The organism is Agrobacterium sp. YIC 4121 (assembly GCF_002008205.1).
GTDB lineage: Bacteria > Pseudomonadota > Alphaproteobacteria > Rhizobiales > Rhizobiaceae > Agrobacterium > Agrobacterium leguminum.
On sequence record NZ_MRDI01000017.1, the window covers coordinates 57,672 to 156,498 of the forward strand.

General features: G+C 60.8%; 91 protein-coding genes and 1 pseudogene (1 of these 92 running past the window's edge). 54 read left to right on the forward strand and 38 right to left on the reverse strand.

Annotation, left to right across the window (positions count from 1 at the left end; all coding sequences use genetic code 11):
- The 9 genes from BTE54_RS16310 to BTE54_RS16350 all read right to left on the reverse strand — a co-directional run.
- Window positions 1-443 carry the 5' portion of a TIM barrel protein gene (locus BTE54_RS16310; RefSeq protein WP_078053162.1) on the reverse strand. 343 nt of this gene lie to the left of the window's left edge, so only the first 443 of its 786 coding nucleotides appear in the window; its start codon is at window positions 441-443; its stop codon lies beyond the left edge, outside the window.
- 8 nt (window positions 444-451) lie between these two features.
- On the reverse strand, window positions 452-1,462 hold the full coding sequence (locus BTE54_RS16315; protein ID WP_078053163.1) for a Gfo/Idh/MocA family oxidoreductase: 1,011 nt from the start codon (window positions 1,460-1,462) through the stop codon (window positions 452-454).
- Between the two features lie 10 nt (window positions 1,463-1,472).
- A complete protein-coding gene (locus BTE54_RS16320; protein WP_078053164.1) occupies window positions 1,473-2,369 on the reverse strand; it encodes a sugar phosphate isomerase/epimerase in 897 nt (298 codons plus the stop codon).
- A gap of 46 nt (window positions 2,370-2,415) precedes the next feature.
- A complete protein-coding gene (locus BTE54_RS16325) occupies window positions 2,416-3,324 on the reverse strand; it encodes a sugar ABC transporter substrate-binding protein (RefSeq protein ID WP_198939172.1) in 909 nt (302 codons plus the stop codon).
- A gap of 137 nt (window positions 3,325-3,461) precedes the next feature.
- Window positions 3,462-4,403 (reverse strand): sugar ABC transporter substrate-binding protein, encoded by a 942-nt coding sequence (locus BTE54_RS16330; RefSeq protein ID WP_078053166.1) that lies wholly within the window; start codon window positions 4,401-4,403, stop codon window positions 3,462-3,464.
- Between the two features lie 278 nt (window positions 4,404-4,681).
- Window positions 4,682-5,710 carry a LacI family DNA-binding transcriptional regulator gene (locus tag BTE54_RS16335; RefSeq protein ID WP_078053167.1) on the reverse strand — a complete coding sequence of 343 codons (1,029 nt, stop codon included), beginning with the start codon at window positions 5,708-5,710 and terminating at the stop codon, window positions 4,682-4,684.
- A gap of 400 nt (window positions 5,711-6,110) precedes the next feature.
- Entirely contained in the window at window positions 6,111-7,316 is a 1,206-nt protein-coding gene (gene pcaF / locus BTE54_RS16340; RefSeq protein WP_078053168.1) for a 3-oxoadipyl-CoA thiolase, read from the reverse strand.
- Between the two features lie 10 nt (window positions 7,317-7,326).
- Window positions 7,327-8,022: a CoA transferase subunit B gene (locus BTE54_RS16345; RefSeq protein ID WP_059758412.1), complete on the reverse strand. Its 696-nt coding sequence runs from the start codon at window positions 8,020-8,022 to the stop codon at window positions 7,327-7,329.
- Window positions 8,019-8,726 carry a 3-oxoacid CoA-transferase subunit A gene (locus BTE54_RS16350; RefSeq protein ID WP_065655334.1) on the reverse strand — a complete coding sequence of 236 codons (708 nt, stop codon included), beginning with the start codon at window positions 8,724-8,726 and terminating at the stop codon, window positions 8,019-8,021. Before BTE54_RS16350 ends, BTE54_RS16345 begins: the two co-directional genes overlap by 4 nt.
- A gap of 136 nt (window positions 8,727-8,862) precedes the next feature.
- On the opposite strand from BTE54_RS16350, the gene BTE54_RS16355 reads away from it, so the two are divergent.
- The gene (locus BTE54_RS16355; protein ID WP_078053223.1) at window positions 8,863-9,624 is read left to right on the forward strand and encodes an IclR family transcriptional regulator; all 762 of its coding nucleotides are present in this window, start codon (window positions 8,863-8,865) and stop codon (window positions 9,622-9,624) included.
- Here the strand turns inward: BTE54_RS16355 and BTE54_RS16360 are convergent.
- Complete coding sequence (locus BTE54_RS16360; RefSeq protein ID WP_078053169.1) at window positions 9,594-10,517, reverse strand: helix-turn-helix domain-containing protein; 924 nt, start codon at window positions 10,515-10,517, stop codon at window positions 9,594-9,596. The two genes, BTE54_RS16355 and BTE54_RS16360, sit on opposite strands and share 31 nt — an antisense overlap.
- A gap of 117 nt (window positions 10,518-10,634) precedes the next feature.
- On the opposite strand from BTE54_RS16360, the gene pobA reads away from it, so the two are divergent.
- Window positions 10,635-11,807, forward strand: a complete 1,173-nt coding sequence (pobA, locus tag BTE54_RS16365) for a 4-hydroxybenzoate 3-monooxygenase (protein WP_078053170.1) — start codon at window positions 10,635-10,637, stop codon at window positions 11,805-11,807.
- Between the two features lie 199 nt (window positions 11,808-12,006).
- Here the strand turns inward: pobA and pcaQ are convergent, their stop codons facing one another.
- Window positions 12,007-12,948, reverse strand: coding sequence for a pca operon transcription factor PcaQ (gene pcaQ / locus BTE54_RS16370; protein ID WP_078053171.1), 942 nt, complete (start codon window positions 12,946-12,948; stop codon window positions 12,007-12,009).
- Window positions 12,949-13,042: 94 nt separating this feature from the next.
- On the opposite strand from pcaQ, the gene pcaD reads away from it, so the two are divergent.
- The 11 genes from pcaD (at window position 13,043) to aroQ (ending at window position 21,670) form a co-directional block, all read left to right on the forward strand.
- Window positions 13,043-13,840: a 3-oxoadipate enol-lactonase gene (gene pcaD / locus BTE54_RS16375; RefSeq protein WP_078053172.1), complete on the forward strand. Its 798-nt coding sequence runs from the start codon at window positions 13,043-13,045 to the stop codon at window positions 13,838-13,840.
- A 3-nt stretch (window positions 13,841-13,843) separates the two neighbouring features.
- The gene (pcaC, locus tag BTE54_RS16380; protein WP_020811506.1) at window positions 13,844-14,293 is read left to right on the forward strand and encodes a 4-carboxymuconolactone decarboxylase; all 450 of its coding nucleotides are present in this window, start codon (window positions 13,844-13,846) and stop codon (window positions 14,291-14,293) included.
- The gene (gene pcaH / locus BTE54_RS16385) at window positions 14,290-15,030 is read left to right on the forward strand and encodes a protocatechuate 3,4-dioxygenase subunit beta (protein WP_003505508.1); all 741 of its coding nucleotides are present in this window, start codon (window positions 14,290-14,292) and stop codon (window positions 15,028-15,030) included. Before pcaC ends, pcaH begins: the two co-directional genes overlap by 4 nt.
- 2 nt (window positions 15,031-15,032) lie before the next feature.
- Window positions 15,033-15,653: a protocatechuate 3,4-dioxygenase subunit alpha gene (gene pcaG / locus BTE54_RS16390; RefSeq protein WP_078053173.1), complete on the forward strand. Its 621-nt coding sequence runs from the start codon at window positions 15,033-15,035 to the stop codon at window positions 15,651-15,653.
- A 32-nt stretch (window positions 15,654-15,685) separates the two neighbouring features.
- Window positions 15,686-16,747, forward strand: a complete 1,062-nt coding sequence (locus BTE54_RS16395) for a 3-carboxy-cis,cis-muconate cycloisomerase (protein WP_078053174.1) — start codon at window positions 15,686-15,688, stop codon at window positions 16,745-16,747.
- Window positions 16,748-17,116: 369 nt separating this feature from the next.
- Window positions 17,117-17,785 (forward strand): amino acid ABC transporter permease, encoded by a 669-nt coding sequence (locus BTE54_RS16400; protein ID WP_059758436.1) that lies wholly within the window; start codon window positions 17,117-17,119, stop codon window positions 17,783-17,785.
- Between the two features lie 10 nt (window positions 17,786-17,795).
- A complete protein-coding gene (locus BTE54_RS16405) occupies window positions 17,796-18,446 on the forward strand; it encodes an amino acid ABC transporter permease (protein WP_035262651.1) in 651 nt (216 codons plus the stop codon).
- A gap of 41 nt (window positions 18,447-18,487) precedes the next feature.
- A complete protein-coding gene (locus BTE54_RS16410; protein WP_078053175.1) occupies window positions 18,488-19,327 on the forward strand; it encodes a transporter substrate-binding domain-containing protein in 840 nt (279 codons plus the stop codon).
- 202 nt (window positions 19,328-19,529) lie between these two features.
- A complete protein-coding gene (locus BTE54_RS16415) occupies window positions 19,530-20,288 on the forward strand; it encodes an amino acid ABC transporter ATP-binding protein (RefSeq protein WP_078053225.1) in 759 nt (252 codons plus the stop codon).
- Window positions 20,289-20,360: 72 nt separating this feature from the next.
- Window positions 20,361-21,230 carry a shikimate dehydrogenase gene (locus tag BTE54_RS16420; protein WP_078053224.1) on the forward strand — a complete coding sequence of 290 codons (870 nt, stop codon included), beginning with the start codon at window positions 20,361-20,363 and terminating at the stop codon, window positions 21,228-21,230.
- A complete protein-coding gene (aroQ, locus tag BTE54_RS16425; RefSeq protein ID WP_065655344.1) occupies window positions 21,227-21,670 on the forward strand; it encodes a type II 3-dehydroquinate dehydratase in 444 nt (147 codons plus the stop codon). The genes BTE54_RS16420 and aroQ overlap by 4 nt, the downstream gene beginning before the upstream one ends.
- Here aroQ and BTE54_RS16430 read toward each other — a convergent pair.
- Complete coding sequence (locus tag BTE54_RS16430) at window positions 21,645-22,337, reverse strand: TetR family transcriptional regulator (RefSeq protein ID WP_078053176.1); 693 nt, start codon at window positions 22,335-22,337, stop codon at window positions 21,645-21,647. The genes aroQ and BTE54_RS16430 overlap by 26 nt on opposite strands.
- Before the next feature lie 124 nt (window positions 22,338-22,461).
- Here BTE54_RS16430 and BTE54_RS16435 point away from each other — a divergent pair, with 124 nt between their 5' ends.
- Window positions 22,462-24,363, forward strand: coding sequence for a bifunctional sugar phosphate isomerase/epimerase/4-hydroxyphenylpyruvate dioxygenase family protein (locus tag BTE54_RS16435; RefSeq protein WP_078053226.1), 1,902 nt, complete (start codon window positions 22,462-22,464; stop codon window positions 24,361-24,363).
- A 77-nt stretch (window positions 24,364-24,440) separates the two neighbouring features.
- Here the strand turns inward: BTE54_RS16435 and BTE54_RS16440 are convergent, their stop codons facing one another.
- Entirely contained in the window at window positions 24,441-24,749 is a 309-nt protein-coding gene (locus BTE54_RS16440; RefSeq protein ID WP_078053177.1) for a putative quinol monooxygenase, read from the reverse strand.
- A gap of 314 nt (window positions 24,750-25,063) precedes the next feature.
- Here BTE54_RS16440 and BTE54_RS24985 point away from each other — a divergent pair, with 314 nt between their 5' ends.
- The 6 genes from BTE54_RS24985 to BTE54_RS16465 all read left to right on the forward strand — a co-directional run bounded on the left by BTE54_RS24985 (window position 25,064) and on the right by BTE54_RS16465 (window position 32,221).
- The gene (locus tag BTE54_RS24985; protein WP_158080270.1) at window positions 25,064-25,234 is read left to right on the forward strand and encodes a hypothetical protein; all 171 of its coding nucleotides are present in this window, start codon (window positions 25,064-25,066) and stop codon (window positions 25,232-25,234) included.
- Window positions 25,231-27,051, forward strand: coding sequence for an ABC transporter ATP-binding protein (locus BTE54_RS16445; RefSeq protein ID WP_078053178.1), 1,821 nt, complete (start codon window positions 25,231-25,233; stop codon window positions 27,049-27,051). Before BTE54_RS24985 ends, BTE54_RS16445 begins: the two co-directional genes overlap by 4 nt.
- Window positions 27,052-27,092: 41 nt before the next feature.
- On the forward strand, window positions 27,093-28,628 hold the full coding sequence (locus tag BTE54_RS16450) for an ABC transporter substrate-binding protein (RefSeq protein WP_078053179.1): 1,536 nt from the start codon (window positions 27,093-27,095) through the stop codon (window positions 28,626-28,628).
- Window positions 28,629-28,703: 75 nt separating this feature from the next.
- Window positions 28,704-29,627: an ABC transporter permease gene (locus BTE54_RS16455; RefSeq protein ID WP_161987893.1), complete on the forward strand. Its 924-nt coding sequence runs from the start codon at window positions 28,704-28,706 to the stop codon at window positions 29,625-29,627.
- A gap of 6 nt (window positions 29,628-29,633) precedes the next feature.
- On the forward strand, window positions 29,634-30,482 hold the full coding sequence (locus BTE54_RS16460) for an ABC transporter permease (protein WP_078053180.1): 849 nt from the start codon (window positions 29,634-29,636) through the stop codon (window positions 30,480-30,482).
- A 5-nt stretch (window positions 30,483-30,487) separates the two neighbouring features.
- A complete protein-coding gene (locus BTE54_RS16465; protein WP_078053181.1) occupies window positions 30,488-32,221 on the forward strand; it encodes a M14 family metallopeptidase in 1,734 nt (577 codons plus the stop codon).
- Between the two features lie 27 nt (window positions 32,222-32,248).
- Here BTE54_RS16465 and BTE54_RS16470 read toward each other — a convergent pair whose 3' ends face one another.
- The gene (locus tag BTE54_RS16470) at window positions 32,249-32,620 is read right to left on the reverse strand and encodes a hypothetical protein (protein WP_078053182.1); all 372 of its coding nucleotides are present in this window, start codon (window positions 32,618-32,620) and stop codon (window positions 32,249-32,251) included.
- Between the two features lie 377 nt (window positions 32,621-32,997).
- Here BTE54_RS16470 and BTE54_RS16475 point away from each other — a divergent pair, with 377 nt between their 5' ends.
- The 11 genes from BTE54_RS16475 (at window position 32,998) to BTE54_RS16530 (ending at window position 45,904) form a co-directional block, all read left to right on the forward strand.
- A complete protein-coding gene (locus BTE54_RS16475; protein WP_003519825.1) occupies window positions 32,998-34,170 on the forward strand; it encodes an ABC transporter substrate-binding protein in 1,173 nt (390 codons plus the stop codon).
- Window positions 34,171-34,260: 90 nt separating this feature from the next.
- Complete coding sequence (locus tag BTE54_RS16480) at window positions 34,261-35,124, forward strand: branched-chain amino acid ABC transporter permease (RefSeq protein ID WP_003519826.1); 864 nt, start codon at window positions 34,261-34,263, stop codon at window positions 35,122-35,124.
- A 1-nt stretch (window position 35,125) separates the two neighbouring features.
- Window positions 35,126-36,133: a branched-chain amino acid ABC transporter permease gene (locus BTE54_RS16485; protein ID WP_078053183.1), complete on the forward strand. Its 1,008-nt coding sequence runs from the start codon at window positions 35,126-35,128 to the stop codon at window positions 36,131-36,133.
- On the forward strand, window positions 36,130-36,894 hold the full coding sequence (locus BTE54_RS16490) for an ABC transporter ATP-binding protein (RefSeq protein ID WP_078053184.1): 765 nt from the start codon (window positions 36,130-36,132) through the stop codon (window positions 36,892-36,894). Before BTE54_RS16485 ends, BTE54_RS16490 begins: the two co-directional genes overlap by 4 nt.
- Entirely contained in the window at window positions 36,875-37,591 is a 717-nt protein-coding gene (locus BTE54_RS16495) for an ABC transporter ATP-binding protein (RefSeq protein ID WP_020809642.1), read from the forward strand. Before BTE54_RS16490 ends, BTE54_RS16495 begins: the two co-directional genes overlap by 20 nt.
- A gap of 273 nt (window positions 37,592-37,864) precedes the next feature.
- On the forward strand, window positions 37,865-38,680 hold the full coding sequence (locus tag BTE54_RS16500; protein WP_003519830.1) for a MurR/RpiR family transcriptional regulator: 816 nt from the start codon (window positions 37,865-37,867) through the stop codon (window positions 38,678-38,680).
- 208 nt (window positions 38,681-38,888) lie between these two features.
- Entirely contained in the window at window positions 38,889-40,805 is a 1,917-nt protein-coding gene (gene iolC, locus BTE54_RS16505; protein WP_078053185.1) for a 5-dehydro-2-deoxygluconokinase, read from the forward strand.
- Window positions 40,802-42,628 carry a 3D-(3,5/4)-trihydroxycyclohexane-1,2-dione acylhydrolase (decyclizing) gene (gene iolD, locus BTE54_RS16510; RefSeq protein ID WP_078053186.1) on the forward strand — a complete coding sequence of 609 codons (1,827 nt, stop codon included), beginning with the start codon at window positions 40,802-40,804 and terminating at the stop codon, window positions 42,626-42,628. The genes iolC and iolD overlap by 4 nt, the downstream gene beginning before the upstream one ends.
- A 1-nt stretch (window position 42,629) precedes the next feature.
- Complete coding sequence (iolE, locus tag BTE54_RS16515) at window positions 42,630-43,538, forward strand: myo-inosose-2 dehydratase (RefSeq protein ID WP_078053187.1); 909 nt, start codon at window positions 42,630-42,632, stop codon at window positions 43,536-43,538.
- A 190-nt stretch (window positions 43,539-43,728) separates the two neighbouring features.
- Window positions 43,729-44,541: a 5-deoxy-glucuronate isomerase gene (gene iolB / locus BTE54_RS16520; protein ID WP_078053188.1), complete on the forward strand. Its 813-nt coding sequence runs from the start codon at window positions 43,729-43,731 to the stop codon at window positions 44,539-44,541.
- Between the two features lie 235 nt (window positions 44,542-44,776).
- On the forward strand, window positions 44,777-45,904 hold the full coding sequence (locus BTE54_RS16530) for a Gfo/Idh/MocA family oxidoreductase (protein ID WP_078053189.1): 1,128 nt from the start codon (window positions 44,777-44,779) through the stop codon (window positions 45,902-45,904).
- 162 nt (window positions 45,905-46,066) lie between these two features.
- On the opposite strand, the gene BTE54_RS16535 is transcribed toward BTE54_RS16530, so the two are convergent.
- The 3 genes from BTE54_RS16535 to BTE54_RS16545 form a co-directional block, all read right to left on the reverse strand.
- The gene (locus BTE54_RS16535) at window positions 46,067-47,029 is read right to left on the reverse strand and encodes a 2-hydroxyacid dehydrogenase (RefSeq protein ID WP_078053190.1); all 963 of its coding nucleotides are present in this window, start codon (window positions 47,027-47,029) and stop codon (window positions 46,067-46,069) included.
- A 339-nt stretch (window positions 47,030-47,368) separates the two neighbouring features.
- Complete coding sequence (locus tag BTE54_RS16540; RefSeq protein WP_003505469.1) at window positions 47,369-48,391, reverse strand: LacI family DNA-binding transcriptional regulator; 1,023 nt, start codon at window positions 48,389-48,391, stop codon at window positions 47,369-47,371.
- Window positions 48,392-48,525: 134 nt separating this feature from the next.
- A complete protein-coding gene (locus tag BTE54_RS16545; RefSeq protein ID WP_078053191.1) occupies window positions 48,526-49,035 on the reverse strand; it encodes a MarR family transcriptional regulator in 510 nt (169 codons plus the stop codon).
- 79 nt (window positions 49,036-49,114) lie between these two features.
- On the opposite strand from BTE54_RS16545, the gene BTE54_RS16550 reads away from it, so the two are divergent.
- From BTE54_RS16550 to BTE54_RS16565, 3 genes are all read left to right on the forward strand, one after another.
- On the forward strand, window positions 49,115-49,915 hold the full coding sequence (locus BTE54_RS16550) for a creatininase family protein (protein WP_078053192.1): 801 nt from the start codon (window positions 49,115-49,117) through the stop codon (window positions 49,913-49,915).
- 113 nt (window positions 49,916-50,028) lie between these two features.
- Window positions 50,029-51,153, forward strand: a complete 1,125-nt coding sequence (locus tag BTE54_RS16555) for a GTP-binding protein (RefSeq protein ID WP_078053193.1) — start codon at window positions 50,029-50,031, stop codon at window positions 51,151-51,153.
- A gap of 280 nt (window positions 51,154-51,433) precedes the next feature.
- Entirely contained in the window at window positions 51,434-52,426 is a 993-nt protein-coding gene (locus tag BTE54_RS16565; protein ID WP_004433450.1) for a WD40 repeat domain-containing protein, read from the forward strand.
- Window positions 52,427-52,454: 28 nt separating this feature from the next.
- Here BTE54_RS16565 and BTE54_RS16570 read toward each other — a convergent pair whose 3' ends face one another.
- From BTE54_RS16570 to BTE54_RS16580, 3 genes are all read right to left on the reverse strand, one after another.
- Window positions 52,455-53,636 carry an MFS transporter gene (locus tag BTE54_RS16570; protein WP_078053194.1) on the reverse strand — a complete coding sequence of 394 codons (1,182 nt, stop codon included), beginning with the start codon at window positions 53,634-53,636 and terminating at the stop codon, window positions 52,455-52,457.
- A gap of 322 nt (window positions 53,637-53,958) precedes the next feature.
- Complete coding sequence (locus tag BTE54_RS16575; RefSeq protein WP_078053195.1) at window positions 53,959-54,609, reverse strand: outer membrane protein; 651 nt, start codon at window positions 54,607-54,609, stop codon at window positions 53,959-53,961.
- 525 nt (window positions 54,610-55,134) lie between these two features.
- Complete coding sequence (locus BTE54_RS16580; RefSeq protein WP_078053196.1) at window positions 55,135-55,422, reverse strand: hypothetical protein; 288 nt, start codon at window positions 55,420-55,422, stop codon at window positions 55,135-55,137.
- A gap of 270 nt (window positions 55,423-55,692) precedes the next feature.
- On the opposite strand from BTE54_RS16580, the gene BTE54_RS16585 reads away from it, so the two are divergent.
- From BTE54_RS16585 to BTE54_RS16595, 3 genes are all read left to right on the forward strand, one after another.
- Window positions 55,693-56,871 carry a hypothetical protein gene (locus BTE54_RS16585; RefSeq protein ID WP_078053197.1) on the forward strand — a complete coding sequence of 393 codons (1,179 nt, stop codon included), beginning with the start codon at window positions 55,693-55,695 and terminating at the stop codon, window positions 56,869-56,871.
- 107 nt (window positions 56,872-56,978) lie between these two features.
- Window positions 56,979-57,620 carry a DUF1007 family protein gene (locus BTE54_RS16590; RefSeq protein ID WP_161987894.1) on the forward strand — a complete coding sequence of 214 codons (642 nt, stop codon included), beginning with the start codon at window positions 56,979-56,981 and terminating at the stop codon, window positions 57,618-57,620.
- On the forward strand, window positions 57,614-58,663 hold the full coding sequence (locus BTE54_RS16595) for a nickel/cobalt transporter (protein WP_078053199.1): 1,050 nt from the start codon (window positions 57,614-57,616) through the stop codon (window positions 58,661-58,663). The genes BTE54_RS16590 and BTE54_RS16595 overlap by 7 nt, the downstream gene beginning before the upstream one ends.
- Here BTE54_RS16595 and BTE54_RS16600 read toward each other — a convergent pair.
- The 4 genes from BTE54_RS16600 to BTE54_RS16615 form a co-directional block, all read right to left on the reverse strand.
- Window positions 58,660-58,920, reverse strand: a complete 261-nt coding sequence (locus BTE54_RS16600; RefSeq protein ID WP_078053200.1) for a hypothetical protein — start codon at window positions 58,918-58,920, stop codon at window positions 58,660-58,662. The two genes, BTE54_RS16595 and BTE54_RS16600, sit on opposite strands and share 4 nt — an antisense overlap.
- Window positions 58,907-59,599 carry a GNAT family protein gene (locus tag BTE54_RS16605; protein ID WP_078053201.1) on the reverse strand — a complete coding sequence of 231 codons (693 nt, stop codon included), beginning with the start codon at window positions 59,597-59,599 and terminating at the stop codon, window positions 58,907-58,909. The genes BTE54_RS16600 and BTE54_RS16605 overlap by 14 nt, the downstream gene beginning before the upstream one ends.
- Before the next feature lie 257 nt (window positions 59,600-59,856).
- Window positions 59,857-60,564: a tellurite resistance TerB family protein gene (locus BTE54_RS16610; RefSeq protein ID WP_078053202.1), complete on the reverse strand. Its 708-nt coding sequence runs from the start codon at window positions 60,562-60,564 to the stop codon at window positions 59,857-59,859.
- 108 nt (window positions 60,565-60,672) lie between these two features.
- Window positions 60,673-61,311, reverse strand: a complete 639-nt coding sequence (locus tag BTE54_RS16615; protein WP_004433419.1) for a 2-dehydro-3-deoxy-phosphogluconate aldolase — start codon at window positions 61,309-61,311, stop codon at window positions 60,673-60,675.
- Between the two features lie 171 nt (window positions 61,312-61,482).
- Here BTE54_RS16615 and BTE54_RS16620 point away from each other — a divergent pair, with 171 nt between their 5' ends.
- The 3 genes from BTE54_RS16620 to BTE54_RS16630 all read left to right on the forward strand — a co-directional run bounded on the left by BTE54_RS16620 (window position 61,483) and on the right by BTE54_RS16630 (window position 64,016).
- On the forward strand, window positions 61,483-61,971 hold the full coding sequence (locus BTE54_RS16620; protein WP_065655372.1) for a CYTH domain-containing protein: 489 nt from the start codon (window positions 61,483-61,485) through the stop codon (window positions 61,969-61,971).
- On the forward strand, window positions 61,955-62,863 hold the full coding sequence (locus BTE54_RS16625) for a CHAD domain-containing protein (RefSeq protein WP_078053203.1): 909 nt from the start codon (window positions 61,955-61,957) through the stop codon (window positions 62,861-62,863). The genes BTE54_RS16620 and BTE54_RS16625 overlap by 17 nt, the downstream gene beginning before the upstream one ends.
- Before the next feature lie 208 nt (window positions 62,864-63,071).
- The gene (locus tag BTE54_RS16630) at window positions 63,072-64,016 is read left to right on the forward strand and encodes a rhodanese-related sulfurtransferase (protein WP_078053204.1); all 945 of its coding nucleotides are present in this window, start codon (window positions 63,072-63,074) and stop codon (window positions 64,014-64,016) included.
- A gap of 131 nt (window positions 64,017-64,147) precedes the next feature.
- Here BTE54_RS16630 and BTE54_RS16635 read toward each other — a convergent pair whose 3' ends face one another.
- From BTE54_RS16635 to BTE54_RS16690, 11 genes are all read right to left on the reverse strand, one after another.
- Window positions 64,148-66,391: an EAL domain-containing protein gene (locus BTE54_RS16635; protein WP_198939168.1), complete on the reverse strand. Its 2,244-nt coding sequence runs from the start codon at window positions 66,389-66,391 to the stop codon at window positions 64,148-64,150.
- Between the two features lie 251 nt (window positions 66,392-66,642).
- Window positions 66,643-67,422, reverse strand: coding sequence for a MetQ/NlpA family ABC transporter substrate-binding protein (locus BTE54_RS16640; RefSeq protein WP_004433407.1), 780 nt, complete (start codon window positions 67,420-67,422; stop codon window positions 66,643-66,645).
- A 33-nt stretch (window positions 67,423-67,455) separates the two neighbouring features.
- Window positions 67,456-68,124, reverse strand: a complete 669-nt coding sequence (locus tag BTE54_RS16645) for a methionine ABC transporter permease (RefSeq protein ID WP_004433403.1) — start codon at window positions 68,122-68,124, stop codon at window positions 67,456-67,458.
- The gene (locus BTE54_RS16650) at window positions 68,114-69,154 is read right to left on the reverse strand and encodes a methionine ABC transporter ATP-binding protein (RefSeq protein WP_065656783.1); all 1,041 of its coding nucleotides are present in this window, start codon (window positions 69,152-69,154) and stop codon (window positions 68,114-68,116) included. Before BTE54_RS16650 ends, BTE54_RS16645 begins: the two co-directional genes overlap by 11 nt.
- 367 nt (window positions 69,155-69,521) lie before the next feature.
- Window positions 69,522-70,151 carry an NAD(P)H-dependent oxidoreductase gene (locus BTE54_RS16655; RefSeq protein WP_065656784.1) on the reverse strand — a complete coding sequence of 210 codons (630 nt, stop codon included), beginning with the start codon at window positions 70,149-70,151 and terminating at the stop codon, window positions 69,522-69,524.
- Between the two features lie 368 nt (window positions 70,152-70,519).
- On the reverse strand, window positions 70,520-71,899 hold the full coding sequence (locus BTE54_RS16665) for a GH1 family beta-glucosidase (protein ID WP_065656785.1): 1,380 nt from the start codon (window positions 71,897-71,899) through the stop codon (window positions 70,520-70,522).
- A gap of 725 nt (window positions 71,900-72,624) precedes the next feature.
- Window positions 72,625-73,935, reverse strand: coding sequence for a xylose isomerase (xylA, locus tag BTE54_RS16670; protein ID WP_078053205.1), 1,311 nt, complete (start codon window positions 73,933-73,935; stop codon window positions 72,625-72,627).
- A gap of 241 nt (window positions 73,936-74,176) precedes the next feature.
- On the reverse strand, window positions 74,177-75,631 hold the full coding sequence (gene xylB / locus BTE54_RS16675) for a xylulokinase (protein ID WP_078053206.1): 1,455 nt from the start codon (window positions 75,629-75,631) through the stop codon (window positions 74,177-74,179).
- Window positions 75,632-75,736: 105 nt separating this feature from the next.
- The gene (locus tag BTE54_RS16680) at window positions 75,737-76,759 is read right to left on the reverse strand and encodes a LacI family DNA-binding transcriptional regulator (protein ID WP_078053207.1); all 1,023 of its coding nucleotides are present in this window, start codon (window positions 76,757-76,759) and stop codon (window positions 75,737-75,739) included.
- Window positions 76,760-77,099: 340 nt separating this feature from the next.
- Window positions 77,100-78,683 (reverse strand): DHA2 family efflux MFS transporter permease subunit, encoded by a 1,584-nt coding sequence (locus tag BTE54_RS16685; protein ID WP_003520997.1) that lies wholly within the window; start codon window positions 78,681-78,683, stop codon window positions 77,100-77,102.
- Window positions 78,684-78,718: 35 nt separating this feature from the next.
- Window positions 78,719-79,933 carry an HlyD family secretion protein gene (locus BTE54_RS16690; RefSeq protein WP_078053208.1) on the reverse strand — a complete coding sequence of 405 codons (1,215 nt, stop codon included), beginning with the start codon at window positions 79,931-79,933 and terminating at the stop codon, window positions 78,719-78,721.
- 160 nt (window positions 79,934-80,093) lie between these two features.
- On the opposite strand from BTE54_RS16690, the gene BTE54_RS16695 reads away from it, so the two are divergent.
- From BTE54_RS16695 to BTE54_RS16725, 7 genes and pseudogenes are all read left to right on the forward strand, one after another.
- Complete coding sequence (locus BTE54_RS16695) at window positions 80,094-80,780, forward strand: TetR/AcrR family transcriptional regulator (RefSeq protein ID WP_065656355.1); 687 nt, start codon at window positions 80,094-80,096, stop codon at window positions 80,778-80,780.
- A gap of 163 nt (window positions 80,781-80,943) precedes the next feature.
- Complete coding sequence (locus BTE54_RS16700) at window positions 80,944-81,705, forward strand: TerC family protein (protein WP_078053209.1); 762 nt, start codon at window positions 80,944-80,946, stop codon at window positions 81,703-81,705.
- A 155-nt stretch (window positions 81,706-81,860) separates the two neighbouring features.
- Window positions 81,861-82,159 (forward strand): annotated as a pseudogene (locus tag BTE54_RS16705) (GIY-YIG nuclease family protein).
- A 155-nt stretch (window positions 82,160-82,314) separates the two neighbouring features.
- Window positions 82,315-84,087 (forward strand): SLC13 family permease, encoded by a 1,773-nt coding sequence (locus BTE54_RS16710; protein ID WP_078053210.1) that lies wholly within the window; start codon window positions 82,315-82,317, stop codon window positions 84,085-84,087.
- A 211-nt stretch (window positions 84,088-84,298) separates the two neighbouring features.
- On the forward strand, window positions 84,299-85,756 hold the full coding sequence (gltX, locus tag BTE54_RS16715) for a glutamate--tRNA ligase (RefSeq protein WP_078053230.1): 1,458 nt from the start codon (window positions 84,299-84,301) through the stop codon (window positions 85,754-85,756).
- A gap of 248 nt (window positions 85,757-86,004) precedes the next feature.
- A complete protein-coding gene (gene lysS / locus BTE54_RS16720) occupies window positions 86,005-87,504 on the forward strand; it encodes a lysine--tRNA ligase (RefSeq protein ID WP_078053211.1) in 1,500 nt (499 codons plus the stop codon).
- A 306-nt stretch (window positions 87,505-87,810) separates the two neighbouring features.
- Window positions 87,811-89,550 (forward strand): patatin-like phospholipase family protein, encoded by a 1,740-nt coding sequence (locus BTE54_RS16725; protein ID WP_078053212.1) that lies wholly within the window; start codon window positions 87,811-87,813, stop codon window positions 89,548-89,550.
- Window positions 89,551-89,602: 52 nt separating this feature from the next.
- Here BTE54_RS16725 and BTE54_RS16730 read toward each other — a convergent pair whose 3' ends face one another.
- Window positions 89,603-90,505, reverse strand: a complete 903-nt coding sequence (locus tag BTE54_RS16730; RefSeq protein WP_198939173.1) for a hypothetical protein — start codon at window positions 90,503-90,505, stop codon at window positions 89,603-89,605.
- Window positions 90,506-90,846: 341 nt separating this feature from the next.
- On the opposite strand from BTE54_RS16730, the gene BTE54_RS16735 reads away from it, so the two are divergent.
- The 5 genes from BTE54_RS16735 to BTE54_RS16755 all read left to right on the forward strand — a co-directional run bounded on the left by BTE54_RS16735 (window position 90,847) and on the right by BTE54_RS16755 (window position 94,690).
- Entirely contained in the window at window positions 90,847-91,710 is an 864-nt protein-coding gene (locus tag BTE54_RS16735; protein ID WP_280940564.1) for a metal ABC transporter substrate-binding protein, read from the forward strand.
- Window positions 91,707-92,615 (forward strand): manganese/iron ABC transporter ATP-binding protein, encoded by a 909-nt coding sequence (locus BTE54_RS16740; protein ID WP_198939170.1) that lies wholly within the window; start codon window positions 91,707-91,709, stop codon window positions 92,613-92,615. The genes BTE54_RS16735 and BTE54_RS16740 overlap by 4 nt, the downstream gene beginning before the upstream one ends.
- Window positions 92,596-93,456, forward strand: coding sequence for a metal ABC transporter permease (locus tag BTE54_RS16745; RefSeq protein WP_078053215.1), 861 nt, complete (start codon window positions 92,596-92,598; stop codon window positions 93,454-93,456). The genes BTE54_RS16740 and BTE54_RS16745 overlap by 20 nt, the downstream gene beginning before the upstream one ends.
- Window positions 93,453-94,307, forward strand: a complete 855-nt coding sequence (locus BTE54_RS16750) for a metal ABC transporter permease (protein ID WP_078053216.1) — start codon at window positions 93,453-93,455, stop codon at window positions 94,305-94,307. Before BTE54_RS16745 ends, BTE54_RS16750 begins: the two co-directional genes overlap by 4 nt.
- A 209-nt stretch (window positions 94,308-94,516) precedes the next feature.
- Window positions 94,517-94,690 (forward strand): DUF1328 domain-containing protein, encoded by a 174-nt coding sequence (locus BTE54_RS16755; protein WP_003499086.1) that lies wholly within the window; start codon window positions 94,517-94,519, stop codon window positions 94,688-94,690.
- Between the two features lie 58 nt (window positions 94,691-94,748).
- Here BTE54_RS16755 and BTE54_RS16760 read toward each other — a convergent pair whose 3' ends face one another.
- Entirely contained in the window at window positions 94,749-95,480 is a 732-nt protein-coding gene (locus tag BTE54_RS16760; protein ID WP_065656346.1) for an SDR family oxidoreductase, read from the reverse strand.
- 199 nt (window positions 95,481-95,679) lie between these two features.
- Here BTE54_RS16760 and BTE54_RS16765 point away from each other — a divergent pair, with 199 nt between their 5' ends.
- Window positions 95,680-96,453: an IclR family transcriptional regulator gene (locus BTE54_RS16765; RefSeq protein ID WP_003523122.1), complete on the forward strand. Its 774-nt coding sequence runs from the start codon at window positions 95,680-95,682 to the stop codon at window positions 96,451-96,453.
- A gap of 106 nt (window positions 96,454-96,559) precedes the next feature.
- Here the strand turns inward: BTE54_RS16765 and tal are convergent, their stop codons facing one another.
- Window positions 96,560-97,525: a transaldolase gene (gene tal, locus BTE54_RS16770; RefSeq protein ID WP_065656345.1), complete on the reverse strand. Its 966-nt coding sequence runs from the start codon at window positions 97,523-97,525 to the stop codon at window positions 96,560-96,562.
- 206 nt (window positions 97,526-97,731) lie between these two features.
- On the opposite strand from tal, the gene BTE54_RS16775 reads away from it, so the two are divergent.
- Window positions 97,732-98,706, forward strand: coding sequence for a sugar-binding transcriptional regulator (locus BTE54_RS16775; RefSeq protein ID WP_198939171.1), 975 nt, complete (start codon window positions 97,732-97,734; stop codon window positions 98,704-98,706).
- Window positions 98,707-98,827: the final 121 nt, after the last annotated feature.

Below are 98,827 nucleotides of genomic sequence, written 5' to 3' on the forward strand. Positions count from 1 at the left end.
CTGATCGCTTCGGCCTTGGTGCGCAGCGAAGAGATCGGGAAACCGAGCGGCTCGACGAAGCCGATCAGGCCGCGTTCCTTAAGGATCGGCTTCATGGCCTTCAGCGCCGTGACGAGATCGTCAAAAGACACCGGCGTACCGTCGTTGAGCGGGCACATCACCAGCGCTTTGGCACCGCTTGCCGCCGCATAATCGGCCATGGCGACGGCCCGCGCAGGCAGGTCGCCCGACCAGACGTTGAAGGGATAAAGCGCATTGATCGAGATAATCGTCACACCGGCCTTTTCGGCCGCCGCCTTTACCTCGGCCGGATCCACCGTGCCGACGATATCAGGCAGGTCGTTGCGGATTTCGACTTCTGTCAGGCCGAGTTCGCGGGCTGCCGCAAAGAACGCCTCAAGGGAGAGCTTCGGCGCGGTGATGTGGTTGATGGCAAAACGCATGAAAGACCTCACTGATAAAGGGCGGGACGGGCAGGAAGCTTGATTTCAACTGCTGCCCCGCCCGTTTCCTGCGCGGCCACGCAGGCGTCGGAGGTGATGGCGGCCACGTAGCCGTCCCATGCGTTGGGTCCCGATGCCGTGCCCTTCGCCGCCGCATGGATGAAGTCCTGCAATTCCACATCGTAGCTGGCGATGAACCGGTCTTTCCAGTCGGTCAGGATATCGTTCTGCAGCTTGGCGCCAAGGCGGGTCTGCACCGACATCGGCTCCGGCAGGCTGGCAATGCCGTCCTCGCCCACCACCTGGCACTGGATATCGTAGCCATAATGGCAATTGACGAAGATTTCGACGTCGATGATCGTGCCCTTCGCCGTCTCCAGAATGACGATCTGCGGGTCCTTCAGCCGCGCATGGCTTCTGGCCGCCGAACGGGGAAAGAGAACCCGCGCCGAAACATAGTCATCGTCGAGCAGCCAGCGCAGCACGTCGATCTCATGGATCATCGTGTCATGGATCGCCATCGGGGTGACATATTGCTCCGGAACCGCCGGGTTGCGGTGGGCGGCGTGCACCATGATCGGCGCGCCGATCCTGCTATCGACGGCCTGTTTCAGCGCCACGTAACCGGCGTCATATCGGCGCATGAAGCCCACCTGAACCAGCCGCTTGCCATGCGCCACCTCGGCGTCGACGATGCGTCTTGCGCCTTCCGCCGTTGTTGCGAGCGGCTTTTCGCAGAAACACGGCTTGCCGGCGGCGATTGCCGCCAGCACATATTGCTCATGGGTTGCGCCCCATGAGGTGACGAGCACGGCATCCACATCCGGCGATGCGATCAGCTCTTCACCGGTGGCGAAAACGACGGCATCCGGGGCGATGTCGTTTTTGACCGCCTCGGCGGAGGCGCGGTTGACGTCGCTCAGCGCAACGATCTTCGCGCCGCCCAGAACCTTGTTGATACGGCGGGCATGATCACGCCCGATTGCGCCGGTGCCGACGACACCAATTCTGACAGTCATTTGAAAAACCTCATTTCCAGTATTTGGCGACGTATCGCCGGGTTTCGCTGAGCATGAACCGCGCGCTTTCATCGACACGATCTTCCCAGGCAAACACGCAGTTCGAGAGCACGCCGTCGAATTTCATGTCGGCGAGCGTCGCAAAGAAGGTCTCCCAGTCGATCTCGCCCTGGCCGAAATCGGTGTGCTGGTGCACCCTGACCTTGGAACCGGGGGGATTGACGATGTAGCGCAGCTGCGACGACTTGTTGTGATCATAGGTATCGGCAAGGCGCACATGCACCAGATGGCCCTCGGTCGCACGCAGGTTAGCCACCATGTCTGGCCCGTAAAAGAACGTGTGCGGCGCGATGAAGGAGGCCTTTACCGCCTTGGAATTGATGGTCTTGATAATGTCGATGGCAGGCGCGATCTCCTCGATCCAGTCTTCGGGATGGGCCTCCAGCGATAGCATCAGACCTTCCCGTTCAAGGATCGGCACCAGAATATCCATGGCGCGGAAGAACTGCGCTTCGCAGGTTTCCGGGCGATGCAGGCCGGAACGGTCGTTAAGGCTGCGATCCGGCGAACCGCCGCGGCCGAATTCCGAAACGAACATCGGGCATTCCATCTCAACGGCAATCTCGATGGCGCGTTTCCAGTTGTCGATCGCGACCTCCCATTCGTCCGGATAGGGGCTTGCCCAGCGATACATGGGCTGCAGCGTCGCAAGGCCGACACCATGGTCCTTCAGCGCCTTTTTGAATTCGGCGACGCGTTCGGGATAGACCTTCGGCCGGGTCCACCAGGACAGGAAATCCGGACGGGGTGAAAGTTCGACGTAATCATAGCCGAGATCGGCAACCTTGCGGCAGGTCTCGGCCAGCGAAAGGTGTCGGAACATGTGGGGGTCGAGCGTATGTTTCATGGCTGTTTCCAGTGGAGTGATAGATGGACCGGGTCGAAGCCCCCGCTTATTTGGCGTAGGCGGACATGTTTTCCGGGGTCACGAGTTCAAAGGGCACCCAAAGCGTCTTCTCGGTGCCTTGCCCGGCAGCGGCCCTCACCGCCGTCTGAACCGAGACCTCGCCCTGCTTCGTCGCGTTCTGGTAGACGGTAATGTCGAGATCGCCGGCCTGCATGGCGGCAAGGCCGTCCGGCGTGGCGTCGATGCCGGCGATGACCACATCCTTCATGGAAACGCCCGCCGCCTTCAGCGCCTGCGCGGCGCCGATCGCCATTTCATCATTATTGGCGATGACGGCATCGAACTGGATGCCCGCCGTCAGCCAGGAGGAAACGAGGTCCTGCGCCTGCGTGCGGCTCCAGTTCGCCGTCTGCTTTTCGAGGATTTCGATCTTGCAGTCCGGCCGGGCAAACACCGTTTCCACATCCTTGGTGCGCACCAGCGCCGCATGGTTTTCCAAAGGTCCCATCAGGATCACGGCCTTGCCCTTGCCGCCCATCAGCTTGCAGGCGGCTTCCGCCTCCATGGTGCCGGAATCGAGTTCGTTGGAACCGACGAAGGCCGTGCCATCAGGCAGGCCGGTTTCCAGTTCTGCCGGCGGGTGATTGACATAGACGAGCGGGATTTTTGCGGCGGATGCGGCCTTGGTGATCGCCGAAGTGGCATCGCCATCCACGGCATTGACGATGATCGCATCGACACCGTTGGCGATGAAATTCTGCACCTGATTGAGCTGTTTCGAAGGATCAAGCTGGGCGTCCTCCACCAGAAGCTCGATGTTCTTGTCACGCCCGGCCTCAGCCCTGATACCGTTCAGCAAAATCGTCAGGAACGGATTGTCGAACGATGTCATGGAGACCGCAACACGGGTCTCGGCAAGGGCAGGCGTTGCGAAAATGCAGAGCGCAGTCGCCATCAACAGGTTTTTCAAAGTCTTTCCTCCCGCGGAAAATCTCCGCTGGTTCAATCGCACTGATATCGCTGAAGCCGGAATATCCTCCCCCCGCCTTCAGCGTCTTCGGTCTGTCACGTCGTTGTCTGGCCCGAACGGTCTCAGTTCTTGGCCTGATAGTCCTTGAGGTTTGCGGGTGTGACCAGTTCGAAGGGTACGAAAACCTTCTTGTCCACCGCATCCCCCTTTGCCAGTTTCAGCGCCGTATCAACCGCGCCCTTGCCCTGACCGGCGGCATTCTGGAAAACGCTCACATCCAGCTCACCCGCCGCCATGGCGGCAAGCGCGTCCTGCGTGGCGTCGATGCCGGCGATGATGACGTCATCCATCGACCGGCCGGCCGCCTTCAGAGACTGTATCGCGCCGATGGCCATTTCGTCATTGTTGGAAATCACCGCATCGAACTGCACCCCGGCCGAAAGCCAGTTGGTCATCAGGTCCGAGCCTTGAGTGCGCGACCAGTTGGCGGATTGTTCCTCGACAAGCTTGATGAAGCTGCAATCGGGCGTCGCCACCACGTCCTTGATATCCTGCGTGCGCATGCGGGCCGCCTGGTTGGAAAGCTCGCCCATCATCACCACCGCCTTCGCTTCCGCCTTGCCGGCCTCCTTCAGCAGGCGGCAGACTTCCTGCGTCTGCAGGGTGCCGGACTGTTTTTCATCGGAGGCAACGAAGGCCTGTTTTTCCGGCAGGCTGTCGAGGTTGACCGGCTGGCGGTTGACATAAACGAGCGGAATGCCGGCGGCAGCGGCAGCCTGCGAAAGCGCCACGGTAGCATCCGTATCCACCGGGTTGACGATGATGGCGTCGACGCCGGCGGCGACGAAGTTCTGCACCTGGCTCAACTGCTTGCCGACATCGTTCTGCGCATCCTCGATCTGCAGCGAAACGCCGCTCATGCCCTTGGAATAATCGATCATGCCGTTGCGCAGCACGGTCAGGAAATTATCGTCGAACAGGGCCATCGAAACGCCGATGGTTTCCGCCGAGGCGGTCGTCGCCAGCATGGTGGCGAGCGCTGCAATCGCGAAATGTCTTTTCATGTCGTTCTCCTCCAAAACCCTTGAAAAGAGCCGGCTGCACGGTCCAGCGCCCATCGCGCCGCCACCGTTTTCCGGCAAAAAATACCCGTCGCCGCGAAAAGAAGTCCGCAGCCTGAAGCAATCCGAAACATCGTTATTGTCGTGGATCAGCCTCCTGCCCGCTCCACACGCAGGCAAGATTTCCCAGTCCTGGTCCGGCGTCAACGGGTCAGCGGCAACCGAAACCATCAAGGCTGATAGAAAGAGACGCGGAATTTATGATAGAATCTATCAAACCATCAAAGGCTTTCAGGAACCCACAGATGGGCGGGTACAAACCGCTGTCCCGGCGTTTCCGCCATGCCATGTTCGATGCTGTGAACCATGGTGGCGATGAGGTCCGCGCATAATTCACGGAGCGGCGTCTGGAATATGCCGCTGATACGCTTTTCCAGCAGCGCCTGACGGGATTCGGGCGTCAGTTCATTCACAAGACAGACGATGGCCTCCTGCCGGTTTTCCTGCTGCAGGGCCTCGATGACGCCTTCCATGCCGCCGCCGATGCAATAGATGCCGACCAGATCCTTGTGCTTGGCGATGGTGTCCATCACCAACTCATAGGTTAGCCGCCGGGTTTCCAGCGTGATCAGCGCATCCATCACCTCGAATTCCGGCGCATATTCCCGCATATAGCTGCGAAAGCCGGTTTCGCGCAACGAATGACCGTGAAAACGGTGGCCGCCGAGCAGCAGAAGCACCTTGCCTCTGCTGCGCGCCAGCCGCGAGATCATCCAGGCCGCCGTGCGCCCGACTTTCATGTTGTTGGCGCCGAGATAGGCTTCCCGCACCCCCTGCGCGAAATCCGAAAGCAGCGAAAATGTGGGGATGCCCTTCGCCTTCAGGGCCTCGACGGCGGCGGTGACATCGTGATGGTCCGGCCCGGTGGCCGCCACGGCCTGCACGCGGCCCTTCATACCCGCCAGAAGGGCCGCAAGCTCGCTCGGCTCGCCCGACTGGGCAAATTCGATGCGCAGATTGAGATGGCGATCCCTGACGTTGCGCGCCGCAAGCTCCAGCTCGTCGGCAAAAGTCTGGTAAAAGGCGTGCCGTTCCTTGCGCAGGATGATGCCGAGACTATAGGACGGCAGATCGGCCAGCATGCGCTGGCGAATGATGTTGGTAGCATGGAAACCGATCTTCTCCGCCGCCTCGAACACCCGCCGGGAGGTTTCCTCCCGCACCGGTAGGCGACCGTTCAGCACCCGGTCGACGGTGGCGACGCTGACGCCGGCGGCTGTCGCAACATCTGTGATGGTCGGACGTTTCATGCGGGCACCCCGTAAACGGAAAGATTCCTGTCATATCTCGCAAAACATGTCACGGATCATGATGGAATCCAACGCATGCCGGAGGATTTCGTCAGGGAGGGCCATGGAGGTGAATGTCAGGCAGGTGCCGAATTTGCGAGATCGGCATTTTAAAATGCCGTTGTCTCCCTCATCTCTGTGCTTGTCACAGAGATCCAGCCAGCCCAAGTCCTTGGGCTGAAAAGACTCCCTGCGCCGCGCAGACGCGCGCCAGCTGGATTCCTGTGACAAGCACAGGAATGAAGGAGGTACCAAGGCGAGAGAATCGCCAACCAAGTGCAGGACGAGCAGAAGTCACTCAAGAAGAAATCGAGGCAGCGGCATTCGCACCGTTTTGGCGATGCCGAATGCCGCCAGACAATCAGACCCTTTCCAGCGCCACGGCTATACCCTGCCCGACGCCGATGCACATGGTGGCGAGGGCAAGACGCTTGCCGGTCAGCGAAAGTTCGAGCGCCGCCGTGCCGGCAATGCGCGCGCCGGACATGCCGAGCGGATGGCCGAGCGCGATGGCGCCGCCATTGGCATTCACCCGCGCATCGTCATCCGCAATGCCGAGCTGCCTCAGCGTCGCAAGGCCCTGGCTGGCGAAAGCCTCATTCAGCTCGATTACGTCGAGCTGCTCCTGCTTCAGCCCGAGCCGGGCCAGCAGCTTTGCGGAGGCCGGGGCCGGGCCGATGCCCATGACGCGCGGCGGCACGCCGGCGGCGGCACCGCCGAGAATGCGGGCAATCGGCGTCAGCCCGTATTTTTTCGCAGCCTCCGCCGATGCGACGATGAGTGCGGCCGCGCCGTCATTGACGCCGGACGCATTGCCCGCCGTCACCGTCGCACCATCGCGCCTGTTGACAGGCTTCAGCTTCGCCAGCGCTTCAAGGCTCGTGGCACGCGGATGCTCATCCTTCGAGACCACCAGCGGATCGCCCTTGCGCTGCGGGATGGTCACGGACACGATTTCCCTGTCGAGACGGCCATTGGCCTGCGCGTCGGCCGCCTTCTGCTGGCTGCGAACGGCGAAGGCGTCCTGATCCTCACGGGAGACCTGATAGTCAATGGCGACGTTATCGCCGGTTTCCGGCATGGAATCGACGCCATATTGCGCCTTCATCAGCGGGTTGACGAAACGCCAGCCGATGGTGGTGTCGTAGATTTCGGCATTGCGCGAAAAGGCGCTCTCCGCCTTCGGCAGAACGAAGGGCGCGCGGCTCATGCTTTCCACGCCGCCGGCGATCATCAATTCCGCCTCGCCCGATTTCACGGCGCGGGCGGCTGCGATAAGGGCATCCATGCCCGAACCGCACAGCCGGTTGATCGTCGTTCCGGTCACCGAAACCGGCAGGCCGGCGAGCAGCAGCGACATGCGTGCGACGTTGCGGTTATCCTCACCCGCCTGATTGGCGCAACCGAAGATCACATCTTCGACCGCTTCCCAGTCGACGGAAGGGTTGCGCTCAACAAGCGCCTTCAGCGGCACCGCGCCGAGATCGTCGGCCCGCACCGAAGAAAGCGCGCCGCCGAAGCGGCCGATGGGCGTGCGGATATAGTCGCAGATGAATGCGTCGGTCATCGGTTTTTCCTCAAAGTTCCGGGGCGACGAGATCGGCAACCTCGCCATCGACCGCCAAAGGCGCGCCAGTCATGGCCTGCAATTCATCGAAGGTCATCGCCGGCAGTTTTTCACGCAGCACGAAACGGCCATCCACCACGTCAATGACAGCATGGCTGGTATAAATGCGGGTGATGCAGCCAACACCGGTCAGCGGAAAAGCGCATTTTTCAACGAGCTTCGGTTCGCCGTTCTTGGTCACATGTTCGGTGATGACGAAGACCTGCTTTGCGCCATGCACCAGATCCATAGCGCCGCCGACGGCCGGCACGCCCTTGGAGCCAACGCGCCAATTGGCGAGATCGCCATTCTGCGCCACCTGATAGGCTCCGAGGATCGCCACATCCAGATGCCCGCCGCGCACCATGGCGAAGCTGTCGGCATGGTGAAAGAAGGCCGCACCCGGCTTCAGCGTCACGGCCTTCTTGCCGGCATTGATGAGGTTCCAGTCCTCTTCGCCTTCCGGCGGCGCTTCGCCGAAATTCAGGATGCCGTTTTCGGTATGGAAGATCGCCTGACGGCCGGGCGGCTGGTAGCGCGCCACCATTTCCGGAAAGCCGATGCCGAGATTGACATAAGCGCCATCCTCGATGTCCTGCGCCGCGCGCCATGCGATCTGGGCGTTGGAAAGCTTGATGTCTTCGCGGGTGTCGATGGTCTGGGTCATGCGTAGGCTACTCCCGCGCGAATGAGAACTTCTTCCTGTTGGGGATCGGGGATTTCCACGACGCCGTTCACGAAAATGCCGGGCGTGACGACATGCTCCGGATCGATCTCCCCGGCGGCCACGATCTTCGAGACCTGCGCGATGGTGGTCTTTGCGGCCATGCACATCAGCGGGTTAAAATTGCGGCCCGCCTTGTTGTAGGTGAGGTTGCCATAGGTATCGCCAAGCTCGGCCTTGACGATGGCGAAATCGGCTTTCAGCCAGCGTTCCTGCACGTAGGACCGGCCGTCGAATTCCGCGATGACCTTGCCTTCAGCCAGTTCCGTGCCGAAGCCGGTGGGGGTGTAGAAGGCCGGAATGCCGGCACCGCCGGCGCGGATGCGCTCGGCAAGCGTGCCCTGCGGCACCAGTTCCAGCTCGATTTCGCCGGCCAGATACCGGTCGGTGAAAGCGCGCGGATCGGAAGAGCGCGGGAAGGAGCAGATCATCTTTTTGACCATGCCGGCGTCGATCATCGCGGCGATGCCGATGCGGCCGTTGCCGGCATTGTTGTTGATGACCGTCAGGTTCTTCGGGCCCCTGTCGATCAGCGCATGGATCAGTTCGATGGGCGCGCCGGAGCCGCCGAAACCGCCGATCATGATCGTCGCACCGTCACCGATGCCGGAAAGCGCCTCTTCCGCGCTCTTGATTGTCTTGTCCATTAAAACCTCCATCCAGCCGGACGGATGGAACCCGCAAGGCTGCCTGAGCGTGAGGTAAATCCGAAAGCGCCTCGACGGCAAGGGTTTTGTGCGCTATATGATTTTTGTTCGTATATCGCACAAATGGAGCCGCGACATGGCTGTCAGCGAAAGAGACATGATGGGCGGTCTCGCCAAGGGATTGCGGGTGATCGAGGCCTTCAGCGCCGAACGGCCGCGCCTGTCGATTTCCGATGCCGCCGAGATTGCCGGGCTGGACCGCGCCACGACGCGGCGCTGCCTGCTGACGCTTTCGGAACTCGGTTATGCCGCTTATGACGGCAAGTTCTTTACCGTGACGCCGAAGGTGCTGCGCCTCGGCACCGGCTGTCTGGCCACCATGCCGCTGCCGCGCATCGTGCAGCCGCTGCTCGACCGCCTTTCCGAAGAGATCGGCCAGAGCACCTCCGTTTCCATTCTGGATGAGACCGAGATCGTTTATGTCGCCCGCGCCGCGCAGCAGCGGGTGATGTCGATTGCGCTGATGCCGGGTTCGCGCCTGCCCGCCTATTGCACCTCCATGGGCCGGGTTCTTCTTTCGGCGCAGACGGCCGAGCGGCAGCGCGACATTCTCGAAGCCTCCCGGCTGGTGGCGCGCACGGAAAAGACGATCACCAGAATGGACGCCCTGCTCGCCGAAATCGAGGCCACCGGCCATCGCGGTTATGCGCTGATCGATCAGGAGGTCGAGATCGGCCTTCGCTCCATCGCGGTGCCGCTGAAAACCATGCGCGGCCAGACGGTGGCCGCCCTCAATGTCGGGCTTGCCGCCTCGGTCGCCTCGATGGAGGACCTCGTGGAGCGATACCTGCCCGCGCTTCTTGCCGTTCAGCCGGAACTGGCAAGAATGCTGGTCTGAAGCGGCACCTGCCGCGCGCCGGAATCCCCCATTTTCCGCTGCTCCGCCAGCCGCCAGGCGCGCGGGGTCATGCCGGTCTCGCGCTTGAAGAACCGGTTGAAATAGGCCGGGTCGGCAAAACCCAGCCCCTCCGCAATCATCTGCACGCTGGAAACGGTAAAGATCAGCTCCTGCTGAGCGATCTCGATCTGACGCTTAGCGATCAGCCGCTGCAGGCTGAGGCCGGAAACGGAACGGACCAGACGGTTGAGATGGGTCTCGGAAAGACCGAGCTTTTTCGCGTAAAACTCCGCCTTTTGCGGCTCGCGAATATGGCGTGCAATCAGCGACAGCAAAAATTCGAAACGCTGTTCCGCAAGACCTTCGCCGGTTCCTTCCAGCAGCGGCCGCACCGCCCGCGCCAGAAGCGCCGTCACGATGGCCAACTGACCTTCGATGATGGCATCCCGGCCTGTCTCGCGTGTTTCATATTCAGCCGAAATCTGTTCGAACCCGCTGCGCAGGCGTTCGCCATCGGTAAAATCCCGCAGTGACAACAGGACAGGCCGCTGGAAATTCCGCAGCAACAGCGCCTGCACCGAAGCCGGCAGGGCGCTCGGCAGCACGGTAACGATCACCCCGCCAATATCGCGTGAAAACCGGAAGCCGTGCTCGAACCCCGGCGGCACGACAATAGCGACCGGCGGGCGGATCGCCTCGATGCGGCCATCCAGCAGCGCATCGCCCTCGCCGCCCCAAATGTACAAGATTTGCTGAAAGGCAGCGTGACGGTGCAGGCCGATTTCAAAGCGGTGAAGGCTGCTTCTCGAAAAAAGCGTCTCGCAATGAAAGCGGAAATCAGTGCCTTGCACCGCTTCTTCGCCATACAAACCCTCACTCGCAGCAAGCCGCATGTTCCTTCGCTCCTCCGCACAATGGTCGGATTGTGCAATTTGCCGATCAGAAAGTCCATTGAGCTTGCCGCGTCGCTTGGTCAATTTCTTGATCGGAGACAAGTTCGGGAGGAAACAATGCGCACCCAGGTCGTCATCATCGGCTCCGGCCCTTCAGGGCTTCTGCTTGGCCAGCTTCTGGCCAGAGAAGGCGTCGAGACCGTCATTCTCGACCGGGTCAGCAAGGATTACATCCTCGGCCGTGTCCGCGCCGGTGTGCTGGAAGAAGGCACGGTGCAACTCATGGAAAAGGTCGGCGCGGACAAGCGCCTGCACCGGGAAGGCCTGCCGCATGACGGTTTCTCGCTGACCTTTGACGGTCGCGACCACCGTATCGATCTCTTCGACCTGACCGGCGGCAGCCATGTGATGGTTTACGGCCAGACCGAAGTGACCCATGACCTGATGGATGTCCGCGAAGCGGCAAACCTTGTTACCATCTACGATGCCGGCAATGTCGAACCGCATGATTTCGATGGCGCCAGCCCCTATGTCACCTATCAGAAAGACGGCGTAACCCACCGGATCGATTGCGATTTCATCGCCGGCTGCGACGGCTTCCACGGGGTGAGCCGCAAATCCGTGCCGCAAGGCGCCATCAAGGAATTCGAGAAGGTCTATCCTTTCGGCTGGCTCGGCATTCTGGCCGAGGTGCCCCCCGTCAACCATGAACTCATCTATGCCAACCACCCGCGCGGTTTTGCGCTCTGTTCCATGCGCTCGCACACGCGCAGCCGTTATTACATTCAATGTTCGCTGGAGGACCGGCCGGAGGACTGGAGCGACGAGCGCTTCTGGGACGAAATCCGCCGTCGCCTGCCGGAAAACCATGCGAATGTGATGGTAACCGGCCCGTCCTTTGAAAAATCCATCGCGCCGCTCCGGTCCTTCGTCTGTGAACCGATGCGGTTCGGAAGGCTGTTTCTGGCCGGAGACGCCGCCCATATCGTGCCGCCGACGGGCGCGAAGGGTCTCAACCTTGCCGCCAGCGATGTGCATTATCTGAGCGAGGCGCTGATCGAATTTTATCGCGAGAAGTCCGAGGCCGGTATCGACGGCTATTCGCAGAAGGCGCTTTCCCGCGTCTGGAAGGCCGTGCGCTTCTCCTGGTGGATGACGACGATGATGCATCGTTTTCCCGATACCGGAGATTTCGGCCAGCGCATTCAGGAGGCGGAGCTGGACTACCTCGTGCAATCGCGCGCCGCTTCCACCGCGCTTGCGGAGAATTATGTGGGGCTTCCTTATTAGGGGCTGCCCCAGACACGCGGCTTTTATCTCTACCGTTTCCACACCCGTCACCCCGGACCTGATCCGGGGTCCAGCGCGATCAAGTCATTGATCGCAAAAGACTCTTTTCACGGCGCAGAACGCGTCGCGGCTGGATTCCGGCTCAAGGCCGGAATGACGGAGGAGAGGTTATCAGACTTTTCCGACCCCCACCCTCATCTCAAGAACCGGCCTCCGGCCTACCATCCAGCAACTCGCCCGCCGCCTCGCGAATAGCCTGCATCAGCAGCGACAGCGGCAGCGAGGGCTGCGTATCGGCCCTCACCGTCAGCCCCACCGGGCCGCTGGTATCGCCGGTCTCGACGGGCAGGATCGCCAGAATACCATCCGCCACATCCGCCGCCACCACGCCTTCCGAGATGATCCAGATCGCATCGCTGGTGCGCAGGAAGGCGCGGCCGAAGGCGTCGGACACGGTTTCGATGCGGATCGGCAGGGCCGGCACGCCGTTGGCGATCAAAAACTGCTCGACGACGGGGCCGATGACCGATTGCCGTGTCGGCATCAGCACCGGATATTCATGCAGGTGATCGAACACCGAAAGGCCGGGTGACAACAGCGGGTGCCCGGCTCGCACCACGAAGCGCACCTTTTCCGAATAGAGATGCTCGAAGGAAAAACCCGCCATTTTCTGCGGCGCGGCCAGACGGCCGACAACAAGATCGAGATCGCCGACGCGCAGTTGTTCCAGCAGCACGGCGTTTTCGCCTGTGACGATCTTCACCGGGCTGCCGGTTTTCTCGGCCAGAAAACCGGCCATCGCCTTCGGCATGATGCGAACAGACACCGTGGGCAGCGCGCCGACCCGCACCGGCGGACCGGCGCGCGCCGCCTCCTGCGATACCGAATCGACCGCCTGCCTGAGCGCCGTCATCGTCGCGCCCGCATGGCGCAGGAACACCTCGCCATAACGGCTGATGCGGATGCCGCGCCCTTCCCGGTCGAACAGCGAGACGCCGAGAATATCTTCCAGTTCACGGATCGTCTTCGTCACCGCCGGCTGGCTGACATGCAGGATTTCCGCAGCCCGGATGACGCTTTTCTGCCGCGCCACCTCCACGAAAGTCTGCAGGTGGCGGAACTTGATACGCTGATCGACCATCGCTCATATAATCCACAGGTTATGATTTTCATCGATAATGTCATTTTACTTAACCGGAACCCGCTTGCAATATCCCCGGCAGGAGGAGCACATCATGCATTTTCTGCGCTGCGGCGAGACCGTGATCCATTACCGCGTCAGGGGATTGGACACAGGCAAGCCGGTCATCGCCTTCATCAATTCGCTCGGCACCGATTTCCGCATCTGGGATGCGGTCACCGAAGCGCTCGGCGATGATTATGCCTATGTGCTGCACGACAAGCGCGGCCACGGGCTCTCGGATGTCGGGCACACCCCCTATTCCATCGACGATCATGCCGGCGATCTGATCGCACTCCTCGATCATCTTGGCGTGAAGAGCGCGATCATCTGGGGCCTGTCGGTGGGCGGCCTGATTGCGCAGGGGCTTTATGCCCGCCGTCCCGATCTCGTCCGCGCGCTGGTGCTCAGCAACACCGCCCACAGGATCGGCACAGCCGAGATGTGGAACGCCCGCATCGACAAGATCGCCGCGGACGGCCTCGTCTCACTGGTGGACCCCGTCATGGAGCGCTGGTTCACACCCGCCTTCCGCAAGCCAGACAATGCCGCCTATGCCGGCGCGCGCAACATGCTCTCGCAACAGCCGGAAGCCGGCTATAGCGGCACCTGCGCCGCCATCCGCGATGCGGATTTTACCGAAGCCGCTGGGCACATCGCCGTGCCGACGCTTTGCGTGGCGGGCGATCAGGATGGCTCCACCCCACCGGAACTGGTGCGGTCGCTGGCGGATATCATTCCCGCAAGCCGTCTCGTCACCATCGCCGGCTGCGGCCACATTCCCTGCCTTGAACAGCCGCTCGCCTACGCGCAGGCAGCCTCCATTTTTCTCAAGACCTTGCCGGAGCATTGACCGATGGCGGACCATATCGACAAGAACGCAAGATTCGAACAGGGCATGAAGACCCGCCGCTCCGTGCTCGGCGACGCCCATGTCGACCGGGCGCAGACCATGACGTCCGGTTTCGACCAGCCTTTCCAGCAGCTCATCACCGAAGCCGCCTGGGGAACGGTGTGGTCGGGCAACCACTGGACGAAACGCGAGCGCTCGATGGTGACCATCGCCCTGCTCGCCGCACTCGGGCAGGACGAAGAGCTGGCCATGCATGTGCGCGCCACCGCCAATACCGGCGCCACCGAGGCGGATATTCGCGAGGCGCTGCTGCATGTGGCGATCTATGCCGGCGTGCCCGCCGCCAACCATGCTTTCAAGATCGCCAAGCTTGCCCTGGCCAGCATGAAAGCCGATAGTTCCCCTGATAATTCTGGCACTTATAATTCTGGCGATGAGGAGGAGACGAAATGAGCAACCAGCCGCCGGAAACCGGACCGTTCTTCGCACGCAACCGCGACATCCATCCGCTCGCCTATGCGCCCGGCTATAAGACCTCGATCCTGCGCTCGCCGCAGCGCGCGCTGATTTCGCTGGAAGGCACCAAGAGCGAGATCACCGGCCCGGTCTTCGGCCATGGCATGCTGAACCCGCTGGATAACGACCTCATCCTCAACTATGCCCGCCCCGGCGAAATGCCGGTCGGGCCGCGCATTCTCGTGCATGGCCGGGTGCTGGACGAGCGCGGTCGCGGCGTGGATGGCGCGCTGGTGGAATTCTGGCAGGCCAATGCCGGCGGTCGTTACCGCCACAAGAAGGAAAGCTACCTCGCCGCCATCGATCCGAATTTCGGCGGCGTCGGCCGCACGATCACCGACGAAAACGGCTATTACTGGTTCAAGACCATCCAGCCCGGCGCTTATCCCTGGCCGAACGGCGTCAATGACTGGCGGCCGGCCCATATTCACTTCTCCGTCTTCGGCCACGGTTTCGCCCAGCGGCTCATCACCCAGATGTATTTCGAAGGCGACCCGCTGATCTGGAAATGTCCTATCGTCAAAACCATTCCGGACGAGGATGCGATCAGAAGACTGATCGCGCCGCTGGACATGAATGCGACGCTGCCGATGGACATGCTGGCCTACAAGTTCGACATCGTCCTGCGCGGCCGCCGCTCGACCCTTTTCGAAAACCGCATGGAGGGCAACTGACCATGGTTCAGCCGCTCAACTATCTCAGGGAAACCGCCTCGCAGACGGCGGGCCCTTACGTGCATATCGGCTGCACGCCGAATTTCGTCGGCATCGAGGGCGTGTTCGAGAAGGATCTCGGCTCCGGTCCGCTTTATAACGACAGGGCCCGGGGCGAACGCATCAGCGTGCGCGGCACGGTTTATGACGGCGCCGGAATGGCGCTGAAGGACGCGCTGATCGAAATCTGGCAGGCCGATACCGACGGTTATTACAACAGCCCCAGCGAAACGCGGGGCAAGGCAGATCCGAATTTCATCGGCTGGGGCCGCTCGCCCGGCGACATGGATACGGGCGAATTCGTCTTCGAAACCATCAAGCCGGGCAAGGTGCCGTTCCGCGACGGCCGGCCGATGGCGCCGCACATCACCTTCTGGATCGTCGCACGCGGCATCAATATCGGCCTGCAGACCCGCATGTATTTTCCCGAAGAACAGGAGGCCAATGCCGCCGATCCGGTTCTTGCCCGCATCGAGCAGAAAAGCCGCATCGCCACGCTTGTCGCCAAAAAAGAGGAAGGCAACGTCTATCGTTTCGATATCCGCCTTCAGGGCGAAGGCGAAACCGTGTTTTTCGATATCTGACGAATATCGCGCAAAAGAAAGCGAGACGGAAGATGAGCCTTTCCCCCTTCGAGCATCCGTTTTTGTCAGGCCTCTTCGGCGACAGCGAGATCGTCGAGCTGTTTTCGACAAGAGCGGATATCGACGCCATGGTCCGTTTCGAGACGGGGCTGGCGCAGGCGGAAGCGCAGGCCGGCATCATCCCCGAGGATGCGGCAGAAGCAATCGTTTCGCGGCTTTCGGACTTTGCCGCCGATATGACCGCGCTTCGCCATGGCGTCGCGAAGGACGGCGTCGTGGTTCCCGAACTCATCCGGCAGATGCGCGCGGCGGTCGCCGGCCAGGCGGCGGAAAGGGTGCATTTCGGCGCCACCAGCCAGGATGTCATTGATACCAGCCTGATGCTGCGGCTGAAGGCTGCGACGGAAATCATCTCCGCCCGGCTCGGCCGCCTAATCGATACGCTGGGAGACCTTGCCTCCCGCGACGGCCACAACCCACTGACGGGCTATACCCGCATGCAGGCCGCCATCGGCATCACCGTCGCCGACCGGGCGGCGAGCTGGACTGCGCCGCTGGAACGCCACCTGCTGCGGCTCGAAAGTTTTACGCAGAGCGGCTTCGCCCTGCAATTCGGCGGGGCGGCCGGTACCCTGGAAAAGCTTGGTGACAATGCCGCAGCGGTGCGTGCCGATCTCGCAAAACGGCTCGGCCTTGCCGACAGGCCGCAATGGCAAAGCCAGCGCGACAGCATCGCCGAATTCGCCAATCTGCTCTCGCTGATCACCGGCGCGCTCGGCAAGTTCGGGCAGGATATTGCGCTGATGGCCGAACTCGGTGCGGAAATCCGCCTTTCCGGTGGCGGCGGATCCTCGGCCATGCCGCACAAACAGAACCCGGTCAATGCCGAAACGCTGGTGACGCTCGCACGCTTCAATGCCGTGCAGATATCCGCCCTGCACCAGTCGCTCGTGCACGAACAGGAACGATCTGGCGCGGGCTGGATGCTGGAATGGCTGTCGCTGCCGCAAATGGTGACGGCAACGGGCGCCTCGCTGCTGATCGCCGGGCGATTGGCCGAGCAGATAGACAGGCTGGGCACAGGCGAAAACTAGCCGCAAGGCCGGTCGATTTCGTGTGCAAACTTGGTTTTCGGGCACTGCCGAACAGCAGCCGGAGACGATGCGACGACGCGCGGGAAGTGATTGCGCTTTTCCGCATTAGTCATTGATAAAAAAGACTTTATTCAGAAATCCAGAAAATGAAAAAACAGCATGAAAGCTGCTTTTTAACCGGACATGCCGCTTGACACAAAAATGAACTAACTGGTACAAACATTATAATTAACAGCCTGCCGCCAACAAGGGTTTTGAAGCCTGCGGCGACAGTGAACGACAAATGGAGGGCTTTGGCGCCGCAAGGTTTCCAAAGCAATGCGGACAAGGCGAAACGCCTGTCCGGACCCGAACGGGTTGGGAGGAAGAATGTCTTACAGTCTCGATTTTTCGGCGGTCATAGACCGCCTTCCCGAGCTGCTTTTAGCCTGTCTGGCGACGATCGGCCTTGCGATTGCCGGCATGTCGCTCGCCACCGTCATCGGCGTTCTGGGCGTCGTCGCCCGCCGCTCGCGGTTCAAGCTGCTGCGCGGCCTCGTCATCGGTTTTGTGGAAACAATCCGCAACACGCCGTTTCTGGTGCAGATATTCTTCATCTTCTTCGCCCTGCCGCAGATTGGCATCAAGCTCAACCCGACAGTAACGGCCATCATTGCATTGGCTCTGAACGGCGGCGCCTATGCGATTGAAATTATTCGCGGCGGGGTCGATTCCATTCCCAAGGGCCAGGTGGAGGCGGGACTTGCGCTCGGCCTTCACCGCGCGCAAATCTTCCGGCACATCATCCTGAAGCCGGCGCTGCGGGCGGTCTATCCCTCGCTCACCAGCCAGTTCATCATGCTGACGCTGACCACCTCGGTCTGCACCTCGATCGCCGCTTACGAGCTGACCTCGGTGGCGCAGAAGATCGAGGCGGATACCTTCCGGTCCTTCGAGGTCTATTTCTCGATCACGCTGCTTTATCTGGTCATTTCCTCGCTGATGATGGGCATTTTCTCGCTCATCTCCCGCGCGTCCTTCAGCTATCCGGTCAAGTGAGGAAAAGACAATGGCATCCATCGGTCCCAACGAACTCTTCTTCCTGCTGCAAGGCCTGAAATGGACGCTTGCGCTGACCATCATCGGCTTTATCGGCGGCGGCGTCTTCGGCCTTTGCGTGGCGCTTGCCCGCGTCGCGGATAGCCCGGCAATCCAGCGCGCCAGCACCGGTTACATCGCCGTCTTTCAGGGCACGCCGCTCCTGATGCAGCTTTTCGTGGTCTATTACGGCGTGGCGCTTGCGGGCCTCAATGTCGATGCCTGGATCGCGGTCGCCATCGCTTTTACGCTGCATGCCAGCGCCTTCCTCGGTGAAATCTGGCGCGGCGGCATCCAGGCGGTGCCGAAAGGCCAGACGGAAGCCGCCAATGCGCTCGGCCTGCATTACATCTCGCGCATGAAGGACGTGGTTCTGCCGCAGGCCTTCAAGATTTCGCTGCCGGCCACCATCGGTTTCCTCGTGCAGCTCATCAAGGGCACCTCGCTTGCGGCCATTGTCGGCTTCGTCGAGCTGTCGCGCGCCGGCCAGATCGTCTCCAACCAGACGTTCCGCCCGCTCACCGTCTTCGCCCTCGTCGGCGTCATTTATTTCCTGATCTGCTGGCCGCTTTCCCTGTGGGGCGCCAGCGTTGAAAAGCGGCTGCAGACCGCAACCCGCTAAGTCCATGAAGATCTCATCAGCTTTGTAAGGAGGAGCAAAAGATGAAAACCACCAGCATGAAATTCTCTCGCCGCGCCCTGCTCGCGCTCGCCGCGGCAACCGTTGCCCTGCCCTTCGTCGCACCGGTCGATGCTTTCGCCGGCACCGTGGAAGAAGCCAAGGCCAAGGGCAAGGTCGTTATCGGTATTCAGGGCGACAATTCGCCGTGGGGCTTCGTCAATTCCAGCGGCGTTCAGGATGGTCTCGATGCCGATATCGGCAAGGCTTTCGCCGACTATCTTGGCGTGAAGGTTGAGTTCGTACCGCTCGCTGTCGCCAACCGTATTCCGGCACTGCTGACCGGCAAGGTCGATGTCCTTTTCGCAACCATGGGCATGACTGCAGAGCGCGCCAAGACCATCCAGTATTCCAAGCCCTATGCCGGTAACGTGCTCTCCGTCTATGGTCCCAAGGACAAGAAGATTGCTGGTTACGACGATCTGACCGGCGTTGCCGTCGGCGTTCCGAAGTCGAGCGCCATGGACACTGCTATCACCGCCGGCGCCGGCTCCAAGGCCAACATTCTGCGTTTTGACGACGACGCCGCCAACATCCAGGCGCTCATTTCCGGCCAGGTTGAAGTCGTCGGCGGCAACCAGTTCTACGGTGACCGCCTGAACAAGGCTGCTGATGGAAAATACGAATCGAAGTTCGACCTGACGACGCTTTACAATGGCGCCGGCACCCGCCCGGGTGAAAAGGACTGGAATGAAACCATCAACGCCTTCCTCGACAAGATCAAGTCGGATGGCCAGCTCGCCAAGATCTACGACAAGTGGATGAAGCGCGAAGTGCCTGCATTCCCGGAAAGCCTGCCTGATATCCCGTTCACCGTGAAGTGACCCTTCACCCGCGGTGCAAGATCGAAATATCGGGAAACCGATGGGAATCTTCAGACAAGAGACAGCATGCGCACTGCGCTTGGCGTCAGGATTGGCAGCTTGCTGCCAATCCTGACGCCTGCGAGTGCAAGTGCCAGAACATTTGAAGAAGACGTCCCTTGCATCGTCAACTGAAACTCCTGCTTGCATGAAGGAACGTTCCATGCCGCAATCTGCCGAACAGGCTCCGCTGATCGCCCTTGAAGGGGTGGGAAAGTGGTATGGAGCCTTCCACGCGCTTAAAAACGTCAACATGACGGTTCGCAAAGGCGAAAAAATCGTTCTTTGCGGGCCGTCCGGTTCGGGCAAATCCACGCTCATCCGCTGTATCAACCATCTGGAGGAAATCCAGGAGGGCAAGATCACGGTCGAGGGAACGACGCTGTCGGATTCCAGCCGCGCCATCGATGCGGTTCGCCGCGAAGTGGGCATGGTGTTCCAGAGCTTCAATCTCTTCCCGCACAAGACCATCATGGAAAACTGTACGCTCGCGCCCATGCGGGTGAAAGGCCTGTCGAAAGCCGATGCGGAAGCGACGGCGCGCAAATATCTGGAGCGCGTGCGTATTCTCAACCAGGCAGACAAGTACCCGGCCCAGCTTTCCGGCGGCCAGCAGCAGCGTGCGGCCATCGCCCGGGCGCTGTGCATGGAGCCGAAGGCAATGCTGTTCGATGAGCCGACCTCGGCGCTCGACCCGGAAATGGTCAAGGAAGTGCTCGACACCATGATCGGCCTTGCCCGCGACGGCATGACGATGATCTGCGTGACCCATGAAATGGGCTTTGCACGGCAGGTGGCCGACCGGGTGATCTTCATGTCGGACGGCGAGATCATCGAGGAAGGCCCGCCGGAAGAATTCTTCCGCGATCCCAAGCACCAGCGCACGCGCACGTTCCTCGGCGAAATTCTCGCCCACCACTGAGGTTCGCGCGCTCTTAAGACAGGCGGGAATAATCCCGCCTCTCCCACACCGTCCGATGAGCGACACGTGATCATGACAGAAAAAACATCCTTCAAGGTCGGCCTGATAGGCGCCGACATCCAGCTATCGAAATCGCCTGCTCTGCATATGCGCGAGGGCGCGGCCCATGGTCTCGATTATTCCTATGAGCTTGTGGATGTCACCGCCCGCAAACTGCCGGAAACGGCGCTTCCGGAGCTTCTTTCCGAGCTCGAAGCACGCGGGTTTGCCGGCACCAACATTACCCATCCGTTCAAGCAGGCGGTCATCCCGCATCTGCATGAACTGTCGGACGACGCCCGGATGCTGGGCGCGGTCAATACGGTGGTTTTTCGCGATGGGCGACGGATCGGCCATAATACGGACTGGTACGGCTTTCACGAAAGCTTTGTCCGTGGCCTGCCGGATGCAAAACGCGATCGGGCACTGCTGGTCGGCGCGGGTGGCGCCGGGGTTGCCGTCGCACACGCGGCGTTGAAGCTCGACATTGCCCGCCTTGATATTTTTGATCGGGATTTGGCAAGGGCCGAACGCCTGGCGCAGGACCTCAACGGCCGTTTTGGTGAGGACCGCGCCTTTGCGGTGAAGGACCCGGCCGCGTCCCTGCCCTATGCAGATGGCCTGATTCACGCCACGCCGATGGGCATGCCAGCGCATCCCGGAATGCCTGTTGCCGCCGATCTCATCGAACAGCGACATTGGGTGGCCGACATTGTCTACATGCCGCTTGTGACAGAGCTTTTGGCCACCGCGGCACAGAAGGGTTGCCGCACCTTGCCAGGCGGCGGCATGACGGTGTTTCAGGCCGTCGGCGCATTCCGCCTATTCTGCGGCCGCGAGCCGGATGCCGGGCGCATGACGGCGCATTTCACCGAGCTTTGTATGGCGGAGGGCGTCGCATGAGCCTCTTCACGGTCCTCAACGGTCCCAATCTCAACCTGCTTGGCCAGCGCCAGCCGGAAATCTATGGTTATGAAACGCTTGCCGACGTCGAAGCAAACTGCCGCGCCATTGCCGACGCTGCCGGGCACACACTGTTTTTTGCCCAGAGCAACCGGGAATATGAGATCATCGACTGGATCCATGAAGCCCGCGGCAAGTCCGCGGGCATCGTCATCAATCCCGGCGCGTTCACACACACGTCTGTGGCGATCCTCGATGCCTTGAATACCTTCGAGGCTCCCGTCATCGAGGTGCACATCTCGAACATTCACAAGCGCGAGGCCTTCCGGCACCACTCCTACATTTCGCCCCGTGCAGAGGGCGTGATCGCTGGGTTGGGTATCGAAGGATACGAGGTGGCTCTCAGCCACCTTATCAAGCGTCTTTCACGATCTTCGTGAGATGGGCGGGCGCCAGCACATAACGCAGCACCATGTCGCTGGCGTGCTGCGACAAGGTCTCCTGGCCTTCATCGGTAAACAGGTTGTCGCCAAAGATAAACGAGAACGTCGCGACATTAGAGACGTTGAAAAACGACAGGGCGCTGATCTGCCAGTGCAATTCCAAGGCGTCGATGCCCTGCCGAAAGATGCCGCTCTGCTGGCCGCGCACCAGCACGCTCTCCAGCGCCTCGATGGCGGTACGGTTCAACTCGCGTATCGTCCCGGAAGACTGCATGTGCCGCCCGTGGTGAATATTCTCGATCATCACCATTCGGATGAAGGCCGGGTTACGCCGGTGGTGATCGAACGTGAACCGACAGAGCTTCTCGAGTGCCGCCACAGGCTCCAGATCATCCAGGCCCAGATCGCTTTCCCCACCGCGTACCTTGGCATATGCCTCTTCCAGCACATGCTGGTAAAGGCTCTCCTTGTCGGTGAAGTAATAATAGATCATGCGCTTGGACGTGCGCGTGCGCGCGGCGATCTCGTCGATCCGCGCTCCAGACAGTCCGTTTTGCGAAAATTCCTCCATCGCCACGGACAGAATATCGCGCCGCACACCCTCCGGGTCTCTTTTCGCCGGGCGAGTTTCTGCTGTGCCTTTGGAGGTCGCGGTTTTCGTCATGGTCGATCAATCCACCCTTGGGCTTGCGGTTACCGCCCACGCCCGTATTATTAACCAATCAGTACATAAGGCTGAAAAGGAAGGCAATATGGCGAGCTATGACACAGCAGGACACGGCATGCCAATGCGCACATCCATTGCAACCGTATCGATCAGCGGCGAATTCCCCGAAAAGCTGGCGGCCATCGCCAAAGCGGGGTTTTCCGGCGTTGAGATTTTCGAAAATGATTTCCTGACCTACGATGCCTCGCCGCGCGAGGTGAAAGCGCTGGCGGCCGATCACGGGCTGGATATCACCCTTTTCCAGCCCTTCCGCGACTTCGAGGGCATGCCGGAACCCCACCGTGCCCGCGCCTTCGAGCGCGCTCAGCGCAAATTCGACATCATGGGCGAACTCGGCACCGACCTGATGCTGATCTGCTCGAATGTCTCGCCGGTCTCGCTCGGCGGCATCGACCGCGCCGCCGCCGATTTCCATCAGCTAGGCGAGCTTGCGGCAAAACATGGCGTGCGCGTCGGTTACGAGGCGCTGGCCTGGGGCCGCCATATCAGCGATCACCGCGATGCCTGGGAGGTGGTGCGTCGCGCCGATCACGCCAATGTCGGCATCATCCTCGATAGTTTCCATACGCTGTCGCGCAAGATCGATCCCAATTCGATCCGCTCCATTCCCGGCGACAAGATATTCATCGTGCAGCTTGCCGATGCGCCGCTGATCGACATGGACCTGCTCTACTGGAGCCGCCACTTCCGCAACATGCCGGGCGAAGGCGATTTGCCGGTCGTGGATTTCATGCGCGCCGTGGCGGCAACCGGCTATAGCGGCCCGCTATCGCTCGAAATCTTCAACGACCAGTTCCGTGGCGGCTCGGCCCGGCTGCTGGCCGAAGACGGCCACCGCTCGCTCATCAACCTGATGGACCAGGTGCGCCGTCTCGAACCCGATATCCGCATCGATGTGCCGGCCATGCCGGAACGGGTGGAGACGAAAGGCGTGGAGTTCGTCGAATTCACCACGGCACCGGAAGAAAAACCCAATCTGGAAGCCCTTCTCGCCACGCTCGGCTTTGAAAACACCGCCCGGCACCGCAATCGCGATGTCGATCTTTATACGCAGGGCGATATTCGCATCGTCATCAATACCAGCGATGGCGGCGACAGTTTCGCGGGAGCGTCCTATTCCATCCACGGCACCAATGCCTATGCCTTCGGGCTGAAGGTGGATGATGCCGGGGCGGCCCTTGCCCGAGCGGAAGCGCTCGGCGCGCCCACCTTCGCCGAACCGCGCAAGTCAGGCGAAGTCGCCGTTCCCGCCATTCAGGGCGTGGGCAACGGCGTCATCTATTTCCTTGACGGTTCACCAGAGCTTTCTTCCATCTGGGACAATGAATTCGTGCCGACGGAAGGCCGAACGCCGGAAGGCGACGCCGGCCTCAGGCGGATCGATCATCTTGCGCAAACAACGCATTACGATGAAATGCTGACCTGGCTTTTATTCTACACCTCGCTGTTTGCGACGCGGCGCACGCCGATGGTCGATGTGGTCGATCCGGGCGGGCTGGTGCGCAGCCAGGCGATTGAAAGCGTGCCCTCGCCGCATTTCCGCCTGACCATGAACGGTGCGGACAATCGCAAGACTTTCGCCGGCAAATTTCTGGCCGAGGGCTTCGGCACCAGCATCCAGCACATCGCGTTTGCCACCGACGATATCTTCGCCACCGCAAAAGCCTTGCAGGCGCGCGGTTTCCACGCCCTGCCGATCTCGCGCAATTATTACGACGATCTGGAGGCCCGTTTCGGGCTGGAGCCGGAGTTTTCGGACGCGCTCCGGGCCGCGAGCATTCTTTATGACCGCGACGACAATGGCGAATATTTCCAGATCTACAGCCGCACCTTCGGCGAGGGTTTCTTCTTCGAAATCATCGAAAGACGCGGAGCCTATGGCGGTTATGGCGCGATGAACGCCCCCTTCCGCATCGCCGCGCAAAGACGGCTTGCGCCGCCGGTCGGCATGCCGAAGGAATAACTCCCGGCGCCGAAATACAATCGGGGAAATCCAATCAGGCCGCAGCCGGCAGGAATGCCGCTGCGGCCTGTTTTCATTCACGCCAGTGTCGTTATCTCATAGTCGCGTGGAATGGCGGAGGTCGCCGTGAACCACTCGGACGCCCGCGTCCGCTGCTGATGGAAATCGAAGGCGGCACGGTCGGCGAAAAGCTCCTCCACCTGCCAGATCAGGGCATCGTCTGTCTCGGACACATCGAAGGAAAGACAGCCGGGTTCCGCTCTGGTCAGACGCAGATGTTCGGGAAGGTGGCGCCGCACCAGTTCGACATCATCCTTGGACAAGCACCGTAAAAAGCCCCTCAGCCTGACTGCACCTGCCTTGTTGTTCATGCCCGACGTTCCCATTCCTCATCGTTCTTCCCAAAGGTTTTTAGCGACAATAATCGTGGAATACACGCATCATTGCGAAGCATTCTTCAGGAATGCGCGCTCAAAATCGGTGCAGCTGCGTATTTGTAGAGCAGTACACAAAAATTGTTCAACACTCTGGACATGATTGTTCGGTTTTGTTAGCTTTTTAAGCAAAACAAGGGTGGGGAATTAGAGTTACATGCGCATCGTCGAATCTGCGGCCGACGCAAATCATCCGGCCGGTACCGATGAGGTTGCCTGCGGCGCTTCGGTGACATCGAATGTGCCGTGTCCGCGGGCGACGGCCAATGCGCGTTCCGCTGGCAAAGCGGCCTGAAGACATGCAGTTCTTCGCGAAATCCCCGTCCCTGCCCGTGGCGTCGCCCAGCACGCGCCTGCCCGAGACATTTGCCCCTTCCTCATTTTCACATGGCCGCGCCAGCTTTGCCGCGCAGGCCACGCCGGAGACGCTGACATGACTGCCGCACCCGCAAACGCCCTCCTCTCGGTCGAAGGCCTGAGCGTCGAGTTCGGCAATAGCCGCGTCGTGGACGATATCTCCTTCAGCGTCGAGCCCGGCCGCACTGTCGCGGTCGTCGGCGAGTCCGGGTCGGGAAAATCGGTCACCTCGCTTTCCACCATGCGCCTTGCGGACATGATGGGCGCGACCTACCCCACCGGCAAAATCCTGTTTGAAGGCAATGACTTGCTGAAGGCGTCTCAGAAAGAGATGCGCGCGATCCGCGGCAAGGAGATCGCCATGATCTTCCAGGAGCCGATGACCTCGCTCAACCCCGTCTTCACCATCGGCGACCAGATCTGCGAAGTGCTTGTGCTGCATGAAAAGATGGGCAAGCAGGCAGCGATGGCGGAAGCACAGAAGCTGCTCGAAATGGTGCGCCTGCCCGATGCCGCCGAGCTTCTGAAGCGGTATCCGCACCAGCTTTCCGGCGGCATGCGCCAGCGCGTGATGATCGCCATGGCTCTCGCCTGCCGGCCGAAGCTTTTGATCGCCGACGAGCCGACGACGGCGCTTGACGTCACCATTCAGGCGCAGATCCTCAACATCATGCGCGACCTGCAAAAGAAGCTCGGCATGGGCATGGTCTTCATCACCCATGACATGGGCGTGGTGGCGGAAATGGCCGATGACGTCGTCGTCATGTGGAAGGGCAAGAAGGTCGAGGAAGGCCCGGTCAAGGATATCTTCGCCAACCCGCAGCACCCTTACACGCGCGCCCTGCTGTCCGCCGTTCCGCGCCTCGGCAGCATGGAAGGTGAAGAGTTTCCCAAGCGCCTGCCGCTCACCGTGTTGCAGGATGGCCAGCCGGTCGTGGTCGGTGAGGAACGCGTGCAAAACACCGCAAAATACGACGCGCAGCCGCTTTTGTCGGTCAAGGACCTGTTTGTCCGCTTCGATATCCGCAAGAACCTGTTCGGCAAGGCGACGCACCGCCTCAGCGCCGTGCAGAAGGTGAGCTTCGATATTCACGCCGGCGAAACGCTGGCGCTGGTGGGCGAATCCGGTTCCGGCAAATCCACCATCGGCCGCACCATCCAGCAATTGCAGACGGCCATCTCGGGCGAAATTGCCTTCAACGGCCGCAGCTTTGCGCAGATGTCCGCGGCGGAACGCTTTCGCATGCGCCAGGAAGTGCAATATATCTTCCAGGACCCCTTCGCCTCGCTCGATCCGCGCAAGACAGTCGGTTTTTCGATTGCCGAGCCGATCAACACCCACGGTTTGATCAATGATCAGAAGGCCGTAAAGCGGCGGGTGGATGAATTGCTGGAGCGTGTGGGCCTCTCCTCCGAGCACGCCGCGCGGTATCCGCACGAGTTCTCCGGCGGCCAGCGCCAGCGTGTCTGCATTGCCCGTGCGCTCGCTTCCGATCCGAAGCTTATCATTGCAGACGAGGCGCTGTCGGCGCTCGACGTCTCCATTCAGGCGCAGATCATCAATCTGTTCATGGATTTGCAGGCCGAACGCGGTCTCGCTTATCTCTTCATCAGCCATGACATGGCTGTCGTGGAAAAGATGAGCCACCGCGTCGCCGTGCTTTATCTTGGCCAGATCATGGAAATGGGCAGCCGCCGCCAGGTCTTCGAAACGCCGACGCATGATTACACCCGCCGCCTGCTTTCGGCCGTGCCGGTGGCCGATCCGACCATCGAGCGCCGCATCGCGATGATCGAAGGAGAAATACCCAATCCCGTGCGCCGTGTCGGCGATGAGCCGGCCATTCTCGCCCATGAGGAAATCAATCCGGGCCACTTCATCGCGAAGAGCGCCTGAATAACAACCAGAACCACAACCATCTGAAGAGGAACAGGTAGATGACAATAATCAAGAAGGGGATGACGACAACGTTCGTCGCGCTTGCCATGGCCGCAACGGCCTTGACCGCCGCACCGGCTTTCGCCGCCGGCAAGATGACCATTTCCAGCCCGCAGGATCCGGGCAGCTGGGATCCAATCGACACCTTCCTCGTGCAATGGGCGGCTGTCGCCACCAACATCTTCGATGGCCTCACCTATCGCGGCCCGGACCTGAAGGTTGTGCCCGGCCTTGCCGAATCCTGGGAAGAGCTGGATGAGGGCAAGCGCATCCGTTTCAAGCTGCGCCAGAACGTCAAGTTCCACAATGGCGAGCCCTTCAACGCCGCCGCCGTCAAGTTCACCTTCGAGCGCCTTCTCGGCGAACAGGGTGCCAAGGGCCCGCAGCGTTCCAACTACGTCGCCATCGAAAGCGTCGATGTCATCGACGATTACACCGTCGACATGAAGCTGAAGGCGCCCGATCCGGTGCTTCTGACCAAGCTTGCCGGTTATGGCGGCATGATCGTGCCGCCGAAGTACATTCAGGAAAAGGGCGAGGACAATTTCAACCTCAACCCCGTCGGCACCGGCGCGTTCAAATTCGTTTCCTACGCACCGAAGACCAATATCAAGCTGGAAGCCAACCCGGATTACTGGGGTGGTGCACCGAAGCTTTCCGAGCTTGAATACCGCTTCATCGCCGAGCCGGCGACCGCCGTTGCCGAATTGCAGGCAGGCCGCGTCGATCTCGTCATTCCGCCCACCATCCCGATTGGCATGATCCCGGTCATCGAAGGCGATTCCAAGCTTCAGATCGTCAGCGTTCCCGGCCCGACGGTGGATGCGCTGCGCTTCAACACCCGTGACGGCATCACTGCCGATCCGAAGGTGCGCAAGGCCATCATCATGGCGGTCGACCGCGGTACGATCGTCAAGTCGATCCTCGCCGGTCAGGCTTCCGAAATCGCCAGCTTCCAGAGTGCGCTTTCCTTCGGCTATGACGCCGATCTGAAACCGCTGCCCTACGATCCGGAAGGCGCCAAGAAGCTTCTCGCGGAAGCCGGCGTCAAGCCGGGTGCGGCGCTCCAGATCGATATCCGCGGCAATGACGCAACGATGAACGAGGTGGCGCAGGTTATTTCCAGCTACCTCTCCATGGTCGGCATCACCGCCACCATCAAGCCTTACGAAACCAACGTGCTGCTGAACGACATCATACCGCAGGGCAAGACCGGCGCGATGTTCCAGCAGAAATGGGGCGGCTGGACCTTCGATTACGACAACACGGCCTATTCCATGTATCACTCGGGTGAAAAGTGGAACCCCTATGACAAGGACGAGAAGCTGGACAAGCTGCTGGAATCCCAGCGTCCGCTGACCGACCGTGCCGCGCGCGAAAAGATCCTCAAGGAAATCGGCAGCTATACCGCCGAACGCGCGCTGGAAATCCCGCTTTACAACACCAATGCCATTTACGGCATCAACAAGCGGGTCAAGGGTTTCGTCGCACCGCCGGACAACCGCCTGAAGCTGACCGACGTCACCGTCGAATAAGCTGGTTAATCCTCTCATAAGTCGCCTTGCCCGCCACGCGCGGGCAAGGCAGAACTTCTCTTCAAGGTAAAAAACGTGGCCGGTTTCCTCATCAAGCGATTGCTGCAGGCGATTTTTGTCGTCATAGCCATCACCCTTCTCGTTTCTTTCGCCATTCGCCTCACCGGCGATCCGGCTGTCACCATGTTCCAGGGTGGCGGCAGCATGACGGAAGACGATCTGGCGCGCATTCGCGCAGCACTCGGCACCGACCGGCCGTTCTTCGTGCAATATTTCAGCTTCCTGAAGGGCCTCGTGACGCTCGATTTCGGCCGCAGTTTCACCGGCAGCACGCCGGTCTCGCGCCTCATTGCCGATGCCCTGCCTGCCACGCTGCTTCTCGCCTTCATCTCCATGGCGGTGTCGATTGCGCTTTCCATCCCGCTCGGCATCAAGGCGGCGACCTCGCGCGGCAAGACGGTCGATCAGGTGATCCGTATCTTCTCGCTCGTCGGCCTGTCCTTCCCGAATTTCTGGCTGGCCACCATGCTGGTGCTGTTGTTCTCCATCACGCTCGGCTGGCTGCCGCCAAGCGGCATGGGTGGCTTTGCCAGCTACATCATGCCCGCCGTCACCATGGGTGTCATCCTCACCGCCACCAATGTGCGCCTGGTGCGCACAGCCATGCTCGATACGCTGCGCTCGCAATATGTCATGGTGGCGCGCGCCAAGGGCCTCAGCGAAAACAAGGTTCTCTACAAACACGCGCTGCGCAACTGCGCCATTCCGCTCATCACCTATTTCGGCCTGCAATTTGGTGGGCTGCTCGGCGGCATCGTCGTCATCGAACGCGTCTTCAACTGGCCGGGCCTCGGCACGCTGGCTTTCGATGCGGTCGGCGCGCGCGATTATCCCGTGCTTCAGGCCGTCATCACCGTGCTGTCGCTGATGATCGTCGGCATCAACCTTCTGGTCGATATCGCCTATGGGCTTGTCGATCCGCGCATCCGCACGGAGTAAGTGACGATGGCTGCCAAAACCTCGCGTCTCGCGCGCTTCACCAATCTCGAATTCGTCCTCGGCGCGTTCCTCACCGTGGTCATCTGCCTTGCCGTCGTCTTTTCCGATGTGCTGTTTCCGGGCGGCGCGGACAAGATCGACCTGATGGCGCGCCTTGCCAAGCCCTTTGCCAATGCCGCCCATCCGCTCGGCACCGATCCGCTGGGTCGTGACGTGCTCGCCCGTGTCGTCGCCGGCGGCAAGATTTCGCTGCTTGTCGGTTTCACCTCGGTTATCGGCGCGGTCATCTTCGGCGTCGCGGTCGGACTGGTGGCGGGTTATTATCGCGGCTTCTGGGATATCCTGGTCATGCGCTTTGCCGATATCCAGCTCGCCATGCCCTTCATTCTGCTCGCCATCACCTTCATCGCCATTGTCGGCGGCAGCCTCACAAACACCATCATCCTCCTGATCGTCTCGCAATGGGTGCAATATGCCCGTCTCGTGCGCGGCTCGGTGCTGACGCTGCGGGAGCGGGAATTCATCCTTTCCGCCCGCGCTATTGGCGTGAAAGACTGGCGCATCATTCTCCAGCACCTGCTGCCGAACCTTATCGGCCCGGTCATCGTGCTGATGACGCTGAATGTCGCCAATAACATCCTCTTGGAAAGCAGCCTCACCTTCCTCGGTCTCGGCGTCGATCCGACCATTCCGAGCTGGGGCGGCATGCTGGCGGATGGGCGGACCTATCTGCAGACGGCATGGTGGGTCAGCGTCTTCCCGGGTCTTGCCATCCTTCTGACCGTGCTTGGCCTCAACCTTCTCGGCGACTGGCTGCGCGACAGCCTCGACCCCACCGGCAGAACCTCGAGGTAACAGCGATGAGCCAGATTTTCGACCAGACTTTCGAACGCACGCTGGATGCGCTTCTCGCCAATGCCAAACCCGGCCAGTCCTTCGAGGCATGGAGCTTCGATGATGCCAAAAGCCGCCGCGAAGCCGAAAACCGGCTGAAGAAAAAAGGCGTCAGCGCCCGCATCCGCAGCGCCTACAAGCCGCTTCTCTTCACCTTTATGGAAGAGATCAATCTGGATGGCGTCGACACCATAGAGGTGCGTTACCCCGTACACGCAAACGCCCCCGTCAACCGGTTCCGGCTGGAAGCCTATCCGCTGGCGGCTCTGGTGGGCGATGCGACGATCGACTTCGTCGCCCGAAAAGACGACGCCTTCCATTATGATGTTACCCTGAGCCGCAACGGCAAGAGTGAAACCCTGAAGATTCTGGCGCCAAACCGGGTGCACACGGATATCGTCGGCGAAACCAATGTTTCACCCACGGGCTGGTTCCGGCTTGCCGGCGATGCTGTGGGTGAGCGGCTGGAGACGGATTACGAACGGCTTTTCGAAGCGGCGATCCATGCCGTCGCCAACCACGGCTGGGGCGATGAAGAGCCCTATTTCGAGGAACTGAACATCCGCGTCGCGCATCCGGCCGAAGATTTGCCACTTGCCCTCGGCGATGAGGTCGTCAGCCTGCGCGAAGCCCTGCATGAGGATTTCTATTTCTCGCTCCTGGAATTCTTCCAGAAGAAGTCCGGCCGGCCGCTGGGTGACCGGGGCCTGAAGCCCGGCCAGATCGTGCCGGAAATTGTCAAAAGCGAAGGCGAAGTCTCCGTCCGCATCGAGGCGCGCACGCTCACCACCGCCTTTCTCGATGGCCGTGAACAGCAGATCGATACGGCCAGCGAACCGGTTGCTGCAGGCCAGCTCGCAAAACTGCTTGAAGAGATCGGCGGCGAAGCCTTCGAGGCCCATTCCCGTTCCGGCCGCATTCTTGCCGCCCGTTATGTCGCCGGCAGCGATGCCGCCGTGATGATCAGCGGCGGTCAGCACCCCAATGAGACCACAGGCATTGTCGGCGCCATCCGTGCCGCCCGCAAACTCGCAGAGCGCAGGGGCGCACATTTCACCATTTCGCCGCTGGAAAATCCGGATGGTTATGCCCTGCATCAACGGCTGAGAGCCGACAATCCGCGCCACATGCATCACGCGGCGCGTTACACGGCGCTCGGCGACGATCTCGAATATCGCACGCGGGAAAATGCGGGCGTCCATCTTAACGAGAAGGCAATCCGTTTCAGGGCGCAGGAGATGAGCGGCGCCAGCCTGCATGTGAACCTGCACGGTTATCCATCCCATGAATGGACCCGGCCGCTTTCCGGTTATGTCCCGCGCAATTTCGCCATGTGGACGCTGCCGAAAGGGTTCTTCCTCATCATCCGCCACCATGCGGACTGGGAAAGGCAGGCCGAAGCCCTGCTCGACCGGGTGACCCGCCATCTCGGCGCCATTCCCGGCCTGCTCGACTACAACAACCGACAGATCGCTCTTTATGAAATCCACGCCGGCGAAACCGGTTTCCGCATCATCAACGGCTTCCCGTGCCTGTCCTCCGTCGACGACCGCCACACCGTGCCGATGACGCTGATCACCGAATACCCCGACGAGACGATCTACGGCAACGACTTCATCACCGGCCACACCGCACAGATGGAAACGGTTCTCTCCGCCTATGATGCCTGGCAGGAGATTCTCGTCGGGGAAGTGGCCTGATATTGCGGGCCGCCCTCGGTGGGCGGCCTATTTTCCCGCCGTGCTCGCGAGTTTTTGGTCCCGCTGCTTCTGCAAAAGCCTCTTGCCCTTGCTCAGAATATGCAAATTAGCGGCATCAAGCTTGTTGTAGCCGGCCTGAATAATATCAAGATCGGCAACGTGACCGATTGCTGCCAGCTCATGCATCACGTCGCCAATAGCGACGTCGACACTCGGCTTTTGCAGATTGACCACATCCTCCACCGCAGCGTGCATGCCTTGCGCGTCTCCGCCCATGACGTGATACAGCGCCAGCGCCTTGCGAAGAAATGCTTCGCGGCGCTCGATCTTATTGTTGAGTATACTTTCGCCAACGCGATCCCGCATCAACTCAACAACTCTATTTTGATATTCGCCCATCAGACACCAAATAAAGTTCACAATATGCTTGGCGAGGCTACAAACAATCCCCTTAGAACTGGTTAAGGCACGAGGCTTGCGCGGGTATGACCGTTATTTTCGAAACATGTCACAAAAGCTGGTTTTCATGAGGAAGCATTTCGATACCACCTGCCGCGAAAACACCGGTCGCGATGGCTGCGGCGGCGCTATACATTGAGAATCACGGGATGATCACTATTGTGCGATCTCGCATGAGACAAACCCTGCGGGACGGGTATTGATAACCGTCAGGTTATTTATCACCCCCCTTATTTCATTTTACTTTGGCCACCGCACTCATCAATCTGGCAGTCTGGATCGGTGGATGGGAGCCACGGATCAATTGGGAGGAATTCATGAAATTACGGATCACCGCCGCCATCGCGGCCATCTGCTTCAGTACTGCCGCTTATGCCGAGACCATCAAGGTCGGCGTGGTCGGTCCGTTCTCCGGCCCCTTCGCGCTGCAGGGCAAGAACTTCAAGGCCGGCATCGATGCCTGGTTCGCCCTTCACGGCAACAAGGTCGGCGACGATACGGTAGAAGTCGTCTATCGCGATGTGCCGCAGGCCGATCCGGCGCAGTCCAAGGCGCTGGCGCAGGAGCTGGTGGTGAAGGAAGGCGTGCAATATCTCGCCGGCTTCTATTTCACCCCCGACGCCATGGCCGTCACGCCTTTGCTGAAGCAGGGCAATGTGCCGATGGTCATCATGAATGCCGCCACTTCGGCCATTGTGACGAAAAGCCCCTATGTGGTGCGCACCTCGTTCACCACCTGGCAGACCTCCACCCCCATCGCCAAGGTGGCCTTTGATGGCGGCGTGAAGAAGGTCATTTCGCTGGTCAGCGATTACGGCCCCGGCGTCGATGCCGAAAACGCCTTCAAGGCGGCCTTCACCGCCGCCGGCGGCGAGGTTGTCGAAAGCATTCGCATGCCGCTTTCCACAAATGATTTCAGCCCGATCATGCAGCGCGTGAAGGATTCCGGCGCGCAGGGCGTCTTCGCTTTCCTGCCGTCAGGCCCGACCACGCTCGGCTTCGTCAAGGCCTTCAACGATAACGGCCTGAAATCCGCAGGCGTCAAGCTCTTCGCACCGGGCGATCTGACGCAGGAATCCGACCTGCCGGCGCTTGGCGAAGCCGCGCTCGGCATGCAGACGACCTTCCATTACGCCGTCTCGCATGATTCCCCTGAGAACAAGACCTTCGTGGAGGCCGCCGCCAAGGCGATCGGCAACCCGAAGGAGCTCTCCTTCCCTTCCGTCGGCGCCTTTGACGGCATGTATGTCATCAGCAAGATGATCGAGGCTACTGGCGGCAAGCAGGATGCGGAAAAGGCCGTGGACGCGGTGAAGGGTCTTTCCTGGACAAGCCCGCGCGGCCCTGTCAGCATCGATCCGGAAAGCCGCCACATCACGCAGAACATCTATCTGCGCGAAGTGGCCAAGGGCGATGACGGCAATTATTACAACAAGGAAGTCCAGACCTTCGAAAAACAGGGCGATCCGGGCCTCGCCGCCGCGAAGTAACGGCAGCTTTTAAAAGACGTTGTCGGGCCGCCAATAGCGGCCCGTCTCCGGCCCGGATGGGCATTGCAGCACCGGGAGGAATTTTTCAGCATGCAGACGGTCTTCAGCATCCTTGTCGATGCGCTTGCCTATGGCATGGTCCTGTTCATCATCTCCATCGGCCTTTCGGTGACGATGGGGCTGATGCGGGTGGTCAATCTGGCGCATGGCGCCTTCGCCATGATCGGCGGTTATCTCGCCTCCTATGCCGCCCATGGCCTCGGCCTCGGTTATGCCGTGGCGATCCTCGTCGCCATCGTCGGCACCATCGTCATCGCCATACCGCTTGAGCGTTTTCTCTATCGCCGCATCTATGGCGCGCCGGAGCTGACACAGGTGCTGATGACCATCGGCATCACGTTTTGCATCATCGGCATCGCCAATTTCGTCTTCGGCCCGACGCTGAAGACCATTCCGCTGCCGCAGCAGCTGGCCGGCCCCACCGATCTCGGCTTCCGCACCATCGCCACCCACCGCATCTTCGCCATTGCCTGCGGTCTGGCTGTTGCCGGCGCATTGTGGTTCACCTTCGAAAAGACCGCTTTCGGCATCAAGCTGCGCGCTGCTGTCGATAACGCCGCCATGGCGGCCGCACTCGGCGTTCGCACCGAGGTCATCTATGCCGTCAGCTTCGCCATCGCCGTCGGCCTTGCCGCCATGGGCGGCGTCATCGGCGCGGAATTGCTGCCGGTCGAACCCTATTATGCGCTGCGTTATATGGTGACCTTCCTCGTGGTGGTCTCGGTCGGTGGCGCGGGCTCCATTCCCGGCGCGCTGATCGCCTGCCTGCTGCTCGGCGCCATCGATACGACCGGGCGGTATCTCGCGCCCGAATATGGCGAATTCTTCTTTTACCTGGCGGTCATCGTGATCATCACGCTGTTCCCGCGCGGCCTTCTCGGAAGGGCGAAATGAGATGGCGGTGCTCATGAACGACGTGACTGAAACGGCAGAGATCCCGAAGGCGCGCTCGCCGCTGCGCGCGCTTGCGGGGCCGCTCCTCATCATTATCGCCGCCATTGCCGGTTATTACCTGTTTCCGGATAATCTGGCGCTTCTGACCCGTATCATCGCCATCGCGCTTCTCGTGCTGTCGATCGATCTCGTTACCGGCTATTGCGGCGTCGCCACGCTCGGCCACGCCGCGCTGTTCGGCGCAGGCGCCTATGCCGCCGGCATCGCCGCCGCCCATTTCGAGATTACCGATCCGCTGCTGATGACCGTGATCGGCGCAGGCGCGGGCGGCGTTGCCGGGCTGGTCTCCGGCACGGTTCTCTTGCGCGCCCACGGCCTGCCGCAGCTCGTTCTTTCCATCGCCGTCATCCACCTGTTCCATGAGGCTGCCAACAAGGCATCGGGCTGGACGGGCGGCAGCGACGGTCTTGCCGGCGTTTCCCCGGACGCGCTGTTCGGCACCTTCGAATTCGACCTTTTCGGCCGCACCGCCTATATTTACGGCGTCTGTCTGCTGCTCGTCGTCTTCCTCGCCCTCAGGGTCGTGGTCAATTCGCCCTTCGGCATGTTGTGCCGCGGCGTCAAGCAGGACAGCATCCGCATTCAGGCCATGGGCGGCGCCGTCAACGGCACGATTTTGAAGATGTTCGTCATATCGGGCGTCGTCGCCGGCATTGGCGGTGCGCTCAACGCCATCTCCACCCAGGTCGTCGGTCTCGATAGCCTCAGCTTCACGCTTTCGGCCGAAGCGCTGGTCATGCTGGTGCTCGGCGGCGCGGGTTCGCTTTACGGCGCGCTGATCGGCGCCGTCACCTTCATGTGGTTCGAGGATGTCGTTTCCGCCGCCAATCCGTTCCACTGGCTCACCATTGTCGGCCTGCTGCTGATTGCCGTCGTGCTTTTTGCGCCGCGTGGACTTTATGGCGCGGGTGAGCAGATCATTGCGCGCATCCGTGGAGGTCGCAAATGAGCGCCATTTTCGAAGTCTCCGGCCTCAAGAAAAATTTCGGCGGCCTCGTCGTCACCAATAATGTCTCGCTGTCGCTGTCGCCGGGAGACCGCACGGTGCTAATCGGCCCCAATGGCGCCGGCAAGACCACCTTCGTCAATCTCGTCACCGGCAATATCAAGCCCTCGGCCGGCACGGTGCGCATCGCCGGCGAAGACGTGACCGGCCTCAGCGCCAGCCAGCGGGTAAAGCGCGGCCTCGTCCGCTCCTTCCAGGTCACGCGGCTGTTTCAGGACATGACGCCCGAGGAACATGTGGCGCTTGCCATTCTCCAGCGCGAAGGCAAGACGGGCCGGATTTTCGGCCGTTACCGCGCCATGCCTGCGGTGATGAGCGAAGCCCGCGATATTCTCGGCACGCTTGGCCTCACGGCCCTGGCCGAAACAAAGGTGCGCGAAATCGCCTATGGCCAGCAGCGGCTGATCGAGATCGCGCTTGCCATGGCGCTTCGCCCTAAAATCCTGCTGCTGGACGAACCGGCCGCCGGCGTGCCTTCCACGGAAACCGCGCGCATCGAACAGGCGCTAGACCGGCTGCCGGCCGATCTCGCGATATTGATGATCGAGCACGACATGGATCTGGTCTTCCGTTTCGCCAAACGCGTCGTCGTTCTGGCAGCCGGCGCCGTCATCTTCGACGGTTCACCTGAAGACGTCACCAGCAATGCGGAAGTCCGCCAAGCCTATCTGGGAAGTTACGCCGATGCCCGCAGCGCCGCTTGAAATCGTCAACCTCACCGCCGGTTATGGCCCTACCCGCGTCATCGAGGGCCTGTCGCTTTCCGTGCCGTCGGGCTCGCGTTTCGCGGTTCTCGGCCGCAACGGCGTCGGCAAGACCAGCCTCTTCGCCACGCTGGCCGGCCAGACGAAACGCTTCGCCGGCGATATCCGCATCGGCGGGCAGGACATCGCCGCCCTTCCGAGCGCCGCCCGCGCCAAAGCCGGCCTCGGCTACGTGCCGCAGACGCGGGATGTGTTTCCCACCCTCACCGTCGAGGAAAATCTCTTCGTCGGTCTCAAGACCCGGCCGAAATCGGCCATCGAGGAAGCCTACACGCTGTTTCCGCGCCTCAAAGAGCGCCGCCGCAATCTCGGCTCGCAACTTTCGGGCGGCGAACAGCAGATGCTCTCCACCGCCCGCACGATTCTCGGCCAACCGCGCGTGCTGCTTCTCGACGAGCCGCTCGAAGGCCTCGCCCCCGTCATCTGCGAGGAGCTGATGGCCGCCTTCTCCAAACTGGCGCAATCGGGTGAAATGACCATTCTCCTCGTCGAACAGCGCATCCAGATGGCCATCGACTTCGCCGACCACGCCATCATCATGGAACGCGGCCGCATCGTCTGGGAAGGACCGTCGAGCGATCTTGCGGAGAACCCGGATATTATCGATACGCATCTTGGGGTTGGCGGGCTGCATTGAGCCCACGCATCGCCGTTGCGCGTTCACATATATAATCTCGTCATACCGGCCTTGAGCCGGTAGCCAGCCACCCCAAGTCCTTGGGGTGAAAAGACTCTTTGCGCCGCGCAGACGCGCGCCGGCCGGATTCCGGCTCAAGGCCGAAATGACGGAGGGTGACCGATCACACAAAGCGCCCGCCGTCTCATTTGCTCTTCCTCAAAAAACCCAATGGAATAAAAATTCCACTGCAGTTAAAGTGCACACGATTTCAGTCTGCACAAAGGAACGACAATGACGGCAATCGAGGCGCCAGAATCCGTAAAGGCTTTTGAGGAGCGGCTGCTCCAGGTCGCGGAGGGTTTGCCGAAACGATTGCGGCAATGCGCCGATTATGTCGCTTCCAATCAGGATCGCATCGCCGTTTCCACCGTCGCTGAAATGGCGGAAGGGGCCGGCGTGCAGCCCTCGGCCTTCATGCGTTTTTGCCAGATCATGGGCTTTTCCGGCTTTTCGGAAATGCAGCGGCTGTTCCGTGATTCCTATGTCGGCGGATGGCCGGATTATGCCACGCGACTCGACCATCTGCGGGAAAAGGGCGATGAAAGCGCATCCGGCCTGCTTGCCGAATTCGTGGAGGCCGGCCGTTCCTCGCTGGAAATGCTGCTGAAATCGGTCGATACCCGGCAGCTTGACGAGGCGGTTTCGGCGCTGGCGAAGGCGCGCACCGTGCATATCATCGGTTTGCGGCGCTCCTTCCCCATTGCCAGCTATCTCGCTTACGCCTTCGAGAAGATGAAGGTGCCGGCGGTTCTGCACAGTGCGGTCGGCGGGCTCGGCAATATCAGCGCCATTTCCCGCGACGACGCGCTGATCGCGATCACCTTTTCTCCCTATTCCGCAGAAACGCTGGAGCTGGCGGAAAACGCCCGCGCCAACGGTATTCCGGTCGTGGCGCTTTCCGATTCCGCCGTCAATCCGCTGCGGAAATCCGGCGCGACGCTGCTGACCGTCACCGAGATCGATTTCGGCGCATTCCGCTCGCTTTCCGCCACGCTCTGTCTGGCCATTACGCTGGCCGTGGCTGTGGGAACTCGCAAAACGGCCTGAATATTTTTATTGAAAACGGAAAAAATAGAATTTATGATCCAAATCCATGAAACGGGCATTCCATAATCGTCCGTCTCGTGACGAACGAAAATGAGCGGAGGAGGCTCATCGGAGCGGGATGGCGAAAGATGCGGGCGATCGTCGCCTGAATGCCGCTCCAGACATGTGAGGCAGACCGTACCGAGGTGCGGTGCTAAGGAGGAACCTTTTGAAAAAACTTGATCTCATCACGATCGGGCGCTCGTCTGTCGATCTGTACGGTTCGCAGGTCGGCGGCCGTCTGGAGGACATGGCCTCCTTTGCCAAATATATCGGCGGCTCTCCCACCAATATCGCAGCCGGCGCTGCGCGCCTCGGGCTCAACAGCGCCGTCATCACCCGTGTCGGCGATGAGCATATGGGCCGCTTCATCCGTGAACAGCTGGTGCGCGAAGGCGTCGATGTGCGCGGTGTGAAGACCGATCCGGCGCGGCTGACCGCGCTGGTGCTGCTCGGCATTCGTGACCAGAACCAGTTCCCGCTGATCTTCTATCGCGAAAACTGCGCCGACATGGCGCTCAGCGAAGACGACATCGATCCAGCCTTCATTGCCGAGGCCGGCTGCATCTGCGCCACCGGCACGCATCTGTCACATCCGAAGACGGAAGCGGCCGTGCTGAAGGCGCTGAAACTCGCCCGCGAAAATGGCGCGAAGACCGCGCTCGATATCGATTACCGCCCCAATCTCTGGGGTGTGGCCGGTCACGGCGATGGCGAGAGCCGTTTCGTCGAATCGCAGAAGGTGACCGCCAAGCTGCAATCCACCCTGCATCTCTTCGATCTGATCGTCGGCACGGAGGAGGAGTTCCACATCGCCGGCGGCTCCACCGATACGCTGACCGCGCTGAACGCCGTGCGCAAGGTTTCGAACGCGACGCTGGTGTGCAAGCGCGGGCCGATGGGCGCTTCGGTTTTCGCCGGCGACATTCCTTCCAGCCTCGACGATGGCGAGACGGGCGAAGGTTTCCCGATCGAGGTCTTCAACGTTCTGGGTGCGGGCGATGGCTTCATGGCCGGGCTGTTCCGCGGCTGGCTGCGCGGCGAGGACTGGCCGACAACGCTGAAATACGCCAATGCCTGCGGCGCCTTCGCCGTCTCCCGCCATGGCTGCACGCCCGCCTATCCAAGCTGGGAAGAGCTGCAATATTTCTTCAAGGCGGGCATTCGCAATAAGGCACTGCGCAAGGACGAGGCGCTGGAGCAGGTGCATTGGTCAACCAACCGCAAGGGCGACTGGGACACGATGCGCGTCTTCGCCTTCGATCATCGCATGCAGCTGGAAGCCATCGCCGACGAGCTTGGCGTGAAGCACGAGCAGATCGGCGCTTTCAAGAAACTCTGCCTTCAGGCCGCACAGCATGTTGCAGGCGACAGGCCGGGTTACGGCATTCTCTGCGATGGCCGTCTCGGACGTGACGCCCTGTTTGCCGCCAGCGGCTCGGGCCTCTGGATCGGTCGCCCGGTGGAATGGCCGGGTTCGCGCCCACTGACGCTGGAACCCGATCTCGGCAAGGATTTCGGCGGTCTTTCTGAATGGCCGCTTGAAAATGTCGTCAAGGTTCTGTGTTTCTATCATCCCGACGATACGGATGAGATGCGCGCCGCGCAGGAAGAGACGGTCATGCGTCTGTTCCAGGCGACACGCCGCAACCGGCTGGAAATGCTGCTGGAGGTTATTCCCTCCAAGGTCGGCCCGACCGACGATTTGACCGCCGCCCGCATCATCGAGCGCTTTTACGAGATCGGGGTCTATCCCGACTGGTGGAAGCTGGAGCCGATGAAGACCCGCGCCGCGTGGAAAAACGCCTGCGACGCCGTGCATCGCAACGATCCTTACGTGCGGGGCATCGTCGTTCTCGGTCTCGACGCGCCGCAAAGCGAACTGGAAGAGAGCTTCCGCCTTGCCGCCGGTTTCGATCTGGTCAAAGGTTTCGCCGTTGGCCGCACGATTTTCGCGGATGCCGCCCGCAGCTGGCTCGGCGGCAAGATGACCGATGAGGAAGCGGTCAGGGATATGGCGCAGCGCTATACCAGCCTGTGCCGCATTTGGGATGAGGCGCGCGCCAAAAAGGGAGAGGCAGCGTGAAGACAATCAGATTGACGGCTGCGCAGGCCATGGTTCGTTACCTGGCAGCGCAGATGAATGAACATGGCGAAACCTACATCGCCGGCATGTGGGCCATTTTCGGCCATGGCAATGTCGCCGGCATCGGCGAGGCGCTTTATGGTATCCGCGACGAACTGCCGACCTATCGCGGCCAGAACGAGCAGTCCATGGCCCATGCGGCCATCGCCTATTCGAAGCAGCTGCGTCGCCGCCGCGCCATGGCGGTCACCTCCTCCATCGGCCCAGGTGCTGCCAACATGGTGACGGCGGCAGCCCTTGCCCATGTCAACCGCCTTCCCGTGCTGTTGATCCCCGGCGACGTCTTCGCCAATCGCGGCCCCGATCCGGTCTTGCAGCAGCTCGAAGATTTCGGCGATGGCACGATGACGGTGAATGACTGCTTCCGCCCCGTCAGCCGTTATTTCGACCGCATCATGCGGCCGGAACAATTGCTGACAGCCCTTCCCCGCGCGATGCGCACCATGACGGACCCTGCCGATTGCGGCCCCGTCACGCTCGCCTTCTGCCAGGATGTGCAGGCGGAGGCCTATGATTACCCTGTCAGCTTCTTCGAAAAGCGAGTCTGGCGCCAGCGCCGCCCCGAGCCGGATGTCGTGGAATTCGAAGAAGCCGTCGCTGCGCTCAAGGCGGCGAAGAACCCGATCATCGTTGCCGGTGGCGGCGTGCATTTTGCCGGCGCAACCGAAACCCTGAAGCGCTTTGCCGAAACCCACTCCATTCCAGTCGTCGAAACGCAGGCCGGTAAATCGGCATTGGCGTGGGATCACGATCTGAATTTCGGTCCTGTCGGCGTTACCGGTGCGGAAAGCGCCAATATCATCAGCGAAAAGGCCGATCTGGTTTTCGGCGTCGGAACGCGTTTCCAGGATTTCACCACCGGCTCCTGGGCGCTGTTCAAGAACCCGAACCGCAAAATCCTGGCGCTTAACGTTCAGCCCTATGACAGCGCCAAGCACGATGCGATCAGCCTGACGGCGGATGCGAAGATCGGGCTTGAGAAACTCTCCGCAGCACTCGGCAGCCACCGTTTTGCCACGCCGGATGCCGGTCTCAAGGCTGCATGGTTTAAAAAGGCCGATGCCGATACGGCAGCGCCGGGCGAAGAAAATGCCAACAGCCTGCCCACCGACATGCAGGTCATCGGCGCGGTGCAGCGCCAGTCGCGTGACAATACCGTCGTCATGTGCGCCGCAGGCACCATGCCGGGCGAGCTTCACCAGCTGTGGAAATCCAAGCTGCCGCTCTCTTATCACATGGAATACGGCTTCTCCTGCATGGGTTATGAAGTGGCCGGCGGCCTCGGCATCAAGATGGCGGAACCGGACCGCGACGTGATCGTCATGGTCGGCGACGGCTCCTACATGATGATGAATTCCGAGCTTGCGACATCGGTTGCCATGGGCGTCAAGATCACGCTCGTCATCACTGATAATCGCGGTTACGGCTGCATCAACCGGCTGCAGATGGAAACCGGCGGCGCGGAGTTCAACAATCTCTACGCCCACACCAACGTCAACCCGATCGCCATCGATTTCGTGGCCCATGCAGGCTCGATGGGGGCGGATGCGCGCAAGGTTTCCACCATTACCGAGCTGGAAGAGGCGCTTGCGGCAGCCCGTGCCTCCAGCCGCACCACCGTCATCGTTATCGATACCGACCCTTACCCGACGCCGCAGGCCGGCGGTCACTGGTGGGATGTCGCGGTGCCTGAAGTTTCCGACCGCGCCGAAATCGGCCCGGCCCGCGTCCGTTATGAAAACCATGTCAAGGAAAGACAGTAAGATGATCCGTTACGGAACCAACCCGATTGCCTGGTCCAACGACGACGACCGCACGCTTGGCGCGCATATCAGCCTCGAACAATGCCTCGATGAAACCGCCAAGATCGGTTTCGACGGCATCGAGAAGGGTCACAAGTTCCCGACCGAGCCGGAAGGCCTGAAGGGCGTGCTTTCGCCGCGCGGCCTCTCCTTCGTCTCCGGCTGGCATTCGCTGAACCTTCTGACCGACGACATCGAATCCGAAAAGAAGGCGATGCAGCCGGCGCTTGACCTGCTGAAAGCCATGGGCTCGAAGGTCATCATCGTCTGCGAGACCTCCAACGCCATCCATGGCGATGACAACAAGGCGCTGGTCGACCGTCCGCGCCTTGCGGCCGAGGACTGGGCGAAATTCGGCGCGGGCGTCGAGGCGCTGGCCGCCTTTGCCGCAGAACAGGGTATCACCCTCGTTTATCACCATCACATGGGAACGGTGGTCGAGAGCGAAGAGGAAATCGATCTCCTGATGAAGCATACCGGCCCCAAGACGCATCTGCTGCTCGATACCGGCCATTGCCTGTTCGGCGGCGGCGATCCGGTGCGCGTCGCGCAGAAATATATGGGCCGCGTCGGCCATATCCATGCCAAGAACGTGCGCCCCGTCATTGCCGATCAGGTGCGCAATGAGCGGCTCTCCTTCCTCGAAGGTGTTCGCCGTGGCGTATTCACCGTGCCGGGCGACAGCGAAGGCGGCGTGAATTTCCCACCGGTTCTGAAAGTGGCGGCGGAGCATGGTTACAGCGGCTGGCTGGTGATCGAGGCGGAACAGGACCCTGACGTGCGCAACCCGTTCGAATATCAGAGCCTCGGGCTGAAATCGCTGAAGGCTTTTGCGCGCGAAGCAGGGCTGGACAAGGCTCAGGCTGCTTGAGCTGAACCGATAACGGGCGGCACACCCCACCCGTCATACCGGCCTTGAGCCGGTATCCAGCCAGCCCAAGTCCTTGGGCTGAAAAGAGTTGTCCCCGCCGCGCAGACGCGCGTCGGCTGGACCCCGGCTCAAGGCCGGGGTGACGAGATGGCAAGAACCGACGAACGACTGACCAAAAAGGAACACCACCATGACCTCACTTCTGCGCAAGCCGGTCGCGACAAGCGGCAAGGTGCACGACATCACGCCCCAAAGCGCGGATTGGGGTTATGTCGGTTTCGGCCTTTACCGCCTGAAGCCGGGCGAGACGGCAGCGGAAAGCACCGGCGACACGGAAGTCATTCTCGTGCTGGTCGAAGGCAAGGCGACGATTTCCGCAGGCGGTAAGGACTTCGGTGAACTCGGCGACCGCATGAATGTGTTCGAGCGCAAGCCGCCGCATTGCGTTTATGTTCCCGCAGGTTCCGAATGGTCGCTGACCGCCACGACCGATTGCACCATCGGCGTCTGCACCGCGCCCGGCGAAAAAGGCAGCCGCGAGGCGCAGCAGATCGGCCCCAATGGCGTGCAGCTCACCGAGCGTGGCAAGGGTGCCAATACGCGTTACATTTTCCCCATCGCCATGGAAGAGCGCGATGTGGCCGACAGCCTGCTGGTAACGGAAGTCTTCACGCCGTCGGGCAACTGGTCCTCCTATCCGCCGCACCGGCATGATGAGGATAACTATCCCGATATGACCTATCTGGAGGAGACCTATTATCATCGCCTCAACCCGGCGCAGGGTTTCGGCTTCCAGCGCGTCTTCACCGAAGACGGTTCGCTGGATGAGACCATGGCGGTGTCGGACGGCGATGTCGTGCTGGTGCCCAAAGGCCACCACCCCTGCGGCGCGCCCTATGGTTACGAGATGTATTATCTGAACGTGATGGCCGGGCCGATGCGCAAATGGCGGTTCAAGAACCACCCGGATCACGACTGGATTTTCAAGCGGGATAATCCGTAAGGCATTTCAGGCAAACACCGCCGCCTCCTCATCCCTGTGCTTGTCACAGGGATCCAGCCAGCCCAAGTCCTTGGGCTGAAAAGAGTCTTTCCGTCGCGCGACGCGCGTCGGCTGGATTCCTGTGACAAGCACAGGAATGAGGGGTCTGCGGAGGTACGTCTCGACTCTGCTTTGAAGCTGAACCAACGCATCCAAACAATTGAATTAATTCAAATAATTTCGGGAGGAGAATACCATGGCCGCTCTTGGCGTGGGCCTTATCGGCACCGGTTACATGGGCAAATGCCACGCGCTGGCGTGGAATAATGTCACCAGCGTCTTCGGTGATGTGGAACGCCCCCGCCTCGTGACGCTCGCGGAAGTCAATCCCGAGCTTGCCGCGAAGAAAGCCGCCGAGTTCGGCTTTGCCCGCTCGACGGGCAACTGGCGCGACCTGCTTTCCGATCCCGAGATCGACGTGATCTCGGTCACCACGCCCAACGCCTTCCACCCGGAAATGGCCATTGCCGCCCTTGAGGCCGGCAAACATGTCTGGTGTGAAAAGCCGATGGCGCCCGCTTTTGCTGACGCGGTGAAGATGCGCGATGCGGCCCGCCGGTCCGGTAAGGCGGCAGCGATGGGTTACAATTACATCCAGAACCCCGTCATCCGCCATATCCGCCGCCTGATCGACGAAGGCGCCATCGGCAGGGTCTATCACGTCCGCGCCGAAATGGACGAGGACTTCATGGCCGACGCCACCCAGCCCTTCTACTGGAAGAGCGAAGCTTCCTCCGGTTATGGCGCGCTGGACGATTTTACCGTGCACCCGCTGTCACTGCTCTTCGCTCTCTTCGGCCATGCCGAAAGCGCCATCACCGACATGGTGAAGCCTTATGAAACCCGGCCGCTTGCCGGCGGTGGCGAACGCGCCGTCGAAACACATGACCTCGCCAGCGTGCTGCTGAAGCTCGAAGGCGGCATTTCCGCCGTGCTCATCGCCAACCGCTCCGCCTGGGGCCGCAAGGGCCGCATCGCCATCCAGATTTATGGTTCCACCGGCTCGATCCTGTTCGATCAGGAGCGGATGAACGAGTTCCAGCTCTACACCACGGATGGACGCCCGGAAGAGCAGGGTTTCAGAACAATTCTCACCGCACCGCACCACAAGCCCTACGACCGCTTCATCCCCGCCCCCGGCCACGGCCTCGGCTTCAACGATCTGAAGGTGATCGAATGCCGGGAACTGATCGCGGCAATCGAGGGGAAAAAGGCCCATATCATCGATTTCGAGGAAGGGCTGAAGATCGAGCGCAGCATTCATGCCATGGCGCGATCATTTGCCGAAGGGCGATGGGTGGGAAGCGCGGAGATTGCGGAATAGAACGCCCACAAAGGGCGAAAACGTCTCCTCCGTCATACCGGCCTTGAGCCGGTATCCAGCCACGGCGCGTCTGCGCCGTGAGAGGAGTATTTCGCGATCAAGGACTTGATCGCGCTGGACCCCGGATCTAGTCCGGGGTGACGGGCGTGTGGCGGTAAAGCCTCACCCCTTGACCGGCGTTTCCGGCACCGGCGTCAGCACCTCGCCATCCCTGAACCAGCCGAGAATATTGTCAGCCACGAGATCGGCCATGGCGTTGCGCGTCGGAACCGAGGCGGAGGCGACATGCGGCAGCAGGGAGACGTTCGGCAGCGACAGGAAGGCTTCCGGCACCTTCGGCTCGGCATAGAACACATCGAGACCGGCAGCGCCCACAGCACCGCTCTTAAGCGCCTGCAGAAGCGCATCCTCATCGACGCTGGAACCGCGCCCGACATTGATGAACACGCCCTCAGGCCCCAGCGTCGTCAGGATTTCGGCGTTGATCGCCTTATGCGTTTCCGGCGTGCCCGGCACGATGCAGATGAGGATATCGACGGCTTCCGCCATCTCCTTCAGCGAGCCGTAATAGGTGTAAGGGAGGCCATCCCGTTTGCTGCGGGTGTGGTAACCGATCTCCACCTTGAAAGGCTCCAGCCGCTTGGCGATTTCCTGCCCGATGCGACCCATGCCAAAGAGACCCACCTTGCGGCCGCGCAGCGAAAACGGCGACAGCGCGAACGGACCTTCACCAACCCATTTGCCATCGCGCAACCAGGTCTCGGCCTGATAGAGACGGCGCACGGTGTTGATCAAAAGCGCAATCGTCGTATCGGCCACCTCGTCGTTCAGCACATCAGGCGTATTGGTCACCACGATGCCGCGTGTGGCGGCATGTTTGGCGTCGACGCCATCATAACCCACGCCGAAATTGGCGATGATCTCGAGCTTCGGCAGCGCATCGATCCATTTGGCGTTGACGACGCCGGAAACGGCAATGGCGTTAACACGCTCGGCCGCACCATCAGGCAGAACCGGCTCGGCGCCGGCAGGCACAGTCACGATCTCGACCTTGCCTTCGAGGCGTTCGAGAACGCGCGGGTTTATCTTGCCGGGAACGAGAACGACGGCCTTTTTGTCAGACATGAGCGGATATTCCTCCTGATAACATTCCGATAGCCGGAGCGGGTTTCAGGCGAACCTTTCGCCATCCCACTCCTCTGGGCGGCGATCCTTTCAAACAAACACGGCCGTGAAAAGGGCAATAAGGGGATGCTATGGGGGCAGACGGAAGTTTCATGCCGATTTTTTTAAGCGCCCTCACCGTCATGCCGGACTGGATCCGGCATCCAGCCAGCCCAAGTCCTTGGGCTGAGAGAGTCTTTTTCACCGCGTAGACACGCGGTGACTGGATTTCGGCTCAAGGCCGGAATGACGGAAAGGTGCAATGCACAGAACGCGCACCATTTCCCATCGTCTGAAGCCTCACACCCGCGGCCGCACCGGCCCGGTCGATTGCCGGATGCGCATTTCCGGCTTGATGAGGTGAATACCGTCAGGTTCATGGCTGCCCGCCAGCCTGTCCAGCAGCGCGCGGGCCGCCAGGCGGCCGACCTCGGCCTGGCCGTTAGAAACCGTGGTCAGCGCCGGGGTGGCGATGGCAGCTTCCTCCAGATCGTCGTAGCCCGTTACCGAGATATCGACACCCGGCACCAGACCGGCGCGGGAAATACCGTTCATGAGACCGATGGCAACGAGATCGTTCCAGCAGACGGCCGCAGTGGGCTTCTGCGGCAGGGAGAGGAAATGCACGGCAGCCTCGAAACCGCCCTGCTTGGAACGTGGGCCGGGAATGCGCAAGTTCGGATCAACCTCGATGCCCGCCTTGCGCAGCGCATTGACGTAACCCTGGTAACGGTCACGCCCCGTCGAGGTCTGGTCGGTGCCGCCAACCATGGCGATGGTGCGGTGGCCGAGGCTGATCAGGTGGTTGGTGGCAAGTGAAATGCCATAGCTGTCGTCGCCGCGATAGGTCGGCATGTCGACGCCATCCATCGAACGGGCCACCAGAATGGCGGGCATGCCGTTTTCTTCAGCCAACGTCATATCCTCGATCGGCGTGCCGATGGCCGGCGACATGATGATGCCGTCGGAACCCAGCTGCAGCAGCGTTTCGATGAAGGTGCGCTGTTTTTCCACCGAATCGTAGTGGTTGGAAAGAATGAAGGTCTGGCGGCTGCGGTCCAGCTCGCTTTCGATGGCTTTCAGAATTTCCCCGTAAAACGGGTTCATCACATCGTGGAATACCACACCGACGATGCCGGAACGCGAGGTGCGCAGGCTGGCGGCGCGGCGGTTGTAGATGTATCCCAGCGCCCGCGCCTGTTCCTTGATCTTGTCCCGCGTATCGGCAGCGACCAGCGGGCTGTCGCGCAATGCAAGAGAAATGGTGGCGGTCGAAAGACCGAGGCTTTCGGCAATCGTGGACAGTTTGACCTTTTGGGCCACGGCATTCCTCCCCAAACGCGTGTCAGTGACGGATGGCTCCGTTTAAATTGCAATTAAACAATTTAAACAAAATCCGCAACCCGTTTAAGGAATACCCACAAAACAGATGGTTCTTTTAAAAATTTCAGCAAAACTTATTGAAGATTGGCGTCTATCGCCTTCAAGAGTTTAACGATGTTGCGCACATCCTTGGCCGAAAGCCCCTCGACGGCTCTTGCGCCGCAATTGGCGATGGAAACATTGATGTGTTCGACGCTTTTCAAACCCGCTTCCGTCAGCCTCACCAGCGTCACGCGGCCATCCTCGTCGTCGCCGCTGCGTTCCACGAAGCCCTGGGCTTCCATGCGGCCGATGGTGCGTGTCATGGTCGGCGCCTTGACGCCGAGTTTCTGGGCGATCTGCCCCGGCGTGAGGCTGCCTTCCTGCGCCAGCGCCAGGATAACGCCGTCCTGGCCCGCATAAAGCCCGCTTTCGGCAAGGCTGTGGCTGAGCGCCGTGCGCATGGAGCGGGCCGCTTGGGTGATGGATTGCGCCAGTTCCTCGGGGTTGAAATTCTCATCCCTCTTTTTGGCGTCCTTTACTTTCTTGCCGCCCTTTTCCTTCTTGGCGCTTTTGTCCTTATGCCCGGTTTTGTCCTTGCTCATATGCGAGTGCCTTTTACCCTGTGGCGGAACCGATATATGTTGCTGGAAATCCTTAACGAATGCACGCGCGGACTGCCATATGCCAAACTCATACACGCATTATCACGACGAAAACGTAACAGACCCGCATCTTCGCGCAACAGCTGCAATTTCCGTGCTACCGCTCGGCGCGCATGAACAGCATGGGCCGCACCTGCCCTTCGAGACCGATACGCTGATTGCCGAAGGCATCGCCGCCCGTCTCGCCGCCACCCTGCCCGCCCACCTGCCCGTCTCTTTCCTGCCGGCGGAACCGGTCGGCTATTCCATCGAACACATGAATGTGCCGGGCACGAAAACCCTGCGTTACGATGAGGCCATCGAGCGCTGGCTCGGCATCGCCGAAGCGGAATATAAAAAGGGCGTGCGCAAATTCGTGATGCTGAACGCCCATGGCGGCAACTCACCGCTGATGACCATCGTCGCAACCGAGGCCCGCGCCCGTTTCGGCATGCTGGCGGTCGCCACAAGCTGGACCCGTTTCGGCGTACCGGCCGATATCGTGAAGCCGGAGGACAAGGCGGTCGACATCCATGGCGGCGATATCGAAACATCGGTCATGCTGGCGCTTCATCCCGAACGCGTGGCGATGCAGAAGGCCGAAGACTTTCCCTCCCGCCAGAGCGATTTCGCCAGCCGCTTCAAACACCTGCGCGCCTATGGCCCGCATGCATTCGGCTGGCTGATGAGCGATCTGAACCCCGACGGCGTTGCCGGAAACGCCGCCGCCGCCACTGCGGAAAAGGGCGAAAGGCTGATTTCCCATGCCGTAAAAGGCCTTGTCGAACTGCTTGAAGATATCCACGCTTTTGACATAACGTTATTTCATAACAAAATTTGAGTGCCATGGCCGAATTCGGTCAAAATCTCTTTGAACTGCCCGGACGTCGCGCCTATATGGACGACGACACATCTTCCTGAGGCCTGACGGCCTCTCTCCACGCGGGGTTTTCCATGACCGAAACAGCTATAGCCAAGCCCATTCCAGTCACCGTCCTGACGGGATATCTCGGCGCCGGCAAAACGACGCTTCTCAACCGCATTCTCTCCGAGAACCACGGCAAGAAATACGCTGTCATCGTCAATGAATTCGGCGAGATCGGCATCGATAACGATCTGATCGTCGAGTCCGATGAAGAAATCTATGAGATGAACAATGGCTGCGTGTGCTGCACGGTGCGCGGCGACCTCATCCGCGTCGTGGAAGGCCTGATGCGCCGCCCCGGCCGTTTCGATGGCATCATCGTCGAAACGACAGGTCTCGCCGATCCGGTTCCCGTCGCCCAGACCTTCTTCATGGATGACGACGTGCGCGCCAAGACCGAGCTTGACGCCGTCGTTGCCCTCGTTGACGCCAAGCACCTGCCGCTGCGCCTGAAGGACAGCCGCGAGGCCGAAGACCAGATCGCCTTTGCCGATGTCGTCGTCGTCAACAAGACCGATCTCGTTTCGCCGGAGGAAGTCGCCCGCATCGAGGATATCGTGCGCGCCATCAATCCTTCCGCCCGCATCTACAAGACCACCCGGTCCGGTGTCGATCTCGCCCGGGTTCTCGATCAGGGCGCCTTCAACCTGGAACGCGCGCTGGAAAACGATCCGCATTTCCTCGAGCATGGCCATGACGACCATGTTTGCGGCCCTGATTGCGATCATCACCACCACGATCATGACCACCATCATCATGACCATGACCATGACCACGATCATGGGCATCATCACCACGATCATGATCATGGGCACGATCATCACCACCATGGCGCGGTTTCGCCGATCCATGATGTGACGGTGCAGTCGGTCTCGCTGCGCGGCGGCGAGATGAACCCCGAGCGGTTCTTCCCGTGGATCCAGAAGGTCACCCAGACCGATGGCCCGAACATTCTGCGCCTCAAGGGCATCATCGCCTTCAAGGGCGATGCGGAACGTTACGTGGTGCAGGGCGTGCACATGATCATCGAGGGCGACCACCAGCGCCCGTGGAAGGAAGACGAAAAACGCGAAAGCCGCCTCGTCTTCATCGGCCGCGAACTGGACCGCGAGAAGCTGGAAAAGAGCTTCAACGCCTGCCTCGCGACGGCCTGATCCTCATCCCTCCGGCACCCCGGCCTTACGCCGGGGTATGACCGTTATCTTCCCTCATCTCTGTGCTTGTCACAGAGATCCAGCCAGCCCAAGTCTTTGGGCTGAAAGGACTCTCCCCGCCGCGCAGACGCGCGTCGGCTAGATTCCTGTGACAAGCACAGGAATGAGGTTGAAGTGATGTAAAGCGGTTCCGCTTTTGCCGGAAATGCTCTAGAACCATGCCAGCGAGCGGGAGCAACGCCCCCGCCCATCCGACACAGATACGAAAGACCGATGCCCCATGCCGACTGTTGCCCCGCTTGATATCGAAGGCCACGTGGTCTCGACCCATTTTCTCGGCGACATTCCCCTGTTTGCCACCGCCGCCGGCACCATTCATCGGCTGGATGGCGGCGAGAAGGTGACTGAGGCACATGACGGGCTTCTGACCTGCGTGCGCGATCCCTATAGCGCCACCCTGCTTTCCGGCGGTGAGGACGGCCGCGTGCTGCGCATCGGCCATGACGGCAGCATCGGCGAAATCGCCAATGTGCCGCGCAAATGGGTGGGCGTCGTTGCCGGCGGGCCGCAGAAGGCGGTCGCTTATGGCGTCGGCAAATCCAGTTTCGTCCGGCTGTCGGACGGCACGGTCAAGGAATTCAAGGAAGAGCGCACGGTGGAGGCCATCGCGTTTGCGCCCAAGGGCCTGCGCATTGCCGTTGCCCGTTATAACGGTGTGACATTGCACTGGGTGGCGACCGCCGGCGATCCCGTCGATCTGGAATGGAAGGGCGCCCATACGGGCGTCACCTTTTCGCCCGATGGCAAGTTCCTCGTCACTACCATGCAGGAAAATGCCCTGCACGGCTGGAAGATGGAAGCCACCAAGGGCGGCATGGAAGCCCGCCATATGCGCATGACGGGTTATCCCGCCAAGGTCAAATCCGTCTCCTGGTCGGCAAAGGGCAAATGGCTCGCCTCTTCCGGTGCGCCGGCCGCCATCGTCTGGCCGTTTGCCGGCAAGGACGGCCCGATGGGCAAGGCCCCGGAAGAACTCGGCAGCCGCGCCAACATCATGGTCACCAATGTCGCCTTCCACCCCGTGGAAGATGTGCTCGCCATCGGCTTCATCGACGGCATGATCCTCGGCGTTCGCCTTGCCGATGGCAAAGAAGCCCTGCTGCGTCGCCCCGGCAAGGGCGCCATCACCGGCATGGACTGGAGCGCCACGGGCAAGCTGCTTGCCTTCGCCTCCGAAGCCGGGGATTGCGGGATCATCGACATTTCGGCTTGAGGGATGGACACGGGGGTAACAGGCCGCCCTACTCCCCCACCTGCCGCCGCGTCAAAAACAACAGCAGCAGGGCCGCGCCCGCGCCAACCGAAGCGAGCCGGATCGAGACGCCGAAACTCGCATATTGCGATACGAAGCCCATCAGCGGCACCGCAAAAAGCGCGGCGAGGAAAATGGAGTTCATGTAGAGCGCCGTCGCCCGGGCCGTGCGGCCGCGCGCAAAGCCCTGCACGAAAGTAAGGCAAGTGCCGGCACAAAGGCCGTAATAGGCGCCTTCCAGCGCCGCACCCGCGATCATGGCTGGCAATGTGGTGACCGAGGCGATGACGTTGAAGGCGACGATGGCCATCACCGCCGAAACGCCCAGAAGCAGGCGGGCGCTGAAGCGGCGCATCATTCGCGGCGCAAGCAGGATGAACAGAACCTCCATGGCGCATTTGACGCTGAGCGACAGGCCCGGCACGTAATCCGGCAGGCCAACCTCCCGCACCAGAAACACCGGCAGGGCCGAGGCGCAGAGAGCATGGGCAAAAGACATGCAGAAGCTGGCGGCCGCCGCCAGAAGCAGCGGCAGGTTGCGCCCCGTACCGTCGTCACCCGCCTGTCGCCGCTCCATCGGGCTGGTCTGATCGCGCGGCACGACCGCAAGGGCAAGCCCGCCCCAGATGACCGCCATCAGCATGGCATTCACGAACACGGCCTTCGCGCCGGCAAGATCGAAGATCAGATAGGCGGCAGCGGGAACCAGCATCCATGCCAGCGACACCATCGTCCGCAGGAAGGCATTATAGGCGGCCGTATCCAGCGCCTTCACCCGGCCATGATACCGGCCGTAACTGAAAATGAGCGTGCTGGCGGCATTGGAAAGCCCCATGCCGGTCGCCGTTATCGCCACCAGCAGCGCCAGATGCCCGAAACTCGCCGCAGCCGCCGCGACAAAAGCGCCGCACACGGAAAGCATCAACAACGGCCTCACCCGCACCCCGGCATCGACACGCTCGCCATAAACACGGCTGGCGACAATCGAAGCCAGCGCCGCCGTCACGCTGTAAAAACCGACGGTGGCCGGCGGATGGCCGAGCACCTGGATGATGTAAAAACCGATAAATGGCACGACAGCCGCATTGGTGCTGCCGGCAATAAAAACCAGCAGGGCGATCAAATAGGCCTGACGATCGAAAGCGCCCGGCAAAGTGCTTTTCTGGAGCATGGGAATCGACTGAAGGCTGGGAGGCAGGACGGGATGGCGGCGACCACCATCACATCAAAACGGCCTGTGGTTCAAGCCTGCTTGGAAAGCAGGATGCGGTTTGATTGCCAAAGGTGAAGCCGCTTCTTTTATGCCGGCCTGGCTGCCGCCCTGGGGCTGGACGCAAGCTCTCAACCGCAAGCCCGCGTAGCCCAGTCAATAGAACCGGCCCGGGACAATCCTCTCCCGGGCCGGTTATGGATTGATATTGTTGCCAGACCGTCGCTCCCAGAGCAGGCGCTGTCACAAGGCATATCCGTCTACCGAGACGAAGAACCGCCGATCAGAACTTCACACCCACACCGACATTGACGACATGGTCACTGAGACCGCCACGGAAGGAATCGCCCGCAATCGTGTAGGTCGCCTTACCGAAGTCGTTGTAGCGATATTCCACGCGACCAAAGACATTGTCGGTGAAGGCGTAGTCAACACCGGCACCAATCGTCCAGCCATGAAGTACCTTGCTGGATTTGCCGACCGATTCAACCTTTACTTCAGTGTCCGTCGCCGCATAACCGCCAGCCGTGTAAATCAGGGCGCGGTCGAAGGCATAGCCAGCGCGAAGACGAGTCGAACCGTTCAAACCAGCGGAAATCTTATCGCCGTCAAAGGTTTTCTTGCCCCAAGCATAACCAAGATCGAGCTCCGCACCAAGAACGACGGAGGGTGCGACTTCGAAATTGTAACCGGTAAAGCCAGCGAAACGGGCACCGTTGAAATTAGTCTTGCCGGTTTCGCCCTCGGCGCTCACCGTTACTCGCTCCCAGCCATAGCCGCCCGAAACACCGGCGTAAAAACCGTCCCAGGAGAAGGCAGGCGCGGCATCGTTGACGACAGGTGCTGCCGGAATGTCGCTGACGGCATCGGCAGCAATGGCTGCGCCGGAAAGAACGCCGAGCGCGGCGAGCGCGAGAAATGATTGTTTCAACATGAAATAGCTCCTTCAAAACTTCCTTACCCGCCGAAATGCGAGCCGCGAACATACCCGCCACCGAAATCACAATCACAAATGGCGAGTCGTGGACACGTGTTAATTGAAACATCCAAAAGTTAAAAGCAAGTAACAACAGCAGCAAAATTGAAAGTATTTTAAAATATAGATCATATTTTTACTTTATAATTTCATTTATTACCAATATAGAAATTAGAATATAAAAATATAAATATGCAGCGGCGGCACGCCTTTCCGAAGCCGTCACGGATCGGCGGACACAAGGTGCTGATGGAGCATCCAGAATAAAAAAAGAGGGCCGCGAGGCCCTCTTCCAGTCATGCGATGCGCCGTTTGTTCTTGCCGGAAACGCCATGCGTCAAACACACGCAACTCGAGGATCATTGCCGGCTTATGCGCTGCGCGCATCGTCTGCGTCGAAAATCCCTGATGATTTTCGAGCTGTTGCGTTGGAGCGGGATGGAGAAAAGCCCGATGGTTTCGCCATCCCGTTCCCCGTTTCAGTTAGTGGCGGCGCTTTTTGCCGCCGTCATTCTTGTTGTCGATGACATCGACGGACGTCTTGTTGCCGTTCAGCACACCGTTCAGAATGCCGGTCTTGTTGCCGTTCAGAATCCCGTTATTGGACAGGATGCCGTTGACACCCAGATCGATGCTGGGCGAGACGACGACAAGGGCGCCGCCCTTGTTGCTGTTGCCGGACAGGATGCCTCCCAGAAGACCGCCCGCATTGGCCTGACCAACGGAAGCGACAGTAAGAATAGCGGCTACACAAGCGAACTTTGCAATCATTTCTCTCTCCTCTTTTGTTTGATCACGCCATCTGGCGTAACTGAACTGTATATTTAGAGTATTCTAATTCAAGCAAAGGCTAATATTACAATAAACAATTAACACTAATACTTGTGATTTTAATAAAATTTTACATATCGCATCTTCGCACTTGCGCCCCTTGTTCAAACAATGCCGGTCGCCGCCTGCATCGCGACAGTAAAGCGGCGCGGGAAACTTTATTAACCATCCAAATATAAGATATTGCTTAATTAGATACCGGAGATGCGAATGCGGGTGGGGGGATATATCGCGCTTGTTCTCGGGCTTGCCTGCGCCTGCGGCGCGCGGGCGGGAGAAAAGGCCGATGAGCACAATGTCACCTATAAATCCGGCATTGCTTATGACAGCAATTATTTCGCCGACACCAACCGGCTGAGCGCGATTTCGCTGCGTGCCGGCTTCGGGCTCAACGGCAAGATCGCGCTGGAAGGGGCGGAGCTGCGTTATTCGCTCGAGCAGGAAGAGGTTCGCCTGCCCCGTTATCGTTTCGCCAATGAACATAACACCATCGCGGCGCTGGGGCTGACCAAACGATTTTCCGAAAAGCTGGAATGGGCCCTTGAGCTGCGCGGCACCCGCAGCGATGCCGGCGATATTTTCCTGCACCTGCCGGAAGAAGACATTGGTTACCGGCAGCTGGATCACAAGCTGGAGGCGTCTTCCCAGCTCGGCATCCTCGCCCTTGGCGGCAAGAACACGCTGACGGCAAGCCTCGCCAGCCTGATGAAAGGCAAGGCGCGCTTCCGCCCGGCCTATTTCCTGCCCACCCGACTGGAAGCGAACGAGGCGCTTTTATCGCTGAAAGCCGAACATGCACGATCACTCGGCGGCGGCGAGGCCGGGCTGACGCTTGCTTACGACCGTATCGCCGTGCCGGAGGGGCAGCAGGAAAAATATGAACGTTTCCCGGCCAATACGCTGCGAGGTTCTCTGGCCTATGGTTACGGGTTCTCCGACCGTTTCGCGGTTCTGGCCGAAGCGGGCTTCACCTCCATTTCCGGCGATGAGATCAGCGACAAGGTAAAGCGCACCCGCCCCTATCTGCGGGCCGAGGCCGAGGTGAAGGCCACCGAGCGTATCGCCTTCGGCGCGGGCTTTTCGCAGGACTATGCGCTTTTCGACCCGGATGACCCGATTGCCGAATTCCATCGCCGCTTTCAATTCGTCATCAAAAGCAGGCTCACCGAAAGGGTGGGGCTCGATCTTGCGCTGCACCGGGTCCACAAGGACTGGATCTATTATAATTACGATACCAGCGAGCGCCGGCTGGTCGCGACGCTTTCCTTCGATACCGGCAAGAACAGCAAGCTGGAGGTGGAGTTCAACCGCCTGCTGCATGGCGAGCGCGATACCAATCTTGCCTATAGCGGCTCCAGCATCACCTCGCGTTTCAGCGGTACCTTCTGAAATTTAAGGTCAGCCCGCGCGAAGGATCAGCCGCATCAGGTCGAAATTCGGTCCCAATTTCTGCTAGAGTCGGGCCTTCCAGATTCGAAGGCAGGACAGACCGGATAATGAATAGACGCTTTTTGCTCCTCGCGGCCGGCCTTGCCTGCGTTCCCGTCGCCGCGGCGGCGCATCCGCATATCTTTGCCGAAGCCCGCATGGAAATCGTCGAGGGGCCGAACGGCACCGTTCAGGAAGTGCGCAATATCTGGCGTTTCGACGAGATGTTCTCGGCAAGCGTGGTGATGGATTACGACAAGAACAGCGATCTGAAGCTCGACAAGGACGAGCTGGCCGAAATCGGCAATACCGTCCTAGAATCGCTCGCCGAATATTCCTACTACACCTTCATCACCGCCAATGGAAAACCGGTGGAATTTGGGAAGCCCGAGGCCATTCACGTGGACTATAAGGATCAGCAGATCCTGATGTTCTTCTCCGTGAAGCCGACCAAGCCTTTGGCCGTCAAGGGCAAGCTCAGCTTCGGCGCCTGGGATCCGACCATGTATACGGCAATCGATTTCGCCAAGGACGGCGATATCGCCACGCAGGGTAAGGACCTGAATGCCTGCAAGCATCATGTCGTCCGTCCCGATCCCGACGAGGTGATCTCGCAGAACCAGGGCACGCTCACCGACGCCTTCTTCAACGATCCGACCGGCACCGACATGACCAAGCTCTTCGCCACCCGGCTGGAGGTCTCATGCTGAGCCGCAGGGCCGGCCTCTTCGCAGTCGCCATTGGCCTCATTGTCGTGGCCGGTGCGGCCCATGCGCAATCGCCGCTCGGCATCGGCTCGGCCGAGCCTTCCTTTTCCGTCGGCGGCCCCTTCGCCCCGCTGATGCAATGGATCAACGTGCACCAGCAGATGTTTTATCGGGCACTGACCGGCGCGTTGAAGGCCATGCGTGAGGATGGCTGGGCGCTCAGCTCGCTGATCGGCCTCTCCTTTGCTTATGGCGTTTTCCATGCCGCCGGTCCCGGCCACGGCAAAGCGGTCATTTCGTCCTATATGATCGCCAATGAGACGCAGCTGAAACGCGGCATTCTCATTTCCTTCGTTTCGGCGCTCATTCAGGGTGCGGTCGCCATCGGCCTCGTCGGTGCGGCCTGGCTGGTGCTGCGCGGCACCTCCATCACCATGACGAAGGCGACGCAGGCGATGGAGATCGCCAGCTTCGCCATGGTGGCGCTGTTCGGCGCCTGGCTGCTGGTGCGAAAGCTCTGGTCGCTGCGTATCCGGCGGGAACCCGTTCCCGTCTTCGCCACGGCGGGCGAGGCATCGGTGGCCCGAACCAGCGGCATGGGCACGGGGCTGCGGTTCCAGGGCAAGCCGGTTTTTGCCGATCACGACCATGACGGCACGGGCGATCTCTGCGCCGCCTGCGGTAAATCCCACGCGCCGGATCCGATGCTGCTCAAGGGCAAGAACTTCAGCCTGCACGAGGCATGGTCCGCCATCATCGCCGTGGGGCTCAGGCCCTGCTCTGGCGCGATCATCGTCATGAGCTTCGCGCTTCTGAACGGGCTTTATCTCGGCGGTGTGCTCTCCGTCCTCGCCATGTCGCTCGGCACGGCCATAACGGTATCGCTGCTCGCCATCATGGCCGTCTCGGCAAAAGGCCTCGCCGTGCGTTTCGCCGGCCCCGGCAGCCGCAGGGCGGCCGGCATCAGCCATGCGATCGAGATCGCCGGTGCGCTGTTCGTGCTCATCATGGGGCTGTTGCTGCTCGGCGCGTCGCTTCAGCTCTAACCGTCACGGCGACGCTGGTAACGCGCGCGTAGCCAGAACAGCAGGAAGAAACAAAGCACCGCCACCGTGCCGAAGGCAGCGGCGAGCCAGGGCGAATAATCGCCGAGCCACAGCATGATCTTCGGCATGACGAAGAAGACCAGCCCAAAACCGACGATGATGAGGGCGGCGGCGAAGGCCGGAGACCAATCCTTCTTGCCGGGGCTCGGCTTTTCAGGCGCCGGGTTTTCAGGCGCCGAGTGTTCAGGCAATGGCATCGGCAAACTCCGCACGGATATCCTCAAGCTTGCGCTTCTGCGCGCCGTCGGCCGCAAAATTCTCCGGCGCAAGCCAGGCTTCGAAGGCATTGCCGATCAGCGGCCATTCGCCGTCGATCATGGAAAACCACGCCGTATCGCGGTTCTGCCCCTTCGAGATCATATGCTGGCGGAAAACGCCCTCGAAGGTGAAGCCATAACGCTTCGCCGTGATCTTGGAGGGCTCGTTTTCATTGTGGCATTTCCACTCGTAACGGCGATACCCCAGATCCTCGAAAACATGTTTCGCCATAAGGTAATGCGCCTCGGTGGAAAGAGGCGAGCGCTTCATCTTCGCGCCATGGGCGACGGAGCCGACCTCGACCACGCCATTGGCGGGATCGGGCCGCATATAGCTCGCCATGCCGACGATATCGCCGGTGGCGTTTTCAACGAAGACCAGCGTGACCCAGTTAAGCTTCTGCCCCGCGCCGACGAGCCAGTCGCCGAAAGCGTCGGCATCGGGAAAGGCGCTTTGCGGGAAATATTTGAGCAGCGCATTCACGCCCTCGCCGCCAAGTGCGGACCAGAGCCTTGCAAGGTGTTTTTCGCGATCGAACGGCTCCGCCGTCACGTAACGGCCCTTCAACACCACCGGCTGCGGCGGCGGACATCCCTTGAAATCACTCAGATCGCGCATTCTCTTCCCCATTGGCTGGGAGAAGGATTAGGGCAAGCGGGGCGGGATGACAACAGTGCATGTGTCGGGTCGGCGGGTGCGGTTTACCCCCCTCTGCCCTGCCGGGCATCTCCCCCTCAAGGGGGGAGATCAGCCAGAAGGAAACACTCGCTCACTCGCAACGTTGAAGATTGCCGAGAGATCCCCTCGGGTCGATCTCCCCCCTTGAGGGGGAGATGCCCGGTAGGGCAGAGGGGGGTGAACCGCGCCCGCCGAGGCTAAACGCCTACCTCAACCTTCGCCGCCACCACCGTCGCCTCGATATGATCGACCAGCGCATCCGGCAACCCAAGCCGCCCTGCCAGAAGGTCGAGATAGCCCCGCTCCGCCCGCGTATCGGCCTCGATGGCAAGCCGCGAGGCGGTGTAAAGCTCCACCTTCTGCTCTTCCGTGCGGGCCGCTGCCACCAGCGCGTCGATGTCGAGAGGATCGGCCAGTTCCTTTTCGAGGAACCGCTCGGCTTCGCTATCGAGGCCGGAGACCTGCACCTTGTCCATGATATTGGCGCGCTCCTTCTCATCGATATGGCCGTCCGCCTTGGCGGCGGCGATCATCGCCTGGATAAGCTTCAGCGCAAAATCATTGGAAAGGGCGGGCGATTGCGGGTGGAAGGCGGAATCGGCGGGCGGGGCGAGCAGCTCCGGCTCGGGTTTCGGCGCGGCTTCAGGCGCCTGGCCGGACTTGTAATTCTTGTAGGCGAGGTAACCGAGACCGGCGATGGCGGCCACGCCGCCAATGGTGGCGACATTGCCGGCGAGCTTGCGGCCGGTCTTGGTGCCGAGAATGGCGGCGGCGAGCGCGCCGGCCTTGAGGGGATTGTTCTTGGCGATATCGGCGGCTTGCCCGGCTCTGTCACGGACGCTTCCCGAAAGGCCCGGCACCTGCGAGCCGAGGAATTGTTCAAGAAGCTTCTTGGCGTCGAACATCAAAATCTCCTGTAGAGGTCAAATCTACAGGGGAGATAGGAAGCCGTGGGCCGAATACAAATGTCAAACCCGCTCACGCCTTCGTGAACGGGTTTGACAGAATGCAAATCAGGCGCGCAGTGCGGCGGCTTCGGCGGCAAGCTTGGTAATGCCCGCCCAGTCACCCGTCGCCACCAGTTCGCGCGGGGCAACCCAGGAGCCGCCGACGCAGACGACGTTCGGCAGGGAGAGATAGTCATTGGCGTTCTTGAGCGACACGCTGCCGGTCGGGCAGAAGACGGTGCCGGCGAGCGGCGAGGACAGCGCCTTGAGATAAGGTGCGCCGCCGGCCTGTTCGGCCGGGAAGAACTTCAGCACCTTGTAACCCTCGTCGCGCAGCGCCATGACTTCGCTGGCGGTGGCAGCACCCGGAAGCAGCGGCACTTTCGAACCGCGGGCGGCTTCCAGCACGCTTTTATTGATGCCGGGGCTGACGATGAAGGTGGAGCCGGCTTCCGCCGCCGCTTCGAAATCCCGGGCATTGAGAATGGTGCCGGCGCCGACATTCGCACCCTCCACTTCCGCCGCAACCGCGCGGATGGCATCGAGCGCCGCCGGTGTGCGCATGGTGATCTCGATTGCCTTCAGGCCGCCTGCGACCAAAGCGCGCGCAAGCGGCACGGCGGAAGCGGCGTCATCCACGATCAGCACCGGCACGACCGGCTGGAGCTTGAGGATGGAGAGCAGTTTTTCGGAGTCCTGGGCCAAGATGAGCCTCCCTTGCGCAATTGAAACGATTGAAATTCCGTCTACCGATTAGCCTGCCTCGGCTTTCATGTCGAGGCGCGCCAGCCGCATTTTTACCCAGATACTTCAATCAATTCGCTTCATCGCACTGCCATATTGCGATAATCTGGCGCCCCAGTTCGCGGAGACAGCATGGCCAAGGAAATTGAACGGAAGTTTCTTGTTGCAGGCGGTGAATGGCGCAATGAGGTCACGCATAGCATGGCTTTCCGGCAGGCATATGTCGCCTCGATGGAAAACCGCTCGGTCCGGGTCAGGATCGTCGACCAGCGCGATGCGACCCTGACCATCAAGATCGGCGCAAGCGCGCTTGTCCGCGACGAATATGAATATTCCATACCCCTCAAGGACGCCGAAGAGCTGATGGCGAGCGCGCCGGGCGTGGTGATCGAAAAAACCCGCCACACCGTCGATCATGGCGGCTTCACCTGGGAAGTGGATGTTTTCGAAGGGAAATATCACGGGCTGGTGGTGGCGGAAGTGGAAATGAACGACGAGAATGCCGATCCCGATCTGCCGTCCTGGCTGGGCAGGGAAGTCACCGGAGACAAGCGCTTCTCCAACCAGTCGCTCGCCATGGACTGTCCGAACGGAGACTTGCCGGATGCCCTTCAGAATTGACCCGAAAAAGCCCTTCGACAATGAAATCCGTCGGGCCGGGCTGGAGCTGATCGACGATACGGTCACGATCCTTCGCGACCAGCCGTCCGGATCCCACGAGGCCGTGCACGACGCCCGCAAGCGGTTCAAGCGGCTGCGCGCCCTCTATCGCCTCATCCGCAAGGCGGCACCGGATTTCGGCCGCGAGGAAAACGCCCGTATTCGCGATATCGCCCGCTCCCTCGCCTTTGCGCGCGATGCGACGGCGCTGGTGGAAACAGCGGAATATCTCGAGGCCTTCGCGCGTTCCGATGCGCAGGGCGAAGCGCTGCGCTCGATCACCGCGATGCTGCGCGCGCGCCGCGACGACGCCATAGAACACGAGGCCGGTCTCGACGAGGCCATAGCCGCCGCCATTGCCGGCTGCGGGGAAGCGCGCCAGAAGCTCGAGGACCTGTCGCTGCCGGATGAGTTAAAAGACACCGCCCGGCTGCTGAAAAGCGCCTGGGCGAAACAGAGAAAAAGGGCGCGCAAGGCGCTCACCGATTGCCATCAGCAGGCCGACGCCGAGCATTTCCATGAATTGCGCAAGTCCGGGCAGGCTTATTGGATGCATCTTGGCCTGATGCGCCGGCTCTGGCCTTCCGCCATGCGCGCCAAGCGGGCCGATACCAAGCGGCTGGTGGATATTCTCGGCCACGAGCACGATCTCTCGGTTCTTGCCGCCGTCGCCGACCGCGAGCCGGAGCGTTTCGGCAATGGCGAGCGGCTGGCCCTGCTGCTCGATGCGATCATCGAGAGGCAGCAGGCGCTGCGCACGGAAGGCCTTGCGCTGGCAAACGAGGTGTTTTCCGAATCCGCCCGCACCGAAAGCCGCATCGTCAGCCTGTTGTGGCGGCAGGCGGCCAAGTAGGCCAAACGCCACTTTCGGCGCTCACCCACCTCCGTCATTCCGGCCTTGAGCCGGAATGACGGAGGCGGCATTGCGACATTCCGTTGCCTGCACACGGCGGCAGGAATGACAGGAAGCCCGCAAATCCTCCCGATTTGACGATTTTCAAAATGCCCGGAACCGCCGATAAATATTGCTTTGCGGTCGCCGTCGCTGTATTTCAGCGCCCATGACCGACACGACCATTCTCCCCCGCCCGGAAGTCTCTGGTGATTTCCTTGTGGCCGCGCTTTATCATTTCGCCCGTCTGCCGCGGTTCGAGAGCCTGCGCGAGCCGTTGTTTGCGCTCTGCCAGAAAAACGGCGTCAAGGGCACGCTGCTGCTTGCTGCCGAAGGCATCAACGGCACCATTGCCGGGCCGGATGCGGGCATTCACGCCGTGCTCTCCTTCCTGCGCGCCCAGCCGGAATTTACCGCGCTGGAGCACAAGGAAAGCCGCGCCTCGCACATGCCTTTCGTGCGGCTGAAGGTGAAGCTCAAGAAAGAGATCGTCACCATGGGCGTGCCGGATATCGATCCGAACCGCATCGTCGGCACCTATGTCGAGGCGCGCGACTGGAACGAGCTGATCTCCGATCCGGATACAATCGTCATCGACACCCGCAACGATTACGAGACCGCCATCGGCGTCTTCAAGGGCGCGGTCGATCCCCAGACGAAAACCTTCCGCGAGTTTCCCGACTGGGTGAAGAACAATCCCGGCCTGCACAACAAGCCGAAGATCGCCATGTATTGTACCGGCGGCATTCGCTGCGAAAAGGCCACCGCCTTCATGAAGGAACAGGGTTTCGACGAGGTCTATCACCTCAAGGGCGGCATCCTGAAATATCTGGAAGAAGTGCCGGAAGAAGAAAGCCTGTGGGAAGGCGCCTGCTTCGTCTTCGACGAGCGCGTCTCGGTGGTGCACGGCCTTGCCGAAGGCGACCACCAGCTTTGCCACGCCTGCCGCAATCCGATCACACCGGAAGTGCGCCTATCCCCCAAATTCGAGGAAGGCGTGTCCTGCCCAAGCTGCTACGATGACCGCAGCGAAGAGGACCGCCAGCGCTTCCGCGACCGGCAGCAGCAGATCGAACTGGCAAAGAAGCGTGGCGAGCGGCATCTGGGGCGGTAAGCCCGGTCGGCTATCGGCATGCATAACGGTTGGGGTTTGTTTGAGCGGCCCCCGCGTATTTCTTCTCCCCGCCGGGGAGAAGAAATGGGCAGCACCTTCAGGTGATCAAGAATGGGTGAAAGTAATCAGCCTCACGCCCCTGCCCGCAACGCAAAGAGCGGTGCGTCCTGCCCGTCCAGCATGGCGGTGATCTCTTCCGCCGCAACCGGTTTCGAGAACAGGTAACCCTGCAACTCATCGCAGCCGCACAGATGCAGGATGGCCGCCTGCTCTTCCGTTTCCACGCCTTCAGCCGTCACCGGAATATCGAGCGACTTTGCCAGCGCCACGGTGGCCTGCAGCATTTCCAGCGAGCGGCCGCCCTTGTCGAGCGCCATGATCAGCGAACGGTCGATCTTCATGCGGTCGAAACCGAAGCGGCGCAGATAACCGACGCTGGCGAAGCCGGCGCCGAAATCGTCGAGCGCTATATGCAGGCCAAGCTGCTTCAGCTTGTCGATGGCCGCACTCGCCCGCTCCGGATGCTGGATGAAATAGCCTTCCGTCATCTCAAGCCGCAGCCTTTCGGGCGGCGTCTGCGTCGCGTCGAGAATATCGGCTACATGGCCGGAGAAGGCCGGATTGCGGAACTGCACGGGAGAGATATTCACCGAGAGCTTGATGGACGGCCATTGCTGCGCCGTCTCGCAGGCCTTGTGCAGGACGAGAAGGCCGAGCCGGTCGATAAGGCCGCTGGTTTCGGCAGCAGAGATGAAGATATCCGGCGGCACGAAGCCATATCCCGGCCGCTGCCAGCGGGCCAGCGCCTCCACCCCGGTAATACAGCGCGTGGCGGCGCTGACGACCGGCTGATAGACCACCTGTATCTCATCGTTCAAAATGGCGGAGCGAAGATCGGCTTCGAGCTGCAGCTTTTCCTCGCGCAGCGCATCCATCTTCAGCTCATAGGAAACGTAACGCCCGCGGCCGTTCTCCTTGGCCTGATACATGGCCATATCGGCACGCCGCAGCAACTCCTCGCCATTGATATCGCCTGCGCGTGAAACCGAGGTGCCGATGCTGCAACCGATGCTCGCCACCCTTTCACCGATGCTGAAAGGCTCGGTAAAGAGCTCAAGAAGCGCCAGACACAGTTTGCGGCCTTCGGCCCAGACGTCGTTGCCCTGAATGGCGATGGCGAATTCGTCGCCGCCGAGCCGCGCCAGCACCGCACCTTCCGGCACCAGCACTCTCAGCGCCGCCGCCACGCCCTTGATCAGCCGGTCGCCGGCGGCATGGCCGTAGGAATCGTTGATTTCCTTGAAACCGTCGAGATCGAGATAGAGCAGCTTGATATCCGTCTTGTCATGGCGGCCCCTGTCGACCATGCGGTTCAGCCTGGCGAAGAGCCCGGCGCGGTTGCTGAGCCCGCTCAGCCGGTCGCGCAGCGCCTCCTCCCGCGCCGCCGCCTCATCCGCCTTCAGGCGGTCGAGCGTGGCCGAACCGATGATGAGCAGCACCAGAAAAAACGTGCCGGCAATGCCAAGCGCGGTAAAGACGACCGGACGCGCCTCATGAAAGCTGACGTCTCCCGGAAGGTGCGACCGCCAGACGAGCCGGGCCAGCACCTCCCCCAGCGGATTGACGATATCCACATGGTTGGCGGCAGGCCCGTCGCCATATTGCAGTTCCAGACCGTCGATGACGTAATTGCGGGCAAGCTTGTCCACCGTCGCCTGCTTGAGATGACGGGCGAAAACCAGGTAACGCCGCTCCGCACCGACCGGCGGCAGCGCCCCGGACTTCATCCGCACGAGCGCAACCCCCGCGGCGGCGACGCCATCGCCGGTCTTGACGAAACCGGTCACCTGCGAGGTGATACCCGGACGCATGGAACGCACGCGCTCGATCATTTCCCGGAGGCCGCCGGCAAAATAAGCGTCCGGCTTCCATGCCACCGGCTTGCCGTCCTGATAGGCCATGCGGACCTTGCCGTCCTCATCGATGACCACGGCAGTATCGAAGAGATCGTTATTGACCGTCATCTCGCCGTAATTGCTTGCCACCCAGTCGAAACGATCAGGGGCATAGACATATTCGGCGGCATCGTCCCAGGCGGCGTAGTCGTTCAGCGTTGCGCCGAGCTGCTCACGAAAGGTGACGAGGGCGCCCGCCGTCGTCTCGCGCGAACGGGCATTGTCGAGCAGGTTGGCCTTTTCCCGGACCTGGCTCAAGGCGGATAAAACCAGCGCGGTGACGATGATAAGCACCAGCGCGAAGGTGGACAATACGACGCCCACGGCGGTTCTGCGCCCGACCGGCAAATAGTCCCCAATGTTGCGCGGCGCAATCCGCATAAAATCCCCTTCGAAAGCCTTATCTTCCGAAGGAAACATTCAAAAGCGGTTAAGCCGCATTGTGGCCCCGCCCCAAAAAACCACGGGTATAAAACGACAGTCTGGCAAAGGCGCTGAAAAATCCTTCCCTGAAATGCCCCGGGTTTTTCATGGAAGGCGGATTTGCATCCGTCCGGAAAAGAAAAAACCTCCCCCGCGAACGGGAGAGGTCGTGATTTTTTAGACCGGGATGGCGAAAAGTGTAAGCGGTTTTCGCCTTAAATACCGGTCTGATCCAGTGCTGGAGCGGCTTACCAGGACGGGATGACCGTGCCGTTGTACTTTTCCAGAATGAAGGCCTTCACTTCCGGGCTCTGGTAGGATTCAACCAGCGTCTTCACCCACGGCTTGTCCTTGTCCTGCGCACGAACGGCGATGACGTTCGCGTAAGGGGACTTTTCGCTTTCGATGGCGATGGCGTCCTTCTTCGGGTTCAGGCCGGCAGCCGTCGCATAGTTGGTGTTGATGACCGAAGCGTCGGTATCGTCAAGCGAGCGCGGCAGCTGGGCAGCGTCGAGTTCGACGATCTGGATGTTCTTCGGGTTTTCGGTGATGTCGGCAGGCGTTACCTTGAGGCCGGCTTCTTCCTTGACCTTGAGCACGCCCTTGGAAGCGAGAACCAGGAGCGCGCGGCCGCCATTGGTCGGGTCGTTCGGAATGCCGACGGTTGCGCCGTCCTTCAGCTCGTCGAGGTTCTTCACCTTCTTCGAATAAACGCCCATCGGGGTGGTGATGGTGGTGCCGACGCTGACGAGATCGAACTTGCGGTCAGCGATCTGGTTGTCGAGGTAAGGCTGGTGCTGGAAGGAGTTGGCCTGCAGCTCGCCATCAGCCAGCGCCTGGTTCGGCACGACATAGTCGGAGAATTCGACGATATCGATATCGAGACCCTTGGCAGCCGCGATCTTCTTCACCTGCTCCATGATCTGCGCATGCTCGGCGGGGGTTACGCCGATCTTGATGGTCTCGGCCAGCGCCTGACCGGCGGTGAAGAGAGCGGCGAGCGAAGCCGCGAGAATGAGTTTCTTCATGGGTGTCTCCTTGGGTTGTTATTATAAACGCAGTTAATTCTTCCGGGTCCGCTTGTCGAAGCTGCGGGCCAGCCTGTCGCCGGCGCTCTGCACCAGCTGTACCAGCACGATCAGCACCAGAACCACGACCAGCATCACATCCGGCATGAAGCGCTGGTAACCGTAGCGGATGCCGAGATCCCCCAGCCCGCCGCCGCCGACCGCGCCGACCATGGCCGAATAACCGATGAGGCTGACCAGCGTGAGCGTGAGCGCCAGCGTGATGCCGGGCTTCGCCTCGGCAAGCAGAACCTTGGTCACGATCTGCAGCGGGGTCGCGCCCATGGCGCGGGCGGCCTCGATCAGGCCCTTGTCCACCTCGCGGATCGCCGCTTCCACCAGCCTTGCGATGAAGGGCACGGTTGCGACCGTCAGCGGCACAATGGCCGCGCTGGTGCCGATGGAAGTGCCGGCGACGAGGCGGGTGAAGGGAATGATCGCCACCACCAGAATGATGAAGGGCGTGGAGCGCGCGGCGTTCACGACGAGGCCGAGGATCCGGTTGGTCATCGGCGCCGGAAACAGCTCGCCCTTGCCGCTGGTGGCAAGGAAAACACCCATGGGCACGCCGATCAGCGAGCCGACGATGCCGGCAACGGCGACCATGTGCAGCGTCTGCAACAGGCCCTTGGAGAGAAGGCTGAACAGCATATCAGGCGACATAACCGAGCACCTCCGTGTGAAGACCGGTCTCAGCATAAAAGCGATTGGCGCGGGCGGTGACATCCGCCGAGGCCGGATAGGAGACGACCAGCGAACCGAAGGGCTGGCCGGAAATTTCCTCGATGGTGCCGGCAAGGATGTTCACATCAGGGCCGATTTCGGAGACGAGGCGCGCCGTCAGCGGCTGAAAGGCCGTCTCGCCGAAAAACACCAGGCGCACCAGAACACGGTCGCCTTCCGCCGCCTGCGGTTTCAGGCCCGAAGTGACCCAATGCGGCAGCTTCACGCCGACCGAGGATGACAGCAGGCTGCGGGTCGTCTCGTGTTTCGGCGCGGTGAAGATGTCGAAGGTCGTACCTTGCTCGACGATCAGGCCCCTGTCGATGACCGCCACCTGCGAGGCGATGGTCTTCACCACCTCCATCTCGTGGGTTATGAGCAGCACCGTGAGCCCCAGCTCGGCATTGATGCGCTTCAGCAGTTCAAGAATGGATTGCGTCGTTTCCGGATCGAGCGCCGATGTCGCCTCGTCGGAAAGGAGCAGCTTCGGCTGGGTGGCGAGCGCACGGGCAATGCCGACACGCTGCTTCTGGCCGCCGGAGAGTTCCGCCGGATAACGATTGGCCTTGTCGGAAAGCCCGACGAGATCGAGCAGCGGCGCAACGCGCGTTTCGATCTCCTTCTTGCCCATGCCGGCGATTTCGAGCGGCAGGGCCACATTGTCGAAAGCGGTGCGCGAGGACAAAAGATTGAAGTGCTGGAAGATCATGCCGACGGAACGGCGCAGCGTGCGCAGGCTCTTTTCATCGAGCGCCGCGACATCGACGCCATCGACGACCACGCGGCCGGTCGAGGGCTTTTCAAGGCCGTTGGCGAGGCGGATGAGCGTGGATTTGCCCGCACCGGAGCGGCCGATAATGCCGGTGATGGAGCCTTTCGGCACCACGTAGTCGATACCGGCAAGGGCTGCGAAACCAGGCTTGCCGCCGGCGCCGCCAAAGGTCTTGGTCACGCCTTCAAACGTGACCATAGGCTCCTTTGCCGACCCTTCAGGGACCGCCTGTTCTTGGCGCGCGGGGGATGCCGCGCTGGATGGAAAACTCATTGTAAACTCTGGGAATGCGTGACGGATCGGGTCTCAAAAAATCCTGTTGCGGTGCTGAACCGCTCTCTTCATGCAGCCTTCGGGCACATTCGATGACAGCTGATTTTCCGGGTCATTTCGTCAGGCTTTCACTCAGAAATGCCGGGGATCGGCAATTCGATGGCGCATACTTGCCCGCACACGCCACCTTTTAACAGGGATGTTTTTTCAATTATCTGAAAAGAGAGGAAAAATCTACCGCAAAGCCGCGTAGGCGGCCCTGCGGCAGTCAAGCTTTTGCGAGTACCCTGAATCAGACGCGGCTGACGAATTCATCGGCCGGGCGGCGCACCTTCTTTAGGTTCACCAGCCAGTCGCCTTCCGGCTGGCGATAACCGAGCGGCAGGATGGTGACGGAGCGCAGGCCCTTTTCGCGCAGGCGGAGGATTTCATCGAGCTTTGCCGGGTCGAAACCTTCCATCGGAGTGGAATCCACGCCCTCGAAAGCGGCCTGCGCCACGGCCATGCCGAAGCCGATATAGGCCTGACGGGCGGCGTGTTCGAAATTCACATGCTGCTCGCGTTGCGGATAGGTGGAAAGCAGCATCTGGCGATAGGCTTCCCAGCCCTCATTCTTGATGCCGCGTTCTTCGTTGACCAGATCGAACATGTGGTTGATCCGCTCTTCGGTGTAATTGTCCCATGCCGCAAAGACCAGCAGATGCGAACCGTCGGTCACCTGCGCCTGGTTCCAGGCGATCTCGCGGATCTTGGCGCGCACTTCAGGATCGGTAACGACGATCACCTCGAAGGGCTGAAGGCCGCTGGAGGTGGGCGCAAGCCGCGCCGCCTCGACAATGCGCTCGACCTTGTCTTCCGACACGGCCTTGGAAGGATCCATTTTCTTGGTGGCGTAACGCCAGTTGAGTTTTTCGATAAGCATCTTCGTTTTCCCTGGGAGGACCATCCCGCCCTGCCCCTTGGACGCCAGAACGGGTGCTACGCTTTCGTAGCCCGTCTGACATAGGAGGCAGGATGGCGGGCGCAAGCAGGCACCGCGGGGTAACCGATAAAAAAGTTTGGAAAACTGATAATAAGGTGGGAGAACTTTATTGCGACGGGCGCTGACACGTCGCCTGCTACCGGATGCGGCGCGTAAAGTTCATGCACGGCCGTCCCCCAACCCTCATTCCTGTGCTTGTCACAGGAACCCAGCTGACACGCGTCTGCGTGGCGGAAAGACTCTTTTCAGCCCAAGGACTTGGGCTGGCTGGATCCCTGTGACGAGCACAGGGATGAGGGAGGTGACCGTTACGGCTTCACCAGACCATGGTTCCCCTTCGGAAAGCCCGAAGCCAGCGCACTATACCATTTGCCGCTGTTCTTCAGCGTCCGCACCTGCGTGTCGTAATCCACATGCACGAGACCGAAGCGCATGCGGTAACCCTCGGCCCATTCGAAATTATCCATCAGGCTCCAGGCGAAATAACCGCGCATCGGATAACCGTCGCGGATGAGATCGGCGACGATACCGAGATGTTCGGCGTAATAGTCGAGACGCGGCTGGTCATCCACCTCGCCGTTTTCGACGCCCATATTATAGCAGGCGCCGTTTTCGGTGATGTAGCAATCCGGCAGGTCGTAACGCTTGTAGAGCGTCTCCACCAGCGACTGGAGCGCCGGGGCATAGACCTCCCAGCCGATATCGGTCTTCACGTCGCTGACGGCCGGAGCCGGTATCGTGGCAGGGAATTCCGCGCCCGGTGTCGCATCGTCGGCAACGCGCATCGGCGTGTAATAATTCAGGCCCCACCAGTCTAGCTTCTGGCTGATGATGGAAAGGTCTTCAGCCTCCACCACCGGCATGCGGCTTCCCAGCGCCTCCATCATCTCAGCCGGATATTCGCCCTTGAAGACCGGATCGAAAAACGCGCCGTTGTGGAACTGGAAGGCTCGTTCGGCGGCCTTGAGGTCAGCGTCGCTATCGGAAGCCGGGATGACGGAATGGGCGTTCAGCACCAGCCCCACGGGCACTTTCGGCGCGACATGGCGAGAGGCTTCCACGCCGAAACCATGGGCGAGATTGATGTGATGCATGGCGGCAAGGGCTGCCTCCATGTTGCGCTCGCCCGGCGCATGAATGCCATAGAGATGGCTGAGCCACACCGCGCACCAGGGTTCGTTGAAGGTCGCCACCGCATCCAGCCGGTCGCCCAGACGAGCCATCACGGTCTTGGCGTATCGCTGGAAAGCGTGCGCGGTGGAGCGCGAGGCCCAGCCGCCATCGCCCATCAGCGTCAGCGGCAGGTCCCAATGGTAAAGCGTCGCATAGGACTTGATGCCGCGTGCCTTGCAGCCATCGACGAGGCGGTCGTAAAAATCCAGCCCCTTCTCGTTGATCGGCCCGAAACCATCCGGAATGATGCGCGGCCAGGCGATGGAGAAACGATAGGCCTCGACACCCATGTCCTTGATGAGATCGAGATCCTGCTCCCAGCGATTATAATGATCGCAGGCAATATCGCCATTGTGACGCTCGAAGACGTGGCCCGGCATATTGCAGAAGGCGTCCCAGATGGAGGGCTTGCGGCCATCTGCCTTCGTGGAGCCTTCGATCTGGAAAGAGGCGGTCGCGACGCCGAACAGGAAATCGCCGGGGAAACGGGCGGCTAGCGTTTTTGGATCGGTCATCTGCGAGGCCCTTCTCTGTCCATCGAGCGTGAAAAGATCAGCAGGGGTTTAGACCATGTCGGCCGGCAGGTACAGTCGTGGGCGGCAGGAATCTACAACGTTTCAGGATGTGGAGTTAACAAGTCCAAAGCGCTTTGCATGCGGGAGTGCCGCCGCAGCGGTTTGCCGGCGGCGCAAGGCATCGACCCGGCGAATGCGGGTGGGAGATGGGAGGTGGAGGAAGTCGTTGCATTCACCGGGCCGCATCATCAGGGCCGCCAGGGCAGCCCATCGGTCACAGCCTTTTCACGACACCTATCGGATCCGTCCTTCCCGCCTCTGGCCCGGCGGAATGCCTTTCCGAAACACGGTTTGCCAGAACCATGCTTGTCGATGCCGGCCTCCGGTTCGCGAAAGGCGCCGCGCGTATCGCCCTTCCGTTCCGGTTGCGGGAGGAATGATGCCGCGGAAATGGCGGGTGGGGATGGAAGGGGAAGGATTTTTCGGGAAGTGACTGAAAAGGAAGGAGGCTTGGCGCAGAGTTTTCCGCATCTTTTGGAACAGAACGGAGAGCAAGCCCCCTCATCCGGCCCTTCGGGCCACCTTCTCCCCGGCGGGGAGAAGAAATATGCCGTGCCCTCAGCGTGGCAAGGAGTGTGGAGCTTGTTCTTCTCCCCGCCGGGGAGAAGTGCCGGAGCGAAGCGAGGCGATGAGGGGGCGACGCTGCCGCCGCCCCCTCCAGCGCGTCAAACGTAACGATTGACCACGTTTTCGAGATATTCCTGACGACCGGACTTCGGCTCAGGATTGATATCCTCACGCTCCACCAGGGCGGCGATCTCTTCCAGCTTCAGCTCGCCGCGCAGCATCTTCTGGGCTTCAGCCGAATCCCATTTGGCGTAACGCTCCGCAAGCGGCTTCGACAGCGCGCCGTCCTCGATCATCTTCGCCGCCGCCTTCAGGCCGCGGGCGCAGCAATCCATGCCGCCGATATGGCCGATCAGCAGGTCCTGCGGATCGAGCGACTGACGACGCAGCTTGGAATCGAAGTTGGTGCCGCCGTTCTTGAAACCGCCACCGGCCAGAACATGGTAATAAGCGAGCGCCATTTCCGGCACGTTGTTGGGGAACTGGTCGGTATCCCAGCCGGACTGGTAGTCGTTGCGGTTCATGTCGATGGAGCCGAAAATGCCGAAGGCATTGGCCATCGCCAGTTCATGCTCGAAGGAATGGCCGGCGAGAATGGCATGGCCCTGCTCGATATTGACCTTCACTTCCTTTTCCAGACCGTTCTTCTGCAGGAAGGCGTAAACGGTGGCGACGTCGTAGTCATACTGGTGCTTGGTCGGCTCCTGCGGCTTCGGCTCGATCAGGATCGTGCCTTCGAAGCCGATCTTGTATTTATACTCCACCACCAGATTGAGGAAGCGGCCGAGCTGGTCGAGTTCACGCGGCAGATCGGTGTTGAGCAGGGTCTCGTAACCTTCGCGGCCGCCCCACAGAACATAGTTCGCGCCGCCGAGCTTCTTGGTGGCGTCCATGCAGGTCTTCACGGTCGCGGCGGAGAAGGCGAAGACGTCAGGATCCGGATTGGTCGCGGCACCCGACATGAAGCGGCGGTTGGAGAAGAGGTTCGCCGTGCCCCACAGAAGCTTCACGCCGGTATCGGCCTGCTTTTGGGCAAAATAATCAACGATCTCGTTGAGGTTCTTGGTATTCTCCGCAAAGTTCCGGCCCTCCGGGCGCACATCGGCGTCGTGGAAGCAGTAGAACGGCGAACCGAGCAGCGAGAAGAATTCGAAAGCCACATCCGCCTTCAGTTTCGCCGCCTGCATCGTATCTTCGAACCATGGGCGCAGGAATGTCTGACCGCCGAAGGGGTCGCCGCCCGGCCAGGTGAAGGTGTGCCAATAGGCCACCGCAAAACGCAGGTGATCTTCCATGCGCTTGCCGGCGACGATCTCATCGGGGTTGTAATGACGGAAGGCCAGCGGGTTGGTGCTGTCGGGGCCTTCATATTTGATCTTGGCAATATCGCCGAAGAAACCTGTGCTCATGGTGATCCTCCTCTTGGGGTGGGTTTAGATGGTGTTCTGAAATTTCAGGGTCGGCGTTTGCCGCTCACCCCCCTCTGTCCTGCCGGACATCTCCCCCTCAAGGGGGGAGATCGACTCGCGGTTAGGTCTCGTCCTCATGCAAGGCTGAGGGTGGAGCGAGGGTTAGCGCCCTGCCGATCTCCCCCCTTGAGGGGGAGATGCCCGGCAGGGCAGAGGGGGGTGAAGCCGCACACACCGTGTCTCAATGCGAAAGCGCCCGAATAGCCGGATAAAGCGCATGATAGCGCCGGTAAGCCTCCTCATAGGCGCCGGCCAGCGCCGCCACCGGCTCGATGGTCCGCGCCGTTTCCGGCTGCGAGCAGACCGCCACCGGATCGGCCCCGGTCGCGGCGATGAGGCCGAGGCGGGCCGCACCGAAGGCGGCGCCGAAATCGCCCTCGGCCGGAATATCGACGGGCACGCCGAGCGAGGTGGCGATGGAGGCCAGCCAATAGGCCGAGCGCGAGCCGCCGCCGATGGCGGTGACGCGGGAAATCGAGGTGCCGGCCGACTTCAGCGCTTCGAGATTGTCCCTGATGGCAAAGGTGACACCTTCCAGCACCGCCTGGGTCAGCGCCTTGCGGTCGCTTTCATGCGAAAGGCCGATGAAGGAGCCGCGAATGGCGGCGTCGTTGTGCGGGGTGCGCTCGCCAGAGAGATAGGGCGCGAAGGTGACACCGGTTGGTGCAAGCAGCGTTTCGCCCAGCTCGCCGGTCAGATCGGCGGCGGATTGGCCGGTGAGGCGCGAATACCAGTTCAGCGCATCGGTGGCGGAGAGGATGACGCCCATCTGGTGCCAGGTATTGGGCAGCGCATGGCAAAAGGCGTGCACGGCGCTTTCCGGCTTCGGCAGATAGGACGCATTGGCAGCGAAAAGCACGCCCGATGTGCCGAGCGACACGAAAGCATGGCCTTCCTTGACAGTGCCCATGCCGCAGGCGGAAGCGGCGTTATCACCCGCACCGCCAGCCACCACGGCGCGGCCGGAAATGCCCCATTCGGAGCCAAGTTCGGCGCGCAGCACGCCCGCCTCATCCGTGCCTTCCACCAGCGACGGCATGTGTTTTTCATCCAGCCCGGTGGCGGCGAGCAGCTCGGAAGACCATTTGCGCGCGCCGGTATCGAGCCAGGAGGTACCGGCGGAATCGGACATCTCGGAGATATATTCGCCGGTCAGCCACAGACGCAGATAGTCCTTCGGCAGCAATACCTTGGCGACTTTCGCGAAGATATCGGGTTCATTCTTCGCCACCCAGGCAAGCTTCGGCGCGGTGAAGCCGGGGAAAACGATATTGCCTGTTATCTTGCGGAAACGCGGATCGGCGTCCAGTGCGGCGGCCTCGGCATGGGAGCGCGTGTCGTTCCACAGGATGCAGGGACGCAGCACCTTGCCATCGGCATCAACAAGTGTTGCACCATGCATCTGGCCGGAAAGGCCGATGCCTTTCACGGCGGCAAGCTCCTTCGGAAACTTCTGCTTCAGGCCGGCAACGGCGGTTTTGGTGGCGGCAATCCAGTCCGCCGGGTCCTGTTCGGACCAGCCATGATGCGGACGCGAAACGTCCAGCGAGCCATTGGCCGAGCCGATGATTTTCTGATCGCCGTCCATCAGCAGGGCTTTGACGCCGGATGTGCCAAGATCGAGACCGAGATACATGTATTTCTCCATTCCGGCGCGCCATGCGCCGCTTTCAGCGTTTTTTAAAAGTAGCCGCATTTCCGGACGGAAAACCGGCGGCCACTTTTCCTGGAAATGCTCTCATCAGGGAAGATTGTCCCTGAGGAATATGTCGATACGGATACGTTCCTGCGCGGCGATGACGGGCAGACCGTCGGCCCGCGCCTTCAAGACGCGGATGGCGCTGCGTACTTCGTGGCCGGCATCCTGGTTGAGCACGGCGTCCAGCAGCCCTTCCCGCAGCGCATTGGCGGTGTTTTCCGTCAGTTCATGGGCGATGACCGAAAGCGCTCTTTCGCCCTCGGCCGCGCCAAGCGCGCGGATGAGGCCGCGATTGCCCGCGCCGAGGCTGTAGATGCCGGAGAGCTCGGCATTGCCGAGCGCCTTGCGCACCAGCGTCTCGACGGTCAGCGGATCGTCCCTGCCCTCCAGCACCGGCAGTAGCCGCAATTGCGGAAATTCGGATTCGATGACGGCGCGAAATCCTTCCAGACGTTCGCGATGGTCGCGCACCAGCATGGAGCCGGCGACAACCGCGACATCGCCGCCGCGCCCGGAGAGAAAACGTCCCATCAGGCTCGCCGCCGTGCGCCCGGCCGCGACGTTGTCCACGCCGGCATAATGATCCCGCCGCGAACCGGAAAGATCGGACACCAGCGTCACCGTGGCGATGCCGTCTTCGGCCAGCCGGTCCGCGGCTTCCGCCACATCTTCGGAATCGGTGGCGACGAAGGCGACGCCCGAGGGCTTTTCCCGCCGCGCGACTTCCAGAGCCTCCGTCAGCGCGGAGGCATTGAAGGGCGGCACCTCGATGACGCGGATCGCCGTGCGCTCCAGATGCGCCCGTGCCGCTGCGGCCCGCACTTCGGCGCGCAACGTCGCCATGAAGGAATTGTCATTGCCCGGCAGGATGAAGACCAGCGAATAATTGCGGCCCTTGGCCAGATTGGCGGCCGCGATATCGCGCACATAACCAAGCTCGGCAATGGCCGCCTCCACCCGTGCCCGCGTTGCCGCATGCACGCCGGGGCGCATGTTCAGCACCCGGTCGATGGTGGCGAGACTGACGCCCGCCCGCTCGGCGATATCGTGAACTGTCGGCTTCATGGCTCCTCCCTCCCCTTGCATATCCAGCTTTGCAGTCGAGGTAAACTGAAAAATGATGTACGTACCTCATATTTCGCGGAAAGCGGTGTCGGGTTGGTGGCTCTTCGCGAAACGGTGCCGCGCGTTTCTTCTCCCCGAGGGGGAGAAGGTGGCCCGAAGGGTCGGATGAGGGGGCAAGCTCTCCGAATATCTCTACCCTCGCCCCCTCATCCCGCTGCCGCGGACTTCTCCCCGGCGGGGAGAAGAAATATGCCGCCCTCGCTCGCTCCATATTCAAAACAAAAAAGGGGCCGTCATTTCCGACGGCCCCAGCTCTGCGGTGGATGGGAGGGGATTCTTGTTAGTGCGCCGCGTCTGGCGGCGGCGCTGCCTTGGGTTTCTGGATCAGCACGGTCATGAAGATCAGGCTCGAGAACAACAGTGTCAGCGCGAAGAACACATCCGCGAAGGCCAATATCCATGCCTGCTGCGAGACCATGCCAACCAGTTTCTTGACGGCGACGGACGCGCCGTCCAGCCCGTAGGAATCGTAGTTGGCGCCGACACTGTTCAGCCATTCCAGCGCCTGCGGGTTGGAATAGCTCACATGTTCGGCCAGCCGCACATAATGGTCGTCCGTGCGCTGCGACAGCATGGTGTTGATGATGGCAAGACCGACCGCGCCGCCGAGGTTACGGGTAAGGTTGAACAGGCCGGACGCATTGCGGATGCGGGCCGGCGGCAGGGTGCCGAGCGCGATGTTGTTGATCGGCACCATGCACATCATCAGGCCGAAACCGCGCAGGATCTGCGGGATCAGCAGCTCGTAGAAATCCCAGTCGGTCGTCACATGCGTCATGATCCATGTGCCGCAGCCGAAGCTGATGAAGCCGATGGCCATCATCGCCCGCGGATCGAGCTTGGTGGAGACCTTGCCGGCAATCGGCGCGGTGAAGAACATGGCAAGACCGGAGACGAACATGGTCTCGCCGATCATCAGCGCATCGTAACCACGCACCCGGCCGAGATAGAGCGGGTAAAGATAGGTCAGCCCGTATAGCCCGATGCCCATGACGAAGGAGAAAAGCGAGCCGATGGAGAAGTTGCGGTCGGCGAAGGCGCGGATATCGACGACAGGGAATTCCACCTTGAAGGCGCGCCAGAAGAACACGACCGCGCCGATGACCATGGCGACCGTTCCCATGACGATATGCTCGTCGTTGAACCAGTCCTTGTTGTTGCCCTCTTCAAGCACATATTCCAGCGAGCCGAGGAAGACGGCCATGGAGATCAGCCCCCACCAGTCGAACTTCTTCCAGAGCGACTTTTCCGGCTTGTCGAAATCGATCAGGCTCCAGGTGAGGATGGTGACGATGATGCCGGGGATGATGTTGACGAGGAACAGCCAGTGCCAGGAAAAGGCATTGGAGAGATAACCGCCGACCGTCGGGCCGATGGTGGGCGCAAGCGTGGCGACGAGACCGATGATCGGTGACACGACCGAACGCTTCGAGGGCGGGAAGATCGTGAAGGCGGCGGCGAAGACGGAGGGGATCATGCCGCCGCCGATAAAGCCCTGGATCGCGCGGTAGACGATCATCTGGTCGATATTGGTGGCTGTGGCGCAGAGCGCGCTCGATATGGTGAAGCCGGCCGCGCAGGTGGCGAAGAGCACGCGCGTGGAGAGAATGCGCGCCAGCGTGCCCGACAGCGGTATCATGATGACTTCGGCGATCAGATAGGAGGTCTGCACCCAGGCGATCTCATCGGAACCCGCGCCGAGACCCGCCTGGATTTCCGCGAGCGACGCGGAGACAATCTGAATGTCGAGGATGGACATGAACATGCCGAAGACCATCGCGAAAAACGCGATGAGCCTGCGCCTGTCCATCGGGGGATCGGCGGGGATGGACGCCCCGCCCGTACCGACAACCGTAGCCGCCATGAATCTTGACCTCAACGGCGCATCAGCGATGCGCCTTACTTGGCTTCCGGGTTAACTTGCGCCGTTCTGGTGCCTTCCGGCGCCGTGCGGGTATCGACATCGACAACGACGCTGAGGCCGGCGCGCAGATTGTGCTTTGCAAGGTCTTCCCTAGAGAAGACGATACGAACCGGCACACGCTGGATGACCTTGGTGAAGTTGCCGGTCGCATTTTCCGGCGGCAGCATGGAGAAGACCGAGCCCGAGCCGGGCGAAATCGACTGCACCGTGCCCTCGATCGTCGCGTCGTCAAAGGCGTCGACATGCACGCGCACCTTCGAACCGGGCACGACGCGGGCAAGCTGCGTCTCCTTGAAATTGGCGTCGATATAAAGCTCGTTCATCGGCACCAGCGAAGCCAGACGCTTGCCGACAGACACCAGATCGCCGTTCTGAACCGCCAGATTGCCGATGACGCCGTCATAAGGCGCCTTCAGAACAGTGAAGGAAAGATCGCGGGCGGCCTTGTCGCGGGAAAGCTGCAGCGAACGGATCGTGCTTTCGGCTTCCTCGCGCTGGGCGCGCAGGAGTTCAACATTGGCCTTGGCCGAGGAGATGGCGGCATCGCCGGCCACGACATTCGCCTTGGCCTGATCGAGCGCGACCTGCGCATTGTCGGAAGCGGCAACCGTGCCGACATCCTTCGCCTGCAGCTCGCTGGCGCGCTTCTGGGTGATTTCGGCACCGCGAAGGGCGGCATCCAGCGCACCCTTCTGGGCGACGGCCTGCTCCAGCGAAGCTTCGCCGCCGACGATCTGCGCATCGATGCGCTTCAGTGACAGTTGCTCGGTGCGAATCTGGGCTTCGGCCTGATCGAGCGCGATGCGATAATCGCCGTCGTCCAGCGTCACCAGCGGATCGCCCGCCTTGACTTCCTGGTTCTCGACCACGTTCACCCTGGCGACATAGCCCGAAACCTTCGGTGCGATGACGGCGATATCGCCTTCTATATAGGCGTCGTCCGTCGACACCATGAAGCGGCCGTCGACCCACCAGTTGTAACCGTACCAGCCGGCGCCGGCGAGAAGGGCAACCGCGATGACCGGCAGAAGCTTCGAACGCTTCTTCTGCTTCGGCGCCGCAATGGTCTGGGGCTGCTGCGGCGGCGCGGCCTCGGCCGGCTTTGCTGGAGAGGTCTCGGCCTTGGCGGAGATATCCGCCTCTTCCGCATCGTTGACGGCGCGAACCGCGCTATTCTTCTGGGCCGACATGGGAGCTTACCGTGATAAATTGAAGAAAGTTTTTCGAACTGAACCGTTCGGTTCGATTGACATAATCTCTTTCCTGACACATATCAAGTGTTATCGAACCGATTGGTTCGACGTTCGGTTAATTTTTTTTACGCCATTGCGATGCTAAGAGACGGTAGCGATGGCAGGTGAAGACAGGGATATGGAGACGGAAACGGAAACGGGCTGTCCGGGCAATGCCGCCGGGCGTTTTGCGGCGGGTGAAGACCCGGCCAAGCGCGAGCAGATTCTGGCGGGCGCCTGGCGTGTGTTCAAGCGCAAGGGCTTCGATGCGGCCAGCATGAACGACATCACGCGTGAAGCCGGCGTTTCCAAGGGCACGATCTATGTCTATTTCTCCAACAAGGAAGATTTGTTCGTCGCCCTCGTCGACCACCATCGCAACGAATTCGCCACCTCCATGCGCCATATTCTCGAGGGCACCGAGGAGGTGCGCGAGGGGCTGGAACAGTTCGGCAAGGCCTTTGCCAACAAGATGATCTGTTCGGACATGATCCCTGCCATGCGTTCGGTGCTCGGCGTCATCGATCGCATGCCGAAACTGGCGCAGCGCTTTTTCCTTTCGGCTCCGAACAATGTGCGCACCGTGCTCCTGGACTTCATCGAACATCAGGTCGAGATCGGCCATCTGAAAGTGGACGATCCTGAGCTGGCCGCCCGGCAATATATCGAGCTTTCCACCGGCACCTTCTTCAAGCTGCGGCTGTTCGGCGAACTGGAAGGCCCGGTTCCCGACGAGGAACTGGACCGGGTTATCAGCAGCGCCATCAACGTATTCATGGCGGCTTACGGAACAGACAAGGCCTGAGATCATTCAGCAACGGCGTGAACGCCAATACGCGGCCTGCGCGAAATTTCGATGAAATCTTGCGCCCCGGAGCCATCAACTCCTTGTTTCTCGCGTATTGCGCTATAAATTCCACCCACCGAATGTTTCGGCTGGCCTTGTTGCTGAAAGGAAAACCTACCTGATGGAGTCCGTTCTCCCTCTTCTATCTGACCCCGCCGCCTGGGTGGCGCTCGTCACACTGATCGTCATGGAGGTCGTGCTCGGCATCGACAACCTGATCTTCATCTCCATCCTCACCAACAAGCTGCCGCCCGAACAGCGTGAAAAAGCCCGCAAGATCGGTATAGGCCTTGCGCTCGTCATGCGCCTCGGCCTGCTCGGCACCGTCGCATGGATCGTGCAGCTCACCACGCCGGTTTTCGAAGCCTTCGGCCACCCCTTCTCGTGGAAAGACATGATCCTCATAGCGGGTGGTCTCTTCCTGGTATGGAAGGCGACCAAGGAAATTCACCACAATGTCGACCCGGAAGATCACAAGGAAGACATGGTGGGTGGCCCGGCCGCGATGAATTTCGGCGCCGCCATCGGCCAGATCCTGTTGCTCGACCTTGTTTTCTCTGTAGACAGCATCATCACCGCCGTCGGCATGACGCCGCATCTGCCGATCATGATCGTCGCCGTCGTCGTTGCCGTCACCGTCATGCTGCTCGCCGCAACGCCGCTCGCCAACTTCATCGAGCGCAACCCCACCATCGTCATGCTGGCGCTCGCCTTCCTGATGATGATTGGCACGACGCTGATCGCCGAAGGCATGGGCTTCCATGTTCCGAAGGGCTACGTCTATGCCGCCATGGCGTTCTCGGCGCTGGTGGAACTGCTCAACATGCTGGCCCGCAATGCGAGGCAGCGCAAAAAGGCGGAGGCGGCAGGCGATACGCACTAACGGCATCTCGCCACCGTCATTCCGGCCTTGAGCCGGAATCCAGCCAGCCCAAGTCATTGGGCTGAAAGGACTCTTCTCGCCGCGCAGACGCGCGGCGGCTGGATACCGGATCAAGTCCGGTATGACGGAAATAATTTCGCCTCTTGCCAAAAATAATGACCTTTGCGCATGCTTTTCTCATGCGCCAAGGTTACGTTTATATTCTTGCATCCAAAAGAAACGGGACGCTCTATACTGGCGTAACAAGCGACCTTTCTCACCGTTTATATGAATATCAGAACAACCTGACCCCCGGATTCACAACGCGTTATGGCGTTAAGACGCTTGTGTGGTTCTCGTCACGGACGCAATTGCGAGAGAAAAGACGATAAAAAACTGGCCGCGGGCATGGAAGATCAAGTTGATTGAAGATCTCAATCCAGCCTGGGACGACATTGCCCATTTTCTTCTCTGACGATGCCTCCGCTCCGTCATGCCGGCTCACGGCCGGTATGACGAAGAGATAGGAATGACATCCAGCCCGGAACCGCTTCACCCCGGCTTGCGTTCTTCGATATCCTCATCGATAGAGTCATTCCCGCCGACTCTCCTTCGAAAGCATAAGCCAGCATGACGACAGACCAGATTCTCGCCTTCACCGTCATCGCCGGCATGATGGTCGCGTTCATCTGGGACAGGCTGCGTTACGATGTCGTCGCCTGCAGTGCGCTGCTTGTGGCCGTCGCGCTCGGCGTCGTGCCTTTCGAAAAAGCTTTTTCCGGTTTTTCGGACGATATCGTCATCATCGTCGGCAGCGCGCTGGTGGTCAGCTCGGCCGTGGCGAGGTCGGGCATCGTCGATATGACGATCAAGAAATATTTCCCCGAAATGCACTCCAAGAGCCTGCAGCTCGCCTTCCTGATGATCGTCGTCGCCGTCATGTCGGCCTTTATCAAGAATATCGGCGCGCTCGCCATCATGATGCCGGTCGCCTTCCAGTTCGCCCGCAAATCCGGCAGCCCGGTCTCCTATTATCTGATGCCCATGGCGTTTGCCGCCCTGCTCGGCGGGCTGATGACGCAGATCGGCACCTCGCCCAACATCGTCGTGTCGCGGCTGCGCGAGGAAATGACCGGGCAGAGTTTTTCGATGTTCGACTTCACGCCCGTCGGCGCGGGACTGACCGTCATCGGCATCATCTTCCTGACCTTCGGTTACCGGCTGCTGCCGGTGCGCAACCGCCAGCAGGCGTCGGTGGAGGATATTCTCGACCAGTCCGCCTATACCGCTGAAGCCACCCTGCCCGGCGACAGCACCCATGCGGAGAAGCCGCTGCGCGAATTGCTGAAACAGGCCGACGGCGATGTGATCGCCAGCACCATCCTGCGCGGGCCGCGGCGCATCTCCCCCTTCCCCGACGTGACGCTGAAGGCGGGTGACACGATTCTCCTCGAAGGCAGCCCGGAAGGGCTGGACCGCATCGTCTCGCAGGCGAAGCTTCTGCTTTCCGGCAAGCCGCTGATGGAAAACGGCCAAAAAACCGCAGATCTCATTTCCATGGAAGCGGTGATCAGCAATGAATCGGTTCTGAACGGCATTTCGGCGCGTGAACTCGCGCTGTCCTATACGCGTGGCGTCAATCTGATCGCCGTCAGCCGGCGCGGCCAACGCGTCAGCCAGCGGCTCTCCGAGCTGACATTGCAGGCGGGCGACGTCATTCTTTTGCAGGGCAGCCGCAAGAACCTGCCGCAGGTATTGCAGGAATTTTCGCTCTTGCCGCTGGCGCAGCGGGAAATCCTGCTGGGCGTGCAGCGCCGCGCGCTTCTGCCCGTCATCGTGCTCGCCGCCGCCATGATCGCCGCCGGCAGCGGGCTGGTGCCGGTCTCCGTCGCCTTTTTCGCCGCTGCCTTCATGATGATCGTGGTCGGCGCCATCCCGCTCACCGAGGTCTATAAATCCATCGACGGGCCGATCCTCGTCATGCTCGCCGCCCTTATTCCCGTCAGCGACTCGCTCCGCACCAGCGGGGCGAGCGAACTGATCGCCGCCTGGCTCGGTCATGCCGCGCAGGGATTGCCGCCCTTTGCGGCGCTTGGCATGATCCTGCTCACCGCCATGGCAGTGACGCCCTTTCTCAACAATGCCGCCACCGTGCTGGTCATGGCCCCCATCGCCGCCGGTTTCGCCACCACACTCGGTTTCCGGCCGGAGGCCTTTCTGATGGCGGTGGCTATCGGCGCCGGCTGCGATTTCCTCACACCCATCGGCCACCAGTGCAATACGCTGGTCATGGGCCCCGGCGGTTATCGCTTCAGCGACTATCCGCGCCTTGGCCTGCCGCTGTCGATCATGATCGTCATCGCCAGCATTCCCATGCTGCTTTACGTCTGGCCAGTGAACTAGGGCTCTCAGCTGGGACGCTGAACCAGCGCGGGCTTCGTATTTCCTTGACGCCTGCGGTAGAATATGGCCTAAGCCGAAGCCGAACGGGAATGTGCAAAAGGCGCTTTCATTGCGTCTTCCAACATGATTTCCTGCCGCATCCAAACGAAAACATCGTGACAGACGGGTGAACCGCCCCGATGTCACTGCCACGTCACGACGAGTGAATTTCATGACCACTTCCGGCGTTCGCGTCCGCATCGCACCTTCCCCCACCGGCGAGCCGCATGTCGGCACCGCCTATATCGCGCTGTTCAACTATCTCTTCGCCAAGAAACATGGCGGCGAGTTCATCCTGCGCATCGAGGATACCGACGCCACCCGCTCGACCCTCGAATATGAGCAGAAGGTGCTGGAAGCGCTGCGCTGGACCGGGCTGACCTGGTCGGAAGGCCCGGATGTCGGCGGCCCCTACGGTCCCTACCGCCAGTCCGAGCGCAAGGCCATGTACTGGCCCTATGCCGAAGAGCTGCTGGAAAAAGGCCATGCCTTCCGCTGTTTCTGCACGCCCGAGCGGCTGGAAGAAATGCGCGAAGCCCAGCGCGCCGCCGGCAAGCCGCCGAAATATGATGGCCATTGCCTCAACCTGAAGGCCGAGGAAGTGACCGCGCGCGTTGCCGCCGGTGAAGCCAACGTCGTGCGCATGAAAATCCCGGCCGAAGGCTCGTGCGATTTCCATGACGGCGTTTATGGCGATGTCTCGATCCCGTGGGATTCGGTCGATATGCAGGTGCTGATCAAGGCCGACGGCATGCCGACCTATCACATGGCCAACGTCATCGACGACCATCTAATGAAGATCACCCATGTGGCGCGCGGCGAAGAATGGCTGGCCTCTGTGCCCAAGCACATTCTGCTTTACCGTTATTTCGGCTGGGACCAGCCCAAGTTCATGCATCTTTCGCTGATGCGCAACGCCGACAAGTCCAAGCTTTCCAAGCGCAAGAACCCGACCTCGATCTCCTATTATTCCGCGCTCGGTTACCTGCCGGAAGCGCTGATGAACTTCCTTGGCCTGTTCTTCATCCAGATCGCCGAAGGCGAAGAACTTCTGACCATGGACGAGCTGGCGGCGAAGTTCGACCCGGAAGCGCTTTCCAAGGCCGGCGCCATCTTCGACATTCAGAAGCTGGACTGGCTGAACGGCCGCTGGCTGCGCGAAAAGCTTTCGCCGGAAGAGTTCATTGCCCGCACACTGGAATGGGCGATGGAGAATTCCCGCCTGACTGAGGGCCTGAAGCTTGCGCAGAGCCGCGTTTCCAAACTCGGCGAGCTGCCGAACCTTGCCGGCTTCCTGCTCGCAAGCGATGCTGGCCTCACACCCGCTTCCTTTGCCGGTCTGAAGAGCAAGCCGGAGGAAATCCACGAAATCCTCACCACGGTTGCAGCAGACCTCGAAAAGATGCCGGACTGGAATGTGGAAGCGATCGAGGCCGAACTGCGCGATGTGGCCGAACGCACCGGCAAGAAGCTGCGCGTCGTCACGCCGCCGCTGTTTGTGGCCATGTCCGGTTCCTCGCGCTCGCTGCCGCTGTTTGATAGCATGGCGCTGCTTGGCCGCTCCGTGGTGCGTCAGCGCCTGAAGGCTGCGATTGCCGTTGTGGCCACGATGGTGGGCAGCGGAAGCTGATAGTTATGTGCTGGCGGTGACGGCAGCATTCTGAATATACCCCTCTGCTCGGGGTACCCCCTCTGCCCTGCCGGGCATCTCCCCCTCAAGGGGGGAGATCAGGTGCCGCACCCGCTCGTTCCATGGGCAAGGTGCCCGCCGCTTGTCGATCTCCCCCCTTGAGGGGGAGATGCCCGGCAGGGCAGAGGGGGGTAAGCCCCGAGCGCAAAGGGTAATTGCAACGAACAAGCCCTCTGAAAGCGAATACGATGAACGACAAGACGACCGAAACCACCGCCCTCTCCTCCGACGCCACCGAAGTGCGCCGCCAGAAACTTGCGCTGCTGCGCGAGCAGATCGGCGATGTCTATCCGGCGCATTTCCACCGCACGCTGACCAATGCCGAGCTCGCGGAAAAATATGCCGATATCGAAGCCGACGTCGAAACCGGCGATACGGTGACGGTGGCGGGTCGCGTTTATTCCTCGCGCAATTCCGGCATGTTCATGGACATCCATGACGCCTCGGGCAAGGTGCAGATCTTCTCCCACAAGGATACGACGCCGGAAGCGGCGCGCAACCTTTTGCCGATGATCGATATCGGCGACATCATCGGCGTGACCGGCAAGGTGCGCCGCACCAAGCGCGGCGAGCTGACGATCAACGCCGAAGAAATCACCATGCTGACGAAGTCGCTGCTGCCGATGCCGGAAAAGTGGCACGGCGTCTCCGACATCGAGCTGCGTTACCGCAAGCGCCACCTCGACATTCTCTCCAACGAGGAATCCAAGCTGCGCTTCCTGCAGCGCTCGAAGATCCTCTCCGGCATTCGCCGTTTCATGGAGGCCGAAGGCTTCCTCGAAGTGGAAACACCGATGCTGCAGACCATCTATGGCGGCGCGACGGCCGATCCGTTCAAGACCTTCCACAATACGCTGAAGATGGACATGTATCTGCGCATCGCGCCGGAACTGTTCCTGAAGCGCACGCTGGTTTCGGGCCTCACCGACAAGGTGTTCGAAATCAACCGCAACTTCCGCAACGAAGGCGTTTCCACAAGGCACAATCCTGAATTCACCATGATGGAGTGCTATTGGGCCTATGCCGACTACGAAGACATCATGGGTCTCGTGGAGCGGCTGTTCGAGACGCTGGCGATTGCCCTGCACGGCACAACCGAAGTGGAATTCCAGGGCCAGACGATTTCCTTCAAGGGACCGTTCAAGCGCGTGCCGATGCCTGAGGCGGTGAAGGAAGCAACCGGTATCGATTTCCTTGGCCTCAAGACCGACGAAGAAGCCCGAGCCGCCGCCAAGGCTGCCGGTTTTGCCGTCGAAAAGGACTGGACCTGGGGCGAATGCCTTGCCTTCATCTTCGAAGAAAAGGTGGAAGGCACGCTGATCCAGCCGAGCCACGTCACGCATTTCCCGAAGGACATCTCGCCCTTCGCCAAGGAAGTGCCGGGCGAACCGCGCCTCGTCGAGCGTTTCGAAAGCTATTGCAACGCCTGGGAAGTGGGCAATGCCTTCTCCGAACTCAACGACCCGGAAGAACAGCGCCGCCGCATGGTGGAGCAGCTGGAACAGGCGCACGCCCGCGGCGAAAAGGACAAGCAGCTGGACGACGAGTTCCTCGACGCCATCGACCAGGGCATGCCGCCCGCCGGCGGCCTCGGCATCGGCGTCGACCGCCTGATCATGCTGCTCACCAATGCTCCGTCGATCCGCGACGTCATCCTCTTCCCGGCCCGCCGCAACAAGGCGGACTGATCGGACGAAACCCGGGGCGGCCTCACGGCCGCCTTCCGCGCCCCGATTTTCTCGCTGGTGGCGAAGGGCGTATTTTCTTGACGTCGGGGAGTGTGGCGAGGTTTCGCCCGTTTGTCTGCCGGTTTTCCTCTCCAGAGATAGACGCCCGCAAGTAATCATCCGGCTTTCAGCGAACGGATCGTGCAAGTTTATTTAACTTTTAGTAGAATATACTGGCGACCTCACCTCAACTTGTGATACCCATTCTCCATCATTCGCATTGTGTTTGACGGCTTTCGATCAGGAGCCGCCGGGGGGGAAATACGCATGCCCGAGAATGAGCTTCCCAAATACCAGCCCGATATGTTTGCCGCACCTGAAAAGGAATGCGACGTGGTGATGAAAGGCGGCATCACCTCCGGCGTCGTTTATCCCTATGCGGTTCTGGAACTGGCGCGCCGGTATCGCTTCCGCTCGATAGGCGGCACATCGGCGGGGGCGATTGCCGCCGCCTTTGCGGCGGCGGCGGAATATTCCCGCACGGTCAGAAACGATCCGAATGGCTTCACCCGCCTGCAGGCTCATTGCGACACGATACCCACCATTCTGGACAGGCTTTTCCAGCCCCAGCGCCGTTTTCGCCCGCTGATGCGTTACCTGCTGTGGGCGCAGGCCGGCGGCTGGCCGGGCAAGGTCCTAGGCTTGCTCCTTGCTTTTCCGCTGGCAGCCATAGTTGGCATTGTCATCGGCGCCGGCGCCTTGTGGGTTCTGGGCGGCGGTTGGGCCGGGTCGGTTCTCGGGGGATTGGTGGGAATGCTGGCCGGCATCCTCGGCCAGATCCTGTGGCTGGTTTTCTACCGGTTGCCAAGAGACGGCTTCGGTTTCTGCTCGGGACTGACGGTTTCCGATGCCGAGGTTCCGGGCCTGACGGAATGGCTTCATGCATCGATCCAGGACATCGCTTTCGGCAGCGACGCAGCAACCGCGCCACCGCTGACCTTCGGCGATCTCATCGGCGCGGAGCCGGAGAAGCCGGTCATCAACCTCAAGATGGTGACGACGAACCTGTCGATGCGGCGGCCGCACACGCTTCCGACCACCAGTCTCATGGTGGCTTACGATCCGACGGAATGGAGCCAGCTCTTTCCCGCGGCCGTGATGAACTGGCTCAAGCAGATCGCAACACCGGGCGGCCCCTTTCCCGAACTCAAGGCTTTTCCGGAGCCCGCCCAGTTGCCGGTCATCATCGCAACGCGCATGAGCCTGAGCTTCCCGGTGCTGTTCAAGGCCATTCCGGCCTATACCAATGATCGCGGCACGCTGGATATCGTGCAGCGTCTCGGCGGCAAAGCGCGGCCCGTCATGAAGGCGAAAATCTGGTTCTCCGATGGCGGCATCAGCAGCAACTTCCCCATTCATCTTTTCGATGCCCTGCTTCCGTCGCGTCCCACTTTCGCGCTTAGCCTCGATGAATTGCCGAAATCCATCGCCAGCAGCGGTAAGCGCGTCACGATCCCGCAGGCGGCCGGCGAAGGGATCGGCGTGCCCGTTCACAAGATGGAAAAAATGAGCGGCTTTCTCGGCAGCATCCTCAGCTCGGCGAAGGACTGGCAGGATCAGTCGCTCGCCACCATGCCGGGCCAAAGAGAACGCATCGCCCGCGTTTTCCTCAACGAGGAGGAAGGCGGGCTGAACCTCACCATGCCGCCGGAACGCTCTGCGAAGCTGATGAGCTACGGCCTCGAGGTCGGGTCGCTCTTCGCCAATGGCGCGCTGGATTTCGACGAGCATCGCTGGCGACGGACGCTCGTTGCCTATGATCGGCTGGAAGACACGGTGTTTGCGACTGAGCGGCTGTGGAACGAAGGCAAATATCAAGACTGGCTGACGGGCTATATCGACGAGATCGAGAGCTACGAAGCCGTGACAAAGGGCGATAGGGAAAAGCTGATCGCCCGCATTGCCGCCTTTGCCGCCCTGTCGCAGAGTTTCTCTCCGGCAATCGTCAACAAACGGAAGAAATTTCCAAATCCGGCTGGCCGACTTCGGATCGGGCCGGATATCTGACACGTCAGATGCGAGCCACGGAAGGGTTCGGGGAGAAACCGCCCTCGCCCGCTTAGTGGCTCGCGGCCTTTTTCTCCGCACCGGGTTCTTCCGCCGGCGCATTTTCGGCAGCCGGCTTTTCTTCCGCCGCCTGTGCAGTCGTCGAGCCTTTGCCGAAGATCAGCGATTTCAGATAGGACAGGCTGAAGATGCTGCCGCCATCGGCTTCCGGCGTCGAGGTCAGAAGTTCGTCGGCAGCCGGTTCGCCATGCGCTTCGGGAGACGGGGTTTCGCCATGGGCAGCCCCGCCTTCGTTGGCTTCCGCCGGCGCGCCGCCATGGCCGCCCGCGCCGTCATCTTTGGTTTCGCCGTGTCCCGTCGCAGTTTCCGCGGGTTTTCCTTCATGGCCTTCGGAACCGGCATCCAGAGCCGGGGTCGCACAATCGGCCGAATCGCTGAGGCCTGCCGCCAGCGCCTCGGCATCTTCCAGCGGCAGATCGATACGCAAGCCGTAAAACTGGCCGCTGGCATTGGCGGCGCCATCGTAATAAAAGGCCGAATAACGATGGGCATCCGCGCCTTCGGGAATTTTTGCCGGATCGGGAATGAAAACCACCTGTGCGGCAATGGCACGGCCACGCATTTCCGAGCGCAGCTGCGGACCGTTCTTGTCGAGCACGGAGACCTGAACCAGATCGGGTTTCTGCTTGTCGTAAACCGCCCTTGCGACACGAAGCGCAGTCTTCAGCCGCTCTGTGCCGTCACCGCCCTGGGTACGAATGAATTTGCGGACCCAAAGGGAACCGTTCTTGCGGATATTGACCGTCTGGACCGCGTCGCAGGAAAGCCCGTTAGTGGAGGCATAGGATGGGCCGAGCAGCCGCTCGCTGCCGATAAATACGGCAGCAGAGCCGGTCGCACCCGCCAAAAGCAGGATCCCGCCTCCAATCATAACGAGCTTGCGCGAAAACCGCATTCGTCCGAATACAGCTTTCACCCGCAACATCCTGACATCAAGTACCCCGTCTTACGCCCTCACCCCAAAACGTGGCTCGAAGGATGAGGAACACACGCGGGACAAGCTCCGGACCACGCTGTCCGAGCCTTGCGATAGTGCCGCTTTCTCATTGAAAAAAGTTTAATCCCGCCGGTGCAACACCGGCAAAAACGCACCATTTTCGGACATTTGCGAAATGCACTAATTTGCGAATGATTTGCAATAGCGTTGACAAGCGTGATTTTATAACAGATGGTATTGCGAATTAATCGCAACAAAATCTGGTGAGCCCCGTGAACGTCCATAAAATCCGCCACGCGATTTTCGCTTTTTCGCTTTTTCTGCCCGGCGCTGCCCTTGCTCAGGAAAAGCCGACTGTCGTGACGACCTTCACCATCATCGCCGACATGGCGCGCAATGTGGCGGGCGATGCGGCCGAGGTGGAAAGCATTACCAAGCCGGGCGCTGAAATTCACAACTACCAGCCAACGCCGCGCGATATTCTCAAAGCCCGCAAGGCCGATCTGGTGCTTCGCAATGGCCTCAATCTGGAATTGTGGTTTGAAAAGTTCCTGGCCAACCTTTCCGGCGTGCCGAGCGTGACGGTGAGCGACGGCGTGGAACCGATGGCCATCAGCGGCGGCGCCTATCAGGGAAAACCCAATCCCCACGCCTGGATGTCGCCCGATAACGCCTTGATCTACGTGGAAAATATCCGCAAGGGCCTGACCGAAATCGACCCTGCCCATGCCGATGTCTATGCCGCCAATGCCAAGGCCTATTCGGACAAGATCAGAGCCACCGTGCAGCCGATCCGCGACACGCTTTCCGTTCTGCCGGAAAACAAGCGCTGGTTGGTAACGAGCGAAGGCGCGTTTTCTTATCTCGCCCGCGATTTCGGCCTGAAGGAACTGTTCCTGTGGCCGGTCAATGCCGACAGCCAGGGCACACCGCAGCAGGTGCGCGGCGTGATCGACGCCATGCGCGCGCACAATATCCACGTCATCTTCAGCGAAAGCACGGTTTCCGCCGATCCCGCAGAGCAGGTGGCCAAGGAAACCGGCGCGGCCTATGGCGGCATCCTCTATGTGGACTCGCTGAGCGAGGCGGACGGCCCGGTTCCGACCTATCTGGACCTTTTGCGCGTGACCAGCGAAACCATTGCCAAGGGGCTGTCTTCATGAGAATGGGCAGTAAAAAATCAGGCGGCGGCCTGACGGTTCAAAATGCGACAGTGACTTATCGAAACGGCCACACCGCATTAAGAAATGCCAGCTTTTCCATCCCCCGCGGAACGATCACTGCACTTGTCGGCGTCAATGGCGCCGGCAAGTCCACGATTTTCAAAGCGATCATGGGTTTCGTGCCGCTGGCCGCCGGCTCCGTCTCTATTTTCGACCTGCCGGTGAAGGAAGCGCTCAGGAAAAACCTCGTCGCTTATGTGCCGCAGGCCGAGGAGGTGGACTGGAGCTTTCCGGTGCTGGTGGAGGATGTGGTGATGATGGGCCGTTACGGCCACATGAATTTCCTGCGCATTCCCTCGAAACGCGACCATCACATGGTCGAAGAGGCGCTGAAACGCGTCAATATGCTGGACTATCGCAAGCGCCAGATCGGCGAACTTTCCGGCGGGCAGAAGAAGCGGGTGTTTCTGGCCCGCGCGCTGGCGCAGGAGGGTCAGGTGATCCTGCTGGACGAGCCTTTCACCGGTGTCGATGTGACAACGGAAGAGCAGATCGTCGCGCTTTTGAAGGCGCTGCGCGATGAGGGCCGCGTCATGCTGGTCTCCACCCATAATCTCGGCAGCGTGCCGGAATTCTGTGACCGCGCCGTCTTCGTCAAGGGCACGGTGCTGGCATCGGGCAAGACGGCGGATACCTTCAACGAGGAGAACCTGCAAAAAGCCTTCGGCGGCAGCCTGCGCCACTTCGTGCTTGGCGGGGCAGACCTGCATAACGACGCCGACCCGCGCCGGGTGAAGGTTATCACCGATGACGAGCGGCCTTTCGTGATTTACGGCAAGAATGGCCAGAACGGACATGATCCGCAGGCTCCGAAAGAAAAAGTCGATGATAAACAGCCTTCTTGAGCCTTTCACCTATGGTTACATGTTGAACGCCATCTGGGTCAGCGCACTGGTGGGCGGCGTCTGCGGTTTTCTCTCGGCCTATCTGATGCTGAAGGGCTGGTCGCTGATCGGCGATGCGCTGTCCCATGCCATAGTTCCGGGTGTGGCGGGCGCCTATATGCTGGGCCTGCCCTTTTCGCTCGGCGCGTTCCTTTCCGGCGGGCTTGCGGCCGGTTCCATGCTGTTCCTGAACCAGAAGACACGACTGAAGGAAGACTCCATCATCGGGCTGATCTTCACCTCGTTTTTCGGGCTTGGCCTGTTCATGGTGTCGCTGTCGCCCACCTCGGTGAATATCCAGACCATCGTGCTCGGCAATATTCTGGCGATCACCGCCGAAGACACCATTCAGCTGGCGCTGATCGGCGGCATCAGCCTCATCGTGCTGGCGCTGAAATGGCGTGACTTCATGGTGGTGTTCTTCGATGAGAACCACGCCCGCACCGTGGGGCTGAAGCCGGAAGTGCTGAAGGTGATCTTCTTCACCCTGCTGGCCGCTTCCACGGTTGCCGCCCTCCAGACCGTTGGGGCCTTCCTCGTCGTCGCCATGGTGGTGACGCCGGGCGCCACCGCCTATCTGCTGACTGACCGTTTCGAGCGGCTGATCCTGATGAGCCTCATCATCGGCGCGGCCACCAGCTTCGTCGGCGCTTACCTCAGCTATTTCCTCGACGGTGCGACCGGCGGCGTCATCGTCGTGCTGCAGACCGCGATATTCCTTGCTGCCTTCTTTTTCGCGCCCAAGCACGGGCTTCTCGCTTCCCGCGCCAAGGCACGCAGGGCGCTGGAGGAGACGCCATGAGCGACTATCTCGAACTCGCCATCCTGCCGTTTCAGCTGCCCTTCATGCAATATGCCTTCGTCATCACCCTGATGATCGCGGTGCCGATGGCGATGCTCTCCTGTTTTCTGGTGTTGAAGGGCTGGTCGCTGATGGGGGATGCGGTTTCCCACGCCGTGCTGCCCGGTGTGGTGCTGGCCTATATCGTCAACATCCCGCTTTCCATCGGCGCCTTCATCGCCGGCATGATCTGCGCGCTCGGCACCGGTTTCATCAAGGAAAACAGCCGCATCAAGGAAGACACGGTGCTGGGCATCGTTTTTTCCGGCATGTTCGGGCTGGGGCTGGTGCTTTATGTGAAAGTGCAGAGCGATGTGCATCTCGACCACATCCTCTTCGGCGACATGCTGGGCATTGCGCCGTCGGACATGCTGGAGACGGGCCTGATCGCACTTTTCGCCACGCTGTTTCTCGGCATTCTCCGCAAGGATCTGCTGGTCAACGCCTTCGATGCGCAGCATGCGAAAGCCATCGGCCTGCCAGTGCGGGTGCTGCATTACGGTCTGCTGATGGTTCTGTCGCTCACCGTCGTCGGGGCGCTGAAGGCGGTGGGTATCATCCTCTCGGTCGCCATGCTGGTCGCGCCGGGCGCAATCGCCTTCCTGCTGACCCGGCGTTTTTCCGCCATGCTGCTGGTGGCCATTGCGGTGGCGATAACCTCATCGCTGGCAGGCATATGGCTGAGCTTCCTCATCGACAGCGCGCCGGCCCCCACTATCGTCATGTTCATGAGCCTTGCTTTCGTTGCCACCTTCATCCGCACCACCTTGAAGGCGAGGAAGATCGATGCGGCAGGGGAAACAGGCTTCTAGAGCATTTCCAGGAAAAGTGGACCCCGGTTTTCCGTCCGGAAATGCGCCAAAACAAGAGTTAGAGTGTTTTCGCTATTCGAAGAAAAGCGAAAACACTCTAAAATAACGATTTTTGCGGGCGTATGGAACATTTTCGCCTTTTGCGCGTCATTTTACCGAGCCTGTCGCGGGGCGGCGGGCTCGGGAAATTATGCAAAAGGGGAAGCGCCATGCTGAAGTGGGCTCTTATTTTCTTTGTTATCTCTTTAATCGCGGGCGTATTCGGCTTTACCGGCATTTCGGCAGCCGCGGCGGGCGTGGCCCGAATCCTGTTCTTCATCGCCGTGGTGATCTTCCTGGTCTTCCTCGTGCTTGCACTGATGGCCGGAAGCGCCGTCGTCTGAATGAAAAAAGGCGACCGGCTTTTACGCCGGTCGCCTCTCCTCTCTCCCTTAAAAAGATTCAGCCCGTCCAACCGCCGTCAATGACGTGAATCTGGCCGGTGGTGAAACCTGCCTCGTCCGACGCGAGATAGGTAACCAGCGCCGCGATTTCTTCCGGCGTGGCGATGCGGCCCATCGGCTGGCGGGCGATGAAATCGGCCAGCGCCTGTTCGTAATTGCCCGTGGCGCGCAGGCGGTCATGCAGGGACGGGCTATCGACCGTGCCGGGGCAGATGGCGTTGCAGCGAATGCCCTTGGTGACGAAATCGGCAGCAATCGCCTTAGTCAGACCCACCACGGCCGCCTTGGAGGCGGTATAGGCGAAACGGTTCGGCACGCCCTTCACACTGGAAGCGACGGAAGACATGTTGACGATTGCGCCCTTGCCCTTTTCCAGCATGCCGGGCAGGAAGGCGCGGCAGGTGCGATACATGGCCTTGGCGTTGAGATCGAAGGAGAAATCCCAGTCCTTCTCTTCGCAATCGAGAATGGTGCCGGAGTGAACGAAACCCGCGCAGTTGAACAGCACATCCGCATGGCCGATATCGGCGGCGAAATCCTTGACGCCATCGCCATCCAGCACGTTCAGAACCCGGGTTTCCGCACCCTTCAGCGTCGAAAGCGCCTGTTCATTGATATCGGTGGCGATGACGCGTGCACCGAGCGAGACGAACCGCTCTGCTGCCGCCCGGCCGATACCCTGACCGGCGGCGGTGATCACCACTGTCCGGCCGTTAAAATCCTGCACCATGAATAGCCTCCCGCTAAGGCCCGCCCGCCCTTCAGGCACCGGACCGCTGAATTTCGATGATCTCAAATATGGATCGACAATTCATATGTAAACGCGGTATTCATATGGCGTCAAGCAAACTTGCGTCGATGTCGGCTATCGGGCAACCATATTTTCAGGCTGCCCACCCGGCGACCGCGCAAAACACCATCGAGGCCAGATGACCGACGACGACAGCGAAAGATATCGCGCTCCCGCCCTCGACAAGGGTCTGGACATTCTCGAACTTCTGGCCCGTACCGATGGCGGGCTGACGCAGATCGAGATCGCCAAGTCTATCGGCAAAAGCCCGAACGAGCTTTATCGCATGCTGGACCGGCTGGTGCGCCGCGGCTATGTGCAGCGACTTGACGGAGACCGCTTCTCACTGACGCTGAAGATGTTCGGGCTGGCGCATTTCCACGCGCCGATCCGCCGGCTGGTTTCTTTCGCCGCACCGGTCATGCGCGATTTTTCGGCAAGCGCCGAGCAGGCCTGTCATCTGGCGGTTTATGATCGCGGCAGCGTCGTTGTCATCGCCCAGCAGGAATCGTCCACCTACTGGGCCATGTCCATGCGGGTCGGCGCGCAGATGAGCCTGTTCCACACCGGCTCCGGCCATGTGCTTCTGGCCTTCCAGACGGAAGCGCAGCGCCAGATCATGATAACTGAACAGGTGCGCGGCAGCGGCGAAACCGTGCCGCCGGACCTTGCCGGGCGGCTGGCGGAGGTGCGCAAAAACGGTTTCGAATCCATGGACAGCCTTCAGACCGCCGGCGTGCGCAATATTTCCGCCCCGGTGCTGACGCTGGACGGCACTGCGCTTGCCGTCATCACCTGCCCCTATATTACCCCGCTTGGCGGCAAGGCCCCGACACGCGAGGCCTGTGAAGCGCTGATCCGCGAGGCGGCAAAGCGGATTTCCGAAGTGGCGACGGGAAACGGAAATTCCTGAAACGCACAAAAAAACGCGACCGGCAGGGACCCGATCGCGTTTTGAGTGACTGGAGATTTATATCTCTTAAACGCAGGGGGAACGTGGATGGTTCCCCCTTTTTGTATCAGGCCGCAGCCAGCGTCAGTTCCTTGCGGACCATTTCGCGCAGCGTCACCAGATCCTTGGCGAAGAGGCGGATGCCTTCCGAGAGCTTCTCGGTGGCCATCGCATCTTCGTTGAGCGCCCAGCGGAATGCCTTCTCGTCGAGCGACTGCAGCGGCTCTGCCTTGACATTGTCGGGCGAAAGCTTGCGCTCCAGCTTGCCGCTGTCCTTGTCCAGCTCTTCCAGCAGCGCCGGGCTGATCGTCAGGCGGTCGCAACCGGCCAGCGCTTCGATTTCGCCGACATTGCGGAAGGAAGCGCCCATGACGACGGTGCTGATGCCATTGGCCTTGTAGTAATTGTAGATGCTGCGCACAGAAACGACGCCCGGATCGGTCTCGGCGGTGTAGGTCTCACCGGTGGACTTCTTGTACCAGTCGAGAATACGGCCAACGAAGGGCGAGATGAGGAAGACCTTGGCTTCGGCGCAGGCAATCGCCTGTGCCTGCGAGAACAGCAGGGTCAGGTTGCAGTCGATGCCTTCGGACTGGAGAACCTCGGCAGCCTTGATGCCTTCCCAGGTGGAGGCGAGCTTGATGAGGATACGTTCACGCTCGATGCCGCGCTCCTTATAGGCGGCAATGATGTGGCGCGCCTTGGTGATGGAGGCTTGCGTGTCGAAGGAAAGGTCGGCATCGACTTCGGTCGACACACGGCCGGGAACGAGGCCGGCAAGGGCTGCGCCCACGGAAATGGCAAGACGGTCGGCAACGGCGGCAACCACGGCGTCGGACTGGCCGCCCTGCTTCTTGCCCCATGCGACGGCTTCCTTCACCGCATCGGCAAAGGCCGGTGTGCCGAGCGCCTTCAGAACGATGGTCGGGTTGGTGGTGCAATCCACCGGCTTCAGGCGCGCAACCGCCTCGATATCGCCGGTATCGGCAACGACCGTGGTGATGGCGCGAAGTTGTTCGAGTTTGGATGTCATATCTGATGATCCTTCATGATCTCTTTAAAACTTGCTCTGCCGTCATTTCGTTCCCGCACCGGGGGTGCGCCCAAGGCCGAAATCGCGGTTTGTCCGGCTCCGACTATCGCAAGCGGCACGGTCGAAAGTCAAGACATTTGCGCATCGCAATTGACATAAGTTTCACGCCTGCGATACTCGGCCGCTCATAAAGAATGGCGGAAACCGTGGCGAAACTGAGAAGAGAAACCCATACGGCCTATTCGGAAGCGGCGTCTCTGCGGCTGCGCGCCGCATGGCTCTATTATAATCAGGGCATGACGCAGAAGGATGTCGCCGAGAAACTGGGCATCAGCCGCTCCACCGTCATCCGCCTTCTGGACGAGGCGATGAAGCGCTCCGAAGTGCAGATATGGATCAATGAAGGCATTGAGGATTTCGTCGAGCTGGCCGGCCGGCTGGAGGCGGCCTACGGGCTGGACGAGGCGGTGATCATCCCTTCCCCGGATAAGGCGAACGCCGAAGGCACGGCCAAGGCCGTCGGGCTGGCGCTCGGGCAATTCCTCTCAGAAGCGGTGCCGAATGAGGCCACCATCGGCGTCGGCTGGGGCCGCACCATGACCGCCTCGCTTTCCAGCTTCCGCCCGCCGCGCCGGGAAAATTGCAAGGTCGTCTCGCTGCTCGGCGGTATCGTCGCCGTGCACCAGACCAACCCGCTCGATTACACCTGGCGGCTGGCGAGCGCGCTCGGGGCGGAATGTTACATGTTTCTCGCGCCACTGCTGGTGGATTCGGTTGAGACCAAACGGGCGCTGATCGAAAAATGCGGGCTCGCGACGCTTTACGATCTCGCCGAAGCGCTCGATCTCGCCATCGTCTCCTGCGGCGATATCGGCCCGCATTCGACCTCGCTGTCGGAAGGCTTCATTTCCAAGACGACGCTGCAGGAACTCATCGATGCTGGCTGCGTCTGCGACACCATGTTCAATTTCATCGATGCCGAAGGTCGCTCGGTCGATCACCCGATCAACCAGCGCGCCATGGCAATCGATCTCGACACGCTGCGCAAGGCAAAACACATCGTGCTGGCCTCCGGCGGCGCCCACCGCGCCATCGCCATCCGCGCCACGATCAAGCGGATCGGGTGCAATACGCTGATTACAGACGAGGCGGCGGCAAGAGCGTTGATGGAGCTGGTTTAGGCCTCGTCGGGCCATTCGCGGGCAGTCATCCAACCTCCTCCGTCATCCTCGGGCTTGTCCCACTGCTGTCCGGTTTAAATTTGGTGGACATGGCGCACGGTGTTGATTCTACTCGTATTCG

Excerpts from the sequence above, each read along its gene's own strand:
- BTE54_RS16700 (WP_078053209.1), top strand. The coding sequence starts at position 80,944 with ATGGAGTCCGTTCTCCCTCTTCTATCTGACCCCGCCGCCTGGGTGGCG.
- BTE54_RS16415 (WP_078053225.1), top strand. The coding sequence starts at position 19,530 with ATGCCGCAATCTGCCGAACAGGCTCCGCTGATCGCCCTTGAAGGGGTG.
- BTE54_RS16680 (WP_078053207.1), bottom strand. The coding sequence starts at position 76,759 with ATGAAGCCGACAGTTCACGATATCGCCGAGCGGGCGGGCGTCAGTCTC.
- BTE54_RS16585 (WP_078053197.1), top strand. The coding sequence starts at position 55,693 with ATGCGGGTGGGGGGATATATCGCGCTTGTTCTCGGGCTTGCCTGCGCC.
- BTE54_RS16475 (WP_003519825.1), top strand. The coding sequence starts at position 32,998 with ATGAAATTACGGATCACCGCCGCCATCGCGGCCATCTGCTTCAGTACT.
- BTE54_RS16445 (WP_078053178.1), top strand. The coding sequence starts at position 25,231 with ATGACTGCCGCACCCGCAAACGCCCTCCTCTCGGTCGAAGGCCTGAGC.
- pcaG (WP_078053173.1), top strand. The coding sequence starts at position 15,033 with ATGGTTCAGCCGCTCAACTATCTCAGGGAAACCGCCTCGCAGACGGCG.
- pcaD (WP_078053172.1), top strand. The coding sequence starts at position 13,043 with ATGCATTTTCTGCGCTGCGGCGAGACCGTGATCCATTACCGCGTCAGG.
- BTE54_RS16440 (WP_078053177.1), bottom strand. The coding sequence starts at position 24,749 with ATGGGAACGTCGGGCATGAACAACAAGGCAGGTGCAGTCAGGCTGAGG.
- xylB (WP_078053206.1), bottom strand. The coding sequence starts at position 75,631 with ATGTATCTCGGTCTCGATCTTGGCACATCCGGCGTCAAAGCCCTGCTG.
- iolE (WP_078053187.1), top strand. The coding sequence starts at position 42,630 with ATGATCCGTTACGGAACCAACCCGATTGCCTGGTCCAACGACGACGAC.
- BTE54_RS16655 (WP_065656784.1), bottom strand. The coding sequence starts at position 70,151 with ATGCTTATCGAAAAACTCAACTGGCGTTACGCCACCAAGAAAATGGAT.
- BTE54_RS16725 (WP_078053212.1), top strand. The coding sequence starts at position 87,811 with ATGCCCGAGAATGAGCTTCCCAAATACCAGCCCGATATGTTTGCCGCA.
- BTE54_RS16410 (WP_078053175.1), top strand. The coding sequence starts at position 18,488 with ATGAAAACCACCAGCATGAAATTCTCTCGCCGCGCCCTGCTCGCGCTC.
- BTE54_RS16500 (WP_003519830.1), top strand. The coding sequence starts at position 37,865 with ATGACGGCAATCGAGGCGCCAGAATCCGTAAAGGCTTTTGAGGAGCGG.
- xylA (WP_078053205.1), bottom strand. The coding sequence starts at position 73,935 with ATGAGCACAGGTTTCTTCGGCGATATTGCCAAGATCAAATATGAAGGC.
- BTE54_RS16400 (WP_059758436.1), top strand. The coding sequence starts at position 17,117 with ATGTCTTACAGTCTCGATTTTTCGGCGGTCATAGACCGCCTTCCCGAG.
- BTE54_RS16545 (WP_078053191.1), bottom strand. The coding sequence starts at position 49,035 with ATGAGCAAGGACAAAACCGGGCATAAGGACAAAAGCGCCAAGAAGGAA.
- BTE54_RS16685 (WP_003520997.1), bottom strand. The coding sequence starts at position 78,683 with ATGGCGGCTACGGTTGTCGGTACGGGCGGGGCGTCCATCCCCGCCGAT.
- BTE54_RS16765 (WP_003523122.1), top strand. The coding sequence starts at position 95,680 with ATGACCGACGACGACAGCGAAAGATATCGCGCTCCCGCCCTCGACAAG.
- BTE54_RS16745 (WP_078053215.1), top strand. The coding sequence starts at position 92,596 with ATGATAAACAGCCTTCTTGAGCCTTTCACCTATGGTTACATGTTGAAC.
- BTE54_RS16430 (WP_078053176.1), bottom strand. The coding sequence starts at position 22,337 with ATGACGAAAACCGCGACCTCCAAAGGCACAGCAGAAACTCGCCCGGCG.
- BTE54_RS16740 (WP_198939170.1), top strand. The coding sequence starts at position 91,707 with ATGAGAATGGGCAGTAAAAAATCAGGCGGCGGCCTGACGGTTCAAAAT.
- pcaQ (WP_078053171.1), bottom strand. The coding sequence starts at position 12,948 with ATGGTCGATCAGCGTATCAAGTTCCGCCACCTGCAGACTTTCGTGGAG.
- BTE54_RS16635 (WP_198939168.1), bottom strand. The coding sequence starts at position 66,391 with ATGTTTCCTTCGGAAGATAAGGCTTTCGAAGGGGATTTTATGCGGATT.
- BTE54_RS16730 (WP_198939173.1), bottom strand. The coding sequence starts at position 90,505 with ATGCGGTTTTCGCGCAAGCTCGTTATGATTGGAGGCGGGATCCTGCTT.
- BTE54_RS16465 (WP_078053181.1), top strand. The coding sequence starts at position 30,488 with ATGAGCCAGATTTTCGACCAGACTTTCGAACGCACGCTGGATGCGCTT.
- tal (WP_065656345.1), bottom strand. The coding sequence starts at position 97,525 with ATGACATCCAAACTCGAACAACTTCGCGCCATCACCACGGTCGTTGCC.
- pcaF (WP_078053168.1), bottom strand. The coding sequence starts at position 7,316 with ATGACCGACGCATTCATCTGCGACTATATCCGCACGCCCATCGGCCGC.
- BTE54_RS16315 (WP_078053163.1), bottom strand. The coding sequence starts at position 1,462 with ATGACTGTCAGAATTGGTGTCGTCGGCACCGGCGCAATCGGGCGTGAT.
- BTE54_RS16710 (WP_078053210.1), top strand. The coding sequence starts at position 82,315 with ATGACGACAGACCAGATTCTCGCCTTCACCGTCATCGCCGGCATGATG.
- BTE54_RS16330 (WP_078053166.1), bottom strand. The coding sequence starts at position 4,403 with ATGAAAAGACATTTCGCGATTGCAGCGCTCGCCACCATGCTGGCGACG.
- BTE54_RS16665 (WP_065656785.1), bottom strand. The coding sequence starts at position 71,899 with ATGACCGATCCAAAAACGCTAGCCGCCCGTTTCCCCGGCGATTTCCTG.
- BTE54_RS16355 (WP_078053223.1), top strand. The coding sequence starts at position 8,863 with ATGGCTGTCAGCGAAAGAGACATGATGGGCGGTCTCGCCAAGGGATTG.
- BTE54_RS16555 (WP_078053193.1), top strand. The coding sequence starts at position 50,029 with ATGACCGAAACAGCTATAGCCAAGCCCATTCCAGTCACCGTCCTGACG.
- BTE54_RS16610 (WP_078053202.1), bottom strand. The coding sequence starts at position 60,564 with ATGTTCGACGCCAAGAAGCTTCTTGAACAATTCCTCGGCTCGCAGGTG.
- BTE54_RS16490 (WP_078053184.1), top strand. The coding sequence starts at position 36,130 with ATGAGCGCCATTTTCGAAGTCTCCGGCCTCAAGAAAAATTTCGGCGGC.
- pcaH (WP_003505508.1), top strand. The coding sequence starts at position 14,290 with ATGAGCAACCAGCCGCCGGAAACCGGACCGTTCTTCGCACGCAACCGC.
- iolB (WP_078053188.1), top strand. The coding sequence starts at position 43,729 with ATGACCTCACTTCTGCGCAAGCCGGTCGCGACAAGCGGCAAGGTGCAC.
- BTE54_RS16640 (WP_004433407.1), bottom strand. The coding sequence starts at position 67,422 with ATGAAGAAACTCATTCTCGCGGCTTCGCTCGCCGCTCTCTTCACCGCC.
- gltX (WP_078053230.1), top strand. The coding sequence starts at position 84,299 with ATGACCACTTCCGGCGTTCGCGTCCGCATCGCACCTTCCCCCACCGGC.
- BTE54_RS16350 (WP_065655334.1), bottom strand. The coding sequence starts at position 8,726 with ATGGACAAGACAATCAAGAGCGCGGAAGAGGCGCTTTCCGGCATCGGT.
- BTE54_RS16645 (WP_004433403.1), bottom strand. The coding sequence starts at position 68,124 with ATGTCGCCTGATATGCTGTTCAGCCTTCTCTCCAAGGGCCTGTTGCAG.
- BTE54_RS16625 (WP_078053203.1), top strand. The coding sequence starts at position 61,955 with ATGCCCTTCAGAATTGACCCGAAAAAGCCCTTCGACAATGAAATCCGT.
- BTE54_RS16650 (WP_065656783.1), bottom strand. The coding sequence starts at position 69,154 with ATGGTCACGTTTGAAGGCGTGACCAAGACCTTTGGCGGCGCCGGCGGC.
- BTE54_RS24985 (WP_158080270.1), top strand. The coding sequence starts at position 25,064 with ATGCGCGTTCCGCTGGCAAAGCGGCCTGAAGACATGCAGTTCTTCGCG.
- BTE54_RS16530 (WP_078053189.1), top strand. The coding sequence starts at position 44,777 with ATGGCCGCTCTTGGCGTGGGCCTTATCGGCACCGGTTACATGGGCAAA.
- BTE54_RS16460 (WP_078053180.1), top strand. The coding sequence starts at position 29,634 with ATGGCTGCCAAAACCTCGCGTCTCGCGCGCTTCACCAATCTCGAATTC.
- BTE54_RS16435 (WP_078053226.1), top strand. The coding sequence starts at position 22,462 with ATGCGCACATCCATTGCAACCGTATCGATCAGCGGCGAATTCCCCGAA.
- BTE54_RS16600 (WP_078053200.1), bottom strand. The coding sequence starts at position 58,920 with ATGCCATTGCCTGAACACTCGGCGCCTGAAAACCCGGCGCCTGAAAAG.
- BTE54_RS16565 (WP_004433450.1), top strand. The coding sequence starts at position 51,434 with ATGCCGACTGTTGCCCCGCTTGATATCGAAGGCCACGTGGTCTCGACC.
- BTE54_RS16695 (WP_065656355.1), top strand. The coding sequence starts at position 80,094 with ATGGCAGGTGAAGACAGGGATATGGAGACGGAAACGGAAACGGGCTGT.
- lysS (WP_078053211.1), top strand. The coding sequence starts at position 86,005 with ATGAACGACAAGACGACCGAAACCACCGCCCTCTCCTCCGACGCCACC.
- BTE54_RS16450 (WP_078053179.1), top strand. The coding sequence starts at position 27,093 with ATGACAATAATCAAGAAGGGGATGACGACAACGTTCGTCGCGCTTGCC.
- BTE54_RS16630 (WP_078053204.1), top strand. The coding sequence starts at position 63,072 with ATGACCGACACGACCATTCTCCCCCGCCCGGAAGTCTCTGGTGATTTC.
- BTE54_RS16750 (WP_078053216.1), top strand. The coding sequence starts at position 93,453 with ATGAGCGACTATCTCGAACTCGCCATCCTGCCGTTTCAGCTGCCCTTC.
- BTE54_RS16590 (WP_161987894.1), top strand. The coding sequence starts at position 56,979 with ATGAATAGACGCTTTTTGCTCCTCGCGGCCGGCCTTGCCTGCGTTCCC.
- BTE54_RS16360 (WP_078053169.1), bottom strand. The coding sequence starts at position 10,517 with ATGCGGCTTGCTGCGAGTGAGGGTTTGTATGGCGAAGAAGCGGTGCAA.
- BTE54_RS16395 (WP_078053174.1), top strand. The coding sequence starts at position 15,686 with ATGAGCCTTTCCCCCTTCGAGCATCCGTTTTTGTCAGGCCTCTTCGGC.
- BTE54_RS16755 (WP_003499086.1), top strand. The coding sequence starts at position 94,517 with ATGCTGAAGTGGGCTCTTATTTTCTTTGTTATCTCTTTAATCGCGGGC.
- BTE54_RS16335 (WP_078053167.1), bottom strand. The coding sequence starts at position 5,710 with ATGAAACGTCCGACCATCACAGATGTTGCGACAGCCGCCGGCGTCAGC.
- BTE54_RS16760 (WP_065656346.1), bottom strand. The coding sequence starts at position 95,480 with ATGGTGCAGGATTTTAACGGCCGGACAGTGGTGATCACCGCCGCCGGT.
- BTE54_RS16420 (WP_078053224.1), top strand. The coding sequence starts at position 20,361 with ATGACAGAAAAAACATCCTTCAAGGTCGGCCTGATAGGCGCCGACATC.
- BTE54_RS16325 (WP_198939172.1), bottom strand. The coding sequence starts at position 3,324 with ATGGCGACTGCGCTCTGCATTTTCGCAACGCCTGCCCTTGCCGAGACC.
- BTE54_RS16605 (WP_078053201.1), bottom strand. The coding sequence starts at position 59,599 with ATGCGCGATCTGAGTGATTTCAAGGGATGTCCGCCGCCGCAGCCGGTG.
- BTE54_RS16345 (WP_059758412.1), bottom strand. The coding sequence starts at position 8,022 with ATGACCCAGACCATCGACACCCGCGAAGACATCAAGCTTTCCAACGCC.
- BTE54_RS16620 (WP_065655372.1), top strand. The coding sequence starts at position 61,483 with ATGGCCAAGGAAATTGAACGGAAGTTTCTTGTTGCAGGCGGTGAATGG.
- BTE54_RS16690 (WP_078053208.1), bottom strand. The coding sequence starts at position 79,933 with ATGTCGGCCCAGAAGAATAGCGCGGTTCGCGCCGTCAACGATGCGGAA.
- BTE54_RS16575 (WP_078053195.1), bottom strand. The coding sequence starts at position 54,609 with ATGTTGAAACAATCATTTCTCGCGCTCGCCGCGCTCGGCGTTCTTTCC.
- BTE54_RS16470 (WP_078053182.1), bottom strand. The coding sequence starts at position 32,620 with ATGGGCGAATATCAAAATAGAGTTGTTGAGTTGATGCGGGATCGCGTT.
- pcaC (WP_020811506.1), top strand. The coding sequence starts at position 13,844 with ATGGCGGACCATATCGACAAGAACGCAAGATTCGAACAGGGCATGAAG.
- BTE54_RS16550 (WP_078053192.1), top strand. The coding sequence starts at position 49,115 with ATGCCAAACTCATACACGCATTATCACGACGAAAACGTAACAGACCCG.
- BTE54_RS16595 (WP_078053199.1), top strand. The coding sequence starts at position 57,614 with ATGCTGAGCCGCAGGGCCGGCCTCTTCGCAGTCGCCATTGGCCTCATT.
- pobA (WP_078053170.1), top strand. The coding sequence starts at position 10,635 with ATGCGCACCCAGGTCGTCATCATCGGCTCCGGCCCTTCAGGGCTTCTG.
- BTE54_RS16570 (WP_078053194.1), bottom strand. The coding sequence starts at position 53,636 with ATGCTCCAGAAAAGCACTTTGCCGGGCGCTTTCGATCGTCAGGCCTAT.
- BTE54_RS16580 (WP_078053196.1), bottom strand. The coding sequence starts at position 55,422 with ATGATTGCAAAGTTCGCTTGTGTAGCCGCTATTCTTACTGTCGCTTCC.
- BTE54_RS16480 (WP_003519826.1), top strand. The coding sequence starts at position 34,261 with ATGCAGACGGTCTTCAGCATCCTTGTCGATGCGCTTGCCTATGGCATG.
- aroQ (WP_065655344.1), top strand. The coding sequence starts at position 21,227 with ATGAGCCTCTTCACGGTCCTCAACGGTCCCAATCTCAACCTGCTTGGC.
- BTE54_RS16535 (WP_078053190.1), bottom strand. The coding sequence starts at position 47,029 with ATGTCTGACAAAAAGGCCGTCGTTCTCGTTCCCGGCAAGATAAACCCG.
- BTE54_RS16495 (WP_020809642.1), top strand. The coding sequence starts at position 36,875 with ATGCCCGCAGCGCCGCTTGAAATCGTCAACCTCACCGCCGGTTATGGC.
- BTE54_RS16485 (WP_078053183.1), top strand. The coding sequence starts at position 35,126 with ATGGCGGTGCTCATGAACGACGTGACTGAAACGGCAGAGATCCCGAAG.
- BTE54_RS16405 (WP_035262651.1), top strand. The coding sequence starts at position 17,796 with ATGGCATCCATCGGTCCCAACGAACTCTTCTTCCTGCTGCAAGGCCTG.
- BTE54_RS16320 (WP_078053164.1), bottom strand. The coding sequence starts at position 2,369 with ATGAAACATACGCTCGACCCCCACATGTTCCGACACCTTTCGCTGGCC.